General features: G+C 63.3%; 98 protein-coding genes, 1 tRNA gene and 1 riboswitch (1 of these 100 running past the window's edge). Of the genes, 60 read left to right on the top strand and 39 right to left on the bottom strand.

Annotated elements, in window-relative coordinates; genetic code table 11:
• The 3 genes from WBN73_RS17185 to WBN73_RS17175 form a co-directional block, all read left to right on the top strand.
• Window positions 1–1,314 carry the 3' portion of an FdhF/YdeP family oxidoreductase gene (locus WBN73_RS17185; protein WP_337340896.1) on the top strand. 993 nt of this gene lie to the left of the window's left edge, so 1,314 of the gene's 2,307 nt are visible here — the last part of the coding sequence; its start codon lies off the left edge, out of view; the stop codon is at window positions 1,312–1,314.
• A 1-nt stretch (window position 1,315) separates the two neighbouring features.
• Window positions 1,316–2,227: a formate dehydrogenase accessory sulfurtransferase FdhD gene (gene fdhD, locus WBN73_RS17180; RefSeq protein WP_207596585.1), complete on the top strand. Its 912-nt coding sequence runs from the start codon at window positions 1,316–1,318 to the stop codon at window positions 2,225–2,227.
• A 124-nt stretch (window positions 2,228–2,351) separates the two neighbouring features.
• Entirely contained in the window at window positions 2,352–5,381 is a 3,030-nt protein-coding gene (locus WBN73_RS17175; RefSeq protein WP_337340895.1) for an alpha-mannosidase, read from the top strand.
• A gap of 81 nt (window positions 5,382–5,462) precedes the next feature.
• Here WBN73_RS17175 and WBN73_RS17170 read toward each other — a convergent pair whose 3' ends face one another.
• From WBN73_RS17170 to WBN73_RS17140, 7 genes are all read right to left on the bottom strand, one after another.
• Window positions 5,463–6,503, bottom strand: a complete 1,041-nt coding sequence (locus WBN73_RS17170) for a hypothetical protein (protein ID WP_337340894.1) — start codon at window positions 6,501–6,503, stop codon at window positions 5,463–5,465.
• Window positions 6,504–6,506: 3 nt separating this feature from the next.
• Window positions 6,507–7,415: a hypothetical protein gene (locus WBN73_RS17165; RefSeq protein WP_337340893.1), complete on the bottom strand. Its 909-nt coding sequence runs from the start codon at window positions 7,413–7,415 to the stop codon at window positions 6,507–6,509.
• Between the two features lie 14 nt (window positions 7,416–7,429).
• Window positions 7,430–8,224 (bottom strand): amino acid ABC transporter ATP-binding protein, encoded by a 795-nt coding sequence (locus tag WBN73_RS17160; RefSeq protein WP_280627105.1) that lies wholly within the window; start codon window positions 8,222–8,224, stop codon window positions 7,430–7,432.
• Window positions 8,211–8,870, bottom strand: coding sequence for an amino acid ABC transporter permease (locus WBN73_RS17155; protein ID WP_207596590.1), 660 nt, complete (start codon window positions 8,868–8,870; stop codon window positions 8,211–8,213). The genes WBN73_RS17160 and WBN73_RS17155 overlap by 14 nt, the downstream gene beginning before the upstream one ends.
• Window positions 8,871–9,686, bottom strand: coding sequence for an amino acid ABC transporter substrate-binding protein (locus WBN73_RS17150; RefSeq protein ID WP_207596591.1), 816 nt, complete (start codon window positions 9,684–9,686; stop codon window positions 8,871–8,873).
• 240 nt (window positions 9,687–9,926) lie between these two features.
• Complete coding sequence (locus tag WBN73_RS17145) at window positions 9,927–10,634, bottom strand: hypothetical protein (protein WP_207596592.1); 708 nt, start codon at window positions 10,632–10,634, stop codon at window positions 9,927–9,929.
• On the bottom strand, window positions 10,631–11,353 hold the full coding sequence (locus tag WBN73_RS17140) for a hypothetical protein (protein ID WP_337340892.1): 723 nt from the start codon (window positions 11,351–11,353) through the stop codon (window positions 10,631–10,633). Before WBN73_RS17140 ends, WBN73_RS17145 begins: the two co-directional genes overlap by 4 nt.
• A gap of 209 nt (window positions 11,354–11,562) precedes the next feature.
• On the opposite strand from WBN73_RS17140, the gene WBN73_RS17135 reads away from it, so the two are divergent.
• Window positions 11,563–13,230, top strand: a complete 1,668-nt coding sequence (locus WBN73_RS17135) for an ABC-F family ATP-binding cassette domain-containing protein (protein ID WP_207596594.1) — start codon at window positions 11,563–11,565, stop codon at window positions 13,228–13,230.
• Window positions 13,227–15,140, top strand: coding sequence for an ABC transporter ATP-binding protein (locus tag WBN73_RS17130; protein ID WP_207596595.1), 1,914 nt, complete (start codon window positions 13,227–13,229; stop codon window positions 15,138–15,140). The genes WBN73_RS17135 and WBN73_RS17130 overlap by 4 nt, the downstream gene beginning before the upstream one ends.
• 6 nt (window positions 15,141–15,146) lie before the next feature.
• On the opposite strand, the gene WBN73_RS17125 is transcribed toward WBN73_RS17130, so the two are convergent.
• The 3 genes from WBN73_RS17125 to WBN73_RS17115 all read right to left on the bottom strand — a co-directional run bounded on the left by WBN73_RS17125 (window position 15,147) and on the right by WBN73_RS17115 (window position 16,074).
• Complete coding sequence (locus tag WBN73_RS17125; RefSeq protein ID WP_207596596.1) at window positions 15,147–15,545, bottom strand: NUDIX hydrolase; 399 nt, start codon at window positions 15,543–15,545, stop codon at window positions 15,147–15,149.
• The gene (locus WBN73_RS17120) at window positions 15,542–16,000 is read right to left on the bottom strand and encodes a DUF6314 family protein (protein ID WP_337340891.1); all 459 of its coding nucleotides are present in this window, start codon (window positions 15,998–16,000) and stop codon (window positions 15,542–15,544) included. Before WBN73_RS17120 ends, WBN73_RS17125 begins: the two co-directional genes overlap by 4 nt.
• 1 nt (window position 16,001) lies before the next feature.
• Window positions 16,002–16,074 (bottom strand) — tRNA-Arg (locus WBN73_RS17115).
• A gap of 108 nt (window positions 16,075–16,182) precedes the next feature.
• Here WBN73_RS17115 and WBN73_RS17110 point away from each other — a divergent pair.
• Window positions 16,183–17,004 carry a hypothetical protein gene (locus WBN73_RS17110; protein ID WP_207596598.1) on the top strand — a complete coding sequence of 274 codons (822 nt, stop codon included), beginning with the start codon at window positions 16,183–16,185 and terminating at the stop codon, window positions 17,002–17,004.
• Between the two features lie 40 nt (window positions 17,005–17,044).
• On the opposite strand, the gene WBN73_RS17105 is transcribed toward WBN73_RS17110, so the two are convergent.
• A complete protein-coding gene (locus WBN73_RS17105) occupies window positions 17,045–17,671 on the bottom strand; it encodes a hypothetical protein (protein ID WP_337340890.1) in 627 nt (208 codons plus the stop codon).
• A gap of 33 nt (window positions 17,672–17,704) precedes the next feature.
• On the opposite strand from WBN73_RS17105, the gene WBN73_RS17100 reads away from it, so the two are divergent.
• From WBN73_RS17100 to sucD, 7 genes are all read left to right on the top strand, one after another.
• Complete coding sequence (locus WBN73_RS17100; RefSeq protein WP_207596600.1) at window positions 17,705–18,550, top strand: inositol monophosphatase family protein; 846 nt, start codon at window positions 17,705–17,707, stop codon at window positions 18,548–18,550.
• 88 nt (window positions 18,551–18,638) lie between these two features.
• A complete protein-coding gene (gene pcrA, locus WBN73_RS17095; protein ID WP_337340889.1) occupies window positions 18,639–21,182 on the top strand; it encodes a DNA helicase PcrA in 2,544 nt (847 codons plus the stop codon).
• A 167-nt stretch (window positions 21,183–21,349) separates the two neighbouring features.
• The gene (locus tag WBN73_RS17090; RefSeq protein WP_337340888.1) at window positions 21,350–22,294 is read left to right on the top strand and encodes a putative Ig domain-containing protein; all 945 of its coding nucleotides are present in this window, start codon (window positions 21,350–21,352) and stop codon (window positions 22,292–22,294) included.
• Complete coding sequence (locus WBN73_RS17085; protein WP_337340887.1) at window positions 22,210–22,761, top strand: hypothetical protein; 552 nt, start codon at window positions 22,210–22,212, stop codon at window positions 22,759–22,761. Before WBN73_RS17090 ends, WBN73_RS17085 begins: the two co-directional genes overlap by 85 nt.
• A gap of 22 nt (window positions 22,762–22,783) precedes the next feature.
• The gene (locus WBN73_RS17080; RefSeq protein ID WP_207596604.1) at window positions 22,784–23,473 is read left to right on the top strand and encodes a hypothetical protein; all 690 of its coding nucleotides are present in this window, start codon (window positions 22,784–22,786) and stop codon (window positions 23,471–23,473) included.
• 264 nt (window positions 23,474–23,737) lie between these two features.
• On the top strand, window positions 23,738–24,907 hold the full coding sequence (gene sucC / locus WBN73_RS17075; protein ID WP_089593935.1) for an ADP-forming succinate--CoA ligase subunit beta: 1,170 nt from the start codon (window positions 23,738–23,740) through the stop codon (window positions 24,905–24,907).
• 12 nt (window positions 24,908–24,919) lie between these two features.
• Entirely contained in the window at window positions 24,920–25,822 is a 903-nt protein-coding gene (gene sucD, locus WBN73_RS17070) for a succinate--CoA ligase subunit alpha (protein WP_090820359.1), read from the top strand.
• Between the two features lie 172 nt (window positions 25,823–25,994).
• On the opposite strand, the gene WBN73_RS17065 is transcribed toward sucD, so the two are convergent.
• Both WBN73_RS17065 and WBN73_RS17060 read right to left on the bottom strand, forming a co-directional pair.
• On the bottom strand, window positions 25,995–28,916 hold the full coding sequence (locus tag WBN73_RS17065; RefSeq protein WP_337340886.1) for a chitobiase/beta-hexosaminidase C-terminal domain-containing protein: 2,922 nt from the start codon (window positions 28,914–28,916) through the stop codon (window positions 25,995–25,997).
• Window positions 28,917–29,035: 119 nt separating this feature from the next.
• Window positions 29,036–29,827, bottom strand: coding sequence for a gamma-glutamyl-gamma-aminobutyrate hydrolase family protein (locus WBN73_RS17060; RefSeq protein ID WP_337340885.1), 792 nt, complete (start codon window positions 29,825–29,827; stop codon window positions 29,036–29,038).
• A gap of 74 nt (window positions 29,828–29,901) precedes the next feature.
• Between WBN73_RS17060 and WBN73_RS17055 the strand changes: the two genes are divergently transcribed.
• Window positions 29,902–31,041: an LOG family protein gene (locus WBN73_RS17055; protein WP_337340884.1), complete on the top strand. Its 1,140-nt coding sequence runs from the start codon at window positions 29,902–29,904 to the stop codon at window positions 31,039–31,041.
• 7 nt (window positions 31,042–31,048) lie between these two features.
• On the opposite strand, the gene WBN73_RS17050 is transcribed toward WBN73_RS17055, so the two are convergent.
• The 3 genes from WBN73_RS17050 to WBN73_RS17040 form a co-directional block, all read right to left on the bottom strand.
• Window positions 31,049–32,071, bottom strand: coding sequence for a matrixin family metalloprotease (locus WBN73_RS17050; protein ID WP_337340883.1), 1,023 nt, complete (start codon window positions 32,069–32,071; stop codon window positions 31,049–31,051).
• A gap of 31 nt (window positions 32,072–32,102) precedes the next feature.
• On the bottom strand, window positions 32,103–33,002 hold the full coding sequence (locus WBN73_RS17045) for a matrixin family metalloprotease (protein ID WP_337340882.1): 900 nt from the start codon (window positions 33,000–33,002) through the stop codon (window positions 32,103–32,105).
• An 84-nt stretch (window positions 33,003–33,086) separates the two neighbouring features.
• Window positions 33,087–34,259 carry a VIT1/CCC1 transporter family protein gene (locus WBN73_RS17040; RefSeq protein WP_207596609.1) on the bottom strand — a complete coding sequence of 391 codons (1,173 nt, stop codon included), beginning with the start codon at window positions 34,257–34,259 and terminating at the stop codon, window positions 33,087–33,089.
• Between the two features lie 232 nt (window positions 34,260–34,491).
• Between WBN73_RS17040 and WBN73_RS17035 the strand changes: the two genes are divergently transcribed.
• Window positions 34,492–34,683 carry a hypothetical protein gene (locus tag WBN73_RS17035; protein WP_207596610.1) on the top strand — a complete coding sequence of 64 codons (192 nt, stop codon included), beginning with the start codon at window positions 34,492–34,494 and terminating at the stop codon, window positions 34,681–34,683.
• On the opposite strand, the gene WBN73_RS17030 is transcribed toward WBN73_RS17035, so the two are convergent.
• Entirely contained in the window at window positions 34,680–34,979 is a 300-nt protein-coding gene (locus tag WBN73_RS17030; RefSeq protein WP_207596611.1) for a hypothetical protein, read from the bottom strand. The two genes, WBN73_RS17035 and WBN73_RS17030, sit on opposite strands and share 4 nt — an antisense overlap.
• Before the next feature lie 16 nt (window positions 34,980–34,995).
• A riboswitch (SAM riboswitch) is annotated at window positions 34,996–35,115 on the bottom strand.
• A gap of 127 nt (window positions 35,116–35,242) precedes the next feature.
• Window positions 35,243–36,778, bottom strand: a complete 1,536-nt coding sequence (locus tag WBN73_RS17025) for a sodium:solute symporter (protein WP_207596612.1) — start codon at window positions 36,776–36,778, stop codon at window positions 35,243–35,245.
• Window positions 36,779–37,046: 268 nt separating this feature from the next.
• Here WBN73_RS17025 and WBN73_RS17020 point away from each other — a divergent pair, with 268 nt between their 5' ends.
• Window positions 37,047–37,622 carry a helix-turn-helix domain-containing protein gene (locus WBN73_RS17020; protein WP_207596613.1) on the top strand — a complete coding sequence of 192 codons (576 nt, stop codon included), beginning with the start codon at window positions 37,047–37,049 and terminating at the stop codon, window positions 37,620–37,622.
• A 119-nt stretch (window positions 37,623–37,741) separates the two neighbouring features.
• Here the strand turns inward: WBN73_RS17020 and WBN73_RS17015 are convergent, their stop codons facing one another.
• Window positions 37,742–38,575: a DUF559 domain-containing protein gene (locus WBN73_RS17015; protein WP_337340881.1), complete on the bottom strand. Its 834-nt coding sequence runs from the start codon at window positions 38,573–38,575 to the stop codon at window positions 37,742–37,744.
• 191 nt (window positions 38,576–38,766) lie between these two features.
• A complete protein-coding gene (locus tag WBN73_RS17010) occupies window positions 38,767–40,740 on the bottom strand; it encodes an APC family permease (protein ID WP_337340880.1) in 1,974 nt (657 codons plus the stop codon).
• A gap of 221 nt (window positions 40,741–40,961) precedes the next feature.
• On the opposite strand from WBN73_RS17010, the gene speB reads away from it, so the two are divergent.
• Complete coding sequence (gene speB / locus WBN73_RS17005; protein WP_337340879.1) at window positions 40,962–42,023, top strand: agmatinase; 1,062 nt, start codon at window positions 40,962–40,964, stop codon at window positions 42,021–42,023.
• The gene (locus WBN73_RS17000; protein WP_207596616.1) at window positions 42,020–43,723 is read left to right on the top strand and encodes a thiamine pyrophosphate-binding protein; all 1,704 of its coding nucleotides are present in this window, start codon (window positions 42,020–42,022) and stop codon (window positions 43,721–43,723) included. The genes speB and WBN73_RS17000 overlap by 4 nt, the downstream gene beginning before the upstream one ends.
• A 62-nt stretch (window positions 43,724–43,785) precedes the next feature.
• Here the strand turns inward: WBN73_RS17000 and WBN73_RS16995 are convergent, their stop codons facing one another.
• Together WBN73_RS16995 and WBN73_RS16990 are read right to left on the bottom strand one after the other, a co-directional pair.
• Complete coding sequence (locus tag WBN73_RS16995) at window positions 43,786–45,120, bottom strand: MFS transporter (RefSeq protein WP_280627152.1); 1,335 nt, start codon at window positions 45,118–45,120, stop codon at window positions 43,786–43,788.
• A gap of 34 nt (window positions 45,121–45,154) precedes the next feature.
• On the bottom strand, window positions 45,155–46,183 hold the full coding sequence (locus WBN73_RS16990) for an MBL fold metallo-hydrolase (RefSeq protein WP_337340878.1): 1,029 nt from the start codon (window positions 46,181–46,183) through the stop codon (window positions 45,155–45,157).
• Window positions 46,184–46,277: 94 nt separating this feature from the next.
• Here WBN73_RS16990 and WBN73_RS16985 point away from each other — a divergent pair, with 94 nt between their 5' ends.
• The 13 genes from WBN73_RS16985 to WBN73_RS16925 all read left to right on the top strand — a co-directional run bounded on the left by WBN73_RS16985 (window position 46,278) and on the right by WBN73_RS16925 (window position 64,928).
• Window positions 46,278–47,177 (top strand): LysR family transcriptional regulator, encoded by a 900-nt coding sequence (locus tag WBN73_RS16985; RefSeq protein WP_337340877.1) that lies wholly within the window; start codon window positions 46,278–46,280, stop codon window positions 47,175–47,177.
• Between the two features lie 83 nt (window positions 47,178–47,260).
• Window positions 47,261–47,743 (top strand): MarR family winged helix-turn-helix transcriptional regulator, encoded by a 483-nt coding sequence (locus WBN73_RS16980; RefSeq protein WP_207596617.1) that lies wholly within the window; start codon window positions 47,261–47,263, stop codon window positions 47,741–47,743.
• Between the two features lie 8 nt (window positions 47,744–47,751).
• Window positions 47,752–49,878: an MFS transporter gene (locus WBN73_RS16975; protein ID WP_337340876.1), complete on the top strand. Its 2,127-nt coding sequence runs from the start codon at window positions 47,752–47,754 to the stop codon at window positions 49,876–49,878.
• A gap of 255 nt (window positions 49,879–50,133) precedes the next feature.
• On the top strand, window positions 50,134–51,867 hold the full coding sequence (locus tag WBN73_RS16970; protein ID WP_207596619.1) for an ABC transporter ATP-binding protein: 1,734 nt from the start codon (window positions 50,134–50,136) through the stop codon (window positions 51,865–51,867).
• Entirely contained in the window at window positions 51,864–53,942 is a 2,079-nt protein-coding gene (locus tag WBN73_RS16965) for an ABC transporter ATP-binding protein (RefSeq protein ID WP_278251949.1), read from the top strand. Before WBN73_RS16970 ends, WBN73_RS16965 begins: the two co-directional genes overlap by 4 nt.
• A 74-nt stretch (window positions 53,943–54,016) precedes the next feature.
• A complete protein-coding gene (locus WBN73_RS16960; protein ID WP_207597491.1) occupies window positions 54,017–54,433 on the top strand; it encodes an acyl-CoA thioesterase in 417 nt (138 codons plus the stop codon).
• A 9-nt stretch (window positions 54,434–54,442) separates the two neighbouring features.
• Window positions 54,443–55,207, top strand: coding sequence for a copper homeostasis protein CutC (locus WBN73_RS16955; RefSeq protein WP_337340875.1), 765 nt, complete (start codon window positions 54,443–54,445; stop codon window positions 55,205–55,207).
• A 102-nt stretch (window positions 55,208–55,309) separates the two neighbouring features.
• A complete protein-coding gene (locus WBN73_RS16950) occupies window positions 55,310–58,417 on the top strand; it encodes a glycoside hydrolase domain-containing protein (protein WP_337455612.1) in 3,108 nt (1,035 codons plus the stop codon).
• A gap of 1 nt (window position 58,418) precedes the next feature.
• Window positions 58,419–60,353, top strand: a complete 1,935-nt coding sequence (locus tag WBN73_RS16945; RefSeq protein WP_337340873.1) for a DUF5107 domain-containing protein — start codon at window positions 58,419–58,421, stop codon at window positions 60,351–60,353.
• A 145-nt stretch (window positions 60,354–60,498) separates the two neighbouring features.
• Window positions 60,499–61,044: a DUF1349 domain-containing protein gene (locus WBN73_RS16940; protein ID WP_242703543.1), complete on the top strand. Its 546-nt coding sequence runs from the start codon at window positions 60,499–60,501 to the stop codon at window positions 61,042–61,044.
• A 73-nt stretch (window positions 61,045–61,117) separates the two neighbouring features.
• Window positions 61,118–63,352: an McrB family protein gene (locus WBN73_RS16935; protein WP_207596623.1), complete on the top strand. Its 2,235-nt coding sequence runs from the start codon at window positions 61,118–61,120 to the stop codon at window positions 63,350–63,352.
• A gap of 91 nt (window positions 63,353–63,443) precedes the next feature.
• Window positions 63,444–64,652, top strand: coding sequence for a 5-methylcytosine restriction system specificity protein McrC (locus tag WBN73_RS16930; protein ID WP_337340915.1), 1,209 nt, complete (start codon window positions 63,444–63,446; stop codon window positions 64,650–64,652).
• A 36-nt stretch (window positions 64,653–64,688) separates the two neighbouring features.
• Entirely contained in the window at window positions 64,689–64,928 is a 240-nt protein-coding gene (locus WBN73_RS16925; protein WP_089593976.1) for a PLD nuclease N-terminal domain-containing protein, read from the top strand.
• 7 nt (window positions 64,929–64,935) lie between these two features.
• Here WBN73_RS16925 and WBN73_RS16920 read toward each other — a convergent pair whose 3' ends face one another.
• The gene (locus WBN73_RS16920) at window positions 64,936–66,606 is read right to left on the bottom strand and encodes a sensor histidine kinase (protein WP_337340872.1); all 1,671 of its coding nucleotides are present in this window, start codon (window positions 66,604–66,606) and stop codon (window positions 64,936–64,938) included.
• Window positions 66,607–66,705: 99 nt separating this feature from the next.
• Between WBN73_RS16920 and WBN73_RS16915 the strand changes: the two genes are divergently transcribed.
• Entirely contained in the window at window positions 66,706–67,449 is a 744-nt protein-coding gene (locus WBN73_RS16915; protein WP_280627171.1) for a response regulator transcription factor, read from the top strand.
• A gap of 60 nt (window positions 67,450–67,509) precedes the next feature.
• Here WBN73_RS16915 and WBN73_RS16910 read toward each other — a convergent pair whose 3' ends face one another.
• The 4 genes from WBN73_RS16910 to bioB form a co-directional block, all read right to left on the bottom strand.
• The gene (locus tag WBN73_RS16910; protein ID WP_337340871.1) at window positions 67,510–67,890 is read right to left on the bottom strand and encodes an Hpt domain-containing protein; all 381 of its coding nucleotides are present in this window, start codon (window positions 67,888–67,890) and stop codon (window positions 67,510–67,512) included.
• Window positions 67,891–68,216: 326 nt separating this feature from the next.
• The gene (locus WBN73_RS16905; RefSeq protein ID WP_207596627.1) at window positions 68,217–68,711 is read right to left on the bottom strand and encodes a very short patch repair endonuclease; all 495 of its coding nucleotides are present in this window, start codon (window positions 68,709–68,711) and stop codon (window positions 68,217–68,219) included.
• Window positions 68,712–68,791: 80 nt separating this feature from the next.
• Complete coding sequence (gene bsaP / locus WBN73_RS21465) at window positions 68,792–69,010, bottom strand: biotin synthase auxiliary protein BsaP (protein ID WP_443193271.1); 219 nt, start codon at window positions 69,008–69,010, stop codon at window positions 68,792–68,794.
• Entirely contained in the window at window positions 69,007–70,041 is a 1,035-nt protein-coding gene (gene bioB / locus WBN73_RS16900) for a biotin synthase BioB (RefSeq protein ID WP_280627175.1), read from the bottom strand. Before bioB ends, bsaP begins: the two co-directional genes overlap by 4 nt.
• A gap of 195 nt (window positions 70,042–70,236) precedes the next feature.
• Between bioB and WBN73_RS16895 the strand changes: the two genes are divergently transcribed.
• The gene (locus tag WBN73_RS16895; RefSeq protein ID WP_337340870.1) at window positions 70,237–71,964 is read left to right on the top strand and encodes a purine-cytosine permease family protein; all 1,728 of its coding nucleotides are present in this window, start codon (window positions 70,237–70,239) and stop codon (window positions 71,962–71,964) included.
• A 159-nt stretch (window positions 71,965–72,123) separates the two neighbouring features.
• Here WBN73_RS16895 and WBN73_RS16890 read toward each other — a convergent pair whose 3' ends face one another.
• Window positions 72,124–72,309, bottom strand: coding sequence for a CsbD family protein (locus WBN73_RS16890; protein ID WP_089593984.1), 186 nt, complete (start codon window positions 72,307–72,309; stop codon window positions 72,124–72,126).
• A 107-nt stretch (window positions 72,310–72,416) separates the two neighbouring features.
• Between WBN73_RS16890 and WBN73_RS16885 the strand changes: the two genes are divergently transcribed.
• Window positions 72,417–73,403: an SDR family oxidoreductase gene (locus WBN73_RS16885; protein WP_280627180.1), complete on the top strand. Its 987-nt coding sequence runs from the start codon at window positions 72,417–72,419 to the stop codon at window positions 73,401–73,403.
• An 18-nt stretch (window positions 73,404–73,421) separates the two neighbouring features.
• Here WBN73_RS16885 and WBN73_RS16880 read toward each other — a convergent pair whose 3' ends face one another.
• The gene (locus WBN73_RS16880; protein WP_280627182.1) at window positions 73,422–74,597 is read right to left on the bottom strand and encodes a zinc-dependent alcohol dehydrogenase; all 1,176 of its coding nucleotides are present in this window, start codon (window positions 74,595–74,597) and stop codon (window positions 73,422–73,424) included.
• A 130-nt stretch (window positions 74,598–74,727) separates the two neighbouring features.
• On the opposite strand from WBN73_RS16880, the gene WBN73_RS16875 reads away from it, so the two are divergent.
• The 13 genes from WBN73_RS16875 (at window position 74,728) to WBN73_RS16815 (ending at window position 86,298) form a co-directional block, all read left to right on the top strand.
• Complete coding sequence (locus WBN73_RS16875; protein WP_337340869.1) at window positions 74,728–74,931, top strand: hypothetical protein; 204 nt, start codon at window positions 74,728–74,730, stop codon at window positions 74,929–74,931.
• Window positions 74,932–75,022: 91 nt separating this feature from the next.
• Complete coding sequence (locus WBN73_RS16870; protein WP_337340914.1) at window positions 75,023–75,445, top strand: hypothetical protein; 423 nt, start codon at window positions 75,023–75,025, stop codon at window positions 75,443–75,445.
• Between the two features lie 109 nt (window positions 75,446–75,554).
• On the top strand, window positions 75,555–76,064 hold the full coding sequence (locus WBN73_RS16865) for a hypothetical protein (RefSeq protein WP_337340868.1): 510 nt from the start codon (window positions 75,555–75,557) through the stop codon (window positions 76,062–76,064).
• A 60-nt stretch (window positions 76,065–76,124) separates the two neighbouring features.
• Window positions 76,125–76,715: an SIS domain-containing protein gene (locus WBN73_RS16860; protein WP_337455613.1), complete on the top strand. Its 591-nt coding sequence runs from the start codon at window positions 76,125–76,127 to the stop codon at window positions 76,713–76,715.
• A 128-nt stretch (window positions 76,716–76,843) separates the two neighbouring features.
• Window positions 76,844–77,914, top strand: coding sequence for an alkene reductase (locus WBN73_RS16855; protein ID WP_280627187.1), 1,071 nt, complete (start codon window positions 76,844–76,846; stop codon window positions 77,912–77,914).
• A 156-nt stretch (window positions 77,915–78,070) separates the two neighbouring features.
• Window positions 78,071–78,769, top strand: a complete 699-nt coding sequence (locus WBN73_RS16850) for a GntR family transcriptional regulator (RefSeq protein ID WP_207596637.1) — start codon at window positions 78,071–78,073, stop codon at window positions 78,767–78,769.
• A gap of 180 nt (window positions 78,770–78,949) precedes the next feature.
• Complete coding sequence (locus tag WBN73_RS16845; protein ID WP_337340866.1) at window positions 78,950–79,951, top strand: sugar phosphate isomerase/epimerase family protein; 1,002 nt, start codon at window positions 78,950–78,952, stop codon at window positions 79,949–79,951.
• A 4-nt stretch (window positions 79,952–79,955) separates the two neighbouring features.
• Window positions 79,956–81,716, top strand: coding sequence for a dihydroxyacetone kinase subunit DhaL (gene dhaL, locus WBN73_RS16840; protein ID WP_337340865.1), 1,761 nt, complete (start codon window positions 79,956–79,958; stop codon window positions 81,714–81,716).
• Complete coding sequence (locus tag WBN73_RS16835) at window positions 81,713–82,195, top strand: ribose-5-phosphate isomerase (protein WP_207596640.1); 483 nt, start codon at window positions 81,713–81,715, stop codon at window positions 82,193–82,195. The genes dhaL and WBN73_RS16835 overlap by 4 nt, the downstream gene beginning before the upstream one ends.
• A 2-nt stretch (window positions 82,196–82,197) precedes the next feature.
• A complete protein-coding gene (locus tag WBN73_RS16830; protein WP_207596641.1) occupies window positions 82,198–83,187 on the top strand; it encodes a 3-hydroxyacyl-CoA dehydrogenase family protein in 990 nt (329 codons plus the stop codon).
• Between the two features lie 20 nt (window positions 83,188–83,207).
• Window positions 83,208–83,972, top strand: coding sequence for an SDR family NAD(P)-dependent oxidoreductase (locus tag WBN73_RS16825; RefSeq protein ID WP_337340864.1), 765 nt, complete (start codon window positions 83,208–83,210; stop codon window positions 83,970–83,972).
• Window positions 83,973–84,135: 163 nt separating this feature from the next.
• Window positions 84,136–85,485 (top strand): MFS transporter, encoded by a 1,350-nt coding sequence (locus WBN73_RS16820; protein WP_207596643.1) that lies wholly within the window; start codon window positions 84,136–84,138, stop codon window positions 85,483–85,485.
• A 3-nt stretch (window positions 85,486–85,488) separates the two neighbouring features.
• Window positions 85,489–86,298 carry a triose-phosphate isomerase family protein gene (locus WBN73_RS16815; protein ID WP_337340863.1) on the top strand — a complete coding sequence of 270 codons (810 nt, stop codon included), beginning with the start codon at window positions 85,489–85,491 and terminating at the stop codon, window positions 86,296–86,298.
• On the opposite strand, the gene WBN73_RS16810 is transcribed toward WBN73_RS16815, so the two are convergent.
• Complete coding sequence (locus WBN73_RS16810; protein ID WP_337340913.1) at window positions 86,295–89,855, bottom strand: TM0106 family RecB-like putative nuclease; 3,561 nt, start codon at window positions 89,853–89,855, stop codon at window positions 86,295–86,297. The genes WBN73_RS16815 and WBN73_RS16810 overlap by 4 nt on opposite strands.
• Window positions 89,856–89,966: 111 nt before the next feature.
• On the opposite strand from WBN73_RS16810, the gene WBN73_RS16805 reads away from it, so the two are divergent.
• Window positions 89,967–90,419 carry a nucleoside deaminase gene (locus WBN73_RS16805; RefSeq protein WP_207596644.1) on the top strand — a complete coding sequence of 151 codons (453 nt, stop codon included), beginning with the start codon at window positions 89,967–89,969 and terminating at the stop codon, window positions 90,417–90,419.
• Between the two features lie 32 nt (window positions 90,420–90,451).
• Here WBN73_RS16805 and WBN73_RS16800 read toward each other — a convergent pair whose 3' ends face one another.
• Window positions 90,452–92,641, bottom strand: coding sequence for a hypothetical protein (locus tag WBN73_RS16800; RefSeq protein WP_337340862.1), 2,190 nt, complete (start codon window positions 92,639–92,641; stop codon window positions 90,452–90,454).
• A 336-nt stretch (window positions 92,642–92,977) separates the two neighbouring features.
• Between WBN73_RS16800 and WBN73_RS16795 the strand changes: the two genes are divergently transcribed.
• On the top strand, window positions 92,978–93,412 hold the full coding sequence (locus WBN73_RS16795; RefSeq protein WP_207596646.1) for a CBS domain-containing protein: 435 nt from the start codon (window positions 92,978–92,980) through the stop codon (window positions 93,410–93,412).
• A 51-nt stretch (window positions 93,413–93,463) separates the two neighbouring features.
• Here WBN73_RS16795 and WBN73_RS16790 read toward each other — a convergent pair whose 3' ends face one another.
• The gene (locus WBN73_RS16790; protein WP_207596647.1) at window positions 93,464–93,760 is read right to left on the bottom strand and encodes a hypothetical protein; all 297 of its coding nucleotides are present in this window, start codon (window positions 93,758–93,760) and stop codon (window positions 93,464–93,466) included.
• Window positions 93,761–93,848: 88 nt separating this feature from the next.
• Here WBN73_RS16790 and WBN73_RS16785 point away from each other — a divergent pair, with 88 nt between their 5' ends.
• The gene (locus WBN73_RS16785) at window positions 93,849–96,203 is read left to right on the top strand and encodes a Tex family protein (protein ID WP_337340861.1); all 2,355 of its coding nucleotides are present in this window, start codon (window positions 93,849–93,851) and stop codon (window positions 96,201–96,203) included.
• Between the two features lie 53 nt (window positions 96,204–96,256).
• Here WBN73_RS16785 and WBN73_RS16780 read toward each other — a convergent pair whose 3' ends face one another.
• From WBN73_RS16780 to WBN73_RS16770, 3 genes are all read right to left on the bottom strand, one after another.
• Window positions 96,257–97,288 carry an alpha/beta hydrolase gene (locus WBN73_RS16780; RefSeq protein ID WP_337340860.1) on the bottom strand — a complete coding sequence of 344 codons (1,032 nt, stop codon included), beginning with the start codon at window positions 97,286–97,288 and terminating at the stop codon, window positions 96,257–96,259.
• Window positions 97,285–97,647, bottom strand: coding sequence for a DUF1622 domain-containing protein (locus WBN73_RS16775; RefSeq protein ID WP_207596650.1), 363 nt, complete (start codon window positions 97,645–97,647; stop codon window positions 97,285–97,287). The genes WBN73_RS16780 and WBN73_RS16775 overlap by 4 nt, the downstream gene beginning before the upstream one ends.
• 150 nt (window positions 97,648–97,797) lie before the next feature.
• Window positions 97,798–98,712, bottom strand: a complete 915-nt coding sequence (locus WBN73_RS16770; protein WP_207596651.1) for an MSMEG_6728 family protein — start codon at window positions 98,710–98,712, stop codon at window positions 97,798–97,800.
• Between the two features lie 83 nt (window positions 98,713–98,795).
• Between WBN73_RS16770 and WBN73_RS16765 the strand changes: the two genes are divergently transcribed.
• From WBN73_RS16765 to WBN73_RS16755, 3 genes are all read left to right on the top strand, one after another.
• Window positions 98,796–99,827: an adenosine deaminase gene (locus WBN73_RS16765; RefSeq protein ID WP_207596652.1), complete on the top strand. Its 1,032-nt coding sequence runs from the start codon at window positions 98,796–98,798 to the stop codon at window positions 99,825–99,827.
• Between the two features lie 157 nt (window positions 99,828–99,984).
• Window positions 99,985–100,881, top strand: coding sequence for a pullulanase X25 domain-containing protein (locus WBN73_RS16760; protein ID WP_337340859.1), 897 nt, complete (start codon window positions 99,985–99,987; stop codon window positions 100,879–100,881).
• 91 nt (window positions 100,882–100,972) lie between these two features.
• Window positions 100,973–101,257 (top strand): acylphosphatase, encoded by a 285-nt coding sequence (locus WBN73_RS16755; RefSeq protein ID WP_207596654.1) that lies wholly within the window; start codon window positions 100,973–100,975, stop codon window positions 101,255–101,257.
• A gap of 7 nt (window positions 101,258–101,264) precedes the next feature.
• Here the strand turns inward: WBN73_RS16755 and WBN73_RS16750 are convergent, their stop codons facing one another.
• Window positions 101,265–102,161: a ribokinase gene (locus WBN73_RS16750; protein WP_337340858.1), complete on the bottom strand. Its 897-nt coding sequence runs from the start codon at window positions 102,159–102,161 to the stop codon at window positions 101,265–101,267.
• Between the two features lie 22 nt (window positions 102,162–102,183).
• Window positions 102,184–102,957 (bottom strand): GntR family transcriptional regulator, encoded by a 774-nt coding sequence (locus WBN73_RS16745; RefSeq protein ID WP_207596656.1) that lies wholly within the window; start codon window positions 102,955–102,957, stop codon window positions 102,184–102,186.
• 135 nt (window positions 102,958–103,092) lie between these two features.
• Here WBN73_RS16745 and WBN73_RS16740 point away from each other — a divergent pair, with 135 nt between their 5' ends.
• A complete protein-coding gene (locus WBN73_RS16740) occupies window positions 103,093–104,544 on the top strand; it encodes an MFS transporter (RefSeq protein WP_337340857.1) in 1,452 nt (483 codons plus the stop codon).
• 93 nt (window positions 104,545–104,637) lie between these two features.
• Window positions 104,638–105,630 (top strand): nucleoside hydrolase, encoded by a 993-nt coding sequence (locus WBN73_RS16735; protein ID WP_280627212.1) that lies wholly within the window; start codon window positions 104,638–104,640, stop codon window positions 105,628–105,630.
• Between the two features lie 70 nt (window positions 105,631–105,700).
• Here the strand turns inward: WBN73_RS16735 and WBN73_RS16730 are convergent, their stop codons facing one another.
• On the bottom strand, window positions 105,701–106,453 hold the full coding sequence (locus WBN73_RS16730; RefSeq protein WP_207597496.1) for an ArsR/SmtB family transcription factor: 753 nt from the start codon (window positions 106,451–106,453) through the stop codon (window positions 105,701–105,703).
• A gap of 463 nt (window positions 106,454–106,916) precedes the next feature.
• On the opposite strand from WBN73_RS16730, the gene WBN73_RS16725 reads away from it, so the two are divergent.
• From WBN73_RS16725 to WBN73_RS16705, 5 genes are read left to right on the top strand one after another with little or no spacing between them, the layout of a single operon-like run.
• Window positions 106,917–109,004: a beta-galactosidase gene (locus WBN73_RS16725; protein ID WP_337340856.1), complete on the top strand. Its 2,088-nt coding sequence runs from the start codon at window positions 106,917–106,919 to the stop codon at window positions 109,002–109,004.
• On the top strand, window positions 109,004–109,984 hold the full coding sequence (locus WBN73_RS16720) for an ABC transporter permease (RefSeq protein ID WP_337340855.1): 981 nt from the start codon (window positions 109,004–109,006) through the stop codon (window positions 109,982–109,984). Before WBN73_RS16725 ends, WBN73_RS16720 begins: the two co-directional genes overlap by 1 nt.
• 56 nt (window positions 109,985–110,040) lie before the next feature.
• Window positions 110,041–110,910, top strand: coding sequence for a carbohydrate ABC transporter permease (locus WBN73_RS16715; protein ID WP_089597228.1), 870 nt, complete (start codon window positions 110,041–110,043; stop codon window positions 110,908–110,910).
• A 5-nt stretch (window positions 110,911–110,915) separates the two neighbouring features.
• Window positions 110,916–112,580, top strand: a complete 1,665-nt coding sequence (locus WBN73_RS16710; RefSeq protein WP_207596661.1) for an ABC transporter substrate-binding protein — start codon at window positions 110,916–110,918, stop codon at window positions 112,578–112,580.
• An 8-nt stretch (window positions 112,581–112,588) separates the two neighbouring features.
• Window positions 112,589–113,311, top strand: coding sequence for a YesL family protein (locus WBN73_RS16705; protein WP_337340854.1), 723 nt, complete (start codon window positions 112,589–112,591; stop codon window positions 113,309–113,311).
• On the opposite strand, the gene WBN73_RS16700 is transcribed toward WBN73_RS16705, so the two are convergent.
• A complete protein-coding gene (locus WBN73_RS16700; RefSeq protein WP_337340853.1) occupies window positions 113,308–114,645 on the bottom strand; it encodes an amidohydrolase family protein in 1,338 nt (445 codons plus the stop codon). The genes WBN73_RS16705 and WBN73_RS16700 overlap by 4 nt on opposite strands.
• Window positions 114,646–115,343: the final 698 nt, after the last annotated feature.

Raw genomic sequence — 115,343 nt, 5'->3', positions numbered from 1 at the left:
GCGTACAAGGAAGCACGTTCAGTCCTGGACTGGGAAGAGACCGGGCGCGCCACTGGCCTGACGCGTGCAGAGATCACCAAGACCGCGGAAATGATGGCCGCGTCCAAGGCCACCATCATCTGTTGGGCCCTTGGACTGACCCAGCAGCCACACTCGGTGGATACCTTGCGCGAGATCATTAATCTGCTGCTGCTCCAAGGGAACTTCGGCAAGCGCGGTGCCGGAGCCTGCCCCGTCCGCGGGCACTCAAATGTGCAGGGCGACCGCACGATGGGGATCTGGGAGAAACCCAAGGAGCCGTTCCTGGCTGCGTTGGACAAGGAATTCGGCTTCCACATGCCGCGAGACCACGGCTATGACTCCGTGGAGACCCAACACGCCCTGGAGAAGGGCGAAGTGGATGTTTTCGTCTCCATGGGTGGGAATTTCGCTGCGGCCGGCTCGGACACGGCAGCTTTGGAAGAAGGGTTGAAGAGGGCAGGGCTGACGGTCCACATCTCCACCAAACCCAACCGTGCCCACGTGGTCCACGGCAAGACCTCCCTGATCCTGCCCACCCTGGGCCGGACGGACACCGACGACAAACACCCCAAAGGCAAGCAGTTCCTGTCCGTGGAAGACTCCATGTCCGTCATCCACAAGACGCAGGGGAGGCTGGAGCCGGTCTCTGAGCACCTCCTGAGTGAGCCTGTGATCGTAGCCCGGATGGCGCAAGCCACCCTGGGTGATGACCACAGCGTGGACTGGCGGTCCATGGCCGAGGACTACGACGTGATCCGGGACCACATCTCCAGGGTCATTCCCGGTTTTGAGGACTTCAACGCCCGGGTTCGGACCAAGAACGGCTTCGTGCTGCCCAACCCGCCCCGGGACACGCGGACCTTCGCCACGGACATCGGCAAGGGACGTTTCTCCGTGCGGCCACTTGAGTACCTCGAAGCGCCGCCGGGCCACTTGATCCTCCAGACCGTCCGCAGCCACGACCAATACAACACCACGTTCTACGGTTTGGATGACCGGTATCGCGGCGTTTCGGAGGGGCGGCGGGTCATCCTGGTCCACCCGGATGACCTGAAGGAGCTGGGCTTCGAGGACCGGGACCTGGTGGATGTCATCTCCACCTTCGCGGGAACGGAACGGCGGGCCGACAAGTTCCGGCTCATCGGATACCCCACGGCCAAGGGCTGTGCCGCTGCGTACTTCCCGGAGGCCAACGCCCTGGTCCACCGCGAACTGGTGGCCAGGGAATCCAACACCCCCGGCTATAAGGCCATGACGGTTCACTTCGTCAAGCATGTGGAGAACGGAGCCTGATATGGGACGCGTGACCCAGCGCCGCAAGGTGCATAAGTTTGTCCTGGACGGCTCACCGCAGGCGCTGGAGCATCCTGTCCGATACAAGGAAGATGTACTGGCCGTGGAGGAGCCCCTGGAGATCCGCTTGGGGGAGATGTCCTTCTCCGTGACCATGCGGACCCCCGGGGACGACTTCGACCTCGTGGCCGGATTCCTCGTCTCGGAAGGGATCATCTGGGAGCCCGCCCAACTGATCTCTGAGCGATTCTGCGCGGGGGAGAACGAAGACGGTGTGCAGACCTTCAACGTGGTGGACGCACAACTCCGGCCTGACGTGGTGCGGCCCGATACCGGCCGGAACGTCTACACCTCCAGTTCCTGTGGAATCTGCGGGACGGACTCCATCGAAGCTGTCCGCAAGTCTTCCCATCACAGTCCGCGCGAGGACAACGTCACGGTGCCGGTCCGCGCCTTGGCCGCACTGCCGGACCGTCTCCGGGAGGCGCAAGCGGTCTTTGACAAAACGGGCGGTGTGCACGCTGCCGGACTCTTCCGGATTCACGACGACGGAACCACCGAGCTGCTCTGCCTGCGCGAAGATGTTGGCAGGCACAACGCGGTGGACAAGGTAGTGGGCTGGGCTTTGCGGGCGGGCATGCTGCCGCTGAGAGGGACAGTCCTCCAGGTCTCCGGGAGGGCGTCCTTTGAATTGGTCCAGAAGGCTGCCATGGCGGGCATTCCCGTGCTCTCCGCGGTCAGCGCACCGTCAAGCCTCGCAGCTGAACTCGCAGAAGAAACGGGGATTACGCTGGCAGGGTTCAGCCGGGGGCATAGTCTCAATGTCTATGCCGGCCGGGACAGAATCCTCGCAGAACCGGCCCCGGCAGATGCGCTGCCCGTAGGGGATAGCCGTCAATCACTTGGCTATTAGGCTGGAACAAAGTAGATTTTATCCATCGATTGGAAGCGCGGCGAGCCCAGAATCGCCGTCTGAACCTGCACGCCTGGTGCGTGTACCAAGCGTGAAATCCAGCTAAAGCCCAAAGGGGAATTAATTGCACGACGACCGCCGGATCACTGAACAGCGCCTCGATCGATTCGTTCGGGAACGCATTCTTCCGGCCATTTACGGGAGAGCCTTACCGCTGCAGCTCAGCAGCTGGGATGTTCCCGGCGAGCCCGTGCCGGCGGCAGAGGCTGTGCGCCAGCTCTTCACCCCGCAGGAGCACGGCGCCCCGTGGGGAAAGGCCTGGAGCACCAAGTGGCTCCACCTGCAGGGTGAAGTCCCGCAGGACTGGGGTATGGCTGAATCCACGTCGGTGGAAATCATCGTGGACCTCGGCTTCAACAGCGACGTCCCCGGGTTCCAGTGCGAGGGCACCGCCTGGCGCGCCGACGGCAGCATCATCAAGGCGATCTCGCCCCGGAACTATCACGTCCCCGTCAAACTGCTTGGCGGCGGACACTCCGTGGATTTTTATGTTGAAGCAGCGGCGAACCCGGACGTTGCCCAGGGGTGGTCCTTTGCTCCCACTCCGCTGGGAGACAAAGCGACGTCCGGCGACGAGCCCCGCTACCGCCTGGGCCGCATCGCCATGGCAGAGCTGAACGAGACGGTGTGGGAACTCAACCAGGACATCTGGACACTGAGCGGACTCATGCATGAACTTCCCATGGAACTTCCCCGCCGCCATGAAATCCTGCGGGCGCTGGAACGGATGCTGGACATCATGGACCCGGACGACGTCGCTGGAACTGCTGCGGCCGGTCGCGAAGCGCTGAAGGAAGTGCTGGGCCGGCCCGCTTATGCTTCCGCCCACCAGCTCCTGGCTACGGGCCATGCCCACATCGACTCCGCATGGTTGTGGCCTGTCCGCGAGACCATCCGTAAATGTGCCCGGACGTTCTCCAACGTGGTGGCACTCATGGACGAGGATCCTGACTTTGTGTTCTCCTGCTCCTCGGCCCAGCAGATGGCGTGGATCAAGGAGTACTTCCCTGAGCTCTTTGTCCGGATCCGGGAGAAGGTCCAGGCCGGTCAGTTCATCCCCGTGGGCGGCATGTGGGTGGAATCGGATACCAACATGCCCGGAGGCGAGGCCATGGCCCGCCAGTTCGTGGAGGGCAAGAGCTTCTTCCTGAAGGAATTCGACGTCGAATGCCAGGAGGCCTGGCTGCCGGACTCCTTCGGCTACTCCGGTGCCATCCCGCAGATCGTGAAGGAGGCCGGTTCCCGTTGGTTCCTGACACAGAAGATTTCCTGGAACAAGGTCAACCGGATGCCGCACCATACCTTCACCTGGGAGGGCATTGACGGAACCCGGCTGTTCACGCATTTCCCGCCGGTGGATACGTACAACGCTGAACTGCACGGCCGCGAACTGGCCCACGCGGAACGCAACTACCGCGAACACGGCCGCGGAACCATGTCACTGGTGCCGTTCGGTTATGGCGACGGCGGTGGCGGACCCACGCGTGAAATGGTGGCCGCCGCGCACCGCACTGCAGACCTTGAAGGTTCGCCGAAGGTCCGGATGGGCACTGCCAAGGACTTCTTCACCAAGGCCGAGGCGGAGTACACCAACCTTCCGGTCTGGGTGGGCGAGATGTACCTGGAAATGCACCGCGGAACTTACACCAGCCAAGCCAAGACCAAGCGAGGCAACCGCCGCAGCGAACACCTGCTGCGCGAGGCCGAGCTGTGGTGCTCCACCGCCGCCGTCCGTCTCGGTGCGGACTACACATATCCCCAAGCCGAGCTGAAGCGGCTCTGGCAACTGGTGCTCCTGCAGCAGTTCCACGACATCCTGCCGGGCAGCTCCATCGCCTGGGTCCACCAGGACGCCGAGCGCAACTATGAGGCCATTTCCCGTGACCTTGAGGCCATCATCAGCCATGCCGCCCAGGCTCTGGTGGGGACCGGCAGCACGAGCTTCCTGCTCAACGCAGCCCCGCATCCGCGCAGCGGTGTGCAGGCTCTGGCAATAGCCGAAGCCGATGGACCCGGCGACGATGTACAGGTGGAGGAATACGGCGGCGGCTTCGTGCTGGACAACGGCATCATCCGTGCGGTTCTGGACGGCAACGGCCTGCTCACCTCCTTGGTGGACCATGCCGGCGGCCGCGACGCCATAGCACCCGGGCAGTCCGGCAACCTGCTGGAGCTGTTCCGGGATACCCCCAATGAATGGGACGCGTGGGACATCGAAGAGTTCTATCGCCGGAACGTCACCCAGCTGACCCAAGCGGACACCATCGACCTCGAGCGCACGCCGCGTGGCGCCGTCGTGGTGGTCCAACGGAAGGTGGGCGCCTCCACCATCACCCAGCGCATCACGCTCGACGCCGGTGCCAAGTCCCTGGGGATCTCTACCACGGTGGACTGGCAGGAACGCGAAAAGATGCTGAAGATCGCCTTCCCGCTGGACGTCAGGGCGGATCGTTCGGCGTCCGAGACACAGTTCGGCCACGTCTTCCGGCCGACCCACACCAACACGTCCTGGGAAGCCGCCAAGTTCGAAATTTGCGCGCACCGCTGGATCCACGTCGCAGAACCAGGCTATGGAGTTGCCGTCAGCAACTCCTCCAGCTACGGACACGATGTCACCAGGGCGGTCCGCACCGATGGCGGAACGACGACGACGGTCCGCACCTCGCTGCTGCGCTCGGCCCGGTTCCCGGACCCTGAAGCCGACAGGGGAGAACACACCTTGGAGGTTTCCATCCGGCCCGGCGCTGAAATCGCCGATGCCGTGGAAGAGGGCTACCGCACCAACCTGAAGCCACGGTTCGTGACCGGTGGGCACCCCGTGGAGCCGCTGGTTTCGGTCTCGAACCCGGCCATTGTGGTGGAAGCCGTGAAGCTGGCCGAGGACGGATCCGGCGACGTGATCGTCCGGCTCTACGAATCGCTGGGGGAGCGCTCAGCTGCCACGGTACGGCCCGGATTTGAGGTAGTTGGTGCCACTGCCACCGACCTACTGGAACGCGTTGCAGAGGCGCCTGGAGTGACGGTGGGGGAACGCTCGGAGGTGGAGCTGGTGCTTCGGCCGTTCCAACTGGTGACCCTGCGCTTCACACGCTGACCCGGAATACAGTAGAACGCCGGCGGCCTTGCACGGGAAATCGTGCAAGGCCGCCGGCGTTTGTGGTGGTGGCGCGGTGGGTTATTCGACCAATTCGACGTCCACTGCATCCTTCAGAATCTGAACCCGCAAGGGGATCACGGCGTCGTAGCTCTTGATTTCGTCGGCGATCCTCTTTGAGAAGACTTCCTCCACCAAGACGGGCATGTCCTTGACGCCGGACAGGTACCGTTTGGCGGCAAAATCGAACTCCGAGCGGTTGTACCTGATCCTTGCGTTGAGGACCTTCAGTTCGTCGGCAATCTTCAGGAATTCCTCGTCGGAGGCGTTGCGTGCGGTGGCATCATCGGTCTTTTGGACCATTTGATCCTTGAGCCGGACGAATTCGTTGTAGTTCTCTTCCGATTTCGCCGTGATCTCCGCGTTGGATTCGAGCTGCGCGACGCTGTTGTCAAAGGTGCGGGCAAATTCGACATAGGCCACATTCTTTGATTGCTTGAGTTGGTTCGCAGCTTCCCTGCAGGGGGCCGCGGCCTGGCTGAGCAAGGTTTGGCGTTCCCTCAAGGTTGAGGCCTTGGAACCGACGAACAAACCGTTGCATCCTGCGCCGTCAGCCCGGAAAAGGCCTTCAAACTCCGGGTAGGACTCCACCAGGCCTTCCATATGGTCAACGAAGCCACCGTACGAGCCGCCAAGTTGCCCGACGGCGATGCCGACCCCGTCTTCCTTCGATGAGTGGGCATCCTGGACGTTCTTCAGTGCTGTCCGGGCAGCCTCCGCCGCGCGTTGGAACTCCTCGCGCTCCGTGGAGGAATTCTTCTCAGCTTCCTCCTGCGAAGCCGGGGCATTCCGCGCCTTCTTGTACGCCGCGAGATACGCATTGGCCGCAGGCTGAAGCTTGCTCCGGGCGTCCACCAGGGCGGAGACATGCTGGTCCTTCAGCGTCTGCAGGCTTTCCTTGCGTTGTTGGCCGGAGATTTGGGTCACCGCCACGACAGCCGCTGCGGCCATCAGCAGCAGGACAACGACACTGGAGACCAGGATGAGGGCCAGCTTGCGCTTCTTGGGCGCCGGCTGCTGTGCGGGGTCCGGTTGAGGCGTGGGTCCGGGTTCGATCGTCATGGCCTATTCCCCGTCCTTGCCTGAAGCATCAAACTGGTCCGTGCGTTTCCTGAGGGCACTTTCAAAGGCCTTGTTGGACTCGTTGGCATTGTTGATGAGCTGGGTGTATTTCTCTTTCGCGGTGCCCTCATACTTCGTTTCGGCGGTTTTGAGGGCGTCGTTGATCTCCAGCATGGCGAGTCCGGCCAGCGTGCGTTTGGCGGTGCGTTCGAAGTCGTCCTTGGCATCCAGGACTTCCTGCTGTTTGTCCCGCTGTCCGCGGATAATGCCTTCAACTGATGTCAGCAGTTCGGTGGTATCGGCATCGGTGCCGTCTTTGGCAGCGCCAACGGCGGTAAGGCAGGCGTCAGCGCCTTTGACGTAGTCTTCGGAATACGTCTCGCTGCCAACGTTCAGGGACGAATGCAGTGGAGCGCATGGCCCACCGACGGATTGGGTGACCTTGGCGGTGTTGACCGCCAATTGGTCGTTGTAGGAGATGACGGCCCCGTAGTTTTCCTTGAAACGATTGTAGGCCTCGCTGATTTCCTGCTCCTGCACCGCTGGTGATGAACCCATCCGGTCAAGGCGATCCCGGTTTATCCCGGACTCGCGTTTCAGGAGGTCACCATCCTGGCTGAGGACAGTGTCCTGTGCCTCTTGCCCGGCAGTTTCGGACATCACGTTCGTCAGCCGGACCGAAAAGCGGGTGACCAGTGGATCGTAGAGGTTCATCGAGTTGTCCAGAATGGCGCGTTCCTTGTCCAAGCGGACAACATCTGCGCGCTGAACGCCTGCCGGGCGGGAGAGGACAAACCACGTGCCAAGCCCTCCAGCCACAACGGCGGCGGCAACAACTGCGGCAATGATGACGGCACGCCGGGACTTCCTGCGCCCCGGTTCGGCTGCTGTATCCAAAGTCTTTTCCCCCATTTTCCTTGAGTCTCCTAGACGTCGTGCTGGAGCCGTTTCACAAAAAGCTTGGTCCGTTCCTGCGTGGGCGCACGCAGGACCTCGGCAGCAGGACCTCGTTCCACCACCACACCGCCGTCCATGAAGATGACCTCGTCCGCTACGTGTTGGGCGAAGGCGAGCTCGTGGGTCACGATCACCATGGTCCAGCCTTCCTCGGCGAGTTCCTTGATAACACCCAGGACTTCCCCCACCAGTTCCGGGTCCAACGCAGAGGTCGGTTCGTCGAACAGCAGCAGTTGGGGCTTAAGCGCCAGCGCCCTGACGATGCCTACACGTTGCTGCTGGCCACCGGAGAGTTCAAAAGGGTAGGCGTCGCGTTTATCTGCCAGGCCCACGCGTTCCAAGAGCCGTTCTGCCTCCGCGATGGCCTCGGCCCGTGGCCTCTTCTGGACCTGGATGGGGCCCTCGGTGATGTTCTTCAGGACCGTCATGTGCGGGAACAGGTTGTAGTGCTGGAAGACCATGGCGCTGCGGTCACGCAAGGCGGCAAGATCCTTCTTGCCAACCTTCGCGCCGAAGTCGATGGCGAGTTCACCTCCGCCGTCGCTGTCCCCGAAGGTGACCGTGCCGCCGTCGGGAATTTCAAGGCCGTTAAGCGATCGCAGGACGGTGGTCTTCCCGGATCCCGATGGCCCGATCAAGGCCACCACCTGGCCGCGGCGGATATCGACATCGATGTCGCGCAGCACCACGTTGCTGCCGAATGCCTTGGCGAGGCTGCGGGCCTTCAGGACTGATGTGGAGTGTGGTTCGTTAGTGGGCGACATAGCGGTCCAATCTCCTTTCCACGGCGGACTGCCCCGTGGAAAGGACCAGGCAAATGACCCAGTAGACCAGGGCCGCCTGCAGGTACAGGGTCATGAACTCCTGGCTGAAAGCAGCGATCTGCTGGGCATTGCGGAAGAGTTCGGTGACCAGGATCAGCGACGCGAGGGAGGTGTCTTTCACCAGCGAAATGAAGGTGTTGGACAACGGCGGTACTGACACCCTGGCAGCTTGGGGGAGGATGATGCGCACCAGCGTCTGCGGCCTGGACATGCCGATGGTGTGGCCTGCTTCCCATTGGCCCTTGGGCACGGACAAAATGGCTGCCCGGATGATTTCGGCGGCGTAACCGCCCACGTTCAACGAGAACGCGATGATGGCACTCGGCCAGGGATCAAGCCGGATGCCAATGCTGGGGAGGCCGAAGAAGATCACGAAGAGTTGCACCAGCAGGGGAGTGCCGCGGATGACCGATACGTAGAACCGGCCGATTCCGGACAGCAGCCAGTTGGGGCTCAGCCGCAACAGGGCAACAACCAATGCCAGAACCAGCCCGAAGGCGAATGAAGCGAGCGTCAGGGGAATGGTGCCCGTCACGGCGCCTGTGATGATCGGCCCGAAGGAACTCCAGATGAGGTCCCAGTTCATCTATTTGGTGACGTCCGCGCCGAAGTACTTTTCGGAGATCTTTGCCATGGTTCCATCTGCCTGGAGGTCGGCCAGGGCCTTGTCCACGGCCGCCGTGAGTTCCGTTGAACCCTTGCGGAAGACGAACGCGCTTTCGGTCTTCTCGGGCGCTTCGGCCGCGACCTTCAGACCGGAGTCAGGGGTGTTCTTGGCGTAGTCGAGGTACGTGAGCTTGTCATTCACGGTCGCGTCCACGCGGCCCTGCTGGACCAGCGTGGCGGACTGTGCCCACCCTTCCACTGCCTGCACATTGGCGCCGGCTTCCACGGCCATTTTGTAGAAGTTGCTGGTCAGCGACTGGGCGGTGGTCTTGCCTTTGAGGTCCGCGAAACTGTTGATGCCGGTGTTGTCCGACTTGGTCACCACGACGCCTGTGGAGATGGTGTACGGAGTGGAGAACTCGTACTTGGCCTTGCGTTCGTCGTTGATGGAAATCTGGTTGGCGATGGTGTCGAAGCGCTTGGAGTCCAAGCCGGCAAAGATGCCATCAAACTGTGTCTCCTGGAACGTTGCCTTCACGCCGAGCTTTCCGGCCACAGCCTGTGCGATCTCGACATCGAAACCTGTGAGGTCCCCGGCGCCCTCTGCATGGAAGCTGAAGGGGCGGTAGGTGCCCTCGGTGGCGATGACCAACTCACCCTTGGACTTGACGTCCGAAAGGGAGGTGTCTCCGCCTGACTGAGCGGGAGTTGAACCCCCACCGCACGCTGTGAGCGCTAGGGCGGCCGAGGCCAGAGTGGCGGCAATGACGGAGCGGCGGGTGCGAAGGCTGTTCATGGAGCCATCTTAGCCACCGTAAGGAGCCTTGCTGGGAGTGGGACCGCTGATGCCCGCACCAAGGGCGTTAAAAAGGCTGAGTGGGGGCGGTCCCCAACAGCCCGCCACCACTCATCCCCCCAATTGTGATCGCATGGGCGCCACATCCACCGGAAACCCGTTCTCTGATTCCGGTGTCAGGCTGCAAACCGTGTTCACACATTCATGATTGTGCCACGATCTAATGCTTTTGTGAAAGTCTTACGCTGCGAGACGTTGTTTTCTTCGCGAATAGGCCTTGGAGAACCAGATTCCGGCCAGGCCAATGCACGTGGACATGGCTGCCGAGTAGTTGATGAGGACCCTTAGCCATGCCTCGGAAAAGGGGATCAACGGGAAAAGTTGGGACAGCAGGAGCAGGCTCAATCCCAGGAGCAGCAACGCCGAAGCTACCCGGAGCAGCACAGGGGCCGCGCTCACCACGGTCCGCCAGATCGCGGGCACCAAGCAGGCCGCTACGAATCCCGGGTAGAAGCGCCCCATGAACGCATAGGCCTCCAGGGACGGCCCCCAGGTCAGTCCGCTCATGCCCGCTGAGGACCCTCGCGTGTCCGTGATGACGAAGAAGTAGACGGTAAGGATTGCCACGATGGCCCCGACACAAAGACCAACGGGACCCCGGATGGCACGGACGGCAGAGGGCGAACCGAACGCGGTGGCGATCTTGATGCCCATGAGGAAGAACGTGGCATACAGGAGGAAGCGCAGGATCAGGTTCCCGACGTTTATTCCGCCAAGCCAGCCGTCAAGGACCAGGTAGGGCGCTTCGATGCTGATGAAAATGCTCAACGAGATCAGGGAGAAGATGTAGAACACCACACGGTTCTCGCCCCGCAATGCGCTGGGGATCCGTGCGACCGTGACAGCCAGGCATACAACCAGCGTCACCCATGGCAGGACAGCCGTCATCCTAGGTTCTCCCAAATTCTTTCGGTACGTTCGTGGTCTTGTTCCTGGCGCTTCAAGGTCTTGCCCAGTGCCAGGAGCCGTTCGCCGGCCAGGGTAACCAGCGAGCTTTGGGTCATTCGGTCCAGGGCTTCCCGGCGGGCATTCGGTGGCCACCCGGCCTCGGCCTCAGTGATCAGCCCGCCAGCTACCAGTCCTCCGGCGGGTCCGACGCCGGCAGCCCGGGAAGTGGCGATGGCCAGTTCCGGCGGCAGCCTGTTGGCCGTCAGATGGGCCGAGAAGTTCTGCGGCGCAATCCCGGTGGCTTCGCTGACGCGGTGCCGCAACTCGCCGTCGTCGATCGCGTCTACCCAGTTCCGCACCGACGTAGGGTGCGGAGGTTCGGAAAGCAGGGCCGCAGGGGCAGCGCTTGGCTCGCTGCGTTCCACCACTGCCCGCAGCAGATCGATCGTGGCGACCTGGCTGACCAGTTCACAGGGCGTCGGGGGCACCGGGCCACCCCTGAGGTCGGCGTAAAGGTCAAACGTCGACAGGGCCTGCATCGGATCCACCTGGAATCCGCGGCTGATGCTCACCAGCGTGGACTCGGCAACCTTTCCGCGGACCAGTTGCTGGGCCAGCGTTGTCCGTTTGATGCCGGCGATCCTGCAGACATCAGCCGTGCTGGCATCGGGCGCGACGCCGTGAAGCCAGCGCTGGAACGCCTTGGACGGTAAGGGCATGGGGAACTTTCCGGGACGGGTCGCGGGGGAGGGTATGAGAAAGCCGCACGTGGGAGTACGAAACGATTTTACGCCGACGCCACATTGAATTATGCTTGATGCTTGAACCCGTTGGTCCGTACACCCCCCAAGTCCGGACCAACGGGTTTTTCCATGCCTGCGGGAATCGCGGCCTGAGTTCCTGCGTTTCCCTGCTGGAGGATAGACACATGACAGCAACCTTGGTGGCCAAGGATCTTGCCGGTGGCCACGGCCATCGCACCCTTTTTTCCGACCTTTCCCTGACCGTTGCGCCCGGCGACGTTGTGGGCGTCGTGGGGGCGAACGGCGCCGGAAAGTCCACGCTGCTTCGCATCCTGGCCGGCGTGGACCAGTCGCAAGCGGGCAGCGTCAGCCTGGCGCCGTCGGACGCGTTTGTGGGCTGGCTGCCCCAGGAGCACGAGCGCACTGCGGGCGAGACCATCGCTGCCTACATTGCGCGCCGGACGGGGTGCGCCCAGGCCACCGTGGAGATGGAAACAACCGCCGAGGCCCTCGGGTCCGGGGCTCCGGGGTCCGATGACGCGTACTCCTTGGCCTTCGACCGCTGGATGGCCTCCGGGGCAGCGGACCTTGAGGACCGCATTCCGGCTGTGCTGTCCGATCTCGGTCTGGAACTTGGCGCCGACGCCCTCATGACAGGGCTCTCCGGTGGGCAGGCAGCACGCGTGGCTTTGGCCGCGCTGCTGCTCAGCCGCTTCGATGTCGTCCTCCTCGACGAACCCACCAACGATCTCGACCTTGACGGCCTTGCCCGTCTTGAAGCTTTTGTTCAGGGCCTTCGGGGCGGCGCTGTCCTGGTGTCCCACGACCGCGAATTCCTGGCCCGCTGCGTCACCACTGTGGTGGAACTGGACCTCGCGCAGAACTCCGTGGCCGTGTATGACGGCGGCTACGAGGCGTTCCTCGAAGAGCGCGCCGTGGCCAAGCGCCACGCCCGTGAACGCTACGACGAATTCGCCAACACCAAAGCAGACCTCATTTCCCGCGCACGCACCCAGCGCGAATGGAGTTCCCAGGGCGTCCGCAACGCCATGAAGAAAAACCCGGACAACGACAAGATCCGTCGCGCCGCAAGCAGTGAGTCGTCCGAGAAGCAGGCCCAGAAGGTCCGGCAGATGGAGTCGCGCATTGCCCGCCTCACCGAGGTGGAGGAGCCGCGCAAGGAGTGGCAGCTGCAGTTCAGCATCGGCCAGGCACCCCGCTCAAGTGCCGTCGTCGCCACCTTGCGTGACGTCGTCGCGCGCCAAGGTGACTTCACGTTGGGACCGGTGAACCTCCAACTCAACGGCGGCGAACGCATCGGCATCACAGGACCCAACGGCGCCGGTAAATCGACACTGCTGCGCCTGTTGCTTGGAACGCAGGAACCGGACGACGGCGATGCCTCCATGGGTGCCTCCGTCGCCGTCGGCGAGATTGACCAAGCACGTGGACTGCTCGACGGCGGGCAGCCGCTTGGTGACGCCGTCGAAGCCGTGCTGGTGGACTGGAACAGCGCCGATGTCCGGACGCTCCTGGCCAAGTTCGGGCTGAAGGCCGACCACACCTCGCGCACGGTGGATTCGTTGTCCCCAGGGGAGCGGACACGTGCGGCCCTTGCGCTGCTGCAGGCCCGTGGCGTGAACCTGCTGGTACTGGACGAGCCCACCAACCACCTGGACCTCCCGGCGATCGAGCAACTCGAAGAGGCGCTGGAACACTACGAGGGCGCACTCCTGCTGGTCACCCACGATCGCCGGCTGCTGGAAAACGTGCGCCTCGATTCACGCTGGCACCTCAACAACGGACAGGTCCAGGAACTGCACCACACCCCCAGCCAGGAGAAGCAACCATGAGCATGGACCGCGTGGCCTGGAGCTCGCTGTACAACATCACCACTGCCAAGAGCGGATCCAAGCCGTTCTCCAAGGAAACCCTGAAGCGGGTCATGGCCTTCGCCGCACCGCACAAGGGCAAGCTCATCGCCTTCGTGATCGCTTCCATCGCAGGTGCTTTCCTGGCTGTCGCCACGCCCGTGCTGGCAGGCCAGGTGGTTGATGCCATCATCGCCAACGCCGGGGTGGGGACGGTCATTTGGCTTGCGGTCCTGATCGCCATCGTCGCCGTAGGTGAAGCCGGTGTGGGGCTGGTGACCCGCTGGCTGTCCTCCATCATTGGCGAGGGCGTCATTGTGGACCTCCGCACCCGCGTGTTCGACCACGTTCAGCGCATGCCTATCGCCTTCTTTACGAGAACCCGGACGGGCGCGCTGGTCAGCCGCCTCAACAACGATGTCATCGGGGCGCAGTCCGCCTTCGCCGGCACGCTGTCCGGCGTCGTCAGCAACGTGGTGGCTTTGGTCCTGACCCTGGTGGTCATGTTGAACACCTCCTGGCTGGTCACTGTGCTGGCCATGGTGTTGCTGCCGATCTTCCTGATCCCGGCCCGGCGCATGGGCTCCAAACTGGCCGACCTCCGCCGTGAAGCTGCCGCGCACAACGCCGCCATGGGCACACAAATGACCGAAAGGTTCTCTGCCCCGGGCGCCACGTTGGTGAAGCTGTTCGGCCGCCCGGATGAAGAGTCCCGTGAATTTGCTGAGCGGGCAGGCCGGGTCCGGGACATCGGAATCCGGACCGCCATGCTCCAGTTCACGTTTGTCACGGCCCTGACGCTGGTATCGGCGCTCGCCTTGGCCCTGGTCTATGGGCTGGGCGGTTGGCTGGCGCTCGGCGGGCAGCTTGCCCCGGGCGATGTTGTGGTCCTGGCGCTCCTTCTCACCCGGCTTTACGCCCCACTGACAGCCCTGTCCAATGCCCGGGTGGAAATCATGAGCGCATTGGTCAGTTTCGAGCGGGTCTTTGAAATCCTTGACCTGAAGCCGCTGATCACTCAGAAGCCCGACGCAGTGGCTGTTCCGACCGGGCCGGTTGCTGTGGAATTCGACGACGTCCGGTTCTCCTACCCCTCCGCCGAAAAGGTATCGCTGGCTTCCCTGGAGGACGTTGCCACCTTGGATACCCGCGGCGGGGAGGAAGTCCTGCACGGGGTCAGCTTCCGGGTTGAACCCGGACAGACCGTAGCCCTGGTGGGTTCCTCGGGCGCCGGCAAGTCCACCGTGGCCCAACTGCTCTCACGCTTGTACGACGTCGACTCCGGCGCGGTGCGCCTGGGCGGACAACAGCCAGGAGCCGGTGTGGACGTTCGCGACCTCAGTTTCGATTCCCTCCGGGACACCATGGGCATGGTGACCCAGGACGGGCACCTGTTCCACGAAACCATCGCCTCCAACCTGCGCCTCGCCCGGCCCGATGCCACCGAAGAGGACATGTGGGATGTGCTCCGGCGGGCACGCCTGGAGCCGATGATCCGGTCCTTGCCCGATGGCCTCGAAACTGTGGTGGGAGAGCGCGGCTACCGGCTGTCCGGCGGCGAACGCCAACGGCTCACCATTGCCCGCCTGCTCATCAAGCAGCCCCGCGTAGTGATTCTCGATGAAGCCACAGCAGCGCTGGACTCCACCAACGAAGCCGCCGTCCAGGCGGCCCTGGGTGAGGCACTCGAGGGGCGTACCGCCGTCGTGATTGCGCACCGGTTGTCCACCATCCGTGCGGCCGACGCCATTCTGGTGGTGGAAGACGGCAGGATCGTGGAGCGTGGCACGCACACCGAACTGCTGGCCGCGGACGGACGTTACGCCGAGCTGTACCAAACGCAGTTCGCTGAGGCCACGGCGGTGGCGCAGGAAGCTGTCCCGGAGCTGTAGGGCTTTTTACGTGAGCAGCGGGATGATGTGATCCGTCAGCAGCGGCGCCAGATCGCTGGGCAAAGGTCCGTTGAGGTCCAGCCAGCGGATCTCGGCGATCTCCGCTGAGGGGTGCGCTTCCCAGGTTCCAGGGGCTGTGAAAACGGTGGCCTCGATGGTGGTCGCCGCTTCGTTGGCAGCGACCGCAAGCCAGACGCCCAGCGGCTGGAGCAAGTGCGGTGCTACCTCGATGCCCACTTCTTCATGCAGTTCCCGCGACGCTGCTTCAGCCGCCGTTTCGCCGGGCTCCGGCTTACCGCCAGGATGCATGAACTTGTTTGTGCCACGCTTCCGGACGGTCAACAGTTGGCCATCCTGGTTGTAGACGCAGACGGCGCTCACCACGATCAGGTCTGGTCCGGTCACACTGGCCTCCCCGCATCGAGGCGGACCAGGTGCGATTCCAACAGGAGATCCTTCGCCGGTCCATGGACATCCCACGTGAAGCTGAACGAATCCGGGCCCCGGTAGATGTAGTTGACGCGGTAATCATCGGGATCGCACCAGTGCTTGTCCTGATGTCCCTGCTCAGAGAAGCTCATGACGTGGAATGGCCTGCCGTCGGGAAAGAACACGTCCATCGAATCCGCTGTGGCGCCTGGTTTGAGGAAATATTCGCGGAAAGCCGGGCCGGAATGCGAAGGCCAGTGCATGGTTCCGTCTTCGCGGTAGTCCAGTCCGCCGTCGGGATTGAAGGAATAGCGCACGACGCCGGTAAAGGTACCGTTGGTGCCTGAGGCGCGGTCCAGGAGGGTTCGCTCCACACTCCAGCTGCCGGCCAGGTAGGCCTGCAAGTCCTGGGTGGGTTGCTGGTGATTCAAGTGCCCTCGATTGGAATCGAACCAACGACACCGGCTTTAGGAGAGCCGTGCTCTATCCACTGAGCTACGAGGGCCTGTATGTCCATGGCTCTGAATCCCACTGCTGGAGCTCAGGGGCCCGGACACGACTACAAGCATACAAGCTGCCGGGGCGCTGCCCGAACACCGCTAGGCTGGCGAGCATGACAGGGCCTTCCACTGCACCGGCGCAGGCCGGATCGTTCTTTCCCGACCTCCGTAACATCCGGGCCAACATCGGCGGGTGGGCGCAGCTGAGCGTCGTCCAGTACTTCGTGGCCGAGGCTGCCGTGATCCAGGCGTGGGCGGGTCCCGAGCCCTACAGCCGGGCCACCGGATACATCAGCGACCTCGGAGCAGTGTCCTGCGGTGTGTACGAGGACCGGGCCGTGTGCTCGCCGTTGCATGTGCTGATGAATGCCTCGTTCGTGGTGCAGGGACTGGCCCTGGTGCTGGGTGCGTTGTTCCTGACCGCGGGGCTTCTGTGCGTCGCGGCAAAGCCGGGTGTGGCGGCCCGCCGATTCCGGTCCGTTGCGGGTGGGGCCGGAGTTGGTAGGACTGGGGCGGGTGGCGCTGGGTCCGTTCCGGCCCGCGTGCTGACCGTGCCGTGGATCCTGGCTGTGGCCATCCGTGTCCTCACCGGAGTGGCCGGCGTCGGAACCGTCATTGTCGGCCTGGTGCCCGAAGACCTCGGCTCGCCCTGGCATTTTGCGGGTGCACTGATGTTCTTCATCGGTGGTGGTTTCGCGCTGCTGCTGTTGGGCATCCTGTGGTTCCGGCAGACACCGATGAGCTGGTTCCTTGGGGCGTGCGGCCTGATCTGTATCGGTGCGCTTATTATCGGCGGGCTCACCGGGATGGAGGTGCCCTTGCCCGGGCTCTTGGAACGGTTCATGGGGTATCCGGTGACCATAGGGCTGGCTGCCGCCGGTTTGGTCATCGCGCAGCGGGTGCACACGGAACGGAAAGCGGCACGGTTGCGGTAACCAGGGATGCGCCGGGCGCGGACCAAGCACCGGCGGATTGTCAGGAGGGCTGTGCGCTCTTCCGTCCCAGGAAGACAGCCAGCACGCCGCACCCGAGGCTGACCAGGAACAGTACCCACGACGCGATGGTGAGGCCGGAAGCCAAAGCCACCGATCCGGCGTCGGGCGCGTCCGAAGCCAGCATCGAATCGATGGCGACGTTGGACCACAGATGGGCCACGGCGAACAGCATCGGAGCCGCCCACATGGCCCAACGCCATGACTTCCGGGCCACGTTGGTGCCGATGAGCAGGAGCCAGCTGAAGCCGAAAATCAGGGGAAACAAAGTGCCTGCGGTCTTGTGTACGTAGTTCAGCTGGCCGCGCGCGGATTCGTCCATGGCCGCGCGGAGCTGACTGACGTATTCCTGCGAGAATCCGCCGATCAATGAATCCGGCATGGCCAAGCCGCCTGAGAGCTGGGACATCTGGTTCAACGTCAGCAGGTGCAGGTACCAGAACAGGAACAAGCTGGCCACCACGCCCGCGATCACAATGAGCTTGGAGTTGCTCTGCGCCTTCTGCGGGGTGCGTTGGGTGGTGGTGTTGATCACGGGAGGCAGGGTGTGATCAGGAACCACTGCCTTTGCTCCGTGCTTCCTGATGCGCTGGGCTGGTGTCTTGGCCATGTCATTCATTATCCCGCCACATAAGCTGGAACCATGACCACCGGCAGGCACACAGCAACTGAACTCGATCCAACACTGAATGACTACCAACTGGCCAGCGCGCTGGTCCGTGAGGCAGGCCAGTTGGCGCTGCTCATGCGGATGGGAGGCCTGCAGGGCGAACGCAAGACCTCGGTGTCCGACGTCGTCACTGCAGCCGATCACGCAGCCGAGGCGTATGTTCTGGAACAGTTGCGGCGCTGCCGGCCTGAGGATGGCATCCTCGGCGAAGAAGGTGCGTCCGTGGCGGGAACGAGCGGCCGAACCTGGGTGATTGACCCCGTGGACGGCACCTATAACTTCCTGCATGGATCCACCTATTGGTGCTCGGCGATCGCCCTCAAGCGGGACGGCTCCGACCATGGAACCAACCCCGTTGCAGATCCGGACGTGCTGCTCGGCGCCATTTACCAGCCCGAACTGGACAAGCTGTGGCTCGGCGGGGAAGAACACCCCGCCACGTTGAACGGCGAACCGATCTCCGGCTCGGGTGACCGTGCCGTGGGTGAAATCAGCGCTGCCACCTATATTCATCCCACCTGGCTGGCAGATCCCCGCGCGGCAATGCCTTGGCACGCCGCTGCGGTCACCGCGGCGTCCCTGCGCATGTTCGGCTCGGGTTCGTGCGACCTCGGCCGCGTAGCCGACGGCGAACTCGGCTGTTGGTTCCAACACAGCTGCCCGGAATGGGACTGGTTGCCCGGAAAAGCGATCGTCCGCGCAGCAGGCGGGGACACCGCCGTCGTGAAGGTCAACGGACTGAACTGGTTCGTCGCTGGAGGCCCGACGGCGGTGCGCGGGTTGAGCGCCGCGCTGGCCTCGGTTCCCCAGTTTGCTTAGTCGCTGAGGCGTTTGCAGCGTCGCTTGGCGAGGGCCGACTACCCGGCGCCTTATTGTGTCGGGGCCACCGCCTAGACTGGTAGGCACCATGGATATGTTGTTTGACCCCTACGCAGACGGACCCTTCAAAGCAGGCACCAAAGCCGCAGTCAAGGCTGCCCCGGAGCTTTCCCACTCAGGGGGAGGCGCTGCCGGTGCCCGCCTCCAAGGGGGCAGCAGCGGGTCGTCGGACACTGCTGACGGGCCGGCGTCGGGAGGATGGGGCAACACCGGAGGGGCGGGACTTCCGTCTGCCGATGCACTCCTGCAGGGGCTGAACCCGCAGCAGGAAGAAGCCGTCAAGCACGCCGGCAGCCCCTTGCTGATTGTGGCCGGTGCGGGATCCGGCAAAACACGTGTCCTCAGTAACAGGATCGCCTACCTGATCGCCACCAAGCGCGCCCACCACGGGGAAATCCTGGCCATCACCTTCACCAACAAAGCGGCAGCGGAAATGCGGGAACGCATCGAAGCCTTGGTTGGCGGCAGGGCCAAGGCCATGTGGATCTCCACGTTCCACTCCTCCTGTGTCCGCATCCTGCGCAGGGAAGCCACCACGGTGGGTCTGAACTCGAACTTCTCCATCTATGACTCCGCGGACTCCCTGCGCCTGATCACCCTGGTAGCCAAGAACCTGGACCTTGATCCCAAGAAGTTCGCGCCCAAGGCCATCCAACACAAGATCTCAGCACTCAAAAATGAGCTGATCGACGCTGATTCCTACGCGTCGTCGGCGAACTACAACGACCCTTTCGACACCGCCGTGGCGGAAGTCTTCAAGGGGTACACGCAGCGCCTCCGCCAAGCCAACGCCATGGACTTCGACGACCTCATTGCCGAGACCGTCTACATGTTCCGCGCTTTCCCTGCGCTCGCTGAGTCCTACCGGCGCCGATTCCGGCATGTCCTGGTGGATGAGTACCAGGACACCAACCATGCCCAGTACGCCCTTGTCAGGGAAATCGTGGGCGTAGGCACAGATACCAACGTCGAGCCCAGCGAGTTGACCGTGGTGGGCGACTCCGACCAGTCCATCTATGCTTTCCGCGGTGCGGATATCCGCAATATCGTGGAGTTCGAGGCCGATTATCCCAATGCCCGGACCATCAAGCTTGAGCAAAACTACCGCTCCACCCAGAACATCCTCAGCGCCGCCAACTCGGTGATCTCGCGGAACCCCAACCGCCAGGAAAAGCGCTTGTGGACCGCCGAGGGCGATGGCGAGAAGATCGTTGGCTATGTGGGCGAGAACGAACACGATGAAGCCCAGTTCATCGCTAAGGAAATCGACCGCCTGCAGGACGAGGAAAACCTGCGGCCCGGCGACGTCGCCATCTTCTACCGGACCAATGCCCAGTCACGCTCCATAGAAGACGTGTTGGTCCGGGTGGGCTTGCCGTACAAAGTGGTGGGCGGCACCCGTTTCTATGAGCGCAAGGAAATCAAGGACGCCCTTGCCTACTTGCGCGTCCTGGTGAACCCGGACGACGACGTCAACCTGCGCCGTATCCTCAACGAACCCAAGCGCGGGATCGGTGACCGGGCCGAAGGCGCCGTTGCTGCCCTGGCGGAACGCGAGCGGTCCTCCTTCATGGCGGCAGCCCGCCGCGCAGACCAAGCGCCCGGAATGGCCAGCCGTTCGGTCAACCTGGTCCTCGGTTTCGTGAAGCTGATGGATGACCTCGCCGAGGTCGCGTCAGGTTCCGGTGCCGCTGCCGCGCTGGAAGCTGTCCTGGAACAAACCGGCTATCTTGCAGGGCTGCGCGCCAGCACTGATCCGCAGGATGAATCCCGGGTGGAGAACCTCGCCGAACTCGTGGCCGTGGTCCGCGAGTACGAACGCGACAACCCGGAAGGTTCCCTGGGGGAGTTCCTGGAGCAGGTGTCCCTGGTAGCGGACGCCGACCAGATTCCCGATGCTCCCGGCGCTGACATCGATGCCGCCGTGGCCGAGGCCAAGCGCATGGGCGTGGTCACTTTGATGACCCTGCACACCGCCAAGGGCTTGGAGTTCCCGGTGGTCTTCCTGACCGGCATGGAGCACGGGATCTTCCCGCACCAGCGCTCAGCCACGGACCCCAAGGAACTCGCGGAAGAACGCAGGCTCGCCTACGTGGGCCTCACCCGCGCCCGCAAGCGGCTCTACGTCACGCGATCCGAAGTCCGCAGCATGTGGGGCCAAAGCCAGTACAACCCTGCCAGCCAGTTCCTCGAAGAAATACCCTCCGAACTGGTGGAGTGGAAGCGCGAAGGCATGAGCCGCCAGGCGGGCGGTTGGGGCAGCGCCCCCATCGGCTCCAATCGTTATGGCGGATCGTTCTGGGGAGCGGGCACCTCACGCGGTGCTGCCGCCAGCCCCACTGCAGGGTTCGACGCCGACGTTCCTGCCGCCGTCGCACGCAACAGGGTCCAGCCGCAAAAGGAAGTCATTTCCGTGGTGGTGGGGGACAAGGTCAACCACACGAGCTTCGGCAATGGTGTGGTGTTGGGCGTCGAAGGTGCCGGCGATAAGACAGTGGCCAAGGTGAAGTTCGACGTCGGCGAGAAGCGCCTGCTGTTGCGCTACGCGCCGCTGACCAAACTGGATGCTTAAGCTTCGCAGGGTGCCGTACCCATTGTCCTGATCTCCTTCCCGGCCTAGACTGACCGGGCGTTGCACTGGGGCCACCGTCTGTTTGCTGCCCCATCTTGCAACGCAAAAAAGTTGTATTCCTGTGGGGGAGGACGCGCCTGGGCGCTTTTGCTGGGGAACGTCGATTATTGGCTAAGGCCGGGAGGCTGCTGCTGGCTGGGGCCGTGGTGAGCGCCATGGCGCTCCAGTTCGCTCCTCCTGGGACAGCCGATACGGAGCCGTCAGCGTCGTCCAGCGAGCCGGCAGCAACTGCCAGTCCGACGTCTACCGGCAGTGCCACTCCCAGCCCCACAGCGAGCCCGACGGCCAGTCCGACGCCGACAGCAACCGCGAGCCCCTCAGCTCCCGACGCTTCGCTGGCGACCCCGTCACCAACCGCCAGCCCTGCAGAAGCCCAGGCACCCGCCGTCGAAAAGGCCGTCATCGAGGCGACAGCCCCGTTGTCGGTCATGATCAGCGAGGACCTCGCTTTCGTGGGCAAACCGTTTGAGGCTCAGCTCCAGGTTGTCGGCGGGACCGCCCCGTACACCGTTGTGGCGACCGATGTCCCGGCAGGTTTGGTTTTCAACTCCGCGACCCTGAGCTTCACAGGAACACCTACAGAGCTGTACAGCCCATCGCCGTCGGTCACTGTTTCAGACTCATCGGATCCCCAACAAACACTGACTGAACAGATAAACATCGACGTCAAAAGCTACTACCCGCCGAGCGTCTACGTGTCGGATGCCGAGCTGCTGCCGGGCATGGGCACGTTCGACGACGGTGTGGTGGGGTGGCACTACGACGAGTTCCTTCAGTACTCCGGGGTAGACCGTGAGCACGCCCGGATCTCATTGGTCTCGGGGCAACTTCCCCCGGGCCTTGAGCTCCGCGAAGCATCGGTTTCCGGAGTGCCGACCACTGCGGGTACCTATGATTTATCCTCCGTGTCCAAGACCGTTTCGGTTCCTCGGACAGGACGTCCAGCATCATCGTCCACGCCTTGGGAATGCAGACCACTGGATTCGACGTTCCGCCGGCTGTCTTGGGCGAGCCCTACTCGGCCAAGATCGCAGAGGCAACCGGGGGAGTAGCCCCCTACGTCTTCGGCTATTCCACGCGGAGGCACTTTGCCGGTGGTCTGTCGTCGAGCGATCCCGGGCCAGAGGGTTTGGAGGTGGATGCGAACGGATTCCTTACGGGGATACCCACCCGCGTTGGCAGTTTCAGTATCGCTGTGTGGGTCCGCGACTCCGATCAGCTGAAGCAGCGCATTTTCTGGACGACCGTGACGGTCCTGGCCACCCGGCCACCCGCGGAGAACCCGCCGGCGCCGGCAGTTCCAGCACCTCCGGCGGCTGTGACACCGGCAGGAGCGGAGGTCCCGGCGTCGGGCGCTGAACTTACCAACGCTGACCTTACCGGCGTTGAACTCGCGGCGACCGGCTTGGAGTCCGGACGCCTGAACGCCACGCTGTGGGCTGCCGTGGGTCTGCTGGCTGCGGGCGCTGCCCTGACGGCGATCAACAGCCTCAGGCGCCGGCGAAGCAGCCCGGTGTGAGGCAACCGGCATAATTGGTGGCATGCGACGGACTGTTTTGGGGATTCTTGCTGCCGCGCTCTTGGTCTTGACCACAGGGTGTTCCTTCGCCACGGAGGATCCGGACTACGTCCCTCCGGCCCCGTTGGCGCCCCTGGAGCAACTGAAACAGGTTCCCGTCACCGAGCAGACCACCCTTTCCGCAGGCGAGGATGTCACCGCCTTCGTCACCAAGGACCGCACCATCGTGTGCGCCCTGACATCCGCCAGGGGTGGCCACCTGAACTTGCCCTACGAGGCCAATTCCTACTCGGACGCCGCCAACAACAAGTTCGCCGTAGTCCCTGTGGCTCATTGCGAACTGGCCAAGTATGCCAAGCCGGACCTGGCCGACATCGCCGATGACTGCGCCGGAACGGGCCTGGGCTACCTCGGCGGCACGGCCCTCCTCTCGCCGGACAAAGCCGTCTACGGCTCATGTCGTTCCGGCGTAACACAAATGGAGTCGGAGTTTGGGCCCAAAGGCAGCCGCAACGGGCCCATCTCCAAGCTGCGGGAGTTGGCCGATGGGCAGAACATCGAGCGCAACGGGCTGCGCTGCTCTGCCTACAACAGCGGTGTTGCCTGCGGAAACGTCTCCGGTGGCGTGGCTTTCTTCGTGACTCCCGAGGGGTACCAACTGATTTCCGACGGCGGCAAAACAGTCACGGGGAACCTGAAACAGGCCGGCTGAGGCCGGACGGACGGGCGGCGAAAGGCCCAAAAACCGCGCCATTCTGCGGTTTTTCTACAGGAGATAGAAGTGTAAGGTTACTCACTTAACAGGTAGTGTGTAGCTGGCGGGACTCCTCATAGGGCTAAAGTTCCGAGAGGACCTTACGCAATGTGACCGGCTTCAATCCTGGTTGTTACCGCGTACTTTCCGCAGCTGGCTATCGCGGTCATCGCGGTTCCCGGCTGAACAGAAAACTACTTCGACGTAGAAGGACACTAAACCGTGGACCTGTTTGAATATCAGGCGCGCGATATGTTCGAAGCGCACGGTGTACCCGTGCTCGCCGGCATCGTGGCGCACACTCCTGAAGAAGCAAAGGCAGCTGCCGAGAAGATCGGCGGCGTAACTGTCGTCAAGGCACAGGTTAAGGTTGGTGGCCGCGGCAAGGCTGGCGGCGTCAAGGTTGCCAAGACTGCCGAAGAGGCACTTGAGCACTCCACCAACATCCTGGGCATGGACATCAAGGGCCACACCGTCAACAAGGTGATGATCGCCCAGGGTGCTGACATCGCCGAGGAATTCTACTTCTCGGTCCTCCTGGACCGCGCCAACCGCAACTACCTGGCCATGTGCTCGGTAGAGGGCGGCATGGAAATCGAGCAGCTTGCTGTCGAGCGTCCCGAGGCCCTGGCCAAGATCGCCATCGACCCCGCTGTGGGCATCGACCAGGCAAAGGCTGACGAGATCGTCGCAGCTGCAGGTTTCGCTGAAGAACTGCGCGGCAAAGTCGCCGACGTCATTCTGAAGCTGTGGGACGTCTTCAAGAAGGAAGACGCAACCCTGGTTGAGGTCAACCCGCTGGTCCGCACCGGCGCAGGCGAGATCGTCGCCCTCGACGGCAAGGTCTCCCTGGACGAGAACGCTGACTTCCGCCACGTGCACCACGCCACGCTGGAAGACAAGGACGCCGCTGACCCGCTCGAGGCCAAGGCCAAGGCCCAGGACCTCAACTACGTCAAGCTGGACGGCGAAGTAGGCATCATCGGCAACGGCGCCGGTCTCGTGATGTCCACCCTCGACGTCGTCGCTTACGCAGGTGAGAACCACGGCAACGTCAAGCCCGCCAACTTCCTGGACATCGGCGGTGGAGCTTCCGCCGAGGTCATGGCCAACGGTCTGGACGTCATCCTTGGCGATTCCCAGGTCAAGAGCGTGTTCGTGAACGTCTTCGGTGGCATCACTGCGTGTGACGCCGTGGCAAAGGGCATCGTGGGTGCACTTGCTGAGCTTGGTTCCTCCGCGAACAAGCCGCTGGTAGTCCGCCTCGACGGCAACAACGTTGAGGAAGGCCGCCGCATCCTGACCGAGGCCAACCACCCGCTGGTAACCCTGGCCGCCACCATGGACGAGGGCGCCGACAAGGCTGCCGAGCTCGCCAACGCAGCTAAGTAAAGGGACGCGACAATGTCTATCTACCTCAACAAAGACTCCAAGGTCATCGTTCAGGGCATCACCGGCGGCGAAGGCACCAAGCACACCGCCCTGATGCTCAAGGCGGGCACCAACATTGTTGGTGGCGTCAACGCCCGCAAGGCCGGCACCACGGTCCTGCACGGCGACAAGGAAATCAACGTCTTCGGCACCGTCAAGGAAGCCATCGCTGAAACCGGCGCAGACGTCTCCATCGTCTTCGTCCCGCCGGCATTCACCAAGGACGCCGTTGTTGAAGCCATCGAAGCCGGCATCGGCCTCGTTGTGGTCATCACAGAAGGCGTTCCGGTTCAGGATTCCGCCGAATTTTGGGCACTGGCCCAGTCCAAGGTTGACGCTGACGGCAAGCAGATCACCCGCATCATCGGGCCGAACTGCCCCGGCATCATCACCCCGGGCGAAGCCCTGGTGGGCATCACCCCGGCGAACATCACGGGCAAGGGCCCCATCGGCCTCGTGTCCAAGTCCGGTACCTTGACCTACCAGATGATGTATGAACTCCGCGACCTCGGCTTCTCCACCGCGATTGGTATCGGTGGCGACCCCATCATCGGCACCACGCACATCGACGCCCTGGCTGCGTTCGAAGCTGACCCCGAGACCAAGGCAATCGTCATGATCGGCGAAATCGGTGGCGACGCTGAAGAGCGGGCAGCCGACTTCATCAAGGCCAACGTCACCAAGCCGGTTGTGGGCTACGTTGCCGGCTTCACGGCTCCCGAGGGCAAGACCATGGGCCACGCAGGCGCCATCGTGTCCGGCTCCGCTGGCACCGCACAGGCCAAGAAGGAAGCTCTCGAAGCTGCCGGCGTGAAGGTCGGCAAGACGCCGTCCGAGACCGCCAAGCTGCTGCGCGAAGTTTTCGCAACGCTCTAGTTTTATCGCCGAAAGGCACCTGAAGTACGACGACGGCCCGGCGCCTTCCCCACGGAAGGTACCGGGCCGTCGTCGTGCTTTAAGCGATGGTCTTTCCACGTGCTGGACATGGCTGACGCGGGCCGAAGAGTCTGGGGGAAAACTCCGACCCGCGCCAGGTTCATGGGGCCGGCTAGGCGATGACTTTCATGGCCTGCCAGCCGGTGCCGAGGCTGATCGGCGGTACGCTGCTGAACGTTCCGCCTCCCGATCCGGGATACAGCCACAAGGTGTCTCCGATGCGGCCTACGACGTCGTTCTTGCCGTCGCCGTCAAGGTCCCGCGGCCCGGCCATCGCAGTGCGGGTTCCCCAGCCCGTGCCGATCTGCGTCCACTGCAGCCAGCCCCCGGAACCATTTCCCGGATACAGCCATAATGCGCCTGTGTCGGTCCGCCGCGCCAGTACATCTCCCTTGCCGTCGCCGTTGAAATCACCGGTGCTGAAGATGGCATTCATGACGTCCCAGCCCCAGCCGACCGTGTAGGGCGTCCGCTGTCCTCCGGTGCCGTTTCCTTCGTACAAGCGGAGCTCGCCGTTGCTTCGACGGCCGATGAAATCAGGGATGCCATCGCCGCTGAAGTCGCCGGGGGAGAAGAGCTGCGTCATGGTGCTCCAGCCCGTGCTGACCTGGGTACGTGCCCCGAAGCTGCCTGCACCGTCGCCGGGGTAGAACCAGAGGATGTCACCCGCCCGTGCCAGGAGGTCGGGCTTGCCGTCCTTGTTGAAGTCGCCGGGGGTGACGGTGTCCGTGATGGTGGACCAGGCTGGTGCGGCCAGCGCGATCTTCCTGGGGTCCAGTCCGCCGGATCCGTTGCCGGGGTAGAGATACAGGTTTCCGGCAGTATCGGCGGCCAGTACGTCAGCGCGGCCGTCACCGTCGTAGTCATGGGCCGACGGCGGTCCCGCTGCAGGCACGGTGTAGGTCTGCGTCCCCACAGCCGAGGTGTTGCCGGCGGTATCTACGCCGATGTACTTGAGCACCAGTGTGGAGCTGCCCATGACGATCGGATTGGCGGCGTTGTACTTGATGTTGGTGGCTGACTCCGTGGCCGTGGGCGTACTGCCATTAGTGGTGTAGTAGATGGCGGCAGGCTCATTGGCGGACAGTGCGATGGTGGCTCCACTGGCCAAGGCTCGGCCGGTGGGGTTGGCCGTCACAGTGGGGGCCGCAGTGTCCGGTGGCACGGTGTAAGTCTGGGTGGCCACCTCGGAAACGTTGCCCGCGGTATCCCTGGCGAAGTACTTCAACGTCATCGGGCCGGGACCGTTGAAGGGGATCGCCGTGGTGTAGGGGAGCCCGGCCGTCAGCGGATCGGTACCGTCTGTGGTGTATCGGATATCGGCGGGCTCGTTCGCGGACAGTGTGATGGTGGTGCCCGGAGCATACTGGCCACCCACCGGGTTGGCGGTCACCACCGGCTTGATGACATCCGGACCCGTGGAGTAGGTCTGCGTGACCACAGCGGAGGCGTTGTTCGCGCTGTCCACGGCGAAGTACTTCAGGGTCAGCGGGCCGCTCAACGTCAGTGGAGCGGTGTACTTGCTGCTGGCCGTCGTGGGAGTGCTTCCATTGGTGGTGTAGTAAATGGTGGATGTTTCATTGGCGGTCAGGGTGATGGACTGGCCCACCGCGTAGGTTCCACCCGGGGGTGCCGCGGTGACGACGGGGGCCACGGTGTCCGCGCCAAGGTAGGCCTCAAATTCGGCCAACCCGGCGTTGGTGGTGCCGGTACTGACTGAGGTGATGTTGAGCCGTACCGAGCTCACTGTCTTGGCAGGAAACTTGATGGTGAGCCCCGATCCGTTATTGGGCAGGGACGGGACCGCCACAGTGCTTCCATCCGAGAACTGCAGGTTCCCGCCGGTGATCTGATCCGTCAGGAGGGGGCGATCGGACAGGGTGACCGCATTGATGGTCCGGGTGGGGGTGAAATTGTATTGGATCCAGCTGCCGGCCTTCTCCCCGGCGGAGACCCATTCACGCGTGGCATCCATTGGAGTGCCCCAGTGGTAACCGTCACGGACCTTTTCGGGGCTCTGCGCTGCAGCCTTCTGCGACGACGCCGTGACGGTGGTACCTGCCGATTTAGCGGCGTTGCCCACCCACTCGATGGCCGTAATGTACTGCCGTTTCAGCCACTCGTCGTAAGGGGAATCCGGACAGCCCTCGCCGGGACTGCTGCAGACGTACATGTCGAAATCAGCGAACCGCACAAAGGTGTCCACCTTGGCGGTGAGCTCAGCCCCGGTCACGTTCTGGGCGTATTCATCAATGACATAGGCGTCGTAGGCCATGGACGTGTGCGGTCCGGTGTAGCTGCGGGTGGCAAGCTGGGCAAATTTTGCGGTGGCCCAGTGGTCGCTGTGGTCGTACGGGCTGGTGAAGTTCCCGGTCCAGTCCTGGGTGCGGAAGGTGGTGGGCTGGAAGTTCGCCACGAGGCGGTTCAACGCTGACTGGAACTGGGACTTGGTGAAGGTTGCGGCGTTGTCCACCGGGCGTATGGAGGACAGCCGGCCGTCCCAGAGTTTGAGGATGCTCTGGCTGTTGTATGCTGCGCTGCCCAAGCCATTGGGGAAGCCGTCCGGGAGCCGCATGTACACCACGGAGATGTTGGGGGCGCCGTTGAGGGTCCGCAGGGTCAGAGGGCGTCCCGGGACGCCGGCATCGGAGGTAGTCCAACTGTTGGAGACCCCGGCCATCTTGGCGTAGCTGGCCTGGATTCCTGATTCGAGGCTGCGCCAGTAGGTGGCTCCTTCTCCGGCCTCGCCGGCGGTGGCGAACACCGTTTGGACGCAGCGCTTCGCCTGAATGTCGCGCATAAAGTCCGGGCTGAGGAAGAGCAGGTCATCGTCAGTGTGCGCCACGATCTGCATGGCACCGCCGGTGCCCGCGCACGGCGGTTCAGCAGCAGCGGCGGGAGCTGCGGTGGTGAGGGCGAATCCGCCTACGACCAACGCGGGCCCCAGGAGAAGGCCCAGAAGGCGTTGGGTGAGAGAAGGGCGGCTAATCTGAGGGAGAGGACGACTGGCGTATTTTGTACGGTCCACAACCATGCTCCTTTGAGCAGATGTTGGGCCCCCCAGCCGGCAAACTTACGACGCCCCCCGGACGTCTATGAATGAAGTTGGTACTGGCTGAACTTCCGACGGAACTGAAAGCGATGCAGTGAGAGTTACTGTAGCCCAACTGTGGGAGCGTGAATAGAGTGCCGGCAAACGTCCACGAACTTCTTGAAGGGCAGCAACCGCTCCGCATCGGGAATGACGGACGCCTCGGGATGCCACTGCACGGAGGCTACCCACCGGGTGGGATCCTCCAAGGCCTCCACCGTCCCGTCTTCGGCGATGGCCGTGACCACCAGGCCCTCGCCCACCCTGTCCACCGCCTGGTGGTGCCCGGAAGCAATCTTGATGGTGGTCCCCCCGGGAGCTCCATAGAGTGCCGCCGCTTTGGATCCAGCCGTGAGGCGAACGTCATGCCAAGCCCACTCGCCGGCCGCGGGATCGTGTGGATCCAGGCCACTGTGGGTTACCGAGGTAGGGGCCATGTCCTGAATCAGCGTTCCGCCGTACAGCACGTTCAACAACTGGTGGCCGCGGCAGACACCTAGCAGCGGCAGGCCGGCGTCGATGGTTGCCCGGGCAACATCCACGTCCAAATGGTCCTGCTCCTGGTTCACGTCGTACAGCGAATCCTCGGGATCCTGGCCGTACAAGCGGGGATCAATGTCGCCGCCTCCCGGCAGCAGCACGCCGTCGAGCATCTGCATTTCGGCAGCCAGGCGGCCGGCGCTGTCTGCCGACACCGGCGTCAGCAGCACTGGCTGCGCACCGGCCTCGCGCAACAGGTCCACGATGAAGGTGAAAAGTCGATTGGCTTCACCCACCCGGGCATCGGGGGTGTCCGAACTGCTAAGACGGATCGGAACACCGATACGCGGACGGGCAACTTCTGAACTCTTCATGTTTCATGATGCACTGGACAGCCGCCCGGGGCGCAAACGCCCGCGTCACGGTCCGTCGATACTACGCTGAAACCATGAATCGCACCGGAGCCCTGAACCCGAGCCCGCGGACACTCGACATAGAAAGCGTGGTCCAGTTCCGCCATCTGGTAACCGCAGGAGCCGGGACCATGAATGGCTGGCACGCGCAGTCGCTGGACCTGCGTGGCCACGCACGGGAGCTCAAGTCCATGGATCCCCAGGGCGCGATCTTTTTGGGGTGCACCTTCGACGACGGCGTGGAAGAGAGCCTGCGTCGCCGTGGCGCGCTGATCTTTCCCAAGCTTCACGGCGTACCGTTCGATCCCTACCGGAACAGCCTCTACACGGCAGGGGAGCTCTACCAGGACATCTCCGCCACTGAGTACGAGTCAACCCTCGACGCCCTGGTCTACCAGTGGAGTATCCTCCCCGGGCAGCGGGGAAGCCTGGACGCCACCCTGGCCGCGGCCCTGCACGACCACGCAATCGGCGATGCCCTGGACGAACTCCTGGACCACGGGGCACTTTCCGGGACCCAAGTGGTGGGTGTCATGGGTGGACACGCCGCCCAGCGCGGCACCAGCGACTTCGCCGACGCCGCCCGGCTGGGCCGCCTGCTCGCCCAATCAGGATTTGCCGTCGCCACCGGCGGGGGACCCGGGGCCATGGAGGCGGCCAACCTGGGTGCCTACATGAGTGGAACGTCCGACGCCGATGCTGAGGCCGCGCTGGAAAGCCTCGCCGGAGTGCCGGGGTTCAGACCCTCGGTGACGGCTTGGGCACGGCAAGCAGCCGCCGTCGTCGAACGTCATCCGGAAGGCACACCGACCCTGGGGATTCCCACCTGGTTCTACGGCCACGAGCCTCCCAACCTGTTCGCCACACATGTTGCCAAGTACTTCGCCAATGCCGTCAGGGAAGCCATCCTGCTGGAGCTGTGCACCGGCGGGATCGTCTTCCTTCCGGGCGCCGCTGGAACGGTGCAGGAGATCTTCCAGGACGCCTGCGAGAACTACTACGGAGCGCCCGAAACCATCAGCCCCATGGTGCTGGTGGGACGTGAACACTGGGAACGGACACTCCCGGCCTGGCCCATGCTGCAGAGCCTGGCCGCGGGAAAACCCATGGAGGAGAAGATCTTCCTGGTGGACACCGTGGAAGAAGCGCTCGCAGTGGTGGCCGGCCAGGCGTGAGGCGCGGCTAGAAGTCCTTGCTGCAGGGACCCGAGCCGAGTTGGGCCAGGCCGGTCCTGTCACCGGCAGCGTACTGGCGGACCCAGGAAGCCTGGTCGAACATCAGTTGCCGGGGATCGTCCACGTGGTCAAGGCCCAGCAGGTGTCCCAGCTCATGCATGATCACCGCTACGCCGATCTCCTTGCCCTCGGAGGTGTCCACGATGCCGGCGAACTGCGGGGCGTCCAGGGACACCGTACCGGTGACATAGGCCTTGTAGCCGTCGCTCAGGCCAATCGAGGAACTCCCTCCCAGGCCCACGGTTTGGCCGGTCAGGCGCGGCACCTGCTCCGGAGTGCTCCACGCAATCAGGACGGGCGCCCATCGGTCACCGTATCTGGCGGGCTGGTATCCCTGCCTGTTGGTGGAGGGGACCTCGGAACTGGGGCCGTCGTAGACGAACTTCAATCCGGTGGCCACGCTGGCTTGGCGAATGGCCTCTTCCACCAGTGGTTGCCAGGACGGATCCCCGAGATCGGCGTTCACCACGTAGTGGATGGGCCTGCACGGGGAGTAGGCCAGGGGAGTGCCGTCCTCCTTGACGGCAAGGAACTTGTACGAGGTACTGGTCCGGTTCACCGGTGCCGGAGTTCCCAGTGGCGCATCGGCTTCTTCCAGGCCGGGCACAGGCTCTTGGCGCTGCCCGAACGGGACCAACCCGGGCCGGGGTGCCTGGCTTTGCGAGGCGGAGGAGCCGTACAGGAACCGCTGCAGGTCGCCGCTGAAATACGCCCCCGCGCACACCAGTCCGAGGATGCCCAGGAATAACAGGATCGCGGCGATGCTGCTGTGCTTGACCGGCGGTGCCGGTGCCGGTGGCAGCGTGGCCCCGGGTCGGTAGGGGCCATGCGGAGGATCATGCGGGCGAAGGGGATCGGGGTCCTGCCACTGGGGCGACCCGTTAGGTTCCATGGAACCCCCTGACGTGGAGGCCGCGACGGGAGGTGGGGCGCCGCCGTCGACCGTAGCCGCCAGCATAAGTCCGGACACGCCGGGAGTCCATGGCCCCCCGAACCGGCTGTCAGATGTCCTTGCGGCAGGGGGCCGAGGCAAGGAGGTGCAGTCCGGTCAGGTCGCCGGCCGCAAGGCCGTCAGGGGCGCCGATTTCCGGGTACATGAGTTGGACCGGGTCATCAACATGGTCCAGGCCCATGACGTGCCCCAACTCGTGCTGCATGACGGCGAGGACGTAGTCGGCGCCTTCGGGATCAGCAAGGAGTTCGGCGACCTGCGGGGTGTCCAGCTCCAGGCTGCCCGTGATGTAGCTTTTGGGTCCATTGTTCAGCGAGTACATGGTGCTGCCGCCCGTACCAATGACTTTTTCCGCCAAAGCCGGTGCTGCCTCCGGAGTGGTCCACGAAATCAGCAGGGGCGCCCATCGGTCGCCGTACTTGGCCGGCTGGTATGGCTCCCGTCGGTCTACCGGCAACTCGTCGGTGGTCCCGTCGTTGACGAACTGGATTCCTGAAGCTGCGGAGACGTTCGCGATCGCTGCCTCCAGCAGTGCATCGGAACCTTCCGGCGCGGACCCTTCGTTCACCACGTAGTGCAGCGGGCGGCATGGCGAGTACCCCACCGGAGTGCCGTCGTCGTTGGTAGCCAGGAACTTATACGACTCGTTGGTAGTCTCCGGCACCTTCGGCGAGGCCAGCGGGGCGTCCGCCTCCTCAAATCCGGGCGGCGGGGCGTCTGCTGCACGTGCTGGCGCCGTCTGCTTCTGCCCGGGTGTCCCGTCGTGCGCGGCACCAGGGACGCTCACACCCGGGAAAAGGGCGGTGATCCGCGGGTCTCCATGCAGGAATCCGCTGACCAACACTGCCACCACAGCGGCAATTCCGGCCATGAGCACGCCACGGAGAATGTGCCAGGCCGTGCCGGTACGCCGGTGCTTTGGCGCACGCGTTTCCCGCTCCGAGTCCACGGTTCTCCATTCCTCACGCCCTGGTCACGCGGGGCAGCGCGGAGGACGAACCAACATTACGGGCTGCGGGGGGAACCGTCCAAACTAGACGATGGTTGCCCCGAACACCAGGCCCAGCCCATACGTGGCGGCAGCCGCTGCAAGGCCGATCGCGAGCTGGCGCAGCCCGCGGCTCAGCGGCGAGGTCCCGGACAGCAAGCCCACGACGGCGCCGGTCGCCAAGAGCGCGATGCCCACCAGCACACCGGCCACCATCAAGGCGGCAAAGCCCGTCATGCCGAAGATGAAGGGCAGGATGGGAACGATGGCACCGGACGCGAAGAAGCAGAAGCTGGACATCGCTGCGCCCCATGCCGAACCGACGGATTCGTGCTCGTCGGTGGCAGGTTTCTCGGGCTGCAAGGAGAGGCTGGGATCGCAGTCGCAGCTGAACAGGCCCATTCGCTCTGCGGCGCGATGCTCAGCGGCCTCGCGCGTCATGCCGCGGGCAAGGTAGACCAGCACCAATTCGTTGTGTTCGATGTCCAACGACGGTGCTGCCGTGAGAGTGGCTTGGGTGGGCAGCGTCGCGTTGAGCAGTTCCCGCTGGGAGCGTACAGAGACGTACTCGCCGGCGCCCATGGACAGTGCGCCCGCCAAAAGACCTGCCACACCGCTCATCAGCACCACCGGACTGGGTACGCCGGTGGCGGCCATGCCCATGACCAGCGAAAGGTTGCTCACCAGGCCGTCGTTGGCGCCGAAGACCGCGGCACGGAAGGTCCCGGAGAGCCGGTTCCGACCACGGGTAGCCAGGCCCCTGACCACCTCTTCGTGGATCTGTTCGTCAGCCACCATGGCGGGTGTTGCCGCGGGTTCGGAGCCGTAGGGGGAGCGGCCTTCTGCGCGTTGGGCCAGGGCCAGTACAAAGACCGACCCGAAGTTGCGGGCCAGGAATCCCAGGAACTGGCTGCGGGCTGACGCGGCCTTGGGCATTCCGGCGTGCTCACCCAGGAGCTTGAGCCAGTGGGCCTCGTGCCGGCCTTCGGCCTCGGCCAGGGCCAGCAGGATTTGGCGTTCTTCGCCGTCGCGCCTCTGGGCGAGTTCGCGGTAGACAGCGGCCTCGGCGCGCTCGTCGGCGAGGTACTGACGCCACCGGCGGATGTCGGCGTGCGAGGGCGCCGCGGGTTCCGTTCCGACGTTCTCGAGGGCTGCCGATTCCGGGGTGGGGTCCGGAGCTGGGCTCGACGAACCGGGGGATTCCTGGTGCTGTTGCACTTTCTCTCCTGTGCTGGGTGGGGTAATTGCGGCCCCATTGCACGCCCCACTGTACCGCTTATCTGCGCGGTTTTTTGGCTGGTATTCCTCACTTGGAATGTTCGGCGCACCGTAATTTCCGGCCGTCCTTGACCCCCGACTTAGCCGGTGCTCAGATGGAAGGACAGGGGCGGGGGCCCACCCCGCACACGTTCAACAGGGCTTGAGCGGCCCACGAGACGGAGGTTGCACCATGAACACCACCGAATCACACGCCAACTACCCGGAACGGACCACCATTGAGTCAGATCCGGCCTACGACTACGCCGAGGACCAGGAAGTGGACGAGGCCTGGGTGGAAGAAGTGGACGCCCCCGAGGACGACGAACGTGTGGTCCCCATCGACGAGACCGAGGAATTCCGCGAAGCAGACGAGGAAATCTAGGCGGGCTCCTCGTGGCTGAGTGTGTAGTGAAGCTGCACGCCGGCGCGTTTGCCGGCCGCCGCAACAGTCACGGTTAGGGTTCTCGACGCATCACACCAAAGGGTCGGCCGGACCGCTCGGGCCAACGCCTGCGCGATCAGGTGCGGTTGGGGATGTCCGAACCGCATGGTTCCGGCCTTGGCAGTGATGGTCACCGTGCCCAGGAAGAGGTCGACGGCGGGAATCACCGCGACTGTGTGGGTGGCTGTTGTTGCCGGGGTACTGGTAGCCGGGGTGGTATCGCCTTGGTACGGCAAGGGACTGCTCCTTGGGGGAGTGCTCTTGCCCGCTCGGTTGTCTCTGGTCCGGGACGGGCCGCTTCCTCATCCGAACCACCCGTGAACATGGGGTTGGTGTGTGGCCAGTCGGAGCTTGGCACCACATCTCTTGAAGCTGGGACCACCTTACCGCACGGCTGTCCAGCAAGTTGGGGCGCCCTCTTCCCGGGGACAAAACAACGGCGGCGCCACCCCGGAAAGGGGAGGCGCCGCCGTCGAATTTTGCTCTGTTGCTTGCAGCGCTACTTGTGGCTGCTGACCGGGTGGGCCTCAGGCGGGAGTTCCTCAGAGACGGCACCGGCAACGCGCTTGTCCCAGGCCTCGCGGACTGCGGGATCAGTGGGCGGGGTGAGCAGTGAAATCACTACGTAGGCGATGAACGAAGCGGCGAGACCGTAGTAGATCGGTTCGTTGGCGTAGACGCCGTCCGCGCTCGGAATGACACCCAGGGCGAAGAGGATCAGCAGGGTCAGTGTCAGCACCGATCCAACTGCCATGGACCATGCAGCGGCGATGCCCGTGCCGCGCTTCCACACCAAACCGCCCAGGATTGCGACCAGGAGGCCACCCACCAGGATGTCGTAGGCGATGGTGAGGGCAATCACCACGTCCTGAGCCGCCATGGAAATCAGTACTGCCACGATGCCGAGTCCAAGAACCCAGTAGCGGTTGGCTTTGACGTCGTGCTCGGGGTTTTCGCTGTCATCGGTGTTGATGTTCTTGCCGAACCAGCTGGCCACGAACGGGACAACGTCCGCACGTGCCACCGTGGCTGCGGCGATCAGGGCGCCGGATGCGGTGGACATCATGGCCGCAACAGCCGCGGCCATGACCAGGCCGCCGATGCCGACGGGCAGGATGTGGGTTGCCACCTCGGCGTAAACAACGTCCTTGCCGAGGTTGGTGACATCGATGTCCGGCAGTGCCACCCGGGCGGCCAAGCCGATCAGGGCGCCGGCGATGCCGTAGAGGATGCAGTAGACGCCGGCCGTGGCGCCGCCCCAACGGGCAACGGCGGGGGTCTTGGCAGTGAAGACGCGCTGCCAGATGTCCTGACCGATCAGGAGGCCCAGTGTGTAGACCACGAAGTACGTGATGATGGTCTGGGCGCCGATGCCATCGATCTGGAAGAAGGTCTCATCGAGGCGCTCACGGATGCCGTCCATGCCGCCGGCAGCGTTCAGGACGAACGGGAGCATCAGGAAGAAGATACCGACGGTCTTGATGATGAACTGAACCTGGTCGGCCAGCGTGATGGACCACATGCCGCCAATGGTGGAGTAAACCAGGACGATCGCGCCGCCAACGGCGATGGCAAGCCAGCGTTCCCAGTCGAAGAGCACCACGAAGATGGTGGCGTAGGCGCCGGTGGAAGTAGCGCAGAGCATGAGCGTGTACGCCAGCATGACGATGCCGGAGGTCTGCGTGGCCCTGCTGCCGTAGCGAAGGCTCAGCATCTGGGAGACCGTGTAGATCTTCAGGCGCTGGATGGTGCCGGCGAACAGGAGGCTGAGCAGCAGCACGCCTGCGCCGATGGCCACTACCAGCCACATGCCGGAGATGCCGAACTTGTAGCCGAGGCCGACGCCGCCCACGGTGGAAGCGCCACCGAGGACCACAGCGGCCATGGTGCCGGTGTAAAGGAACGGTCCCAGGCGGCGGCCAGCCACCAGGAAGTCGCTGTTGTTCTTGGTGCGGGACTTGCCCCACCAGCCGAATGCCAGCATGGCGAGCAGGTACACCACCACGATTGCGATGTTTATAGCCGAAGATTCCATGAGCGGTCCTTGGAGCTGATGCACGGAGGTTGGGGTTTTCGACGATACTCCTGCGAAGCGTCGAAGTCTCTGTGCTGATGGTTGGAGATTGGGGAAGGGTGTTGTGTGCCTCACAGACAACACTTGTTGCCTATGAGGATATGTTGTGATCGGAGTAACAGTCAAGATGCTTTAGTCACGGTTCCGCCGGTTCTGGTCCTGTTGGCTCGTCTCCCGGCTACTATTGCTCCAATGACAGGGCCAGATGACAGGCCTGAAAGGTTCGTGAATGAAGGCTCTCCCCGTTGAACCGAGCAATGTTCCCGTTGCCATCGGTTCCAGAATCCGCGCAGCCCGGCAGGCGCAGCGCCTCACCATTGAGCAGGTGGCTGATGCCACCGGGCTGACCAAGGGCTTCCTCAGCCGCGTGGAGCGTGACCTGACGTCGCCGTCGGTCGCTTCACTGGTCACCCTGTGCCAGGTGTTGTCGGTCTCTGTGGGTGACTTGTTCGCCGCCCCGGAGACGCACCTGACCAAGCGCGACGACGGCCCCCGTATCTCCCTGGGTGGCCAAGGCATCGTGGAGCGGTTGCTGACGGCCCGCTCCGAGCGCAGGCTCCAGATTTTGCAGGCCACCATTGAGCCGCGGGGCCGCGGGGAGAACGAGCTCTACGCCGTGGACTGCGACGTCGATGTCCTGCACGTGATCAAGGGCAGGATCAAGCTCATTCTGACCAACGAGGCATACGACCTCGAAGAAGGGGACACGCTCTCCTTCCCCGGCCGCGAACCGCACACGTGGATCAACCCCACGGACGAGACCGTCGAGGTGCTCTGGGTGTTGGTGCCGGCGGCGAGCCGCTAGGTTTTCCTGCCCTGCCCTTTCAGCTGCTGCTGCGCTCCTTCCCAGTTACCTCCCGTTCTGGGGGCCGGGTGGTGCGCTGAGCCTCGGGAATCCGGGGGCCGGCGGAAGGGAGTGGGCTGCTAACCGGGAGGGAGCGTACCGGGCCTTCGTGCAAGGACTGCCCTGACTTCTGCAACAACGCGGTCCGGCTCGAACCAGATCACCTCCGGTGGATACCTCAGCACTGCATATCCGTTGACGGTGGAGGCGTTGTTCCGTGACAGGTCATTCCGCAGGTCCTGTCTACTGGAGTGGTACGCGAAGCCATCCACTTCGACAATGAGGAATTCCTGGAGAAGAAAGTCCACGCGCCCCACTCCAGGTATTGCCACCTGCGCGTCGAAGGCAATTCCGTGGGCGCGGAACAAGTGCTGCGCATCCACCTCAATAATGGATTCCGCACGTAGGTCGAGCTCGTGCAGAGCCTTCAGGGCCGGCCTCGACCTGTCCCCGCGAAGCTGCTCCTTAAGCAGTGCCAGGGGCACGCCGTGCAGCCGAATTGCCGATGTTGCCATGGCTGTTGACGCCGGAGCTTCCAGGCATGTCATCGCGTGAAGCACCACGTCCTCAATCGCTGCAACAGGGAGTGAGGCGTGGGGGTCGAAGCGCGCCGTTCTGTGCCTGATGAACCCGCTGCCGTGCCCGTGGTCGCAGGTCAGATGATGTTGGCTGGGGGCGGTCCTGAGCCAGAGGCCATAGTGCGATGCGGCGCTGGCGCAGGAGACAAGAGCGTTATTGCGGATGGCCGCAGCGAACTCCGGCCGGTGGTCACTGAGCATCAACACGCCCCGGCGGGGACGAATCGCTCCCCGGGACGTCAGTGACTCCACGTCCGAGCGGGAGAACCCTGCCCTGAGAAGTTGACCCGTGCGGGCTACTCCGCCGGCTTCCTGCAGATACTTCAAAGCGTCCATGCCTCCAGTCCAGCGGAATGGGGCAACTCCCGGAAGGCTCGATCTCCGGTATGTGGGTAAGTTGGCAGCGCGCTCCTCCCCGGTTGCTGGCCCTTCCTTGAGCACCCAAGGTCCGCCAGCCCCGGAAATCCGTGGGCCGGCGGCACCCCGGCGGCAACCAACCGGGAAGGAGCGCGCGGGGTAGCAGGCGGTCAGCCCACGTGCACCCACGGCCGGCGGGTGATGTCCGGCTCGGCTTCCCTCAGCACTTCCCGGGTCACCGGCGCGATCTCGCCTTCGCCGAAGAAGAGGAACTTGCTGAGGTTTGAAATCGGGTTGCCCTCGGTCCAACGGAAGTAGATGTGGGGCATGAATCCAGTGACGTCCCGGATGTGGAGCAGCACGGCCGCCACAGTGTTGGGGACGTTGTTGCTGTGTACTTCAAGGATCTTGAAACCGTGCCGGATCTTGCCCACAACCTGGAGTTCCTGTTCGAAGTCCGAGCTGTCATCCACAATGACCTCGATGAAGACGGCGTCGCAGTCGACGGGCAGGTGGCTGGCCTGCTGGGCGTGCTGTAGCTTCTCGCGGTACCTGCTGGCGCTGAGGTGTTTTGGTTCATGCGCGATGATCCGGACGGGCCCCTCGGAAGCATTGGCGGTGAATTCCAGGGCTTTCTCGTCCATTTTGATGTGGGTGGCCCGGAGCTCGAAGGCGCGCCGCATGCGGGAGATGAAGCTGACCACCATGATGCCCAGGATGAAGAGTGCCGCGATCTTCAGGCCGTCAGGACGCTCGATCGAGTTGACCACTGTGGTGTAGATGAAGACGAGGGAGATGATTCCGAAGCCGATGAACTGGCCACGTTGCTTCTTTCGGCGTGCGGACAGGGTGACTGCGATGGAAGCCGAGGTGATCAGGACCAGTACGCCGGTGGCATACGCGCCACCCTGGGCGTTGACGTCGGCCTGGAAGATGATGGTGACGATGAAGGCGATCACGGTGAACACCAGGACCAACGGGCGCAGTGCCCGGGCCCAGGCGGGGGCCATGCCGTAGCGGGGCAGGTATCGGGGAACGAGGTTCAGCAGCCCGGCCATGGCGGACGCTCCGGCGAACCAGAGGATGGCGATGGTGCTGACGTCGTAGACGGTGCCGAAGCCGTCGCCGAGGAACTTGTGGGCAAGGTAGGCGAGCGCGCGGCCCTCTGCTTTGCCACCGTCCTGGAACTCGGCGGCTGGAATCAGCATGACGGTGGTGAAGCTGGAGGTGATGAGGAACGAGCTCATGATGATGGCGGCCGTGGTGAGGAGCTTGTGGGCGCCCTTGATCCGGCCTGCGGGGTTTGCTTCGGTGTCTGTGGCGTGCCCCTTGATCTGGGGCATGACGGCCACGCCGGTTTCAAAACCGGAGAGTCCCAGTGCCAGGCGTGGGAAGACCAGAAGGGCCAGGGCGATCATCATGATGGGGTCGCCGTGGGAGGTGGTGAGTGCGGTCCACCAGTCGGTAATGACTCCGGCTTCGGTGAAGAGGTGGGTCATGGATACGACGATGACCACAAGGTTCAGTGCCAGGAACGCTGCCACCAGTACCACTGCCACATTGATGGCTTCCTTGAATCCGCGAAGGAAGACCACACCCAGCCCGGCGATCAAAGCCAGTGTAATGACAACGTGCTGGCCTTCCAGGAAGTGCGGCGCGAAGGGGTTCTCGATCAAGTGTGCTGTGGCGTCGGCAGCTGAGAGCGTGATGGTGATCATGAAGTCCGTGGCGGCGAATCCCAGGAGGGCCAGGACAAAGAGCTTGCCGCCCCAGCGGGGGAGGAGTCGTTCCAGCATGGCAATGGAGCCTTCGCCGCGAGGACTCTCGCGGGCCACGCGCCGGTAGACGGGCAGTGCGCCGGCCAGGGTTGCCAGCACCAGGAGCAGGGTGGCCAAGGGGGACAGCAGACCCGCTGCCAGTGCGGCGATGGCGGGCTGGTAGCCGAGCGTGGAGAAGTAGTCCAGGCCGGTGAGGCACATGACCTTCCACCAGGCTTGCGGCTTGTGGGCGTCCGACGGGCGGCCGTGGGGGCCTTGCCTCTTGCCCGAGGTGTCCGGCATTCCTTCCAGCAGCCAGGGCTTGAGCTTGAAGGAGTTCTTTGGCCGGTTGGCCGGATCGGCCGGAGGCCTCGACAAGGTTGTCACTGTGTCCTTTCGTGCAGCACGGTGCTGCTTCCGCAAGGAGCGTATGGCCGCTTTCGACGCCGGGACCCCGGTTTTTATGGAATCTTTACGCCCACTGTGACCGGCATCTCATGAAGCGCGCCATCAAAATCAATTTGTAAACAGGTGATGCATATTAGGCAACTTTGAGTGTATGATGGGTGTCACAGTTATCCCAGCTATCCACTAAGGAGTGGCGCATTTTGGAAGAGCTCCGTATTGAGGCCAACGGCAACCTTGGTCCCATCGATTCGTCCCGCATCCCGCGCTATGCCGGTGCCGCCACCTATGCCCGCCTGCCCCGCCTGGATCAGGTCTCCAAAGCCGACGTCACGGTAGTTGGCGTTCCCTTTGACTCCGGCGTCTCTTACCGCCCCGGCGCGCGCTTCGGCGCCAACCACGTACGCGAGGCCAGTCGCCTGCTCCGCCCGTACAACCCCGCCTGGGACGTGAGCCCGTTCGAGAACATCCAGGTTGCCGACGCCGGCGACATGGCCGTGAACCCGTTCAACATCAACGAGGCCATCGAAACCGTCCAGCAGAACGCCCTGGACCTCACGGCCAATGGCAGCAAGCTGGTCACCCTGGGTGGCGACCACACCATTGCCCTGCCCCTCCTCCGCGCAGCCGCGGAGCGCGCCGGTGAGCCGATCGCCATGCTTCACTTCGACGCACACCTGGACACCTGGGACACCTACTTCGGCGCCGAGTACACGCACGGCACGCCCTTCCGGCGAGCCGTCGAGGAAGGCATCCTGGACACCGAAGCCATCAGCCACGTGGGTACCCGCGGCCCGCTGTACGGCAAGAAGGACCTTGACGACGACCACCGCTTCGGCTTTGGAATCGTCACCTCCGCAGACGTCTACTACCAGGGCGTGCTGGAAACTGTGGCCAAGATCCGTGACCGCATCGGCAACCGTCCGCTGTACATCTCCGTCGATATCGACGTCCTGGACCCGTCCCACGCCCCGGGTACCGGCACCCCCGAGGCCGGTGGCATCACCAGCCGCGAACTCCTCGAAATCATCCGTGGCTTCCGCGGCATGAACCTCGTCGGTGCGGACATCGTGGAAGTCGCCCCGGCGTATGACCACGCAGAAATTACCGGTGTGGCAGGCAGCCACGTAGCCTACGAGCTCGTGACCCTCATGGCAGACAACGCCGTCGAAGGTGACCGCCAAGGTGCCCCGAACGGTTATGCACAGCAGGCACTGGGCGCCCGCATCGCAGAGCTCGCCAAGGCAACGGGAGACCAGCGATGATTGATTTTGATCCCGGCACGGCAGCGCCCACCAAGGGGACCAACCAGCGCAACGGCGGGGACCTCGTCGTCGAGACCCTTGAAGCGCTGGGTGCGAAAACCGTTTTCGGTATTCCAGGCCAGCACGCACTGGGTCTTTTTGACGCCATGGGCCGCGGCAACCTCCACTTTGTCTCCTCCCGCGTGGAGAACAACTCGGCGTTCGCTGCCGACGGCTACTCCCGCGCCACCGGCGAGGTAGGTGTGCTGTTCCTGTCCACCGGCCCGGGCGCGTTGACGTCCCTGGCAGGTTTGCAGGAGGCCTACGCCACGGGCGTTCCCATGGTGGTTGTCGCCAGCCAGATCCCGCTCGACGGCCTGGGCGCACGTCGCAAGGGCATGCTGCACCAGCTTGATGACCAGAAGGCTTCGGCCGCGAACGTCACCAAGAGCCAGCGACTGATCCAGCACGCCTCCGGTATCCCGTCGGCCATCCAGGACGCCTGGACTGAAGCGATTTCCTCGCCGCAGGGTCCGGTCTGGATCGAAATTCCGCAGAATGTCCTGCTGGACCCGATCATGGTGCCCCCGGTTGAGGACGCCCTCGCCGAGGCATTCGACAACCCGCCCCGCGTCGAGCTGATCCGCGAGGCCGTGAAGTGGCTTTCGACGGCGGAACGTCCGGCGATCATCGCAGGCGGCGGTACACGCCGTGGCCGTGCTGAGAAGTCGCTGCTCTCCATCGCCGAACAGCTCCGTGCTCCGGTCATCTGCACTCCGGGCGGCAACGGTGCGTTCCCGTGGACCCATGAGCTGTCCCTGCAGTCATGGATCGAGGACCGGTACATGACCGACGTCCTGGAAGACGCCGACGTCCTCATTGTGATCGGCTCGTCGCTGGGCGAAGTGACATCCAACTACTTCACGTTCGAACCCCGCGGCCGCATCATCCAGATCGACGCCGAACCCCGTGTCCTCGAATCCAACCGGCCGGGTCTGGGCATCCGTGCCGACGCCGGCCAGGCCCTCGCAGCACTGGACGAAGCCCTCGCGGCGGCAGGGGCCGCGGACAAGGTGACGCGATCCTGGCACGGCACCAGCCCGGAAGACGTAGTCAAGGATTCCCTGGCCAAGGTCAAGGCCCGCCTGGAATCCCAGGACCTTGCCAAGGAACTGAAGTTCATGTCGGACATCCGCGAGGCCGTCCCGGCCGACATGCAGACGTTCTGGGACATGACCATTTCCGCTTATTGGGGCTGGAGCTGCTGGGACGCCCGGCAGGGCCAGTTCCACTCCGCCCAAGGCGCCGGTGGCCTCGGCTACGGTTTCCCGGCTGCCATCGGTGGTGCCGTCGGGTTGGAGACCACGGGCAAACCGAGTCGTGTGCTCGCTGTGTCCGGTGACGGCTCGTCCATGTATTCCATCTCCGAGCTCGCCACGGCCAAGCAGCACAACGTCCCGGTCACCTGGTTGATCGTGGACGACGGCGGTTACGGCATCCTCCGTGAGTACATGGTGGGCGCTTTCGGTCAGGCCACGGCCACCGAGCTCGCGCGCCCGGACTTCGTGAAGCTTGCCGAGTCCTTCGGTGTCCCGGCACGCCGGGTAGCACCGGAAGAAGTGGGGGACGCGCTCAAGGCCTCCTTCGAAGCGGACGGACCCAACGTCGTCGTGGTTGAAACATTGCTGAAGATGTTCGGCCCCACGCATTTGGACGACTAAACATCCCAAAGCAGCCAGCCCCCGCACGGTGATCCGTGCGGGGGCTGGCTGTTTAAGGACACTTAGTCGAGTTCGCGATGGGTGCCCTCGGGAGTCAGTTTCACTGCAACTACTGCAGCGAGCATCGTGGCGATCCAGAAAATCGCGATGAGCCACAGTCCACCGCCGGCCGCGAGGCTCAGGCCTGCGACGATCATGGGTGTGAAGCCGGCACCCACCATCGAGGCACCTTGATACGCCAGCGAAGCGCCTGTGTAGCGGTTGCGGGTGGGAAATTGTTCGGCCACGTAGGCGGCGATAGGACCGTAGAGGAAGCCTTGCACCAAGCCGTTTCCCAGCACGATCGCCAGGGCAAATGCCCACAGTTCGCCGTTGTCGATGAGCAGCAGGATGGGGTAAGCAAGAACGGCACCCAAGAGGGATGCGCCGATGAGGACCCGACGCCGGCCAATCCTGTCGCTGAGTCGCGCCGAGTAGAAGCAGATAATCAAGGTCAGCAACGCTGCGAACGCTTTGATGTTCAGCACACCGTTCTTGTCGGCACCGTTCTCCACGGCTACCGATACGCCCCATACCGTGGTCATCGATTGGCAAACGTAGAAGGCAGTGGTGGCGAGCAAACCGAGCACCACGGCGCGGCGGTTGTTTTTGAGCACATCCAGCAGAGGCACCCGCCGCTTGGCTCCCTCTGCTTCAAGTTTCTGGAAAGCAGGTGTTTCGGACACTTTGAGGCGGATGACCATGCCCACCGCGATCAGCGCGGCACTGAGCAGGAACGGTACCCGCCAACCCCAAGTCAGGAAATCGTCGCCGGACAATGCTGCGAACAGGGACAGTGCGAGGGTGCCAAGGATGGCTCCTGCGGGTCCGCCGGCGTTGGCGAAAGCCGCAGCGTAGCCGCGGTGTTTCTTGGGTGCGTGTTCGATGGCCATCAGCGCAGCGCCACCCCATTCGCCGCCCACCGCCACGCCTTGGACCAGCCGGAGGACCACAAGCGCAAGGGGTGCGGCAATCCCGATCTGGGCTGTGGTGGGCAGCAAACCGATCATGGTGGTGCCGAAGCCCATGATGAGCATGGAGAGGACCAGCATCTTCTTGCGGCCCAGCCTGTCCCCGAAGTGTCCGAAGATCAGGCCACCAAGGGGGCGGGCTACGTACCCGACGGCGAGGGTGACGAAGGATGCGAAGAGGGCAAAGCCGGGGCCAAGATTTGCGAAAAAGACCTTGTTGAAAACGAGGCTGGCGGCAGTCGCGTAGAGCATGAAGTCGTAGTACTCGATTGCACTGCCGATGAAGCTGGACGCCAGGATGCGGCGCATGTCCTTGGACTTCATGGAGTTTTCAGGCACACCGCCGGGTGCTTCAGGGAGGGTGTCCTGGGATGGTGCTGAGCTCATGTGGTTCCTCAGTTCCGGGGATGGGGTTCGCGCATCAGCGCTGGCGCGCGAACGGAATGACGTCGAGATCGTTGGGAACGGTGAATCTTCCGGTGAAGTGCTCTTCGGCTTCGAGCCACACGGACGTGGAGGCGTGCCCGGGTACCAAGTGATGCAGGGCAAGGTGCTTGGCGCCGGCGGCATCTGCCAGCTTGGCTGCCTCGCGGACACTGGTGTGGGACTTGTAGTGGTGGTCGCGGGCGGCACGGCTGCCGTCGTCGGTCTTATCGGCGTACAGCGATTCCACCCAGTCGAAGTCGATGGCCTCGTGCAGCAGCAGGTCCGTGCCGTGGGCCAGGGTGATCATGTTTTCCGTATAGGCAGTGTCACCGGAGATGGTCACGGAACCTTCTGCAGTATCGAAGCGGAAGGCGAAGGCCGGCGCCACTGGAGGATGTTCCACCAGGATGGCGGTCACTGTTACCAACTCGTCGCGGTAAATCTCGAACGGTTCCATGTCCGGCGTCGGGTTGTTGTTGGGGTGGTAGCCGGTTTGTGCAGGTATCCGGATGTCTTCGGCTTTGAAGATGTCCAGGGGGCTGGGCCGCAGGCTGTCCAGGATGCGGTCATTGAGGTCCGTGGCGTGAGCGGCCATCAATTGCTCGAACATCTGCCGGGTGCCCGGCGTTGGGTTCTCCGGCGCCAAAGGAAGAAGATCGACGACGGCGCGTGGCGACACCGGGGGCAGCTCACCACGATTTCCGGGTCCAATGATTCTCACCGGGTTGTGGGCGCGGTCTGCGAGGGCGTACAGGCCAAAGATGCCGAGGCCGGCCAGATCATAGACGTGGTCCGAGTGGAGGTGGGTGATGAAGAGCGCCCTCAAATCTTTGAGCTCCAGGCCGGACTGGCTTAGCCTGCGTCCGGCGCCTTGGCCGAAGTCCACCAGGTAGAAGGCCTCTCCGACCACCACTGCGGTGGCTATTCCGGTGCGCTCACCGGAATCCGCTGCCGCCCACCATCTGGGCCCGCCAGCAGTTCCCAGGGTGACGATATGGGGCTTCAGGGATGACGTCAGTGTCACGAGTGTCTCCTTCGACGATGGCTTTCCTCCAGTGTGGCCCGGCTCACTGCGCTTGTATAATCAATCAATTCAAAGAAGTTCATAAGGAGAACTGATGGCAGAGTTCACCCTGCGCCAACTCGAGTATTTTGTGGCGGTGCTCGATCACGGCTCGCTCACCAGGGCTGCGAGTGAAAGCAATGTTTCCCAGGCCGCCGCCTCAATGGCGATCGCCCAGTTGGAGAAAAGCCTCGGCCTGGACCTGCTCATCCGGACCCGCGCGAAGAGGGTGGAGCCTACGCCGGCGGGACTTGAGCTGGGCGTCCGTGCCCGGCGAATCCTCGGGGAAACGGCGGATCTGCAGGCCGGGGCGCTGATGCGGTCCCATGAAGAGATGCGCGGCCGGGTGTCCATTGGCTGCATGGTGGCAATCTCGCCCCGGGTGATCCCGGAACTCATTGGCTATTTCGCCGAGAAGTGGCCTGAGGTGGAACTCGACTTCGTGGAGGGCGCTGCCGAAGACCTGCAGAAGGCGGTGGGGGAGGGCGAGTTGGACCTTGCCTTTGTTTACTCCCTTCAGGTGGTGCCGGGCGTGGATGTGGTCAAGGTAGTGGAATCGCGTCCGCAGTTCATGCTGGCTGCAAGCCACCCGTTGGCAGGAAGGGCATCGCTAAGTTTCGCCGACCTTGCCAGCGAGGATGTCATCCTCTTCAACGTGCCGCCCAGTGCCGAGCGCGTCACGGCCATGTTCCTCTCGGCGGGCATTGAGCCGAGGGTCCGCTGGAAAAGCCTGGTGGCGCAGACCATCCGCGGCGTGGTGGCCAGTGGAAGGGCCATCTCCGTGACTCACGCGTGGCCGGGGGTCGCGCCTGTTTACGCGGACGCCAAAGTTGCCCTGGTGCCTATTGAGGATGATCTCCCTGAGAGTTGGCTCGTGGCGGCTGTGCCCCCGGGAATCAAGCGGCCACGCAGGGTGGATGAGGTCATTGAGGCGGCGATCCACCTGGCCCGCTAAGCCCTAATGCTCATCTTTAGTTTCCCAAAGCAATCAATCTGAGTTATAGTTGCTTTAGGCAAACAAAAAGAGGGGTGTTTTCCATGTCCGTCGGTTCGGCCACGGCAACAGATCTTGTTCATCAAATTTTCGACCTCCAGCGCACCCTACGTTGCGTGGTGACCGCCCACATGGCCCGCGTTCCAGACGTCGGAATGGCGCTCCAAGGGGTCATGCGGTTCATTGGCGAGGGGGAGGCCCGGGCTACCCAACTGGCCACACGCCTGGGCGTCAGCGCTCCGGTCCTGAGCAGGCATGTCACCGAGCTTGAGGACCTTGGCTTTGTGGTGCGGCGACCGGATCCTGCGGATGGCAGGGCCCAACTCCTCGCCCTGACAGAAAGTGGCGCGGCCAAGCTGCGCGAATTCGAAGAACAACGCAGCGTGAGACTGCGGGATTACCTGGCGGATTGGAGCGAGGCAGACGCCCTCGAGGCCTCCCAGGTCATCAACAAACTCACTGTGTCCCTCAAGGACTCAATCCGGGCAACGGCGGCCGGCTCCATCACAACACACCAGACAGCTTAGGAGCCACCATGGCCACACCAGCAGTTCAGAACACCAAGGCGGTGGACGCCCCAGTGAGCCCCGCGGCCAGCAAGGCCGCCGCGCCCATGACCCACCGGCAGATCATGGAAGCCCTCACCGGGCTCCTTGCAGCCTTCTTCACGGCGATCCTCAGCAGCACCATTGTTGCCAACGCCCTGCCCACCATCATGTCCGAGCTCAAGGGCACGCAGACCGACTTCGCCTGGGTCATTACCGCCGCGCTGCTTGCGAACGCGGCCACCACGCCCATCTGGGGCAAACTCGCTGACCTCTTCGACAAGAAGCTGTTGGTCCAGCTGAGCATCATCATCTTCGTGGCCGGCTCGGTGATGGCGGGCCTGTCCGAAACCATCCCGCTGCTGCTGACCGCCCGCGTCATCCAAGGTGTGGCGATGGGTGGCCTCACCGCCTTGGCGCAAGCCATTATCGGTTCGATGATCCCGCCGCGCGATCGTGGCAAGTACTCCGGTTACATGGGCGCCGTCATGGCTGTAGGCACCGCGGGTGGCCCGCTGCTGGGTGGATTCATCGTTGACAGCCCGCTCGGCTGGCGCTGGACGTTCTTCGTCTGCGTACCGCTGGCCGTCGTCGCACTCATCCTGCTCCAGGTGACCCTTAAGATCCAGCACATCAAACGCCCCGCCAAGATCGACTGGCTCGGTTCCATCCTGCTGACCTCCGGCGTGAGCCTGCTCCTGATCTGGGTTTCCTTCGCAGGCAACCCGGACTACTACGACTGGTTCTCCTGGCAGTCGGCCCTCATGGTGGGTGGCGGCGTTGCCCTGTTGGCCGTCCTGGTGTTCGTGGAAACCAAGGTTGCACAGCCGATCATTCCGCTGAAGATCATCTCCGAGCGCACCACGGCTTTGGCCATTGTTGCCTCGGTTGCCGTCGGCATCGCCATGTTCGGTTCCTCTACCTTCCTGGGCCAGTACTTCCAGGTTGCCCGCGGTGCTACGCCCACGGAGGCGGGCCTGCTGACGCTTCCGATGATCGCCGGCAACCTGATTGGTTCGGTCGCATCCGGCATCCTGATCAGCCGCTTCGGTAAGTGGAAGAGGTTCCTGATCGCCGGCTCCGTCCTGCTGATCGGCGGGCTGGCGTTTGCTGGAACCATGGACCACACCACGGAACTGTGGATCGTGGCGATCTACACGGGCGTCTTTGGCCTGGGCCTTGGCATGCTGATGCAGAACCTGGTGCTGGCCGTGCAGAACACGGTCCAGGCAAAGGACATCGGAACGGCCAGTGCTTCGGTGGCGTTCTTCCGCTCGGTCGGTGGCGCGATCGGTGTCTCCGTCCTGGGTGCCATCATGTCCACCCATGTGAAGGACCTGGCCGTTGAAGGCATGGCGGCTGCGGGTATTCCTGTCCAGGGCGGTGCCTCCGGTGCCAGCATGGACCTGGCCGATATGCCCGCCCCCGTCGCCGACATCATGAGGGCTGCCTATGGCGACGCGACTGCCCAGATCTTCCTGATCTCCGCGATCATCAGCGTCGTGGCACTCCTGGCAGTGCTCTTCATCAAGGAACGGCCGCTGCGCCGAACCGTGGATGCAGCTCCGGAGAAGGAACTTGTTGCGACGGCCTCCTCGGACGCCGGGATGTCCCTGGACACGGCGTCGATGGACGCGCTGAAGGCGGAGGATCTGAAGGCTGACGGTCTGACTGCTGACGGTCTGAACGCGGACGACGACGACGCCGGCACCCTGGGTGCCGGGCGTCAGGTTCCGGTGGGCGAACGTCAGGTTCCGCACACCGAACGCACTACCTCCAGTCCGGACTCCGGCTCCGACCTGGATCTTGAGTTCGCCAGGATCCTTACGCAGGAACGCCCGCATGCGGGCAATGACGTGAGGGAAGTGCAGGAGCAACTGTCACGCACCCAATACGTCCTGGCCGAACAGCAGTTGCAGCTGAGCCGTGCCAACGTCGAACTGCAGGCGAGGTTGCGGGAGCAGCAGGCCATCGCTGAACAGCAGGCCAGCACCGCCGAGGAACTCGCAGCAATCCGAAAGGAACTGAAGCGGGAACGCCGGCAGCAGGAACGGATGGCGTTACTGCTTCTCCAAGGCGTGGAAGCGCGTCCGGACCACGGCAAGCACGCAGGCTGACACCACCGGTCTGAAGAGGTTCGGACGGAAGCGCCGGCTGGGATTCCAGCCGGCGCTTTTTGCCGTCTCCGGGTTTCTGGTGCCGACTGCTGCCCGGGCACCTGCGACACGGCAAATACTCCGCTGGGATGATCTTTTCCGTAGGTTGTTTCGCCCGGGCAACGGATTTCGTAGAGTAGGGAGGCTAATACTGTCAGCCCTTGCTGCAACACTTCTCTTATCTCATTCGCGCACTTTTTCTAAGGACCCGTGGGCATGCTTGTCACCCTTATACGGCGCTATTCCAAGCCGTATTTGCCGCAGATTGTGGCCGTGCTGATCTTTCAGCTGGCGTCCACCATCGCCACGCTCTATCTCCCCAGCCTCAACGCCAGAATCATTGATGAGGGAGTGTCCCGAGGCGACACCGATTTCATCTGGCAGACGGGTGCGCTCATGCTCGCCGTCGCCCTTGGGCAGGTGCTCACTGCCATCGTCGCCGTGTACTTCGGCTCCCGCGTTGCCATGGCGATCGGTCGGGATTTGCGCCGCAGCGTCTTCCGTCAGGTGAGTAGTTTCTCCGCCCAGGATGTCAACAAGTTTGGTGCTCCCACACTGATTACGCGTGGAACCAACGATGTCCAGCAGGTTCAGATGTTGGTGCTCATGGGCCTGAACTTCATGGTGTCCACGCCTATTATGTGCGTTGGCGGCATCATTATGGCGCTCCGCGAGGACCTCAACCTCTCCTGGCTCGTGTGGGTTTCCGTTCCCGTCCTGGTAGCGGTTGTGGGCTACCTTGTGGTCCGGCTCATGCCGCTTTTCCGCTCCATGCAGACCAAGATCGATGCCATCAACGGCGTGCTGCGGGAGCAGATCATCGGTATCCGGGTGGTTCGCGCTTTTGTGCGTGAACCCCACGAGGCCAAGCGCTTCGGCGATGCCAATGACGACCTCACAGCTGTATCCGTGAAAATCGGCAACCTGTTTGTGCTGATGTTCCCGGCCATCGGCATGATCCTCCACCTCTCCACTGCTGCCGTTCTCTGGTTCGGCGGCCAGCGCGTGGACTCCGGCGAGATGCAGGTGGGTGCGCTCACGGCATTCCTCCAGTACCTGCTGCAGATCCTGATGGCCGTCATGATGGGCACGTTCATGGCCATGATGATCCCCCGCGCGTCGGTTTGTGCAGACCGCATCGGCGAGGTTCTCGATGTCGAGCCGTCCATCCACAACCCCAGCTCGCCCGTGGTTCCCGCAGAGAAGAAGGGACGCGTCGAATTCCGGGACGTCACCTTCAAGTACCCCGGTGCCGAGGCTCCGGTGCTGAGCAACATTTCCTTCACTGCTGAGCCGGGCAAGACCCTGGCCATCATTGGTTCCACGGGTGCCGGCAAGACCACCCTGGTTTCGCTGCTGCCGCGACTTTACGATGTCGCCTCCGGCGAAGTACTGCTCGACGGCGTCCCCGTCACCAACATGGATGCCTCAGAGATCACCAGCCGGGTATCGGCCGTTCCGCAGAAGCCGTATCTGTTCTCCGGAACCATCGAGCACAACCTGCGCTTTGGCAAACCGGACGCCACTGACGAGGAACTCTGGGATGCCTTGGAAACCGCCCAAGCCAAGGGCTTCGTGGAGGAAAAGTCTTCGGGCCTGAACAGGCGCATCGCCCAGGGCGGAACCAACGTCTCCGGTGGACAACGCCAGAGACTCTCGATTGCCCGTGCCTTGGTGACGAAACCCAACGTCTACCTGTTCGATGACTCATTCTCTGCCTTGGACGTCGCTACGGACGCCCGGCTCCGAAAGGCCCTGAAGGCCAAAACCCGGGATGCGACGGTCATTATTGTGGCCCAACGTGTCTCCACCATCGCGGACGCGGACGAGATCCTCGTGCTGGATAACGGCAGGATCGTTGACCGCGGAACGCACGACGAACTGCTTGAGACGTCACCCACGTACCAGGAAATCGTTGAATCCCAGCTGAGCGTGGAGGAAGTGGCATGAGCGAGCAGGACCAGCAGAAGAAGCGCGGCTGGGCTGCCAAAGCACAAGCCGCAAAGGATGCCAAGGCTACAGCGGAGGCTGAAGCAGCAACCGAAGCACTTGACGACGACGACTTCGTCGAAGAGGAATACGTCCCTTCAGAAGCCGATGGCGGCATGTTCGGCGATGTCCCGGCAAAGAAGGCCAAGGAGTTCTGGCCGTCCGCCAAGCGACTCATGGGCTTGCTCAAGCCCGAGGCCGTTGGCGTGTACATCGTGATCGGGCTCGTCATCGTCTCGGTGGTCCTTAACGTGATCGCCCCCAAGGTCCTGGGCAATGCCATGGACGTCATTTTCGGGGGCGTCATGGGCAAGCAGATCCCTGAGGGCGTCTCCAAAGAGCAGTTCGTGGAGCTTATGCGCCAGCAGGGCGAGGGTAACTTTGCGGACATGGTCTCCAAGATGGAGCTCACCAACGGGATCGACTTCCCCAAGCTGACGTTCCTGATTTCGATCGTGCTCCTCATGTATTTTGTGGCCAACATCTTCCTGTGGGCCCAGGGGTGGTTGCTCAACAGGATCGTCATGCGGGTCATCAAGAAGCTCCGCAACGACGTCCAGGCCAAGCTCAACCGGCTTCCGTTGAACTACTTCGACACCCGCCAGCGCGGTGACATCCTGTCCCGCGTCACCAACGACGTCGACAACGTCCAGCAAGGCCTCCAGCAGGCGTTCTCCCAGTTGGTCAGCTCGGTGCTCACAGTCCTTGGCATCACGGTCATGATGTTCATCGTGTCCTGGGAGTTGGCGCTGATTGCTTTGATCGCCCTGCCGTTGTCCGGCATCGTGGCAGGTGTTATTGGTGCCCGCAGCCAGAAACTCTTCGCAGCACAGTGGAAGAACACCGGCGCACTGAACGGCCAAATCGAAGAATCGTTCTCCGGCCACGACCTCGTGAAGGTCTTCGGGCGCGATGCCGACATGCTGGAGCGTTTCGACGACAAGAACGAGGAACTCTACAAGGCCTCCTTCGGTGCGCAGTTCGTGTCCGGCGTCATCTTCCCCGCCATGAACTTCGTGTCCTACCTGTCCTATGTCGGCATCGCCGTGGTGGGTGGCCTCCGGGTTGCGTCGGGCTCCATGAGCCTGGGCGACGCCACGGCATTCATCCAGTACTCGCGTGAGTTCACCCAGCCCCTGGGCCAGATCGCCGGTATGGCGAACATGCTCCAGTCCGGCGTGGCCTCTGCCGAGCGCGTCTTCGAGTTCCTTGATGCTGATGAAGAAGTCGAAGAAAACGGCACACGTCACCTGCCTTCCAAGACCGATGGTCACGTTGAGTTCGAGCACGTCTCGTTCAGCTACGTGGAGGACAAGCCGCTCATTGAGGACCTGTCCTTCTCGGCTGAACCTGGCCACACGGTGGCGATCGTAGGACCCACGGGTGCCGGTAAAACCACCTTGGTGAACCTCGTGATGCGTTTCTACGAGCTCAACGCCGGCCGGATCACCTTGGATGGCGTGGACATCAAGGACCTCACCCGTTCCGAGCTCCGATCCAAGGTGGGCATGGTGTTGCAGGATGCCTGGCTCTTCGGCGGGACCATCTACGACAACATCAAGTACGGCAACCTGGACGCTACAGAGGAGCAGATCATGGAGGCGGCCAAGGCCACCTACGTGGACCGCTTCGTCCGTGCACTGCCTGACGGCTACCAGACGATCATTGACGAAGAAGGAAACAACGTCAGTGCTGGTGAGAAGCAGCTGATCACGATCGCCCGGGCCTTCGTCTCCGATCCCTCGTTGCTGATCCTGGACGAAGCCACCAGCTCCGTGGATACCCGCACCGAACTGCTGCTGCAGAAGGCCATGGCTGCCCTCCGCACGGACCGGACGAGCTTCGTGATCGCCCACCGCCTCTCCACCATCCGGGACGCAGACACCATTTTGGTCATGGAGAACGGCAAGATCGTGGAGCAGGGCAACCACACCCAACTGCTCGCCCTCCAAGGCGCGTACTACCGGTTGTACATGTCGCAGTTCGCCGGCGAGGAAGAGACCGCTGTGAATGATTCGACGGCGGTGCACAGCTGAGTACCGATTCATTGAAGACCGGGCAACCTGCACGGGATTCCCTTGCACCCCAGCGCATTGAGGTCCTTGTACCCATGCGCTGGGGTGACATGGACGCTTATGGACACATCAACAATGTGCAGATCGTTCGCATGTTGGAGGAGGCCCGCATCGCAGCCTTCGGGCCTCCCCGCGGCGCGGGACTTCCCGGCGTAGAGCCTCCGGCTGCCCTGTTCAACGACGTTGAAGAAGGCATCATGACACTCGTGGTGGAGCACAAGGTCCGGTATGTCCGGACCTTGGAGTACCGCAACATTCCGGCTGTCGTGGAGATCTGGGTTGGTGCCGTCAAAGGCGCAAGCTTCGATCTTCACTACGTCATCAAGGACCCTGTTACGCGGGAGGATTGCGTCAAGGCCACCACACACTTGGCGTTCGTTGCCGAGGACACCGGCCGGGTCCTCAGGCTCACTCCCGGGCAGAAGGAAAAGTTGGAGCGGTACCGCGCGTAGAGTTTCAGCATGAAACTTGAAATTGCCGTGGTCAGTGCCGCCGGTGCGGGTACCGCTGCCGCTGAGGGAGCCCACCGGGTGGAGCTGTGCAGCAGCCTGGAACTGGGTGGCATCACGCCCAGCCAGGGGCTCATGGAAGCCAGCATGGAGCACGTTGACGGCCGTCTGGAGATCCATCCGTTGATTCGCTCCAGGCCCGGCGACTTCCGGTACTCAGCCTCGGAGGTGGACACGATGGTCCATGAGATCCGCCACCTTCTGGCGCAGGGTGCCCATGGGGTGGTGGTGGGGGCGCTGACTCCGTCCGGAGATTTGGACGTTCACACGATCCAGCGCCTGGTGGAAGCCGCCAGGGCGGCCAACCCCGGAGCCCAGCTGACCTTTCACCGGGCCATCGATCAATCCAAGGAACCGTTGGCCGTGCTGGAGCAGCTTGTTGAGCTGGGCTTCACCAGGGTCCTGACGTCCGGACACGAAGCCACCGCTGGTGCGGGTCTGAAGACCTTGGCTGCAATGGCAGAACGGTCCGGGGGTGCTGTGGAAATCATGGCTGGTGGAGGATTGACCCTTGAAGACATCCCTGCCATGCACGCCGCGGGCCTGTCCGCTGTTCACTTGTCCGCCAAGAAGACGGTATCCACCCTCGGGGATGGTGCCATCTCCCTTGGCGCCCAGGATGGGGCAGACCCCACCGCCTACACCGTCACCGACCGCGAAGTGGTTCGGGCAGCAAAGGCGATGGTGAACGCGCTGGACCTGGCCGCCGCAAGATAACCCGGACGTCCACCGTCTTGGGGCAGAAATCCCAGTAAGTACGCATCGCAATAACCCTTTACGAGCCCTCTGAAGGCCGGGATGATGTAAGGATTCACCAACGTGGTGAAAAGCCCCGGACGCTACCCTTCAGGAGTCCCAGCGATGCCGCTGCCCACGCCGGTTTCACCGGCCGTCACGTCCCCACCCATCATCACCCCAAGCAACAGGACAACAGGCCACCCGGAGGTGGAATGTGGCCTGGGGGCATGGGACAAGCTGCTCTATGGAAACCACCGATTCGTCGTGGAAGTTGTGGAAGCCCCCCACGGCGCGGGTCAGGCCCACAGGGTGGTCCTCCCATGGCGTCGACAGGACAAGGACCCGGCGTCGGTGGACGTCATCGTCGTCTCGGAAAGGACCGGTTCCAGGGTCCGGAACGTGATCGTGGAAGTGGCCACCCGTGAGTCCGGAAGCATCGTTTTCGAAGCGATCGACGGCCACGGGATTTATTTCTTCTATTACTTGCCTTACGCCATGCTGGGGAAGCCCCACTACCCCCAAGCTGAGTACCTCCCGCATCGTCCATCGGCAGAGCCTGGGTGGGCCGCCGGCGTCGTGCCTTCACCGTGGTGGCAGGCGGCTGACGCCGAACATCCGGACAACGAACTACCCCAGGCAACCGTCCTCCGTTATGAAGCCGCCAGCGGACGCGACTCCTTCGCTCCGATGAACTTCACGGCCCGGGCGGACGAGGTGGAAGTACTCAACACCAGACATGCGGGCGAGGCTTTCCTGCTTTTCCCCGAGGACCGGCTGAATCCGGTCTCCATGCAAGGGGATCTGCCGGCGCATTGGGTCATCAATGGACCGCAGCGGAGCTTCCACGCGAGTGCAGAACCGGGGGAGGACTACGTGGTCCAGGTAGGCGTCTACGCGCTGGAGGATCTGCACGGCGTGAGGGTCGACGTCACCTCGTCGGCCGGCGGTCATTGCCTCAACACCGATGGCGTAGACCGTCTTGGGAAGCCGTGGCACACCAGCCTGGCTGTTCCGGCCGGACAGGTGCAGGCGCTGTATGTGATTCTGCCGGTCCCCCAGGAAAGAGCCGGAACCACTCTGGAAGCGTTGCTGAGGGTCACTGCCGCCGGCCAAGCGGCCCAAGAGGTTGAGGTCAGGCTGGACGTGGCCGCCGACAGCGGTGCGGACCCGGCGGTTGCCGCCGGCGGCTTCGGCGATCCCCGTTTGCTGCGCCGCTTGGCCTGGCTGGATTCGCGGGTGGCCCAGGATGCGGAACTCGTCAGCCCTTTCACGGCCATCACGCTGGACCAATCCAGCAGGACGTTGGGGATTCTGGGCAGGTCCCTGCGGTTGGCGGAGTCGGGACTCCCTGCGCAGGTGACGTCGACCTTCACCGCCGCCGTGACCGCAACGGACGGTCCCGACGTCGAGCTCTTCAGTGGCCCGATGTGCCTCGACATCGACGGCATCGAATGGAGCTATGCACCAATAGCCTTCAGGGAGGAGGGGCCAGCCCGGATCTCGTGGCGATCCACGTGGACGGGGCTGAAGGAGGCCAAGGCCGTGCTGGCTCTGGAGCTGAACGGCGTGCTCGACGCCGAAGGAGCGGTTTCGTACTCGCTGCGGCTCAGTCCCGGGGGAACCACGGACGTGAACGACGTCGGCCTGCAGCTTGAGTTTCAAGAGGCTGCGGTTCCGCTCGCGATGGGCCTGGGACTTCCCGGCGGGCGGCGTCCGGAGTCCTTGGACTGGACGTGGGACGTGGCGACGAAGAACCAGGATGCGCTATGGCTCGGGAACGTGAACGTGGGGATACAGGTGGCCCTTCGGGATGGGAGCTACGAGCGGCCTCTGAACACCAATTTCTACCGGGAAAAGCCGTTGGTGGAACCGGTGTCCTGGGCCAATCGGCAGGAGGCAGGCGGCGAAAGCACAGTCCGCGGCGGGGTCACCCTCCGGACCGGCGGGGGCTGCGTGACACTGAACGCCTTCAGCGGCGCCCGGACGCTCGCGGCGAACGAGCCACTGGACTTCAACTTTCGCCTGCTCCTGACACCGTTCAAACCACTCCAACCCGGCCGCCACTTGGCCAAGCGCTACTTCCATCAGCCTGCGGCCCCCGCGGACATCTCAGCTGCCGGAGCCACGGTAGTCAACGTCCACCACGCCACGGCACCGGCGCCCTATATCAACGACCCCCTGCTGACTGCGGACCCGCTGCGGAAGTACATCGACGAATGCCACCGGCACGGACTGAAAGCCAAGGTGTACAACACGGTCCGTGAGCTCACGTTCCACAGCCCGGAGCTGCTGCCGTTGTTGCAACTGGACCACGAGATCTTCAGCGATGGTCCTGGCGCCGGACACATCTGGCTCCAGGAGCATGCCGGGAACGGCTACGTGTCCGCCTGGTTCGCTCCTGATGTGGAGGACATCGCAGTGGTGACGACGGGTGAGTCCCGGTGGGAGAACTTCTACGTTCGCAGCTTGCAGGAGCTGGCCAGCGGGGAGGATGGGATCGACGGCATCTATCTTGACGACATTGCCTACGACCGCCACGCGATGCTTCGGGTCCGCAAGGTCCTGGAGAGGGCCTGCCACGCCCGTGGCGTGGACGGTCCCGAGATAGACCTTCACTCTGCAAACCAGTTCACGGCTCACGACGGGTACGCGTCCTCGGCCAATCTGTACATGGAGCAACTGCCCTATGTGGACAGGCTCTGGCTGGGGGAGTATTTCGACTATGACTCCACCGATCCCGAGTATTGGCTGGTGGAACTGTCCGGCATTCCGTTCGGGCTTATGGGCGAGATGTTGGAAGGCGGCGGCAATCCGTGGCGGGGAATGGTGTTCGGCATGACCGGCCGGGCGCCCGCCGTCGACAACCGGCCGCTCTGGGAATTCTGGGCCGAAACCGGGCTGGAGCACGCCCACATGCAGGGGTTCTGGGACCCGCAATCACCCGTGCGGTCCAGCCATCCGGACATCCGGGCCACCACCTGGCTCACGGAACGCGGAATGGTGGTGGCGCTGGCTTCCTGGGCCAGGCACACTGAACACGTGAGGTTGCTGTTCGACGACGTCGCTGCCGCCACCAGCCGCATCATCGCCCCGGCGATCCCCGGTTTCCAACCCGCCGCGAGCTATGCGCCCGGCGATTCCATCACCCTTGATCCGCAGCGCGGCCTCCTCCTCACGATCGGATACTGACGTGGCCACCACTACCAGCTCGAACCTCACCGTCACCACCATTACCCTGACCATGGCCGAGCTCGGTCCGCTCAACCCGTTGCCCGTGGTAGCCGCCGAGCTTGACCAGCCCTACACCGTGGGCGAAGGCGTCCCGGAGGAACTCCAGGCGTCGGCCCGCTATGGTGTGGTGCCCAACGTCTACCCGTATCTCATGCAGGACGGGTACAGCCGCGACGCGGCACCCCGGGAGGTCCCCGCCGTCGTGCTTGAAAACAGCAAGCTCAAGGTGACAGTCCTCCCGTCCCTGGGCGGGCGCATCTGGGAGCTGCTGGACAAAGCGACGGGCAAACAGCTCCTCCACACCCACGACGCCCCGCAGCTGGCCAACATCGCGCTGCGCAAGGCGTGGTTCGCGGGCGGGCTGGAATGGAACATCGGTACCCGCGGCCATTCGCCCACAAGTTGCGATCCGCTGCACACCGGGATCGTGCACACCCCGGGCGGGAAGCACATCCTGCGGATGTGGGAGTTCGAACGGCTGCGGGAAGTGGTGTTCCAAGTGGACATCTGGTTGCCGGAAGACTCAGCCGTTTTGTTCGCCGCCGTCCGGCTGCGGAACCCCAACGACCATGACGTTCCCATGTATTGGTGGAGCAACGCCGCCATCCCGGAAACGGCCGGCACCCGCGTGATCGCGCCGGCGGGCGAAGCCTACGGCAGCGACTACACCACGGACATCACCCGCGTCCGGCCCACCAGCCACGAAGGCTATGACGGCACGTGGCTGGTCAACAGCCCGCACGCGGCTGACTTTTTCTTCGACATCGACCCCTCCGAGCGGCGTTGGGTTGTGGCCGCAGACGACGACGGCGATGGGCTGGCGATGCTGTCAACGGACCTCCTGAGGGGAAAGAAGCTCTTCGTGTGGGGCCAGGGCCAAGGTGGGAAACGGTGGCAGGAGTGGTTGAGCCCCGGTGCCGGGCCTTATGCCGAGATCCAGGCTGGGTTGGCCCAGACGCAGTTTGAACACCTGGTGATGCCAGCCGGCGCGGAGTGGGCGTGGGTAGAGGCGTACGGGAACGGGCATCTGGATCCGGACGCGTCGCATGGCACCGACTGGGACGCCGCGGTGGCACACGCCGGCGAACGTTTGGAGCAGCTTCTGCCGCACGACGTACTCGAAGCGATGCTTCCCGCAGCCATTGCCGACGCCAACGTCCCACCGTCGACAATGCTGCTGCACGGCAGCGGCTGGGGCGTGGCAGAGCGTGCGCGCCGCCTGAAAACAGGCAGGGCGTGGATCGATGAGACCGGAACCCCTTTCGTGGATGAGAGCGTCACAGGGGAGCAGGAGCCCTGGCTTGGGCTACTGCAAGGAAAAGCGTTCGACGGCGCGCCCAGCTTCGTCGCCGGGGCGGACTGGGAGGAGTTGCTGGCACGGCAGGACAGCCCTGGCGCGAAACTGCATCTGGCCACCATGAGGCACGCCCGGCAGGACCTGGAGGGTGCGAAGGCTGCCTACAGCGAGGTGCTGGCCACGGACGCCACGCCGGGGACAAAGGCGCTCGCACATCGTGGGCTGGGATTGGCGCTGCTCGCCGGCGGCCAGGACACGGAAGGGCTCGCCGAGCTCAGGAACGGCGTGGACAGCGACCCTTCAAACGCAGCCTTGCTGACCGAAGCCGTCACTCTCAGCATCCGGCACGGTGACCCGGCCATGGCGCTGGAACTGAGTGCATCGGCACCCAAGGAGGGGACCGGCGTCGGACGTTTGCGGTTCCTGAGGGCCTTGGCGCTTGCACGAACCGGAAATTCGGGGGAGGCGGCCGCGATCCTGCGTGAGGGCGTGGAGATTCCGGACCTACGTGAAGGTGAAGACGCCATCGCGGCCCTGTGGGAAGAAGTCTGCCCGGACGAGCCTGTTCCGGCTCCTTACCAATTCGGGATGCACTGACCCCTGCCCCGGTGTGGCCTCCCGCACATCCGGGTCAATGTCTGAAAGCGTGTTCTGGACGAATCAGCGACGACGAACGGAGCACGGATTGATCCCCGAAATACCAGGACTGCCGCAGATGGAGTGGACGTCTTCGCCTGGACACGTGAGCTACGACGAGGCGGAGGGAACGCTGACGCTCACGGCAGCTCCCGGCGTCGATTGGACCAACGATTCCCTGGGCGGGGAGCCGCAGCATGCGGCCACGGCGCTGGGCTTCAGGGCGCCGGCGGCTTTCTCGCTCTCGGCCCGGGTTCTGGTGGCCTCGCCCAGGACAACGTTCGACGCCGGCGTGTTGACGTTGTGGGCGGACAGCGATCATTGGGCCAAGCTCTGCTTCGAGTACTCGCCGCAAGGGGAAGCCATGGTGGTCAGCGTGGTCACCAACGGATATTCCGACGATTCCAACGGCCCGCTGGTTACGGCGCCTTGGATCTATTTGCGGGTCAGCAGGGTTGGTCCAGCGTGGGCGTTCCACTCATCAGCCGATGGCAGGGAATGGTCCTTTGTCCGCCTGTTCAGGTTGGATTCGGACAAACCCGTGCACGTCGGGTTCATGTCGCAGGCGCCCATGGGAGAGAGCTGCGAGGCGCGTTTTGACGCCATCGAATGGACGGAAGAACCTCCGGCAGATTTGCGCGACGGAAGTTAGCCCGGGTCAAACGGGTGGAGCGGCTGCCTGTGGATATCCAGATGCTTGGGTAAACCAAACAAGGTAAGTTGGCATGGTGATTCCCTCCGTGAAACCTGCCATTGACCGCGCCCCCGGAGTCTCCAAGGAGATCGAGGACGCGGCCTGGTATGTGCTCGGTCCGGCGCTGCAGGGGAGACCTTCGGCGCTGGACGGCCGGACACTGACGTGGACAGCTGATGCCGCCGGTGAGCTGCTGGAACGGCTTGAGCGTGGGGTGGAAGATTCCAAAGCTCCCATGATGACCAATCTTCGGCAGAACCTGGAAGGCGCGTCGCGTGAGGCCAAGTTGCTGGCTGTGGAATTGCTGTTCCTGCAGTCGCTGCCGCTCGCGCACGAGGTCAAGTCCCTCAGGGTGAAGCGTGCCCGTGTTGCCGAGGCCGCGTCCTGGGTTGAGCCGGCCATTGAGCTGCCTGAAGAACTCTACGAGGGCATGACGGACCATGGAGTCATCCGTGACCGTACGGCGGAGTTCAACTGGACCATCTGGGATCACTTGAAGTGGCTGTGCCGCTTTGTGGCCCACGTGGACCGCCAGAGCACAGCCACCATCAATCAGGCTCTTGAGGACCCGCTGAAGTTCCACGAACTCGCAGCCGCAACACCCGAAGACCAACCTGCCCTGCGCCGCAGCATCGAGTACCTGGTGTGGCCCAGTTATTTTGAGCCCGTGGTGGCCGATGTAGAACGCCAGGAGATCCGGGACGCCTTTGCTTCGCTCGTGGGCGGAGCCAAGGGTGACTCGGACGAGGACATCACTGCGGATATCCACCGCATCCGCCTGCACCTGGACGAACAAGCCGGGCAGCGCATCGACTGGTACGCCCGCCAACTGGTGAGCCAATGGCGCAAAGTGGGAGATCCAGGTCGTCGCTCCTGGCTCCTGCGCACCCATCACGATAATGCGGACCTCTTGGCTGCCTGGGTAGCCGAAGAGAAGGCCACCTTGGATGTGGAACACCTGCGGACCCTGACGGCAGGCGTTACTGCAGGCGTGGTCCAGCACGCCGTGGACGAGGACTACAAACACCTTGGCTATGTGGAACGCGAGGATACCAAGACCGCCGTCTTTGCCTTCCTGACGGTGATGAAACCGGGCGATCTCACGCTCTACCAGCATGCGGGCAGGGTCCGTGTTGGCGTTGTCCTGGGCGAGCCCGAACACCACGAGGACAACCGCCGCATCCGCCGCAAGGTCCGCTGGTTCGATGACAGTTACGCCATCCCCGAACTTCCGCGGCATGCCCAGCGTCAACTGTCCACACCCGGGATCCTGGTGGATGTCACCAGGGTCATCCAGGCCCTGCAGGAACTGCTCCCGGTAGAAGCCGAAACCGACGGCGAGGACGAGGCCCCGCCCACCGCCGTCGTCGAGGTTGTCCAACAAGGTTTCCGGCCCCTGACCGAAGAGTTTGCAGCGTCCCTGCACATGGACCTCGAACCCCTCGAGGAGATCGCGGAGCTGCTGGAGGAGAACCGGCAGTTGGTTCTCTATGGTCCTCCGGGAACCGGTAAGACGTACCTCGCCAAACACCTTGCCGCCGAGCTCGCGGGCGATCACACCGATGAACGGGTGAAGCTGGTCCAGTTCCACCCGTCGTATGCCTACGAGGACTTCTTCGAGGGCTACCGCCCGGACAAGACCGACGACGGCCAGGTCTCCTTCAAGCTCGTGGCGGGACCCTTGCGCCGGCTCGCGGAGGAAGCCGCCAAACCGGAAAACGCGCATAAGCCGTACTTCCTCATCATCGACGAAATGAACCGCGCCAACCTGGCCAAGGTTTTCGGTGAGCTGTACTTCCTGCTTGAGTACCGGGACGACCGGATTTACCTGCAATACAGCCCCAATGAGCCGTTCAGCTTGCCTGACAACCTCTACATCATCGGCACCATGAACACCGCTGACCGTTCCATCGCCATGATGGATGCGGCCATCCGCCGCCGTTTCGCGTTCATCGAGCTGCACCCCAAGGAGGAACCGATACGCGGCACGTTGCGCCGGTTCCTAGAAGCGCGGGGGCTGGACACGCTCAACGCGGACCTGCTGGATGCGCTCAACGACGCGATTGACGACTGGGACCGGGACCTGATGATCGGGCCGTCGTATTTCATGAAGAACGCCGCCCAGAACCCCACGGGCCTGCGCCGGATCTGGAAATACGAGCTCATGCCGCTGTTGGAAGAGCACTACCACGGGCAACTGAACCGGGCACAGCTGGAGGAGCGCTTCGGCCTGGACCAGCTGCTGGGACGTCTTGCAGCCCGCTAAGGCCATCCCGCCGCGGCCGGGCCGGGCGCCCGCCAGCGCCGCCCGGGTCACCAGCGCGGGCCGGGTCACCGCGGGCCCCCGGCACATCGTCCTGGACGAGCTCTCCGGAGGCGTGGTGGATAAGCTCGACCCCCAGTCGGCGGCATTCATCAATACCAGCGGCCTGGCGAAGACCTCGCCCATGGGCATGGGCCTGTACCGGATTGAGCCGGTGGGCAAAGTGGGTTCGGTGCGGACTGCCGCGGTGCAGTTGGAAGTCCGGCCCAAGGATCGCCTTGGCCTGAGCCGGTTGCTGTTCCTGCTCAGCTACGCCGGTGAACAGGGCTTCCGGGACCATTCAGTGGAGGCCGTGGAACACCCGGATTTGTGGAGTGCCCTGTCGGAATCGCTGGCTCAGTTGGCGGACAGGGCCCTCAGCCGCGGCGTCCTGCAGGGCTACCTGACAGTGGAAGAGTCACTGCGGACCGTGAAAGGCCGGATCCGGATCTCTGACCAGATCTCGCGCCGGCCCGGAATGATGGTGCCGCTGGAAGTCTCCTACGACGAATTCACCGAGGACATCGCTGAGAACCGCATCCTCCGGGCTGCCTTGGAAAGGATGGGTAAGGTTCCCGGTGTCCGGCCCGACGTCCTGAGCCGCTTGCGGCAGCTCAAAGGAAAGCTCGACGCCGTCACCCGGCTTCAGCCCGGTGCGCCGCTGCCGGCGTGGCGGGCCAGCCGGATGAACCTCAGATACCACGCTGTGCTGCGCCTGTCCGAGGTAATCCTCCGCAATGCCTCTGCCGAGGCCGGTGAAGGCAAGCAACAGACCGCGTCCTTCGTGGTGGATATGGGCCAGGTGTTTGAGGAATTCGTAGGTGCTGCCTTGCGCGCTGCCATGAGCGCCCACCCGGGTGAGATGCGGCTCCAGTACGGTGCGCTGCTCAACGAGGCCGTGAATGACTCGGACCGACTGACAGTCCGCCCCGACGCCGTCCATTTCCTGGGCGGCCGTCCGGTGGTGGTTTACGACTCCAAATACAAGGCAGCTTCCGACGCCGGTGCCTCGCTCAGTGCCGATCATTACCAGTTGCTGGCGTACTGCACGGCGCTCCGGGTTCCCACAGCGTGGTTGGTCTACGCCGGTGCAGGGGAAGTGAAGCTGCGGCGCATCCTGAACACGGATATCGACATCGTGGAGTACCCGTTGGACCTGTCGCTGCCGCCCTCGGAAATTCTGGCTGCGGTGGCTGACCTCGCTGAACAGTCCTGGGGTGAAGTAGTACGCCAGGCTGTGGCGGGTCGGTCGGCGTCGGACTAGCCTGAGAGGTAAACCGTTCGGCGATTAGGAGGCACCATGGCCGGCAAGAAATCCTGGCGTGACATGAGCAAGGGCCAACGCATCTCGGTTCTGGCCAGCGGAGCCCTGAACCTGGCTCTATTGGTGGCCGCGCAGCGCAGCATAGCCAAGACCCCGGATTCAGATATCAGGGGCAAGAAGGCTGTCTGGCGCGCGGTGTCGTTCATCAACTTCTTCGGCCCGGTCAGCTACTTCCTGTTCGGCCGCCGACGTGATGCAGCGGGTTTGAAGAACTAAGAAGGGCTCAGGCGGGCACTTTCACCGTAAACGTGGTGCCGCGGCCCGGCTCGCTCTCCAGCGTGATGGTGCCGCCGTGGGCTTCGACGATTGCCTTGCTGATGGGCAGCCCCAGCCCGACACCGGGTATGGCGCTCTTGCGAACCCCGCCGGCCCGGAAGAACTTGGTGAAAGCTTCCGCCTGTTCCTCTTCGTTCATGCCCATGCCCGTGTCAGTGACGCGGCAGAACACAAAGTCCTCGTCCTCCCACGCTGCCACTTCCACGTCGCCGCCGTCGGGTGAGTACTTGATCGCATTGGACACAAGGTTGTCCAGTACCTGCGCAATGCGTGAGGAATCGACGTGGGCTTCCAGGGCATCGGGAAGGTCCACCGAGAGGCGGATACCTGCTTTGGCTGCCCGGGGTTCCGCGGAGCTCACGCTGCCTCGCACCAGCTCAGCCACATCAACGGCGTGTGGCTGGATGACGATCTGGCCTGAGCGCACGGCCAGGAGGTCGGAAACAAGAGTGAGGAGCCGCTCGGCGTTGCGCCTGACGATGTCGAGTTGTTGACGGGACCGGACATCGAGGGCGTCGGGATCGTCCAAGATCAACTCCACGTAGCCCAGGATGGACGTCAACGGGGTCCTGAACTCGTGGGAGACGTTGGAAACAAAGTCGTCCTTGGCCGCCAAGGCGTTCATCAGGTCTGTGACGTCGCTGAACACCACCACCGATCCCGTGAACTTTCCAGCGTCGTCCACCATGGGCCGGGCACTGGCGGTGAAGGCGCGTTGACCCTCTCCGGCACCGAGCCAGACCAACTGATCGGTGAACCGCTCGCCCAGAACGGCGCGTCTGACGGGCCGCCGGTCCGCGTCCAGCGGCGTGGTCCTGTCGATGTCGAAGACCAGCAACTGGGACTCGTTGGGATCGTCGATATCGGTAGGAGTGGCCAACACGTGGGTTTGGCGTTGGCGGCGGTTCATGAGGATGTCGTGTCCCTCGCCGTCGACCGCTACTACTCCCAGCGGCAGTGCTTCCATCACGGTATTCAGGAGCCGTTCCTGCTTGGTGCTGACCTCCAAGGCTTCTTTGAGGGCCTCGTCCTTTTCCTCCAAGGCGCGCTGCTGTCGCACCATGCTCAAGGTCAGGACGCTGACGGACACCCCGATTCCCAGGATCAGGATGGGGAAGAGCAACGGCTTGGTGAGCGCCTGTTCGGTGATGTCACCCTTGACAAACACGGGAACCCACACGATAGCCAAGGGCCCGAGGAATGACAGGACTATGGCCAGCTTTGGATAGAGGCCCGACGCGCAGAGCCAGATGACAGGCAGAACCACCAAAACGCTGAGGCCAGTGAGTGCTTCTTGTCCACCTTCACGTCCGAAGGCTATGGAAACCATGTCAAGGACAGGGATGACGAGGAAGCTGGGGAAGGGTAACCGGTGCCACGGGACAATGACGCATGCGGCAAGGAGGAATGCCTGGCTCAGCAGGAATATCAGGAAGTATGGATTCTCCAGCGTTGCCGGGAAAAACAGCCAGACCAGGATGGCCGAAAGACAAACACAGACAGACAACGGCAGTTGGCTGAGGACAACCCGCATCCGCAGGGTATGTTCGTGGAACGAGCGCTGAAAAACCAACAGTTTCTTCTTTTCACCGATGTCCCACGTCGAAGGGTGGGTCATGGCACATCCACCACGGATGCAGAAGAAAGTCGGTTCATAAGATCAGCCTAACCATAATGGATATACTTCTGAGGTTATCGAAGGGGCTGAGGGGCAGCGATGAGTGAAGTACGTGTGGGGCTGGTCATTGAAGATGACCAGGATATTCGCGAGCTGGTAAGGGTTGTCCTATCCCAGGCAGGGTTCGATGTTCACACTGCGTCCACCGGTTCTGCTGGTGTGACGTCGGCACGTGAACTGAATCCGGATGTCATTACGCTGGATCTCGGCCTCCCGGATATTGACGGCTTTGAGGTTGCCCGCCAGATCCGCAAGTCCTCCGATGCCTACATCATCATGCTGACCGCCCGCGCCGAGGAACTCGATACCCTCATGGGGCTGGAGGCCGGTGGTGACGATTACCTCACCAAGCCGTTCCGTCCCCGCGAACTGCGCGCCCGTGTTGAGGCCATGATGCGAAGGCCCCGCGCGTCGTCGGACACTAAGAACGTTGTTGAAGAAGTTGACCCCGAGGTGAGCCACAACGGCCTGGCCGTCTCTGCAGGTTCCCGCACCGCCGTTCTGAACGGAGCGGAGCTGAAACTCACCCGGACCGAATTCGACCTCCTGCTCGCGCTGCTGGAAACCGGCCGGATCGTCCGGACCAAGGCAGACCTGGCCCGTCGCCTCCGCAACGAACCGTACGACGTCGGAAGTTACGTCAGCGACGCCGACGAACGCGCCGTCGAGGTGCACATGGGCAACCTGCGCAAGAAACTTGGCGACAGCATCCAGGCCCCCCGCTGGCTGGAGACAGTCCGCGGCGTCGGATACCGACTCGCGCCCTCCTCAAGCAACAACTAGCAACGCGCTGGGGCTCCGCCGCGATCACCGGGTGGTTACGGGCGGGGTCCTCGGGCATGCTCAGAGGATCGGCGTTTCCAGCTCCGTAATGGTGCCGAAGACAAACTGTTCGATTTCCACAACCTGGGGCCCGAGCTCGTTAAGATGGTCCGCATTGGGCAGGAGCCTGAGGCTGATCTCCAGCTCCGTAGCCAAGCGGTTTATGCAGATGGCACCCACCATGTGACTGGAGGTCTTCAGGCTGAGGACCGCGTCCATGGCGTCTTCCATGTCCAGGTTCTCCAAAGCCCTATGGAGCCGGGACACCCGCCAAGGCAGCAAGGCTACGTAGTTGCGGACGAAGGCGCTGATGATGGCATGGTCTCCGCCGAGCTCCGCCTGGAGCTCGGTGAGGACGGTCCGATCTACCAGGGAGTCAGTGCACTCGTCGTACTCAGACACCTGACTCCTCCCGCCTCCAAACAATAGATTCACGATTCAACAGTAGGACCCGTGGAACGGCGGAAGCGCCAGAAAACGAAAGCTTGATCCAATCTTGAGCGGACTCAGAGGGAGTCTTGATTGCCGCCCCCCAGAGTAGGACAGCAGAGGCAAGATCACGGATCTGGGGGATTCCAGGCTTGAATCAAGGATCGGGAAAAGCATGAACAGCAGTCCTCGTCCATCACCTGGCTTGATGGTCACCATCGTTTTGTGCATGACCGTCCTTCTGGGCATTGGCGGGACCGCCGCCTACGCATTATGGGAACAGGGCACCCGCACCACCGTCACCGACCAGACCGCAAGCTCTGCACCGCCCACTTCCGCCCCGTAGCCGGAGGGGCCTGCAGACCGCCCTCCAGAAACTGTGTGAGCCTGTCTTCGAGAACCGATTGGTCCTTCAGTTCGCACTCCCACACCGTCAGCACGTCCCAGCCGCTGTCGGCTAGTTGCTCCCGTTGCAGGGCGTCGCGCTCGCGGGTCCGGGTCCGCTTGGTTTCCCAGAACTCCGCATTGGCCGCAGGCGCATGCTGCCCTACGCGGCACGTATGGAAATGCCAGAAACAGCCGTTGACGAAGATGACTTTTCGCCGGCCCGCGAACACCAGGTCTGGTCGCCCGGGAAGCTTTGCCGTTCCGGCCTGTCCGTGCAGCCGGTACCGGTAACCTTTCGCATGCAGCAATCTGCGGACCAGCAGCTCCGGCTTGGTGTTCTTGCCGCGGATTCTGGACATGTTGCGGCTGCGCTGCTCCGGCGTCAGGAGGTCCCGGCTCTCGCCCATGATCCGAGCCTACCCAGGCTCCGCCACCGCTGTCCGCAGGATGCCGGCACCATGGCACCGGTCGCGCTTCAGCCGCGAGTTCATGACGCGAGCCTCCCGTGCCTGGAGCACTCTGCGGTCCAGCCCAACGGGGTGACCTGGACTTTCATGCGGCGGCGGCATTGCGGGCAAAAGCGCGGTGGCTCCATCGTCAGGCGCTGTTGGCAGCCATCGTGGGCGTCCGACGTCGGGCTGTCACCGTTGCCGTCGCCCCCACCGCCGCAGTGGCCGCAGTACTGCTGGCTAAACGCCGTGGTCACAGCGACTTCTGGAATTCCTTGATGGGCATGTTGAGCTCCACCAACAGGTTCAGGTCGGCGTTGGCGGGGCGGCCCAGTGTGGTGAGGTAGTTGCCTACGATGACCGCGTTGATTCCGCCGAGCAGGCCCTCCCGTGTGCCGAGGTCGCCGAGGGTCAGTTCGCGGCCGCCCGCATAACGAAGAACGGTGCGGGGCATGGCCAGCCGGAACGCGGCGATGGCCCGGAGGGCATCTTTGCCGTCCATGATTCCCTGGTTTTCCAGGGGTGTACCGGGGCGTGGGTTGAGAAAGTTCAGCGGGACTTCATGGGGTTCAAGGGCTGCGAGTTGGGCGGCAAGTTCAGCGCGCTGCGCCAACGACTCACCCATGCCGATCAAGGCACCGCAGCACAGTTCCATGCCGGCCGCCTTGACCATGGCGCAGGTTTCCAGGCGTTCCTCATAGCTGTGGGTGGTAACTACCTCGGGGAAGTAGCTGCGCGCGGTTTCCAGGTTGTGGTTGTAGCGGTGGACGCCCCACTCGGCCAACTGGTCTACTTGCCGCTGCGTGAGCATGCCCAGCGAGCAGGCGATGTTGATGTCCACGGCTTCATTGATGCGGTCGATCGCGAATTTGATCTGGTTCATGAGCTTGATGTCAGGCCCGCGGACGGCTGCGACGATGCAGAACTCCGTGGCCCCCGTGGCTGCGGTTTCCTTGGCGGCCTTGACCAGCTCCGGGATGTCCAACCAGACTCCGCGGACGGGGGAGTCGAACAGCCCGGACTGGCTGCAAAAATGGCAGTCTTCCGGGCAGCCCCCGGTCTTGATGGAGATGATCCCTTCCACCTCCACGTCCTCGCCGCAGTGCTTGAGCCGAACCTCGTGGGCAAGTTGCAGGGCTGCGGGGATTGCCTCATCCGGTAGCTCCAGGATCTCGATGAGCTGGGCCTCGGTCAGGCCTTCGCCGCGTTCGAGGACCTGCTCCCGGGCGGTGTCCAGGATGCCGTAGTCAGTGGATTCAGGGGCTTCTTGGGGTGCTTGCGTGGTCATGTCCTTGACGGTATCCGCGCTGGTGAAGGGCGATTTTGTGGGGTGCGTACAAACTGACGTAGTGGATTTTGGAGGTGACTGTCCGGGGCGGCTGGTGCAGAAGTTACAGCTGTGAAACATGCACGTGACTGAATTGACGCGCTGCGTGACTAGCGTCGGGGACGAGGCACCCTCCCCGGACGAAAGCGACCACGCATGAGCGACGACAAGACGAGTACCGCAACACTGGAGCCGACGACGGCGGCAAGCACCGCCGTCGGAATCGGCGGCTCCGTTTCAACGGCTCCAGGCAACGCCGATGCCATGAGTGCGGCCAAGGAGAGCCTGGAGGACTACACGCTCCGGTTCGCCCCGCGTTCCTACCGGAAGTGGAGTGCCGGTGTGGTGGCCACAAGTGCGCTGGGTGGCATTGCCTACCTGGCCGACTTCTCCATTGGCGCGAACATCGGCATCGCCTACGGAACGGTGAACGCCATCTTCGGCATCATCGTGGCCGCGGTGATCATCTTCGCCACGGGGTTCCCGTTGGCGTACTACGCAGCCCGGTACAACATCGATTTGGACTTGATCACCCGCGGCTCGGGTTTTGGCTACTACGGTTCGGTGGTCACGAACATTATCTTCGCCACCTTCACGTTCATCTTCTTCGCCCTCGAAGGCTCCATCATGGCCCAGGGCCTGCAATTGGGCCTGGGCATTCCGCAGTGGATCGGCTACGCCGTGTCCACCATCATCATCATCCCGCTGGTGATCTATGGGATGAAGACGCTCGCTACGTTGCAGGTGTGGACAACGCCGCTTTGGCTGCTGCTCATGGTGGTCCCAGTGGGCTACCTGCTGCTGTCCCACCCCGAAAGCATCGACGCGTTCTTCGCTTTCACCGGAGCATCCGGCGAAGGTGGTCCCAACCTGGCTTCGGTAATGCTGGCTGCGGGCGTCTGCCTGTCCCTGATGGCGCAGATCGCTGAGCAGATCGACTACCTTCGCTTCATGCCGCCCAAGACCGCCGAAAACAAGGGCGCCTGGTGGCGCGCAGTGATCCTCGCCGGACCGGGCTGGGTCATCTTCGGCGCCATCAAGCAGATCATCGGCCTGTTCATTGCCATCTACCTCATCGCCAAGCTCGACCCCGCAGCGGCATCTACCGCGAATGAACCGGTCCACCAGTTCCTGGGCGTCTACGAAGAAATGATGCCGGCGTGGCTCGCGATGACCCTGGCCGTGGTGCTCGTCGTCATTTCCCAGATCAAGATCAACGTCACCAACGCTTACTCCGGCTCGCTGGCTTGGACAAACTCCTTCACGCGCGTCACCAAGACCTACCCGGGGCGCATGGTGTTTGTGGTGGTGAACCTGGTCATCGCGCTGATCCTGATGGAGTCGAACATGTTCGAGTTCCTCAACACGATCCTGGGCTTCTACGCCAACTGCGCCATGGCCTGGGTGGTCACTGTTGCCTCTGACATCGCCATCAACAAGTACCTGCTGAAGATTTCACCCAAGGTTCCGGAGTTCCGTCGCGGGATGCTCTACGCCGTGAACCCCGTGGGCTTCGTGTCCATGCTGGTCTCTGCCGGGGTTTCCATCGCAGTGTTCTTCGGGGCCTTTGGTTCCGGTGTCCAGCCGTTCTCGCCGATCTTCGCAGTGGGCCTGGCGCTGATCCTGCCGCCCTTGCTGGCTCTGGCCACCAAGGGACGCTACTACCTGCGGCGCACCGACGACGGCATTGACCTCCCGATGTTCGACGCCGACGGCAACCCCAGCGACCAGAAACTCCTCTGCCACGTCACCGGTCTTGAATTCGAACGCCCGGACATGCTCCGGTCGGGTCAGGATGGGCCCGACGGCGAACCCCAGTACATCTCGTCCCTCGCCTTGTCCACGGATAAGTCAGGCGAGTTGGTGCTCCCGGCCCAGAAATAGCCCTCCCAACCCAACTAAGTAACAGCACCTGCTCTATTGAGTGCTCATTGGAGCGTGTGCTGTTACCTACTTGGGCCCACGCGAAACGCCCCGGCTTCCATCAAGGGAGCCGGGGCGTTGCGCTGTGTGTTTTCGTGCTGTGTATTGCTGCTGTGAGGCTTACTTGTCGAAGGCGTCCTTCGCGGCGTCCTTGACGTTCTCGCCAGCCTGCTTGGTCTTGGCGGCCGCTTGGTCAGCGACACCCTCGGCCTGCAGTTTCTCGTTGTTGGTGGCGTCTCCCAAGGCTTCCTTCGCCTTGCCCGAAACTTCCTGTGCCTTGTTGCTGATCTTGTCTCCGAGTCCCATGGGCCCTCCTTCGATGTAATCCAACGTTGACGATTGCTAGGCTAGCGAGCAATTCTGGGTACTTCCTGAACGACTTCCAAGATAGTCAGGATGCTTACACTGAGATCATGGCTGAGGAGATCCTGAACGAACAGACGGAGCAAACGGACCTGGACGAGGACATCGCCATGGCCCTGGTTAACAATGTGGTCTCCGAATCCTACGATCCGGAGGACGAAGCATCGGATCCCCGTACCAAATACCCGTCCGAAGGGTTCGAGCCACAAACCCAGGATTATCCGGGCTGGACCGAGGCCATGACTCCCCGCCCCGATCACGGCGAACAAAGCTACGTGGGGCACAGCCGGATGCTGGGCCGCCGGACCCTGATTACGGGCGGCGACAGCGGGATCGGTAAAGCCGTAGCGATTGCTTTTGCCCGTGAAGGTGCGGACGTCGCTTTCACCTACCTGCCTGAAGAAGAGCAGGACGCCGAGCATACTGTCCAGCTGATCGAAGACGCCGGCAGCAGGGCGCTCGCGCTACCTGGTGACTTGCGGGACGAAGAGTTCTGCCAGGAAGTCATTGCCCAAACCGTTGCCGAATTCGGTGGGCTCAATGTGCTTGTGAACAACGCCGGGTTCCAGATGACCACGAGCCGGGGGATCGAAGACCTCAGCACCGAACAGTTCGATCAAACCTTCAAAACCAACGTTTATGCGCTGTTCTGGCTCACCAAGGCAGCACTGCCGCATTTGAAGCCCGGCGCCGCGATCATCAACACCTCGTCCGTCCAGGGCTACCATCCAAGCCCATCACTCATCGACTACGCAGCGACGAAAGCAGCCATCAACAGCATGACCTTTTCGTTGGCAGAGTCACTGGGTCCTCAGGGGATCCGCGTCAATGCAGTAGCGCCGGGTCCCGTGTGGACGCCACTGCAGCCGCCCACCCAGCCCGCGGAAAAGATCCAAGAGTTTGGCCAGGACACCCCCTTGGGGCGCGCAGGGCAGCCTGCCGAACTTGCCGGGACCTATGTCCTTCTGGCCAGCGAAGATTCCAGTTATATCTCCGGATCGGTCATCGGGGTCACCGGTGGCAAACACCTCGCCTAGTGGTTTGTCTGAGCGTCATTATGGCTTGAGGACCACCTTGATGCATCCGTCCTGCTTCTTCTGGAACTTCTCGTAGAGCGCCGGTGCTTCATCCAGTCCTCCCGTGTGGGTGACCAGATGCATGACGCCCAGCGGATCGGCGTCGTCCTCCACCAAGGGAAGCAGATCGTCAGTCCAGCGGCGCACATTGCATTGCCCCATGCGGAGTTGGATCTGCTTGTCGAACATAGTCATCAGGGGCATCGGGTCCGCCTGCCCGCCGTAGACCCCGCTCAGCGAGATCGTCCCGCCACGACGCACCAGATCCACGGCTGTATGCAGTGCAGCGAGCCGATCGACGCTCATGGTTTCCATGGCAATCTGCGCGGGTTTGTCCGGCAGCAGGGAAACCGCCTTGTGAAGGAAGGACGCCACAGGGGATCCATGGGCCTCCATGCCCACAGCATCCACCACGGAATCCGGGCCGCGACCCAGTGTTTGTTCGCGGATCCGGCCGGCCACGTCTGAGCTGTAATCCATGGTTTCAATGCCGTGGGCCTCCGCCATCGCGCGGCGTTCAGCAACCGGATCAACGCCGATCACCCGGAAGCCCTTGTAGGCCCCGATCCTCGCAGCAAACTGGCCCACGGGACCCAGTCCGAGCACCGCGAGGGTGCCACCTTCCGGAACGTTCGCGTAGTCCACTGCCTGCCAGGCCGTGGGAAGGATGTCCGAGAGGAAGAGGTAGCGCTCATCCGGGGCGCCCGACTCCACTTTGATGGGGCCGTAGTCGGCATAGGGAACGCGGAGGAACTGGGCCTGGCCACCGGGAACGGAACCGTAGAGCTCTGAGTAGCCAAAGAGGGCCGCCCCGGATCCCTTCTCCTTGACCTGGGTGGTCTCGCACTGCGACTGCAAGCCTTGGTTGCACATGTAACAGCGCCCGCAGGAGATGTTGAAGGGCACCACAACACGGTCGCCCTTCTTGAGCCGGTGGACACCCGGGCCCACTTCTTCGACGATTCCCATCGGCTCGTGGCCGATGACATCGCCCTTGTGCATGTACGGGCCGAGCACTTCGTAAAGGTGGAGGTCCGAGCCGCAAATCGCGGTGGAGGTGATCCGGACAATCGCATCCGTAGGCTCTTGGATGCTGGGATCGGGGACGTCTTCAACGCTGAGTGAGCGCCGGCCTTGCCATGTCACTGCTTTCACAATTACTCTCCCTGCTTTCGGCTGGAGGTGTCCCGCGCTGCAGGAGACCACCCCAGCGAATCAGAGATGGCATCGGCGCACAAGGCCGGCCGCCCTCGACACTGTTCGCGGCCGAGCCTAGATTGAGGCTATGAGCGAAGAACCGAACGAAGCTGAAGTTGCGCCCTCTGAAGCCTCCAAACCCACGGTGCCTGCCGGCGTCGAGCATGACAAAAGTGCCGCCGGAAACGATGACTTCACCACGGAAGTGGACCCCACCTTTATCCCTGATGAAAGCGGCGAATCCCCGGTGGAGAAGCGAGCCAGGGAGCATCCCGAAGCGACGGGAAGCTAAAACTAGTAAGTAATCTGACCAGTAGTGTTAACATGGTGGGCAAGGGAGAGTTTCGGGCAGAGTTGACCGAGGAGTGTCTGCGTTGTCATCGATGAAAAACCCTCTGGTTCCAGGCGACGCAACCCGTCCCCACGCCGAACCCCTCCAGTGCCGTCAATGCCGGTCCGACGATCACTTGGATCTGGAAACCATCGAATCCCTTGAGCCGCATACCGGCGACTTGATGGTCCGGGTGTCTTATAGTTGCCTGGCCTGTGAAGTCCCGTACGCCCACAACGCTGCCTTCCACGACGTGGCCGCGGTCCTCAACCGCAACGGGTCGGCGTCGGGACTGCTGCAATTTGGCGGACAGTACTTCCATTGCGGTGAACCAATGCAGTTCACCAAATCCTCAGCTCGAAGCGTCTATGCACCCATGACCACGGAAGTCGTTGAGGACGGCCTCCTCGAGGTGTACTTGAAAACGCGCGTCATCGAGTGCCGGTGCGGCTTCCGGATGGAGCTGCCGGCATGAAGGCGGGCATCGTTTGGGGGCGCCCTGAACTGGGTACGTCCCAAGCAGCAACCACAGCGTGGGCTACGAGCGGCGCCCATAGAAGCCGCTCACCAGGGAGGTAATCCGCATGGATACAGGACAGCTGGTTCTCATCATCGTGGTGGCCGTCGTCGTCATCGCCGCTGTGATCGTCGCGGTCGTCATCGGACGTCGGAAGAAGGCCGAGGTCAACCGCCACCGAGCAGCGGAACTTCGCGAGAAGGCCGCGGAAGAAGCCATCGGAGCCCACCAAGCCAAGGCCGAATCGGCCCAGGCAGAGGCCAATGCGCTGCAGGCAGAGGTCGAAGCCAATCGGCTCCGGCAGGAAGCGGAACGCCACGCGGAGAAGGCCAACGAGGCTCATGGGCGGGTAGAGGAACACCTGCGGCACGCAGACAAGTTGGACCCCAATACCGGGCAGGATCGCTCGACTGACGCAGATCGCTCGCAGGACTCGGATCGCTCTCATGACCCGGATCGCCGGGCCGACGAGGGCAGCCCGGCCGCAGTTGAAGGCGAACGTCTGACTCGGGACCGGAGTGGCCGCGACGGCGCCACGCGCGAACGAACCCCACACGAAGGTGACAGGAACTTGTAGTTTCACAGGAGAAACGGAGGGCGGGAAGTGAGCATCGTGGTGAGGCGAACAGGTGAGGCTGTGCGGTCGACTGAGTCGAAGGCGACGCGGCATGCGGTAGATGTGGTTCTGGGACACTTGGGCGAGATCGGACCGGCCGTTGCGGCCCTGCGCCGCGAATCGTCCAGGCTGGCCGAATGGGGCGAACAACTGGCGCTAGTCAGGCTGCGCGGTGGAACGGTCTTCGCCGCAGGCAGCGACGGATCCTCACACGAGGCGCAGAGGTTCACCTCGGAACTCGCGGCTCACGACCACGGAGACGGGTCCGGCTTCAAAGCGATCTACATTCCCAAGGGCGCCAGTGGCTCCAACGGGACTACCCCAAGCATCAGTGCCCAGCTCTCTGAACAGGTGCGGCGTGGAGACATCGTGGTGCTGCTGGCTGCCAAGGGAATCACCGACGAGCTCTGCGACGCTGCTGCCGCCGCAAAATCGGGTGGTGCGATCGTGTGGGCCCTGACGGGTAAGGAGTCCAAGGAGCTCGCGCAGTCGGTCAATGAAGCAATATGCATCAACACCGATCCGCCACACGCCGAGGAAGCGCATCTGGTGGCGGTGTTGGCTCTCTGCGAATGCTTTGATGATGCACTGAAGCACGTCAAGCCGGCGTGACCCCGGACTGACTGGGCCGGGTGGCGGAGAAGGCCAGCCCGGTGTGTGATCTGCACCTCGTTTGGAATAGTTGCAGACGCCATGCAGTTGCGCAGAGTGAACCTGTTTCATTCTGAAAGGAACTGCGCATGCTGTTTTCCCCTCTGGCCCTCGGCGAGCTTGAACTTTCCAACCGACTGGTGATGGCGCCCTTGACGCGTCTTCGCGCGGGTCAGAACGGCGTGCCGGGTCCGTTGATCGCCGAGCACTACCGCCAGCGGGCTTCCCTGGGGCTGATCGTCAGCGAGGGAACCTACCCGGTTCCGGCCGGTCAGTCCTACCCGGGACAGCCAGGGCTCGTCACCGAGGCTCAGATCGCCGGCTGGAAGACAGTCACCGACGCCGTGCACGCTGAGGGTGGCCGCATCTTCGCGCAGGTCATGCACGGAGGCCGCGTTTCCCATGCTGACATCACCGGTGGGCACGAGATCGTAGGCCCCAGCGCTGTTGCCATCGAAGGTGATGTCCGCACCCCCAATGGCAAGCAGCCGTACCCCGTACCGCGTGAACTCCGCACTGACGAACTTCCGGGCGTCATTCAGGAAATCGTCACAGCGTCCAAGAACGCCATTGAGGCAGGATTCGACGGCGTCGAGCTCCACTCCGCCAACGGTTACCTGCTGCACGAATTCCTTGCACCGAACTCGAACGTCCGCACAGACAGCTACGGCGGCTCCCCGGAGAACCGCGCCCGTTTCGTGATCGAGACGGTCAATGCCGTGGTCGAAGCCCTCGGTGCCAACCGCGTCGGCATCCGGATTTCTCCGGAGCACAATGTGCAGGGAATCGCTGAAACCGATCCCGCTGACGTTCGGGCAACCTACGAGGTTTTGGTGGACACCATCGCCCCGCTCAACCTTGCTTACCTGAGCATCCTGCACCACGACCCCAAGAGTGCTTTGGTCCAGGATCTTCGCGAACGGTTCAACGGAACGTTCCTGGTGAACACCGGCTTCAGCGAAATCACGACCCGCGATGAAGCCTTCGCCATTATCGAAGACGGCCTCGCGGACGCTGTGGTGGTGGGCCGCCCCGCCATCGCCAACCCGGACCTTGCCCGCCGCTGGCGCGAGAGCCTGCCGCTCAACGAGCCGGACGCCTCCACCTTCTACGCCGACGGCGCCGAGGGCTACACGGACTACCCGTTCTACGCGAACTAAAGCCCAGCGCCCCCAGTAAAACCACGACGTCGGCACTCACGTGAGTGCCGACGTCGTGGTTTAACCTGTGGCCACCCCACTGACTGGCAGCTGGTGAGGGAAGGTGACAGGATCACGTGCCCGGTCCCGAGCGCGGCTTCCTATAGGATTTGTGGCATGTCTGATCCTTCCCCGGCCGGTGCCCGCGCTGGCTTTCCCGTCAGCCGCCAAGTGCTGGCCGACCACGTCTACGAAGCCCTCCTCGAGTGGCTCATGGACGGCCGTTTGGAACCGGGGGCGGCAGTGAGCATCGACGGGATGGCTCGTGAACTGGACGTCTCGCCGACTCCCGTGAGAGAAGCCTTGGCCCGGTTGGAGCACACAGGCATGGTCCGGCGGGTGGCGCTCAAGGGCTACAGGGTTGCCCCCGTGTTTACCCGCGAAGACTTCGCGGAACTGATGGAAGCCAGGCTCTCCATTGAACCCGTCAATGCAAAATTGGCGTGTTCGCGCATGACGCCGGAGGGGTTGGATGCCCTGAAGCAGGCCGTCGAAGACCTGAAGACTGCACCCCGGGGCGGAACTTTTGCCGAGTACCGCAGCTATCTCGAGGCCGACGAACGTTTTCACCAACTCATCGCCGCGCAGGCAAACAACCAGTTCCTGCTCGCGGCCTACAACACCCTGGGTGGGCAGATCCAGCGGTTCCGACTGTTCGGGGGAGTGGGCATCACCGACGCCGAGCAGGCGATCGCCGAACACCAGGCCGTACTCGACGCCATGGCCAGCGGCGATCCGGACAAGGCCGCGAAGATGATGATCGACCACGTCGAAAAGGTTCGTGGCAGGGCCATGGCTGACGCTCCGGAGGACTAGCTCACGGACCAACGAGGGTCCGCTGGCCATTGCCGGCGGGCCCTTCCTGCTGGGTTTCGTGACCCCCTTCACAGTTAAATGTATGACATATAGGATCTAGGAAGTTTCGCAAAAGGGTTGACAGTCTTGCTTGGTTCGTAAATCCTATAGGAAACAGGATTCCACGAAGGAGTGATCACTATGGCGTACACCGCCAAGGACTGGCCCATTACGGCGGCCCTCCTGCAGTTCCCCGGCACCGACGCTTCGGGAAACCACGTCAACGACGCCGATGCTTCCGTTTGGGCGGCAGTCCTCCAGGAAGTGAAGGACGCCGGTTTCGCCAACGCGGACCTCACCGACAGCTGGGTTCGTCCTGGCGACCTCAGCAAGGACCGGCTGGCCGAGTTCAAGCAAACCGCCGACGAGGTTGGCATCGGGGTTCCCGTCATCTCCGCTATCCGCCGCAGCATCATCCACGCAAAGGACTGGGCAAACAACCTCGCCTACAGCCACCGCACCATCGACGCCGCTGCCGAGCTTGGCTGTGAAGTGGTGTCCTTCGGGCTTCACCAAGCCATCACCCCAGAGCAGCAGAAACAGCTCTGGTTCTGGACCGTTGAGGGTTATAAGGATCCGGTGGGGGACAAGGAAGCATGGGGCAACGCCGTCTCCCGCCTTCGCGAGCTCGGTCAGCACGCAGCAGAGGCGGGGGTGCTGATTTCGCTGGAAATGTACGAGGACACCTACCTCGGAACTGCTGATTCCTCGGTTCAGCTGGTCCAGGACATTGGCTTGGACAACGTCGGCCTGAACCCGGACCTCGGGAACCTGATCCGCCTCCACCGGCCCATCGAGGACTGGCACGAGATGGTGGCAAAGACCCTGCCGTACTCCAACTACTGGCACATGAAGAATTACCTCCGGGACGAAGATGTGGCGCGCGACAGCTACATCACCATGCCGGCGCCGATGGAGAGCGGTCTCATCAACTACCGCGAGGCCTTCAAGTTCGCGCTGTCCGTCGGGTTCCAGGGCATCCTCTGCACTGAGCACTACGGTGGCGACGGTCTCAGCGTCACGGCCAGCAACCAGGATTACCTCCGCCGCCACGTCCTGCCGAAGACCGCAGGCTATGAACTCGGCAAGAGCCAGGTGGCCCAAGGACGCCAGGTACCGGCAACGCAGCTCGCAGGAGTGTAGGAAGATGACCCGGATTTTTGACAACCCGGCAGATTTTGCCGATGAAGCGCTGGACGGCTTCGTAGCGGCCAATCGCGGCTACGTCGCCCGCGTTGACGGTGGCGTTGTCCGCTCCACCGAAGTCCCCAACGGCCAGGTCGCCCTGGTGGTCGGCGGCGGTTCCGGGCACTACCCGGCCTTCGCTGGACTCGTCGGACCCGGACTTGCCACTGGTTCGGCGTGCGGCAACATGTTCGCGTCGCCGGCGGCAGGCCAGGTGTATCGGGTGGCCAAGGCTGCCAACGCCGGCGGTGGCGTCCTGCTCAGCTACGGCAACTACGCAGGGGACGTCCTGCACTTCGGCCAGGCGCAGCTCCGCCTCAACGCCGAGGGCATCGAAACGCGGACAGTCACCGTCACTGACGACATCGCCAGCGCGCCGATCGACCAACTCGACAAGCGCAGGGGCATTGCCGGCGACCTCACCGTCTTCAAGATTGCCGGCGCCGCGGCCGAGGCGGGACTGGACCTTGACGGCGTCGAACGCTTGGCCATCAAGACGAACCATCGGACCCGTTCCCTGGGAGTGGCCTTTGACGGCTGCACGCTTCCCGGTGCCAAGGATCCGCTGTTCCATGTGCCTGCCGGGCAGATGTCGCTCGGCCTGGGCATTCATGGCGAGCCCGGCATTTCCGAGCACACCATGCCCACAGCATCCGAGCTGGCCGAACTCCTTGTGTCGAAGCTTCTCAACGACAAGCCCGAGGACGCCGGGGACCGTGTGGTGGCTATCGTCAACGGCTTGGGAACGGTGAAGTACGACGAACTCTTCCTGCTGTTCGGCAAGGTGGAAAAGCTGCTCACGGCCGCGGGACTCACCGTTGTTGAACCCGAGTGCGGCGAGCTGGTAACCAGCCTGGACATGTCCGGACTGTCGCTGACGCTGCTGTGGCTGGACGAAGAGCTTGAGCAGTTCTGGGCCGCACCCGCGGACACTCCGGCGTTTCGCAAGGGCAGCATGGCGCCCCGCGCGCCCCGTGCTGGCATCGCAGCCGACGACGCCGAATCCGCCGACGTCGAACAGCCCACCGCCGCTGCGGCTGACCTTGGGCAGTTGGCCGTGGCCGTCCTCGCGCAGGTGAGGGACGTCGTCGTCGAGCATGAAGAGGAACTCGGCAAGCTGGACGCGATCGCCGGCGATGGCGACCATGGCATTGGCATGCGCCGCGGCGTCGACGCTGCAGCTGCGGCTGGGGAAGCTGTGAGCGGTGGATCCGCGGCGCGGGTCCTGACCGCAGCCGGCGAGGCCTGGAGTGAGCGCGCCGGCGGAACCTCGGGAGCCCTGTGGGGCTCAGCGGTCATCGCCGCCGGGTTGTCGCTCGGGAACCGCGAAACGTACACATCGGAGGACGCAGGGGCCGCTGTACAGGCGTTCGTCCGCGCCATCACCGAGCTCGGCAAGGCAGAGCCTGGGGACAAGACCATGGTGGACGCGCTCCTGCCCTTCCGGGACGCCTTCCTGACAGAGCTCGACGGCGGGGCTCCCGTTGACCGGGCGCTGGCAGTTGCCGCTGCGGCTGCTGAGTCCGCTGCCGCCACAACCGCGGATCTGCGCCCGCTCAAGGGCAGGGCACGCCCGCTCGCGGAAAAGAGCCTTGGCCATCCCGATCCAGGGGCGGTCTCCTTCGGGCTGATCGCCGCCAGGATCTCGCAATTCATCGATTCACAACTGGCCTCGGCTGCCCCCACGGGGCAGCGGTCGGCCGGGAACGGAGCCCAAGCATGAACAACACCGAAGGCTGGCGCATCGTCGTCGGCAATGACGAAGCCGGAGTCGAATACAAGCAGGCACTCCTGGCGTTGCTGGAAGCGGATCCCCGCGTGGCAACAGTGACGGACGTCGGCGTTGGTTTCAACGACTCCACCGCGTACCCGCACGTCGCCGTTGACGCCGCCCGCAAAGTGGCCGAAGGCGAAGCCGACCGTGCACTGTTGATCTGCGGAACGGGCCTCGGTGTGGCCATCGCGGCCAACAAGGTCCCCGGAATCCGCGCCGTCACTGCCCACGACAGCTACTCCGTGGAAAGGTCCGTCCTGAGCAACAACGCACAGGTCCTCACGCTCGGCCAGCGGGTGATTGGCCTGGAACTGGCCAAAAAGCTCGTAGGGGAGTGGCTGGGCCACCGCTTCGACCACACCTCCTCCTCCGCCGCCAAGGTGGACGCCATCTGCTCGTACGAGCCCGACTACACGAAGGCAGTCTGATCATGACCACTCCCGAGACAACCGAAGCTACAGCCGACAACGCAGCCCGGAAGATCGCCGTCGTCGGCTCCGGCTACATGGGTGGCGGCATCGCCCAGGTGCTGGCTCTTGGCGGGGCACGTGTTGCCCTGGCCGATGTCTCTGCCGAGGTCGCGCAGAAGAACTACGACCGCCTGCTGGAGGAGTCGGAGCAGTTCATCGCCGACGGGCTCTTTCCGGCAGGGTCCACGGAGATCCTCAAGCAGAATCTGTGGGCAGCCAAGGATATCGAAGAGGCCGTTGCGGACGCAGATTTCATTGAGGAGTGCGTTCCTGAGGTCCTGGACATCAAGCACCAAACCCTCGCCCGCATCAGTGCCGCTGCCCGCCCGGACGCCCTGATCGGTTCCAACACCTCCACGATTTCCATTGGCGCACTGGCAGAAGCCGTCACCAACCCGGAGCGGTTCCTGGGTGTGCACTTCTCCAACCCGTCACCGTTCATTCCCGGCGTCGAGATCATCCCGCACGCCGGCACGGATGCCGCAACGGTTGCCGCGTCCCGCGAGCTGGTCCACGCGGCCGGTAAGCAGACCGCCGTCGTCAAGGACGTCACCGGCTTCGTGCTGAACCGTCTGCAGTACGCGCTGTTCCACGAAGCCGCGCAGTTGGTGGAGCAGGGAATCGCTACAGCGGACGACGTCGACACGCTGGTGCGTACGACGTTCGGCTTCCGCTTGCCCTTCTTCGGCCCGTTCGCCATCGCGGATATGGCCGGTTTGGATGTGTACAACTTCTGCTACAAGTCGCTGCAGACCGGCTTCCCGGAACGCTTCGCGACGCCGAAGATCCTTTCGGACCTGGTGGACGCAGGCAAATTGGGCACCAAGACCGGTGCAGGCTTCCTCAATGTTCCCGCCGAACGCACTCCGGAACTCATCGCCTACCGCAACAAGGCCTACGTGGCCATGCAGAAGCTCATTGAAGAGCTCGGCCCCGCCCCCATCAACTAAGACCTTTCAGGAGAAGACCTATGACTTTCCCCGCAGAACGCACAGCAATTGTCACCGGCGCCGTTTCCGAGCGCGGCATCGGCCGTGCCACCGTGAATTACCTGGCTGCCCAAGGGTGGAACATCGGCATCATCGACCTTGATGACGCCGCATGCAAGATCGCAGCCAAAGAAATCGCCGCCGAATATGGCGTCCAGGCCTATGGCGTTGGTGCCAACGTGGCCAGCGAAGCCGAGGTCCGCGCCGCCATTGACGAGCTTGAAAAGGAACTGCCGCAGATTGTCGCGCTGGCCAACGTTGCCGGAGTCAGCTCGCCTGTTGGCTATCTGGAACTCGAACCTGCCGAGTGGGACCGGGTCCTGAACATCAACCTCAACGGCGTCCACTACGCCACCCGCCGTGTGGCCGAGTCCATGGTCAAGAACCGCATCGGCCGCATCGTGAACATTTCCTCCGTGTCCGCTCAACGCGGCGGCGGCACGTTCTCCAAGACCCCGTACTCCGTGGCCAAGGCCGGCGTCATTGGCCTGACCCGCGCAACGGCCAGGGAGCTCGGCGAATACGACATCACCGTCAACGCCATTTCTCCGGGCCCCATCGACACCGACATCATGGGTGGCACGCTGAGCCAGGAACGCAAGGATGAACTCACCAAGGACCTTGTGGTGAACCGCGTGGGCTCCACCCGTGACATCGCAGCCGCTATCGCCTTCCTCATCAGCGAGGACTCCGGATACATCTCCGGCCAGACGCTGAATGTGGATGGCGGACTGTACATGCACTAGGCCCTCATGCGGACCTGGACTCGAGAACGCAAGATCTACCTTGCCGTGGGCGTCCTTGCCTGCGCCGTGGGCCTGGTGCTCATTTTCTTCCCGCGCTGACCGCGCCTGTGCGCGGCTGACCGCGCTGCACTGGTCATTTCCTGTCACTCAAAGAGGAGTTTCAATGTCTGTTGCCACCAATTCCACCAAGGAGTTGCTGGACACGCCGGTCCTCAAATCGGCGATCTCCAAAGCTTCGCGGCGACTCATGCCGATGCTCGTCATCCTCTACGTGGTGGCCTTCCTGGACCGCACCAATGTTGGCTTCGCCGAAGCTGCGCTGGAAGTGGACAGGGGCATCACCGCCGGGGCTTACGCCCTGGGTGCCGGCATTTTCTTCATCGGCTACGCCCTGTTCGAGATTCCCAGCAACCTGCTGCTCACCAAATTTGGCGCCAAGGTGTGGCTGGCCCGCATCGCCATCACGTGGGGCATCGTCTCTGCGTGCTTCGCGTTCGTCCAAGGTGAAACGTCCTTCATCATCCTCCGGTTCCTGCTGGGCGTCACCGAAGCCGGTCTGTTCCCCGGCGTCATCATGTTCCTGGCGGCTTGGTTCCCCAACAAGGTTCGTGTGAAGATGTTCGCCATTTTCTACCTGGCCCAGCCGTTCTCCCAGATGATGGGTGCACCCCTGTCCGGCTGGCTCATCAACATCGGCGACCAGGTTCCGGGTGTCGCAGGCTGGCAGGTGATGTTCTTCGTTGAGGGCATGCTCGCCGTCCTGGCCGGTATTGCCGCCTACTTCTTCCTCATCAACAGTCCCCAGGATGCCAAGTTCCTGACCAAGGAAGAGAAACGGGCTTTGTCCGATGTCATGGCGCTCGAGGATACCGTGAAGGAGGAATCCGGCCCTCGTGGCGTCCTTGCCTCCATGCGTAACGGCCGGGTCTGGTACTTCACGGTCATCTACTTCTGCCTGCAGGTGGCCGTGTATGGCGTGACGTTCTACCTGCCACAGCAGGTGGCGCAGCTGACCGGGCAAAAGGTGGGCATCGCCGTCGGACTCCTCGCGGCCATCCCGTGGTTCTTCGGCATCTTCGCCTGCTACTTCATCGGCAAGGCAGCCAACACCGTGGCGCGTCGCCGTCGCTGGGGTACAGCATTGTTCATCTCCACGGGCCTGTGCATCTTTGGTTCCGCGTGGGCCGGTGCCAACCAAATGCCGGCCCTGGGCATCATCTTCATCACCCTCGCGGTGTGCAGCTTCCTGTCCACCGGCCCCATTTGCTGGTCATATCCGACGGCGTTCCTCACCGGAACTGCCGCGGCCGCCGGTATCGGACTGATCAACTCCCTCGGAAACCTGGGTGGTTTCGTGGCGCCGATCCTGCGGACTACGGTCAACCAGGTCACGGCCTCGGACACCGGAACCATGGGTGTCTACGCCTTGGGTGTCCTGCCGTTCCTGGCTGCGCTGCTGATGTTCGGTACGAAGCGTTTCAGCAACAAGGCCGACGAACTGCTGGAGAAATAGGGCGTGAACCTGCCTGCTTTCCCTTCTGCTGCGGACTCTGCGAAGGACGCCGCGCTGGACACGGTATTCATTGGCGTCAGCACCAAGATGTACATGGGCTACGGGCAGAGCTTGGCGTGGCTGGAGCAGTTGGTGGCAGAAGCAGACGCCCGCCCGGCCCTCGCGGCCGGGCGGGTGGTCCCGTTCGTGATCCCGTCGCATCCAGTGTTGCCCGCAGCGGCGCATATGCTTCACGGCACGTCACTGGTCTTGGGCGCTCAGAACTGTGGCTGGGCTGACGGGCCGTGGACAGGTGAGGTGGCACCGTCCATGCTCGCTGAGCTTGGAGTGGGATTGGTGGAAATCGGTCACGCTGAGCGGCGGCGCTACTTTGCCGAAGATGAGGCGATGATCGCTCTCAAGGTCAGTGCAGCCGTAGATGCCGGACTGACTCCGCTGCTGTGTGTGGGAGAGTCCGAGATGCTGGAACCGGAGGCAGCCGCGGACACGGTACTCGGGCAGATCAAAGCCGCAGTGTCCGGCGACTGGTCCCATGCCTCGAAGCTTGTCATCGCCTACGAGCCCGTCTGGGCGATCGGCGCTCCTGAGCCTGCCTCAGCGGCATATGTTTCGCGGGTCGTCGGTACCTTGCGTTCGGTGCTTGCCCGGCACGCGCTGGCCGGGCTTCCCATCATTTATGGCGGGTCGGCGAAACCCGGCTTATTGCCGCAACTGGACGGGGTTTCCGGGCTTTTCCTTGGCCGCTTCGCGCACGACGCCAGCAACTTCGGCCAGGTCCTGGACGAAGCCCTGGATATCGCCAGCCGGTCTTAGAGGGCCGCTCGCTGGCAGAGGGCCACGAAACCGCCGAGGTTTTCGAGGCCTTCCGGATGGGTCGGCAGGTAGTTGGTCAGTTCAGGCGAACGCACGACGACGGCACGCCACTGACCGCGCGACACCGCCACGTTGATCCGGTTGCGGGACAGCAGGAACTCCATGCCGCGGGGAACTTCGCCGGCGGCTGATGCGGCCATGGAGACGATGACCACCGGGGCTTCCTGGCCTTGGAATTTGTCCACGGTACCTACCCGCACTGTCCTGAGGCCGGCAGATCGGAGCTCATGTTTGATGAGCTGTACCTGGGCGTTGTACGCCGCTACCACCAGGATGTCGGTTTCCTCGAGGGAGCGGCGTTCCGGGGAGTCCGAAGGGTCCAGCCATTTCAGGCCGAGGTGGGCTTGGACTTGCCGGACAACCTCAACAGCTTCTTCCTGCGACGCAGTGGAGTTGGCGTTGTGCGTAACGTAGACACAGGAAATTCCGGGGCTCGCCCCCTCAAGTTCACGCAGGGTGGCGGCGGGTGCAGCCTCGAGCCGGTTGTCGTAGGACAGCTTTGACACTGCGCTGCACAATTCCGGATGCATACGCCATGACAACGCCAGGAAGTAGCCCAGATGGGACGGCAAAGTGTTGTAGCCATCCGACAACCAACCCAGGGCCGATTCATCAACGGGTTCCGGATGCTTGCCTTGAGTGACCTGGGGAAGCTGCTGCGGGTCACCGAGGAGCAGGAGCCGCGTGGCGGCCCGGCTGACAGCCATGGTGTTGGCCAGCGAGAACTGTCCCGCTTCATCGATGACCAGAAGATCGAGTGATCCGGCGGGGACTTCCTTGCCCACCATGGTCCACGCGGTGCCGCCGATCAAGGCGCCACCCGGCTGGGACAAGAGCTCTTCCACGTCGCCTTTGGCACAGTTGGTCCACGGTACAGGATCGTTGTGCTTGACGTCCTTGGCCACCAGACGGGGATCAATACCCGCCTTCTCCACGGCAGCGCAGAGCATGTTTTCCACTACGGCGTGGGATTGCGCAACGACGCCGACTTTCCACCCGTCGGCCACCAGCCTGGCCAGCACGTGGGCGCCAACATATGTCTTCCCGCTGCCGGGAGGACCCTGGACGGCCAGGTAGGAATGGTCCAGGTCCTTGACCGCCGCTGTGATGGCATTGATGTAGCCATCGGGGCCGGAGGGGACTGCTGGAAGGTTGGCGAGGGTGCGCAGCCTTGGCGGCTGTCGGCGCACCAGGTCCAAGGCAGGATCCTTGGGCCAGGAAGGCAACGCCGCGCGGAGCTTGGTGGCCAATGCGGCCAACGCAGCCCGTTGCCCGGTTGTCTGAATCGGGCTGTCAGGGGTCAGCGCCATAGGGGTCTGGACGAACTCCGTGGAGTCTTTTCGAAGCTTCTCGACGATGGTGACGGACTCGAAGTCGCCCTCTTCACCGACCTCGATAACCTCCGTCCCGCCCCAACCCGCACGGCCCAACACTGAGGATTCCTTGGCAGCAAGAGCATCCGGCAACGGAGACGCATACATTCTGAAGTACTTCCTGCCTGGATCCAATCCCGCGCCGTCACCGGACCGGCCCAGGAGTTTGACGATCCGGGCAGGGTTGCTGCGAGGTGTTGGTTTCGCCCAGTCCTGCAGCAACTCCGAGTGGTCAACCAAGAATTGGTCGCGGGATTCGTCCCACTGCGAGGTCGGCTTTTCCAGTCGGTCGAAGTGTTCCCACCAGTGCTGTTTGTCCTCGCGGCGGTGGTACCCGACGCCGGCTGCGACGATGCCGATGGCCCGGGAATCCGGCGTTGTCTGTTGCTCCACGGGCAGGCCGGCCACATAGTCGAACAGCGCCGTCTCTTCGGGCGGTGCCTCGTACTTCTCCGGCGCGGTGTCTGGCTGTGGTTGCTCCTGCACAGGGCCGCCGGGAACGATGGATCGCTCCGCAGCACGGGCAAGCAGCCAGTTGCGCAGCTCCAGCGTCGACAAGCAGTCGTACTCGTTGTAGTCCCTGATCCCCTCGAGAATGGCGGCAGCTTGCCCGCCATCCCCATTGTCGCGGGCCGTGCAATAGTCCGCGTAGGCCACCACGGAAGCTCCGGCGTCGGTGACGTCCCCGGAGCGCAGGCGCTGGCCCATGTACAGCGGCTCAAGTTTCTTGATGCTGTAGGAGTTCTCGGAGACCCGGATGCTGTGCCGGACGGTGTCAAAGAGGTCCACCAGGACTCCTTGGCGCAGGAGGTCGTCGACGGCCGTTTCACCCACCACATGCGTCAGGGACAGGTTCCGCAGCGCCGTTTTCTCGTATGAGGCGTAGTGGTAAATGTGCATACCGGGATACTTGGCACGGCGCTGGGCTACGTAGTCCAGGAAGTCGACGAACGCCTGGCCTTCCTCAGCGCGTGAATGCGCCCAGAAAGGGCGGAACACAGGCTCCGTCCCGGGCGCCACGGGATTTTCGATGACGCCGAAGAGGTACTCCAGTCCCCACTTGCCCGTGGCGGGGTCCTGCCAGAGGGGATCACCTTCGAAGTCGAAGAAGATGTCGCCCGGGTCCGGCGCGGGAAGCCTGCCGAGGGTGTTGTCCGGGAGGACGTTGTAACTGATGGCCTTGGTTTCTCCGGACTTGTCCGAGTACGTGACGGTGCCGTCAGGGCTGCTGGTACCAGTTTGCAGTTGGGCTTGCTCGCGGAGCCTCAGTTGCGTGGAGTCTCCGGTTGCCGGCATGGTGGCGAGTTGGTCGATGGTGGTGATGCCGGACTCGAGCAGCTTCTTACGGCGGCTGATGCGCATGCCCGCGACCATGAGGAGATCGCGGTGCAGTTGGACCTGTTCGGCGCAATAGTCGCAGCGGCCGCAGGCTGAGTAGCGGGAGTCGCCCCATTCCACCGGACCCGGCTCCGAGGCATGCGCAGAAGTCATGCCAAGGAAGCGTTGACGCCGTTCCTTGAACACAGGGAGGATCTGCGAGAGGGGATGGTCGCTGTGGACCCGGTTGCCCAGCACCAGGGTGACGGTGGGATCCGGAGTGATTCCTGCTTTAAGCAGCTGGTCTCCATAGGCCGCGAGCTGCAGGAGGGCTGTGACCTTGGCATGGCGTGCCAGCTTGGTATCGAACACCGCATAAAGCCCGCCGGGCTGCTTCACCAGGAAATCGGAACGCCCATGGAACTCACCGTCGAAGAAAGCGGCTTGAAACACCACATCCGCTCCGGAGCGGAGGGCTTCGATGGATTCCGCGTGTTTTGCCGAAAGAGTGGCGCGGTCCATCACCGTCGCGGGGACGACGTCGTAAACGCCCCTTCCGGTGGCCGCATCCCAGTGCCCGAACTTGTCTACGAACCCATCCAGTACCCGATGCTCGTGAACATCGCCAAGGGCGGCGGTACGTTCCAACATGGCGTCTGCCGCGAAGTCCGGCTTGGGCGAACGGCCGAGTTTTTCGTCGAGTTTGCGGAGAAGTTGGTACTCGCAGGTTGCTGCAATGACGAGGTCGCTGGCAGAGAAGACCAAGTCCTGCGGGGCGCCCGCCGTCTCCGGATCGAGAAAGAACACAGCGACCCACCTTCCTTCCATGCCGGTTGAAATCCTTGTAGCCAAGCTATCAGCGGGCACCGACAAAATGACTTCCTGCAAAACAGCGTCGGGCCACTTTAGACTGCACCCATGACCGATTCAGCCCCCACCGTGGACCCAGCCTTCGAAGCCGCCTTCCAGGCCGCACAAAAGAGCCTCAGCGAGGGCGGCATTCCCATCGGTGCCGCGTTGGCCCGCAACGGCGTGGTGGTCGCCAGTGGCCATAACGAACGTGTCCAGCACGGCGACCCGATTGCGCACGGCGAGATGTCCGCGCTCCGGGCGGCCGGACGCCAAAAGACTTATCGCGACACCACGCTCTACACCACCCTGGCGCCCTGCGCGATGTGCACGGGAACCATCATCCAGTTCAAGATCCCGCGGGTTGTCGTGGGCGAAGCCGAGACCTTCCCCGGCGAATTCGACCTCCTGCGTTCACGTGGAGTCGAGGTGGTGGTCCTGGACGATCCCCGTTGCGTGGACATGATGCGCTCGTTCCAGGACGAGCACCCTGAACTGTGGGCAGAGGACATCGCGGAATAACCGTCGCCGGCTACAGAGGGTCCATATACCAGCTAGCCATCCGACGACTTTTTGGCGGGCTTCCTCGGCGCCGCCCGGCGGGACCGGGTCGTTGGAGTTGGGGAAATCAGTTCCTTGACCTGGGCCACCACGGTGGAGTTGGCGCCCCGGGCTCCCAGGTCCTTTGCGAGGGTTTCCACCTCCGACCTTGCGGCGGCGCTGTTGTCCGCCTTCGCATGGAGTTCCGTGCGCAGTTCCACCAGGCTGCGGTAGGCAAGGTTGCTCGCCGCACCGGCAGACTGTTGATAGCCGGCGAGGCCGGCGTCGGTCAGCGCCAGCGCCCGCTGGGGATCAGCGCTATGGTGCTTGACCATCTTTTCGTCCTTGCGGCGATAGAAATCATCGCCCACAGACTGCGCGACGGCGGTGGCCGCCTTGACGCCCAAAGGCTCACCGCCAAAGCGTTCGGCGGCCTCGGTCAGGGCATTCAACCCTCTCTCCAAATAGGGTGACATGGACCCTTCAAACGCCAAGGTCAGGCCAACTTCCCGGGTAAAGAACTCGGGAGCGAAGCGGTCCTCTTCCCTGGTGACGGGGAAACCAACGCGCAACGGCAACGTGTTGGACGCTTGGACGATGCCGTCCGTGGAATAGATGGCGCGAACCAGATACTGCCCCGGCTCGTCGAAAGCGAAGCCCTCCACTCCGTATGCGAGCTGGACCAGCTGGCTGAAGCGATCGCTGCCGTCATCGTCGCCCACCGGAGCCGGTGCCAGCGTGACCATTTCCGGGAGGCCGTAGAAGCAGACCACCGATTCATGCAGGATCACGGTTCCGTTGGGTTTCTGGACGTACACGGTGGTGTTGCCATAGCGGGGGTCCAGCCGGCCGTCCACCATAACCGGCACGTCAGTGGTATTCCGCAACCGGAACTCGATGGACACAGGTTCCATGTAGTCGAAATGGTCCTTCGCCGAGAGCGTCAGTTCCACGTCGCTGCCCGGACCGGAAACCGTCATGGCGCCGGCAGGGGATTCCAAGTGCCCTCCGGAGGCCCATGGATCGCCGCCCATGATCACGGAGGCGCGGTCTCCGTGGCGCATGTGGAGAAGTTCGTCGTCGTCGAAGCGGAAGCGGAAGTTGCCCCAGAAGGAGTCCGTGCCGTTGCGCTGATCGTATTTCCAGTCGTAGTTCATCCAGGACAGCGAGTCCGGGCGGGCTTTGTCCCAGGCATGCAGGAAGTTGAACGCGTGCCCGGCTTCATGGACCCAGGTGTAGAGGAAATGCCGCATGGCCCACGCCTGATCCTGGGTGACCGGATTGGAGACGAGGTTGGTGAACCAGGAGTGGTTCCGGAAGACCGCAAAACCTTGGCGGTCCGGTCCGCGACCTGCGCCGCCAAAGCCCGCAGCGGCGTCGAACATAATGCCACCCACCCCCGCGCTGTCAAAGATGCCGGCCTGGATGCCCCACATGTTCCACGCGGGCCACCCCGAGTTGTACTTGCCGAACGAGGTTTCCATGGCGTCGTGGAGTTCGCCGACATTCCAGGAAGCGAAGCCTGGCGCGGTGTCGTCGATGACTGTGTGCACCGGATCGATAGTGACCGCGATCCCGGCATCCCTGTATGAGGACTCGATGGTGATGGTCCGGTGGGGCAGGTCAGGGGGACGGTTGGTGTGGGCATGGCTGTTGTAGACGGGGACCTTGGGCTCGATGTCCACGGACGAGCAGTAGTCCAGCTCCAGGTTCATGTCGCGGAAGGCTTCCGAGCGGTAAGAGCACGCAAAGGGCTGGCCGAGGATCCCGCCGGACGTCAACGTGGCAACAGCCCCGGTCACAGCACCGGAGGACCACGAGACCACTATGTCCACCGTGGTGGCAGGGTGGGTTCCTTTCCAATAGCGGACGGTCCCGACGATATGCACGTCGGTATCTGTGAATGTCACAAGAGGCGTGTCCACAATCCAGGACTCCACATACGTCTTCACCAACTGGTTGACGCCGGCGACCTTCACGAAGCGGGTGTTGTACAGATCGCCGCTGACCTTGTTCATGACCGGAGACTCGACCCCGTTGCGGGCGTCAATGTCCAGCCGGAGGTCCAGGGCGCTTCCGATGGGGCCGGGGTTGCCTTGAAAGCCTTCATAGCGTCCGCTGACCGTGCTGGGCTGGCGGCAACTCCAAAGATCGGAAGCGGGGGCAGGGGTGTAGTAGGTGCTGGGGACGTTGGGGGTGTCCATGGGGGATCTTTCTCACGCTGAAGCAGTCAAATATGCGATCGCCCGCGCGCTTGGCGCAGAAGCGGCATGACGGTCCAGGGCGGGGCGGGGTGCGCGTGGTGAGGCTCAGATGAGACGAAATGGCCGATGCCCGGAAGCCGTGTGTAACCCACACTGAGGATACTCCAGCGAATGGACTATATCCAGAGAAACACGGCCATTTTTTGGCCTCCAGAGGGTCCCCATGATCTGGTCAGCGGTACCCGCCGGGCGTAGGCTGGCATCATCGGCGCTCGGAGCCGAAGGAACCATGCCGAAGGCCCCGCGTCGATCACCCCAATCGATGAAGGAGGACCCATGAGTGCCGTACGTGAATTCATGACCACGAATGCGCAGTGCATCGCCGAGGATAAAACTCTCCAGGAAGCCGCCATGCTGATGAGGGATCTGGACTGCGGTTCACTTCCCATCTGCGGCAGCGACGGCAAGCTCACCGGCTTCATCACCGACCGCGACATCGTGGTCAAGTGTTTGGCCGAAGGTAAGGATGCCCGCGAAGTCCTTGCCCGCGAGCTCGCCACCGGAAAGCCCTACTGGGTGGACGCCGATGCCAACGTGGACGAGGCCGTCACCATGATGGAGGAACGCCAAGTCCGCCGCCTGCCCGTTATCAGCGACCACAAGTTGGTGGGCATCATCAGCCAGGGCGATATCGCCCGCAACCACTACGCGGAACAGCGCCTCGGCGAGATGGTGGAGCACATCTCGGCCAAGGAGCACATGTCCCGCTGAGCCAGTCCCAGCGGTTCCCAGTATCCACTCCAGCCGCCGCGAGGCCTTCCCTCAGAGGAAGGCCTCGCGGCCCGTTCCTTCACGCATCACGAGTTCGCCCTCTTCGATGGAGACGATCAGGCTCTTGGGTTTCCCCACGAGCTTCCTGGTTGCGCTGAGTTGTCTGCTGCTGACTTCCACCCCCACCGTGGCACCCTTGGCGGGAAGTTCCACCGTGACTTCGTCGGCCATCCCCAACAGCATCTTGGTGGAAATGCCGTGCTCGGACACGGCTTCCTTGCCGTTGACGGTGACGGTCACGTCATCGGCATCAAATCCGTCCTGAAGGATGATCAGCAGTTCCTGCATGGTCCAACTACAGCACTATCAGCGTCCCCGGGATAGGCCTTCCTGCTACCCGTCTTCGGAAACTGTCGGCCACGTGAGGCAAACTGTCATGGTGACTTTAAATCTCCAACACCAGTCAGCTGATACCGCCATCCACGCCCAGATCGCCGCTGAACTCGGCGTCAAGGCCTGGCAGGTCAAGGCCGCGGTGGAACTGCTCGACGCCGGATCCACCGTCCCCTTCATCGCCCGATACCGCAAGGAAGTCACCGGGACGCTCGATGACACGCAGCTCCGCGACCTCGAAGAACGGCTCAGATACCTGCGCGAGCTGGAAGAACGGCGCAAGTCAGTCCTCGAGGCGATTGCATCCCAAGGCAAGCTGACCCCGGAACTGGAAGCCGCCGTCGTCGGTGCCGACACCAAGGCGCGCCTGGAGGACATCTACCTTCCCTTCAAATCCAAGCGCCGCACCAAGGCCCAGATAGCCCGCGAAGCCGGGTTGGAGCCGCTGGCCGATGTCCTGCTCGCCAATCCCCAGCTTGACCCCGCTACCGAGGCCGCCAAGTACCTGAATGCCGAGCACTCCATCGACGACGCCACTGTGGCGCTCGCAGGAGCCCGCGCCATCCTGGTGGAGCGCGTCGGGCAGGATGCCGATCTCGCCGAAGATCTGCGAGAACGCCTCTGGAAGCAGGGACGCATGGTGTCCCGCGTGAAAAAGGGCATGGAGGCCGAGGGCCAGAAGTTCAAGGACTACTTCGAGTTCACGCAGGTGCCCTCCGGCATGCCCTCGCACCGCGTGCTGGCCCTGCTGCGCGGTGAAAAGGACGGCGTCCTGGAGTTGGATCTCGCTGAGGCAGACCCAGCCGACGACGACGCGCTGGCCGCCGCCCGCGGTAAGTACGAGAACGCTGTGGCCAAGTGCCTCGGAGTCGCCAACCAGGGGCGGCCCGCCGATACCTGGCTGATGCAAACCGCTCAGCTCGCCTGGCGGGGACGCATCCTGGACCGGCTGACCACTGATCTTCGCGGACGCATGTTTGCCGACGCCGAAGATGAAGCTGTTCGCGTTTTCGCCGCCAACCTGCGCGACGTCCTGCTGGCCGCTCCTGCCGGGAACAGGGCCACGCTTGGCTTGGACCCGGGGCTCCGGACCGGTGTGAAAGTGGCCGTGGTGGACGGTACGGGCAAGGTAGTCACCACAGACACCATCTACCCGCATGCCCCAGCGAACAAGTGGAACGAAGCGTTGGCCACTCTCGGTCGGCTCGCCAGGCAGCACAACGTGGAACTCGTCGCGATCGGCAACGGAACCGCCTCCCGCGAGACGGACAAACTGGCCACGGAGCTCATCAAGTCCCTCGAAGCTTCCGGCTCCAAGGGGATCCAGAAGCTGGTGGTGTCCGAAGCCGGAGCCTCCGTGTATTCGGCGTCTGCCTTGGCCGCTTCCGAACTTCCGGGCATGGACGTATCGCTTCGCGGTGCCGTGTCCATTGCCCGCCGCCTTCAGGATCCCCTGGCGGAACTGGTCAAGATCGAGCCGAAGTCCATCGGCGTTGGGCAGTACCAGCACGACGTCACCGCCGCGAAGCTCGACCGGTCCCTGGATGCCGTGGTGGAAGACTGCGTTAACGCCGTGGGGGTGGATGTGAACACAGCATCGCCAGCGCTGCTGAGCCGGGTTGCCGGCGTTGGCCCGTTGCTGAGCGAGAACATCGTGGCTTACCGGAATGAGAATGGCCCGTTCGCCAAGCGCAGCGACTTGAAGAAGGTGCCGCGTCTGGGCGCCAAGGCCTTTGAACAGTGCGCGGGCTTCCTCCGGATCACCGGGGGAGCGGAGCCGCTGGATGCCTCCAGTGTCCATCCAGAGGCCTACTCCGTTGCCCGCAAGATTCTGGTCGCAGCAGGCGGTGGGCCCGCCACGGCGCTGGATCCGCAGGCCTTCGTGGACGGCACCTTCGGTCTGCCTACGGTCAAGGACATCATGTCCGAACTGGAGAAGCCGGGCCGCGATCCGCGTCCTGCGTTCCAGGCGGCGTCGTTCTCCGAAGGGATCGAGAAGATCTCCGACCTCAAGCCCGGCATGATCCTGGAAGGAACAGTCACCAACGTGGCTGCCTTCGGCGCTTTCGTCGACGTCGGAGTGCACCAGGACGGCTTGGTCCACGTTTCGGCGCTGTCCAACAAGTTCGTCTCGGATCCCCGCGAAATAGTGAAGTCCGGCCAGGTGGTCCGGGTGAAGGTCCTTGAAGCCGACCCCGAGCGGAAGCGCATCTCCCTGACGTTGAGGCTCGACGACGAACCCGGCGCCGCTGCCGGACGCGGCTCCGGCGGGCGTGCTTCGGGCGGGCAGGGTGATCGTCGTCAGGGCGGCGCACGGCAAAGCAAGCCCCGGCAGGCTCCGGAGGCCGCGAACACGGCCATGGCTGAAGCACTGCGCCGGGCCGGACTCGGGAAGTAGCCGGAACCGGGAAGTAGCAGGAAGTATCAGGAGCCGGGAGGTACTGCGGCCCCCTACAGGCCTGCGGTCCTGGCGTCCCACACTTCTGCGTCCGAAGGCTGGAGGGCCATAGGCAGCCAGCGTCCGATGCGTTCGAATGCCTGTCGCCTGACAGGTTCGGGCGACAGGAAAATGTCGTGGAAGGCATTCGGCAGCCGGCTCACCGTGACGGTGTCCGCCAAGGACAGCGAGCGGTGGGCCACGGCGTCAACGTTCAAGGCGACGTCGGCGGTCAGCGCATCAGCGGACCACTTTGGCTGCAGATAGCTCTTGTCCGAGAGCAGCACGAGCACGGGAACGTCGATACCCAGTCCCGCTGCGACGGTGGCTTGGCCGCGGAATACGGCGTCAAGGAATGCGGGCGTGACAGGGAAGCCCCGGTCAGGCCGCCACTCGAGGTTGTAGTCCCACTCGCCGTCGAGGGTGGCTGACACGGCCCGGGTATAGATGCCCGGATCTACTGGCGGCAGTGGTGCCAAGGGGTGGAGCCGGGCGTGGAGGCCTACCAAGGGCGCGATCGCCCGCCGGCCGAGCTCAGTCGCCTGGAATTCCAGCCAGGGACTGTTGAGGATCAACGCCGACGCCATTCCAGGATGACGGGCAGCCCACAGGCTGAGGGTGAGCCCACCAGTGGAGTGCCCCAAAAGAATGAGCGGCCGATCCCGCCCAGGATCACCTGAGCGTCCCATCGCTGACAGTGCTGCTGCGATGTCAGCGTCGTAGTCGGCCAGGTCGGTGACGAATCCCGGCACCATGCCCGGGCTCAGGCTGCGGCCGTAGTTGTGCAGGTCCAGGGCATGGAAGCGTGCTCCGGCCCGGTGCCAGAACTCAGCGACGTGGCGTTGGAAGAAGTAGTCGGACCAGCCGTGTACGTAGAGGACGTCTGCGTCGATTGCACTGTTGACGGGAGCTCCGCCCGCAGTCCAAGGCCACTCTGGTTCGGCTCCTAGGTACCGCACCACGGTGGCGACAGCGCCGCCGTCGAGGTTGAGCGTTTGCTGCTCAAAGCCTTCGCCAAGAATGTCCGGGACCCATTCCTGCCTCATGCGTCCTTTTCCTTCTGCCAGGGCCAGCGGCCAGTGATTTCCAGCTCAAGCGAGAAGCTGAGGAAGGTCCGGATCAGCACGATGATCGCGAGGACGCCCACGCTCTCAAAAGTGGGAGTGACGGCGACGGTCCGGATGATGTCCGCGGCCACCAGGAGCTCGAGCCCCAAAAGGATGGACCGCCCCAGGAGCTGCCGGTAGGAACGGTAGGGAGAGAACGGTGTGAGGCCGGCGGCGCGCTTTGGCTGGTAGCCGCGCAAGGCCATCGGAATGGAAACCAGTGCGCCGATCACCATGACCGCCACCCCGGCTGCGTCCATGTACCGGCCGACTTCTTCGATGACGTGCTGGAAATCCATGGCCCTCCTCCATAGCTGCGTGTCTCCACCGTCTCACACAGCAACCAACGACGGCGGCAGCCGGGTTCTGTAAAAACAGAACCTGGCTGCCGTCGTCGTGCGCTGTTGAGCCGTGCGATGTTGCAGGCTGCCGCTACAGCGCGGGTGCCGCTACAGCGCGGGTGCCGGGACCGGGAAGAAGACCCGGGGATCCTGCAGGAGCGCGGGATAGTCGAAGTCGGAGCGCTTGATCACGTTGGTGACCTCGAAGTTGCGGGCGAAACGGCCATCCACTGTGATGGGCCGGCCCTGGATCAAGCCAACAGCGAACGTCTGGCCATCGTCGAACGGAACGGCCAGTTCGGTCTTGCCGGGCAAGGTGTTGAAGGCCCGCTCCTGTGCCTGGCGCTTCCGCGTAGGCTTCTTCTCGCGCGGTGCCACCGGGCGCTTCTTGGGGCCGCCTACCTGCCGGCGGGACTTCTCCTCCGCGTACACAAACTGGTACTCGTCAGGGTCCGCAACAGGCGTGGACTTGGCCTTGCCGTGCGGCGGCATGCTGACGATGGTGAGCTGCTCCGGGCGGAGGTCCTCCACGTTGGAGCGCAGGATCAGGAGGCGGTCCTCTTCCGGGTCCTCCGGGTGGAACTCGTGCTTGGGCTCGGGCCACACGTATTCCAGCTTTTCCTCGATGCCGGGGAAAATCTGCGCATAGTGCTTGGGATCTTTGCCCAACAGTTTGGAGCGGTGGCTGAGGTGCAGGTCCTCGTGTCCGAGCCACGGCGGCATGACAATCCGGGAAGCGTAGTCCGGGTGGGCTGCCTGCGGGGCGAATTCGGCGATGTTCGCGCGCGTGTTGTCCGGGTGCCCGCGGTCCATCCATTCGTCTGCCATGGCCAGGCCGTACATGGTGAGGGCAGGGACGTGGCCCATCCACATGCGCACGGCGGGGTGCTGCTGCCAACCGTACTCCGGGATCACCAAAGCGCGGAGGACCTGGAGTGCTTCGACGCGCTGCTTGCCGAGCCTTGAGGTGTCGAGCGCCTTGGCACTCTCACGGAAATCGGCGAAGGGGAGGAAAGTCTGCATCCTTTCAGTTTGAGGGTGCCGGGCGTGAGAACCAAGTTGAGTGCTCCGGGACACGTGCCTTTGTTGGGGCCTAGAGTTGCAGGGTGGAAACTTTTGACGAGAAAACTGTCACCACGGCGCCCCCGGTTGCCGAACTGCACCTGCACATCGAAGGGACACTCCAGCCAGAGTTGATCTTTGCCCTGGCCGAACGAAACGGCATCGAGCTGCCGTACCAAGACATCGAGGAACTCCGAGAGAAGTACGAGTTCACGGATCTTCAGTCCTTCCTGGACCTCTACTACGCCAACATGGCCGTCCTGCAAACCGAGCAGGACTTTACCGACATGACGCGTGCCTACCTGAAGCGGGCAGCCGCCGGGGGAGTGCGCCACGCGGAAATCATGATGGACCCCCAAGCCCACGTCTCCCGGGGTGTGGCATTGGAAACCTGCGTCAATGGTGTGGCCAACGCCCTGGCCACCTCCGAAGAAGACTTTGGTGTCTCCACCCTCCTCATCGCCGCTTTCCTGCGGGACATGTCCGAGGACTCCGCCCTCGAAGTGTTGGACCAGCTCCTGGCCATGAAGGCTCCGATTGCCGGCATCGGCCTGGACTCCGCAGAGGTGGGCAATCCGCCGTCGAAATTTGAGCGCCTGTACCAGCGCGCCGGCGAGGCCGGGCTGCGCAGGATCGCCCACGCGGGCGAGGAAGGCCCGGCCAGCTATATCACTGAGGCTTTGGATGTGCTCCACGTCGAGCGGATCGATCACGGCATCCGCTGCATGGAAGACACGGACGTTGTGCAGCGGCTGGTGGCTGAGCAGGTGCCCCTGACAGTGTGCCCCCTCTCCAACGTCCGGCTCCGGGCAGTGGACAAGCTGGAGGACCACCCTTTGCCCGAAATGCTCGCCATCGGCCTGAACGTTTGCGTGAACTCCGACGACCCCGCCTATTTCGGTGGTTATGTGGACGACAACTTTGAGCAGCTGGCCAAGGTCCTGGAGTTCTCCGTACCGGAGCAGGCCACGTTGGCGGCCAACTCCATCCGTTCTTCGTTCGCCAGTGACGCCCGGAAATCGGTGCTGCTGGACGAGGTCACCGAATGGGTCAAGGCATCGGTTCCCCACGCTTAAACGGCCCATAAACCCAGTCAGCCGATACCCGTGGATCACTTGCGGCGTCCGCAATGTCACACTCGGTCACGACACACGGTGTTTACCTTCTGCAGTCGCGGGAATTAACAATTCATTGGCAAACTGCAAGAAAGTATTCACCCGTTGAAGGAGAAGCATGGGCGCGAACACCGCCGAGAACACCAACCTTCGTCTGAAGGCCGTACTGGACATCCTCGCTGAAAGCGTGTGGTCCGAGACAACCCTCAACGCCGGCGAGGTCCTGGCCGAAGCGATCGTCCGCGTACCTTTCAATGACCACGAGGCTGAACTTCTCAGTGGCGGCATCCCCCGCGGCCACAAGACCCTTACCTCGGCATCGGCCAAGCTGGTCAAGGCCGGCTGGCTGGTCAAGGGCCGTTCCGGCTGGACCATCCCGGAGGACGGCCTGCGTGCGACGGTGGCGTTCCCTGATGTCGCCGCTTTTGCGGCAGCGCTCGACGCCGGAACTCCGGTACCAGCCGATGTTCCGGTTCCGACGGCCCCGCCGGTAAAAGCTCCGGCCAGGAAGGCAGCTGCCAGCAAGCGGGCCGCGGCAAAAAAGACCACCGAGCCCAAGGCGGCGGCTGCTGAGGTCGCCGAGCCGAAGGTTGCCGCTGCCAAGGTTTCTGCGCCGAAAGCCAAGGCTGCGACAGCCAAGGCAGCGCCTGCCGCGAAGAAGTCCACGCGGAAGGCGCCGGCCAAGGCAGCGGCGGCCACCGCCGTCGAAACCGTGCCGCAGCCCGAGGCCGTCGCGATTGCCGGTGACTTCAACAAGATCCTCGGTGCGCCCGAAGATTGGGCGCCGCAGTACGACGAAGCCCAGATGGAGTTCAACCCGCTGGTCCAGGTGTGGACCATCACGGCTGAACTGCCTGCCGGCTTCTACACGTACAAGATCGCGCTCAACCGGTCGTGGGACGAGAACTACGGTGCGTTCGGCGCCCGCGATGGCGCCAACCACGAGTTGAACCACGACGGCGGCCCCGTCACCATCACGTACAGCCACGCGACGCGGGACATTGTGATCGGCTGAGTATTTCCTGGCTGGATCCCGCCCCTTGTTCGTCCCATGAGCCGTTGAACGGCAGGGGCCGAACAAGGGCGGGATTCGTTAAGGTGGGTCCATGACTGACGAAACCGTTCGCCTCACAGCCCGCATCACCGGCGTTGTCCAGGGTGTGGGTTTTCGCTATTGGACTGCCAGGAAAGCTGAAGAACTCATGCTGACGGGAACGGTCCGAAACAACCATGACGGATCCGTGCAGTTGGTTGCAGAGGGGTCAGCGGCAGACGTTGACAGCATGGTGACGTGGCTGCATTCAACACGGGCGCCGGGCCGGGTGGAGAACGTGGACTTCGAAGTCTCGGAGGCCACCAGGGATTTCGAGGACTTCAGGATCACCGACTAGCGACTGATTATTTGGTGGCCGAACCTGCGTGGAGGGCTGCCCGGGTCGCTTCGATGTAATGGTCCAAAGGCTTCAGCGCCGGCTGGGATGAAGCATCCCGGACCGCATCCGCGCCGACGGCGTTCGCCACGGCCAGTGCGTGACCGTACTCAAGGCCGGACTGGAGTGCCAGGACCAAAGCGGCGCAGAAAGCATCCCCGGCTCCAATGGTGTTGGCAATGTCCGTGACACGTACGGCCGGGGCCTCGGCCACTCGTTCTCCATCGACAAAGATGGCTGAGCCGTCGCCCCCGTAAGTGACGGCAACCAGTGGGGCATTTCGAAGGGCCGGAATCAGTTCATACTCTGTCTCGTTCACGATCACCAGGTCGCAGCGTTCCAGGAGTTCGGGAAGGATCGGTGCGGCCGGGGCCGCGTTCAGGGCGAAGAATCCGTTGGCGCGGCGGGCGGCCTCCAACACCAGGTCCTGGTCCACTTCGAGCTGGCAGAGCAGGGCCTCGCCGTCGCCGAATGAGACACCGTTCAAGGCCACGGAGCCGTTGGCGCCGGGGCAGACCACAATCTGGTTCTCGCCCTCGCTGTCCACCAGCACCAGCGCTGTTCCCGTGGCGGCATCCACGCGGGCAATGTCCCGGACATCGACGCCGGCACCCGCCATCGCGCTGATGAGGCTGAGTCCCGCGTCGTCCTGGCCCACTGCCCCCACCATGCGGGAAGTACCCGCGAGCCGGGCCGCCGCAACGGCCTGGTTGGCGCCCTTGCCTCCGGGTTGCTGGCGGAGGATGCCGCCGCCGACGGTTTCACCCGGTGAGGGGAGCCTGTCGGCGGTGGCTGTGATGTCGAGGTTGATGCTGCCCACCACGGTCAGGGATGAGGGCGCGGCAAACTGAGGGGACGTGCTCATGGAAGGTCCTTTACGGGTAATTTCAGGAGGACTGGATGACGGAGAGGTGGCCGGCCTTGGCAGCCACCAGGCATTTGGCGAGGTAGAAGGCGTTGCCGTTCCGGCGCACGTACTGGGTCAGGACCAGTACGGGGTCGGACGGGCGGAGGCCCAGCAGCTTTGCACGGCTGGGACCTGCGGTGCTGAGGCTGATTTCACATTCGCCGGGTCCGAGGGAAACCCCAGGAAGTCCGCTGAGGACTTCGAGCAGCGTGGACGCGGAAAGGGTGGGAGCTTCTGCCGCTTCGGCCAGGGCCTGGGCTTCGGGGATCCCTTGGGCCACGTTTTCCTGGAGGTGGGCAACAGGCTCACCGTTGCGGATGAGCACGCTTTCCCAGAACCACACGTCTTCATCAGGCTGCACGCCGATGCCGGGAGCCACGAATTCCGACGCCGGCTGCTTGATCGCCGCGACCCGTTTGACCTGGATGTCCTGGTCGGGTCCGCCAAGGAGTTGGTCAAACGGGCGTATGTGTTCGATGCCGATACGGGGAAGCGAATCCGCTACGAAGCGGCCGACGCCGCGCCGAGCCCGGGTGAGGCCGTCTTCTTCGAGCAACATCAGCGCTTCCCGGATCACGGTGCGGCTGACGTCCATCATGGTGCCCAGCTCGGTCTCCGTGGGGAGCAGCGAACCAGGCGGCAGGATCTTGGTGCGGATGGCCTCAGCGATGCGGGAGTAGGCCGCGACGCGCAATGGCTGACCTGGCTGGGCAGCGATGGGTCGTGACAGGAATTGGACGGCGTTGTCGGTCAAGGGTGCCTCACTTGAGATGGGTTACCGACACTGTACCGGATGACTGTGACAGGTTGCACAAGCTCGTAATACATGCTTGTATAACAACTCACATCTCGTGGCGCCGCCCCGCGCCCTCGGACAAAGGAGTTTGATGTGAACATCCCCACCGCCACTGGCCAGCAGCCTGCAGACCCGCAGGCCCCGGCATCAACGCAGGCCCCAGCAGCCGCGGAAGAAAGCCGCTTCCACGGAAAAGCCGCCGCGCTGCTGATCACTACGCTGGTCCTGGCAGTGCTGGCCTTCCAGCTCAACGCCAGCATGATCACCCCGGCGCTCCCGCACATCGGCTCCTTCTTCGGCGAAACGCCCGAGGCCGTTGCGCAGGTCCAGTCGATGTTCTTCCTGGCGGGCGCCATTGCCGGTCCGGTCATCGGGCGATGGAGCGACTTCATCGGCCGCCGCAATGCCCTCCTGCTGGTGCTGGCGATCATGGGCGCCGGAACGGTCCTGTGTATTTTCGCGCCCACCCTGCCCCTGCTGGTCACGGGCCGCTTCATGCAGGGTGTCTCCAGTGCCATCTTTGCGCTGTCCTACATCGTCCTCAATGAGTACCTGCCGGCGCGGCTCTTCGGCACCTCCATCGGCATCATCGCGGCCATCAATGGCGGCGTTGGTGGCGTGGATGGCTACTTCGGCGGACTCATGGCCGAGACCCTTGGCTTCCAGTCGATTTTTGTCGCCGTCCTGGTTTTGGCCGCGATCGCCGTCGTCTGCGTCATCAAAGTGGTCCCCGGCGGCAAGTCCGCGGCGGCTCCGGGCCGGATGGACTGGTGGGGTGCAGGCTCGTTGTCCGTGTTCCTGGTTTTCATCACCTACTTTGTCTCCACCGGTTCTTCAGCCGGCTGGACCTCGCCTGCCGCCCTCGGCCTGTTGGCCGGCAGCATCGCTTCCTTTGCGGCGTTCTGGCTCATCGAAAAGAAGCGCGAAACTCCGCTGGTTGCAGTACACCACCTCCGTTCACGCCAGGTCTGGCCCGTCATTGCCACCACCGTGCTGACGCTCGCGGGCATCTTCGCCATCATCAACTTCACTGTGGTGCTGCTCAGCCAGGACAAGGAGAACGGCTTCGGTCTGTCCGCCTCGGTTGCCGCCCTGCTGTTCCTCACCCCTGCGGCACTCATCGGCGTGTTCGCCGCACCCCTGGCCGGATGGATCGCCGACCGCCGCGGTTGGATCAAGACCGTCCGCGTCGGCACGGCAACCAGCCTCGCCTGCGCGATCGTCGCAGCACTGTTCGCCCACCACCAGATCGCGGTCCTCATCGCCATCGCAGCCCTGGGCATCTTCTACAACGGCTTCTTCCTCACGGCCATCAACGGCTTGTCCGTGCTGCTCTCTCCCAAGGAAGCACCGGCCGCCTTGCCGGGCATCAACGGTGCCTCCTTCGGCATCGGCGCGAGCCTCGGCGTCGTGATTGTTGCCCCCTTCGCAGGTCAGGGAACTGCCGCCGGATACTCCACAGCCCTCTGGATTTCGGTGTCCATCACAGCACTTGCCTTCATTGTCAGCCTCTTCATCGCGGCACCCAAGGGCGAAAAAATCTAACGCACGACGCCGGCACCCGGTTGGGCGTGCCACACACCAGAACTTCACCCCGCCCGCCCCACGACCCGCTCCATCCTGAAACGAGAGACCATCATGACCCAGTCCGCACCCTTCTTCCTTGACTGCGATACCGGCATCGACGACGCCCTCGCCCTCGCCTACCTCCTGGCCGCCCCGCGGGCGGAACTGGTAGGAATCGGCACGGTCAGTGGCAACGTCAGTGCAGCAGGCGGCGCCCGGAACACCCTGGACCTGCTGAACCTGGCCGGCCACCCGGACATTCCGGTGGCTGTCGGTGCGCACGATCCACAGGTGGGTACGTTCCACGGCGGTGCCCCACATGTCCACGGCGACAACGGCATCGGCGGAGTGGACCTGGTCCAGTCTGACCGCGAACCGGTGGACGCAACGGCCGCCGAACTGTTGGTCCAGCTGGCACACCAGTACGCCGGGGAACTGCGCTTGGTGGCCATCGGCCCGCTGACCAACATTGCCGAGGCGCTGCGCCTGGAACCCAAGCTTCCGGAGCTCATTGCTGAGGTCACCATCATGGGCGGCGCAGCACTGGCCCCCGGGAATATTACGCCGGTGGCCGAGGCCAACATCGCCAACGACCCCGAAGCCGCTGCCGAGGTGCTGGCCGCCGACTGGAACGTCACCCTGGTACCCCTGGATGTCACCATGACCAACGTCCTGGAGGAAAAACACCGCCAGGAGTTGCTGGCCACCGAGCACCCGGTCTCGCAGGCGCTGGGAGAAATGCTGGGCTACTACTTTGGCTTCTACGTCGACATCTTCGGCCGGGCATGCTCGGCGATGCACGATCCCCTTGCCGCGGCCATCGCCGTCAGGGGAGTGGAGCTGACGCTGGCTCCCACCGTTCGTGTCCAGGTGGACACCACTGACGGACCCGGTCGCGGCCAGACGGTGTGCGATCTCCGCGGTCAGTACGCGGGCTTCCCGGAGCAGCGCGGGGCACGCTGCCGGGTAGTGATGGAAATTGGCGAGGACTTCGCACCGCACCTGCTTGGAACCCTGCAGGGGGCCTGGCTCCCTGAAGAGCAGGAGATTGTGCCCGTCGCCTGACGGGCGGGAGGCTGGGGTATCGACGACGACGGCGGCAGCGGCCCGCCGTCGTCGTCCGCGTTTAAGCCGCCTACGTGTACATGAGCGAGCCGGGTGTGGTGAGCTTTTCGCCGGTTTCCAACCAGGTCTTGAGGCCGGAGAGGATCATGGGCCAGCCTCCGTAAAGTTGGTCGTTGGCGCCTTCGCGGAGTTGATCGTGCGTGACGGTCAGGTGGCAGGAGTCGCCGACGGGTTCAATTTCCCAGGTGATCCGCGAGGTTCCCTCGGCCTTCACGTCCTCGCCCCAGAGTGCACGCATGGTTTGGACGAGCCGGCGCGGAGGATCGACTTCGATGTTCTCGCCCTCGCCGAGTGGTGCGTCAGCGTTGACGTTGTGCATCTCGAAGCGGCTTCCGGGCGTCCAGTCCGATGTGAAGGTGTTTCCGAACTGGTACTTGCTGCGGATGTCGCTGTCGGTGATGGCTTCCCAGAGCCGTTCGGGAGTGGTCTTGATGTATATCTCGAAGATCTTTTCCATGGGACTTTCCAATCTGGATTTGAGGTCGCTGAGGGCAGCGGCCCATGGTTCTGCGTATTTACTCACCCAACGATCGTGGATGAGGCGGATGGGTACCGGGTTCAGGAAGTGCAGCTTTTCGCGTCCCCGACGGCGGGTGACCACCAATCCCGCATCTTCCAGCAGCTTGAGGTGCTTTGCGATGCCGAAACGGGTCATCTCGAACCGGGCTCCCAAGGCGGAGGCGGACTGGCCATCCTCGCGGAAGAGTTCGTCCAGCAGTTCCCTGCGGGTGGGGTCTGCCAAGGCCTTGAACACGATGTCCATGGCGTCAGAATAGGTGACCATATGGTCACGTGTCAACGGTTTCCAGGGCCGCTGGGGGTGGGGCGCCGCGTGTGGACCGGGCGGTGCGCCGCGCGTCGACCGGGGCGGGGCGTCGAGATCGTGGGTGCGCTGCGAAACCGCCGTTCCTTTCCGGCGATCCCGCAGCTTTCCCGCGCTCCCGTTGAATTCAGGCCACGGCACAGGTCTCCGCAAAGATGGTCCGATAGTTTCCATTCGACCTCGGAAACTTGCTCGCTTCATTACTCGATTTCGCCCGCTGCGCCTGGCAACAGCTGCTCCGAAACTCTGGAAATCAGGCGTCGTTGGGCTAGTTTCAGAGGGCGTTGTTACTCATGAGTTTCGGATACTGACCTGTTGTTATTGCGTAAACTTTACGATAGTTTCTCTCTGTGATGTGCGTCGCACAGTGATGTGGGGCGACGAAGCCGAGTGAAGGACAACGATGACCATCCACCCTGAGGAATTGCGGACAGCCGAGGCGCGGCTCCAGCAACTGCACCAACGAATAGGCGGCATAGCCTACGGCGGGGATTACAACCCCGAGCAATGGCCACAGGAAGTGTGGCTCGAGGACGCCAAACTCATGCAGCAGGCCGGGGTAAACCTGGTGACCTTGGCGGTCTTCTCCTGGAGCCGGCTGGAAACCAGTGACAACGTCTTCGACTTTGGCTGGCTGGACGACGTCATGGACCTGATGCACTCGCACGGCATCGGCGTGGACCTGGCAACCCCGGACGCTGTGCCGCCGGCCTGGCTGGTGGAGCAGCACCCGGACATCATGCCGGAGCGCCCCGACGGCAGCATTTTTGGCTTCGGTTCCAGGCAGCACTTCGATGTTTCCCACCCCGTGTACCGCGCCAAGTCACTGGCCCTCGCAGAAAAGATGGGGGAGCGCTACGCCGGCCATCCTGCGCTGCGGATGTGGCACGTCGGCAATGAATACGGACCTGTGTCCTATGGTCCGTGGGCTGAGAAGGCGTTCCGGGAATGGCTGCAGCGAAAGTACTCGTCCCTGGATGAGCTCAACCAGGCCTGGAGCACCACGGTGTGGGGCCAGCTCTACTCTGACTGGAACCAAGTCGGCGTCCCTGCCCAACCCCGCACCTGGTCCAACCCGTCACGCCGCTTGGACTTCCATCGCTTCACCTCGGACAGCATGCTGGAACACTTCAAGGCCGAGCGTGATGTCCTTCGCCGTCACAGCCCGGACCTGCCGATCCTCACCAACTTCATGCGCTTCTACAAGACCAACGACTACTGGGCCTGGGCCGCTGAGGAAGACGCTGCGGCGCTGGACATCTACCCGGATCCTCGCGAAGACGACGCCCACATTGCGGCAGCGCTGAACTTCGACCTCATGCGCTCACTCCGTCACGGCCAGCCGTGGATGGTGATGGAGCAAGCCACCGGCGCGGTCAGCCAATGGTCCGTCAACGTCTCCAAGCTTCCGGGCAAGATGCGCCTCGGCTCTTACCAGGCCATAGCGCAGGGCGCTGATTCCATCTTGTTCTTCCAGTGGCGGCAGGCCAAGGGCGGAACCGAGCGCTATCACTCGGCCATGGTGAACCATGCCGGCCCCAACACCCGGATCTTCCGCGAAGTCTGCGAGCTCGGCCAAGAACTCAAGGCGTTGGGCGACCTGACGGGAACGCGATCCACAGCCAAAGTGGCCATCGTTTTTGATTGGGACTGCTGGTGGGCATTGGAACTCGGCAACTCTCCGAGGTCGGACCTGAACTACGCGCAGGAGGTCCAACGGTTCTACCGCCCCCTGTTCGAGGCCAACATCACCGTGGATTTCGTCAACGCCAACAGCGACCTTTCCGGGTACAGCCTGGTGATCATGCCGGCGTCGTACCTTCTGACGGACGACGCGGCAGCCAGCTTCGAAAACTACGTGGCAAACGGTGGAAGGCTGGTGGTCTCCTACCTTTCGGGCATCGTGGACCAGGACAACACCATACGGCTGGGCGGCTACCCGGGCGCATTGAGGAAGGTCCTGGGGGCATGGAGCGAGGAAATGCACCCGCTCGCCGGCGCGGACGAGCACGTAAAGCTCTCAACGCCCGACGGCGGCACCTCCTCCGCGAGCTACTGGACTGAGCATCTGCACGCCGAATCTGCGGAGGTCCTGGCCAGCTACTCCTCGGGCCGCCTTGCCGGTGCTCCGGCCGTCACCAGCAACTCGTTCGGCCTTGGCACTGCACTGTACGTGTCGGCGCGCGTTGACGAGGACTTACTGAACCAGCTTCTGGAGGACCAACTTCGCGCGGCCGGTGTGAAGCCGGAACTGAAGGCGCCTGCAGGAGTCCAGGTCCGGCGTCGTGCTTCCACTGCCGCGGACGGCACCAACAAAAGCTTCCTCATGGTGCTCAATCACAACGATGCGCCGTCCAGCGTGGACGTGCTCGACGGCGGCACGGACCGCCTCAGCGGACGCGCGGTGAGCGGGCTGGTTGAGCTCCCTGCCAACGGAGTCCTCATTCTGGACGAAATTCCGGACGAAGCTGCCGGACGGGAGGCGGACTGATGGCTTTGCGACTGGATGTTCCACCCAAGGCCGTCGCGGGCCCCGAACCCGGCTCAGCGAAGAAGCGGCGCAACAAGCCCGGAAGCTGGAAGCTGGCGCTTAAACGCGATTGGCGTTTGTACACACTGCTGGCGCTGCCGCTGCTGTATCTCCTGATTTTCAGATACTTGCCCATGGTCGGCAATGTGATCGCTTTCCGTCAGTTCCAGCCCGGAGGCAGCATCTTCGGCGAGAAGTGGGTGGGGTTCAAATACATCACCCTGTTCATCAACGATCCCAGCTTCTGGCAGGCCTTCCAGAACACCATCATCCTTGGCGTCCTGACCCTGGTGTTTTGCTTCCCGATGCCCATCATCTTCGCGCTCATGCTCAACGAGTTGAGGTCGCAGAAGTTCAAGAAGTTCGTCCAAACCGTGGCCTACCTGCCGCACTTCATGTCCGTGGTGATCATCGCCGGCATGATCCTGCAGAACTTCTCCATGACCGGCACCGTGAACCAAATAGCGGAGTCGGTGTTCGGAACCACCGTGAATTTTACGCAGGACCCGGGCTGGTTCAGGCCCATGTACATCAGCTCCGAGGTCTGGCAGACCATGGGCTGGGGCGCCATCCTCTACCTTGCCGCGCTGACGCGCGTGGACGAATCGCTCTATGAGGCGGCCCGGATCGACGGCGCCAACCGTTGGCAGCAGACATGGCACGTGACTCTCCCAGCCATCAGGCCAACCATCATCACCCTGTTGATCCTGAACATCGGCACATTCATGGCGGTGGGTTTCGAGAAGATCCTGCTCATCTACAACCCGCTCAACTACGCAACCTCAGACGTCATCTCCACCTACCTGTACCGGGTGGGCCTGGAATCCAGCAACTTCAGCTACGCGGCCGCCATCGGAATGTTCGAATCCGTCATCGGCCTCACGCTGATCCTCTCAGCGAACGCGATCTCAAAGCGCCTCGCAGGAACGAGCCTGTGGTGAACAAGACAGCTACTGCCATCAAGGGCGGCGCCGCCCAAGGCGTCCTGGTGAAGGACATGAAAGTCTCACGCGCCATGCGGATCTTCCGGGCGTTCAACCTGGTGTTCCTGCTGCTGGTGGTGTTCCTGACGGTGTACCCGTTCCTGAACATCATTGCCCAGTCGTTCTCCAGCGAAGGGTTCATCAACGCCGGACAGGTCAACCTGTTCCCGATGGGCTTCAACACCGAGACGTACAAGCTGATACTGGCCGATTCCACCTTCTGGAACAACTACGGCAACACTGTGCTGTACACGGTGGTGGCAACGGCAATCTCCATGGTGCTCACCACGTCGTTCGCCTACGCCATCGCCAAGAAGGACCTTAAAGGACGCAGCGTCTTCATAGGCCTTGCCGTGTTCACCATGTTCTTCAACGGCGGGCTGATTCCCAACTACGTGCTCATCAGTTCCCTGGGCATGCGGGACTCCATCTGGGCCGTGGTGCTGCCCAACGCCATCAGCGTGTTCAACCTGCTCATCATGAAGTCCTTCTTTGAGAACATGCCCCGCGAACTGGAGGAAGCGGCATCGATTGACGGGCTCACCCAGTACGGGGTGCTGTTCCGGGTGGTCCTGCCGCTCAGCAAGGCAATCGTGGCCACCATGATCCTGTTCTACGCCGTAGCCAACTGGAACTCCTGGTTCCAGGCCTTCCTCTACCTCGACAACCCGGACCTCTTCCCGGTCACCATCTACCTGCGCAACATGATCGCCGGAGTCACCACAGCGGGCTCAGCCGGCGGAACAGCGGAGAACGTCGGCCAGATCGCCGCCAACATCCAATCGGTCACCATCGTCCTGACCGTCATCCCGATCCTTTGCGTCTACCCCTTCGTGCAGAAGTACTTCTTCTCGGGCGTCATGCTCGGTTCCGTCAAGGAATAACCCTTATGAAAGGACATCCAATGATCCACAAACCTGAGCTCCGCCGACCAGAATTCCGCAGGCGCGATTTTCTTGGACTCGCCTCTGTTGCCACCATCGGACTCATGCTGACCAGTTGCGACGCCGAAACCACCGAAAAGGTGGATACGTCCAAGTCCCGCAACGGCGCGATGGACAGCTTCAATGTCGGTGATACCTTCAAGGCGACGGTGCCGTTGACGTTCACCTTCCTGTTCTCCGATCAGCCCACCTACCCGTACAAGAAGGACTGGCTGCTCTTCACCAAGATGGCCAGCGACAACAATGTCACCTTGGAACCGACCATCGTGCCCAACAGCGACTACGAACAGAAACGCAGCCTCCTCATCAGCTCTGGCAGCGCGCCGGAGATCATCGCCAAGACCTATCCAGGACAGGAAGCAGCGTTCGTTTCCGCCGGTGCCGTCCTGCCCGTCAGCGACTACGTGGACCTGATGCCGCATTTCCAGGAGAAGGTGAAGAAGTGGAAGCTCGAGCCCGAGATTGAAGGACTGACCCAGGAAGACGGCAAGTATTACGTCCTGCCCGGTTTGCATGAGGAACTCTGGCCCGACTACTCCCTGTGCTTCCGCAAGGATGTACTGAAGAAGGAAGGCCTCTCCGAGCCCACTACCTGGGACGAATTCCGTGACGTGCTGCGTTCGCTGAAGAAGGCCTACCCGGACGTGGTGCCCTACTCTGACCGGTTCAAGGGTGACAGTGTCCTGAACATCGCAAGTGCAGCCTTCGGGACCGTGGCCGGCTGGGGACTGGTGGACGGCCTGCAGTTCGACGAAGACAAAAAGGAGTTCGGCTTCGCTGCTGGTTCGGATAAGTTCAAAGACCTGGTGACGTACTTCAACTCCCTGGTGTCCGAAGGCCTGATGGACCCTGAAAGCTTCACCCAGACCGACGACTCTGCCATCCAGAAGTTCGTCTCCGGCAAGTCGTTCGTCATCAGTGCCAACTCGCAGAACGTCATCACCTACCGCACCTCCATGGAGCAGTCCTTGGGCAAGGGCAACTTCGAGATCGGCAAGATCACGGTTCCGGGTGGCCCGGCCGGAGACGTCATCGGCGGAACCCGGTTGGAGAACGGCATCATGCTGAACTCGTCCGTGAAGGACAAAGACAGCTTCGTGGCGCTCATCCAGTACATCGACTGGTTGTTTTACAGCGACGCCGGTCAGGAGTTCAGCAAATGGGGCGTGGAAGGAACCACCTTCACCAAGTCCGGCGGCAAGCGCCAACTCGCATCCGACATTAACTTCCAAGGCCTCAATCCCGCCGGCACCAAGGACCTCCGGGTGGAGTACGGATTCTCCGGCGGCAACTTCGCCTACGGTGGGGCCACGGAACTGCTGCAGTCCACGTTCAACGACGAGGAACTGGCGTTCCAGAAAGCCATGAAGTCCAAGAAGCCGCGCCCCGTGCCCCCTCCTGTACCGTTCAACGACGTGGACCGGGAGCAGGCGACCCTTGCACTCACCCCGCTCAAGGACCACGTCAAGCAGAACACCCTCAAGTTCATCACCGGTCAGCGTGCTCTGGCCGAGTTCGACGCCTACGTGAAGGAACTCGACAGCAAGGGCCAGACGAAATACGTGGAGTTGGCGAACAAGGCGTACAAAGCATACGCGGATAAGAAGTAGCTCTTCTGATGGCTGCGAAGGAGGAACAGTACGGATCCGGCCCTCTGTTCAGGGCGGCGGGCGTGGTGTACGGCGTCATGGGGGGTGGAGCTTTGCTGGTGCTGGCCAACGCGCTGGTAGTGCTCATGCCGTTGCTGGCTGGACTGGTGGGTCCTGGGGCGCTGGTGGGGTTCGTGCTGGTGGGCCCCTCCGTGGTGGCTTCCTGCTATGCCTTCAACCGGCTTCTCGCTGGTGAGGACACGGGGGTGTTCCACGACTTCGTAAAGGCCTATCGACGCAATTTTGGACAGGCATTGGCGGTCTGGCTGCCCTACGCCGCCCTCCTTGCAGTCATCGCCTCGAACCTCGCCAGCCTGCCGGGCAGCAACCTTGAAGCGGTTGCTGCCCGGATCGGGCTGGTGGGGCTTGGCCTTCTGGTGAGCACGGCTGCCCTGCACGCGATGTTGTTGCTTGCCCGCTTCGATTTCCGCACCGTGGACATCTACCGGCTATCCATCTACAGCATTGGTGTCCGGAAACGGGTAGCGCTCGGGAACGTGGGGATCCTCTTCATTACGGGCTTCGTGCTGATCTCCACCAGCGTGTGGCTGATGCTGTTTGCCGCCGGGCTGCTGGTCTACCTGCTGTGCATGAACTCCCGACCGCTGCTGGCGTTGGTGGAAGAGAAATTCACCGTTTCGGTGGCTGTCAGCGCGGCAGGTTCCCTGTCGGGATCCGCCCCGGTGGACTAGAGGTTTGTCCGGACCACGGCACCTTGCGCGATCACCGTGCTGACCTTTTCCAAGGCAGAGCCATCGGTCAGTGGATCCGAATCCACCACCACGACATCCGCCGCTGAACCGCGAACCAAGCGGCCAACGTTTTCGCCGCGTCCCAGCAAACGCGCCGCATTGGTGGTGGCTGCCTGCAATGCTTCCAAGGGGGTTAGTCCGGCTTCCGCGAGCAATCGGGCCTCCGTGCCGATCGGCGTCACGTCCGTTCCGAAGGAATCGGTGCCGGCCACGATCGTGACTCCGGCGTCCTTGGCTGCGCGCACGGCAGCTTGAAGGATGGGTGTGTATTCCGTTCCGCGTGCGGCCAGGATCGGGTTGGCGGAGCGGGCCATACTCGTGATGGCATCCATGGTGGGTGTGAAGAACGTGCCGCGCCGGGCCATCTCCTGGATGGTCTTTTCCGTCATGAAGACGCCGTGCTCGATGCTGCGCACGCCTGCTCGGACGGCGCCATCGATTCCTTCGGCGCTGTAGGCGTGGCAGAGGACTCCGGCTCCCTTGGCTGCCTTGACGATCGCACCGATCTGGTCCACGTTGTAGACCAACTCGCGGGGATCCTGTTCGGGAAGGCCAGCCCGCGGGTTGGCCCGGGTTTTGATGACCTCGGCGCCGCGCTTGAGGTTGACGCGGGTCAGGTACGCGAGGTCCTGCGGCTCCGTCACGCCACCGCTGAGCGTCGCCAGAGGCGCCAAGTCCGGATCAGCCAGGAGGGAATCTCCCTGATCCGGTGAGATAAACAGCCCCGCCGGAGTCATCCTCGGCGAGAGGCCAGGAGCCCACGACGGCAGCGCGGCGAGAGCAATGTCCTGGTAGAAAGTGCTCGATCCGCTCCGTACGCTGGTGGCTCCGCCTTGCAGGAGAGCCCGGGCGTCTGCCAGTGCGTTCGCGTGGACGTGGGCATCGACGAGTCCCGGAAGGACCCATTTACCCGAGGCGTTGAGCCTACGGGCACGGTTCGCGACGGCGGCAACAGCCTTGCGTGTTTCGTCCCGGGTGCCGACGGCGGTGACCTTGCCGCCGTCGAGCACCACCACGCCATCTGCCACCGCATCGCCGGTCTTTGGGTCCACCACGGTGCCGCCCTCGATGATGAGCGCTTGGGTGGTCAACGGACGACCGGGGTAGTTTGGGCCCGACTGCGTGTTGTCCGCAAGGGCAGCTGGTGCTGATGCCAGTTGCGCGGCGATGCCGGCAACGGAGATCCCGGCCAGTGCTGCAGCTCCGGCGAGGATGCCTCGGCGGGGCAACTCACCCTGGGGCTTGGGTGCTGAGGTGTGATCGTGAAGGCACATTGTTGGACTCCTGGGGACGAGCTGCTGGGCCGCTACTTGGCTGCGGTTGAGCATTTGGTATTCCAGAATGCCTCAGGCTTATGGTGTGATGCAAGCAACTGCTGAAATTGTTGAGATAGCTTGAATGCTTGGTATGCCAAGGCTGTACAGGTGATGGATGGAGTTGGTTGTCGGGGATGCGGGGATCCTCTGCATGGCCGGATTCGTGCTGATCTCCTCAACGTGCGGCCGATGCTGTTCGTCGGCGGCCTGCCGGTCTCCCTGCTGTGCCTGAACGCCAGGCCGCTGCTGGTGTCGGTAGAGGTAAGGCTCACCGTGGCCGAATAGACGGCTGGCGATTCACTCCCGGGGAGTCCGCACTGTGTACGCGCCTGTGTTTGCAGTTGCAGGCCCGCGGGGGTTGGGCACGCGCCGGCACGGGAAGCGGTCCGGGAGCGAACAAAGTGTCGCCCTGGCCCTCCCGATATTCCGACACCAAAGTTCGCTCGTCACCCAAGCCCGCGGATTTGCCGGGCAAACCGTTCAGCAAGCGCTTGACGGTGGCTCATCTCCTGATGGCGATGGGTCGCCGCCCGGAGCAAGATCGGGCCCTTGGCCTCTTCCCCCCAGTTGAACCCGGGCTTCCTATGTTCTGTGGGGGGTGTGGTGGTGGTTGCGTCGGGGTGTTTGGTGTGGGTCGATGTGGGGTGGGGGGATGA

This window comes from Paenarthrobacter sp. CCNWLY172 (assembly GCF_037402035.1).
Taxonomy (GTDB): Bacteria; Actinomycetota; Actinomycetes; order Actinomycetales; family Micrococcaceae; genus Arthrobacter.
The sequence above is the reverse complement of the archived record's forward strand: the minus strand, read 5'-3'. Positions and strand labels throughout refer to the sequence as shown.

Coding starts and splice junctions, on each gene's coding strand:
- WBN73_RS17065 (WP_337340886.1), bottom strand. CDS start 28,916: ATGGTTGTGGACCGTACAAAATACGCCAGTCGTCCTCTCCCTCAGATT.
- WBN73_RS17025 (WP_207596612.1), bottom strand. CDS start 36,778: ATGGAATCTTCGGCTATAAACATCGCAATCGTGGTGGTGTACCTGCTC.
- WBN73_RS16975 (WP_337340876.1), top strand. CDS start 47,752: ATGGCCACACCAGCAGTTCAGAACACCAAGGCGGTGGACGCCCCAGTG.
- WBN73_RS17080 (WP_207596604.1), top strand. CDS start 22,784: ATGCGACGGACTGTTTTGGGGATTCTTGCTGCCGCGCTCTTGGTCTTG.
- WBN73_RS16790 (WP_207596647.1), bottom strand. CDS start 93,760: ATGCAGGAACTGCTGATCATCCTTCAGGACGGATTTGATGCCGATGAC.
- WBN73_RS16820 (WP_207596643.1), top strand. CDS start 84,136: ATGTCTGTTGCCACCAATTCCACCAAGGAGTTGCTGGACACGCCGGTC.
- WBN73_RS16985 (WP_337340877.1), top strand. CDS start 46,278: ATGGCAGAGTTCACCCTGCGCCAACTCGAGTATTTTGTGGCGGTGCTC.
- WBN73_RS16835 (WP_207596640.1), top strand. CDS start 81,713: ATGAACAACACCGAAGGCTGGCGCATCGTCGTCGGCAATGACGAAGCC.
- WBN73_RS16885 (WP_280627180.1), top strand. CDS start 72,417: ATGGCTGAGGAGATCCTGAACGAACAGACGGAGCAAACGGACCTGGAC.
- WBN73_RS16865 (WP_337340868.1), top strand. CDS start 75,555: ATGGATACAGGACAGCTGGTTCTCATCATCGTGGTGGCCGTCGTCGTC.
- WBN73_RS17145 (WP_207596592.1), bottom strand. CDS start 10,634: ATGACGGCTGTCCTGCCATGGGTGACGCTGGTTGTATGCCTGGCTGTC.
- WBN73_RS16725 (WP_337340856.1), top strand. CDS start 106,917: ATGACCATCCACCCTGAGGAATTGCGGACAGCCGAGGCGCGGCTCCAG.
- WBN73_RS16915 (WP_280627171.1), top strand. CDS start 66,706: ATGAGTGAAGTACGTGTGGGGCTGGTCATTGAAGATGACCAGGATATT.
- WBN73_RS16955 (WP_337340875.1), top strand. CDS start 54,443: ATGAAACTTGAAATTGCCGTGGTCAGTGCCGCCGGTGCGGGTACCGCT.
- WBN73_RS16920 (WP_337340872.1), bottom strand. CDS start 66,606: ATGACCCACCCTTCGACGTGGGACATCGGTGAAAAGAAGAAACTGTTG.
- WBN73_RS17085 (WP_337340887.1), top strand. CDS start 22,210: ATGCAGACCACTGGATTCGACGTTCCGCCGGCTGTCTTGGGCGAGCCC.
- WBN73_RS16710 (WP_207596661.1), top strand. CDS start 110,916: ATGAAAGGACATCCAATGATCCACAAACCTGAGCTCCGCCGACCAGAA.
- WBN73_RS16905 (WP_207596627.1), bottom strand. CDS start 68,711: ATGGGCGAGAGCCGGGACCTCCTGACGCCGGAGCAGCGCAGCCGCAAC.
- WBN73_RS17140 (WP_337340892.1), bottom strand. CDS start 11,353: ATGCCCTTACCGTCCAAGGCGTTCCAGCGCTGGCTTCACGGCGTCGCG.
- WBN73_RS16805 (WP_207596644.1), top strand. CDS start 89,967: ATGACCGATTCAGCCCCCACCGTGGACCCAGCCTTCGAAGCCGCCTTC.
- bioB (WP_280627175.1), bottom strand. CDS start 70,041: ATGACCACGCAAGCACCCCAAGAAGCCCCTGAATCCACTGACTACGGC.
- WBN73_RS16705 (WP_337340854.1), top strand. CDS start 112,589: ATGGCTGCGAAGGAGGAACAGTACGGATCCGGCCCTCTGTTCAGGGCG.
- WBN73_RS16980 (WP_207596617.1), top strand. CDS start 47,261: ATGTCCGTCGGTTCGGCCACGGCAACAGATCTTGTTCATCAAATTTTC.
- WBN73_RS16960 (WP_207597491.1), top strand. CDS start 54,017: ATGCGCTGGGGTGACATGGACGCTTATGGACACATCAACAATGTGCAG.
- WBN73_RS17130 (WP_207596595.1), top strand. CDS start 13,227: ATGAGCATGGACCGCGTGGCCTGGAGCTCGCTGTACAACATCACCACT.
- WBN73_RS16925 (WP_089593976.1), top strand. CDS start 64,689: ATGGCCGGCAAGAAATCCTGGCGTGACATGAGCAAGGGCCAACGCATC.
- WBN73_RS16700 (WP_337340853.1), bottom strand. CDS start 114,645: ATGTGCCTTCACGATCACACCTCAGCACCCAAGCCCCAGGGTGAGTTG.
- WBN73_RS16730 (WP_207597496.1), bottom strand. CDS start 106,453: ATGGACATCGTGTTCAAGGCCTTGGCAGACCCCACCCGCAGGGAACTG.
- WBN73_RS16935 (WP_207596623.1), top strand. CDS start 61,118: ATGGTGATTCCCTCCGTGAAACCTGCCATTGACCGCGCCCCCGGAGTC.
- WBN73_RS17170 (WP_337340894.1), bottom strand. CDS start 6,503: ATGACGATCGAACCCGGACCCACGCCTCAACCGGACCCCGCACAGCAG.
- WBN73_RS17160 (WP_280627105.1), bottom strand. CDS start 8,224: ATGTCGCCCACTAACGAACCACACTCCACATCAGTCCTGAAGGCCCGC.
- sucD (WP_090820359.1), top strand. CDS start 24,920: ATGTCTATCTACCTCAACAAAGACTCCAAGGTCATCGTTCAGGGCATC.
- WBN73_RS16715 (WP_089597228.1), top strand. CDS start 110,041: ATGAAAGTCTCACGCGCCATGCGGATCTTCCGGGCGTTCAACCTGGTG.
- WBN73_RS17060 (WP_337340885.1), bottom strand. CDS start 29,827: ATGAAGAGTTCAGAAGTTGCCCGTCCGCGTATCGGTGTTCCGATCCGT.
- WBN73_RS16750 (WP_337340858.1), bottom strand. CDS start 102,161: ATGAGCACGTCCCCTCAGTTTGCCGCGCCCTCATCCCTGACCGTGGTG.
- WBN73_RS17150 (WP_207596591.1), bottom strand. CDS start 9,686: ATGAACAGCCTTCGCACCCGCCGCTCCGTCATTGCCGCCACTCTGGCC.
- WBN73_RS16890 (WP_089593984.1), bottom strand. CDS start 72,309: ATGGGACTCGGAGACAAGATCAGCAACAAGGCACAGGAAGTTTCGGGC.
- WBN73_RS17110 (WP_207596598.1), top strand. CDS start 16,183: ATGACAGGGCCTTCCACTGCACCGGCGCAGGCCGGATCGTTCTTTCCC.
- WBN73_RS16780 (WP_337340860.1), bottom strand. CDS start 97,288: ATGAGGCAGGAATGGGTCCCGGACATTCTTGGCGAAGGCTTTGAGCAG.
- WBN73_RS16720 (WP_337340855.1), top strand. CDS start 109,004: ATGGCTTTGCGACTGGATGTTCCACCCAAGGCCGTCGCGGGCCCCGAA.
- WBN73_RS17165 (WP_337340893.1), bottom strand. CDS start 7,415: ATGGGGGAAAAGACTTTGGATACAGCAGCCGAACCGGGGCGCAGGAAG.
- WBN73_RS17020 (WP_207596613.1), top strand. CDS start 37,047: ATGAAGGCTCTCCCCGTTGAACCGAGCAATGTTCCCGTTGCCATCGGT.
- WBN73_RS17035 (WP_207596610.1), top strand. CDS start 34,492: ATGAACACCACCGAATCACACGCCAACTACCCGGAACGGACCACCATT.
- WBN73_RS16965 (WP_278251949.1), top strand. CDS start 51,864: ATGAGCGAGCAGGACCAGCAGAAGAAGCGCGGCTGGGCTGCCAAAGCA.
- WBN73_RS17135 (WP_207596594.1), top strand. CDS start 11,563: ATGACAGCAACCTTGGTGGCCAAGGATCTTGCCGGTGGCCACGGCCAT.
- WBN73_RS17015 (WP_337340881.1), bottom strand. CDS start 38,575: ATGGACGCTTTGAAGTATCTGCAGGAAGCCGGCGGAGTAGCCCGCACG.
- WBN73_RS16855 (WP_280627187.1), top strand. CDS start 76,844: ATGCTGTTTTCCCCTCTGGCCCTCGGCGAGCTTGAACTTTCCAACCGA.
- WBN73_RS16785 (WP_337340861.1), top strand. CDS start 93,849: ATGGTGACTTTAAATCTCCAACACCAGTCAGCTGATACCGCCATCCAC.
- fdhD (WP_207596585.1), top strand. CDS start 1,316: ATGGGACGCGTGACCCAGCGCCGCAAGGTGCATAAGTTTGTCCTGGAC.
- WBN73_RS16775 (WP_207596650.1), bottom strand. CDS start 97,647: ATGGATTTCCAGCACGTCATCGAAGAAGTCGGCCGGTACATGGACGCA.
- WBN73_RS17105 (WP_337340890.1), bottom strand. CDS start 17,671: ATGGCCAAGACACCAGCCCAGCGCATCAGGAAGCACGGAGCAAAGGCA.
- WBN73_RS16830 (WP_207596641.1), top strand. CDS start 82,198: ATGACCACTCCCGAGACAACCGAAGCTACAGCCGACAACGCAGCCCGG.
- WBN73_RS16970 (WP_207596619.1), top strand. CDS start 50,134: ATGCTTGTCACCCTTATACGGCGCTATTCCAAGCCGTATTTGCCGCAG.
- WBN73_RS16995 (WP_280627152.1), bottom strand. CDS start 45,120: ATGAGCTCAGCACCATCCCAGGACACCCTCCCTGAAGCACCCGGCGGT.
- WBN73_RS16755 (WP_207596654.1), top strand. CDS start 100,973: ATGACTGACGAAACCGTTCGCCTCACAGCCCGCATCACCGGCGTTGTC.
- WBN73_RS16735 (WP_280627212.1), top strand. CDS start 104,638: ATGACCCAGTCCGCACCCTTCTTCCTTGACTGCGATACCGGCATCGAC.
- WBN73_RS16875 (WP_337340869.1), top strand. CDS start 74,728: ATGAGCGAAGAACCGAACGAAGCTGAAGTTGCGCCCTCTGAAGCCTCC.
- WBN73_RS16760 (WP_337340859.1), top strand. CDS start 99,985: ATGGGCGCGAACACCGCCGAGAACACCAACCTTCGTCTGAAGGCCGTA.
- WBN73_RS16795 (WP_207596646.1), top strand. CDS start 92,978: ATGAGTGCCGTACGTGAATTCATGACCACGAATGCGCAGTGCATCGCC.
- WBN73_RS16895 (WP_337340870.1), top strand. CDS start 70,237: ATGAGCGACGACAAGACGAGTACCGCAACACTGGAGCCGACGACGGCG.
- pcrA (WP_337340889.1), top strand. CDS start 18,639: ATGGATATGTTGTTTGACCCCTACGCAGACGGACCCTTCAAAGCAGGC.
- WBN73_RS17155 (WP_207596590.1), bottom strand. CDS start 8,870: ATGAACTGGGACCTCATCTGGAGTTCCTTCGGGCCGATCATCACAGGC.
- WBN73_RS17100 (WP_207596600.1), top strand. CDS start 17,705: ATGACCACCGGCAGGCACACAGCAACTGAACTCGATCCAACACTGAAT.
- WBN73_RS17055 (WP_337340884.1), top strand. CDS start 29,902: ATGAATCGCACCGGAGCCCTGAACCCGAGCCCGCGGACACTCGACATA.
- WBN73_RS16825 (WP_337340864.1), top strand. CDS start 83,208: ATGACTTTCCCCGCAGAACGCACAGCAATTGTCACCGGCGCCGTTTCC.
- WBN73_RS16850 (WP_207596637.1), top strand. CDS start 78,071: ATGTCTGATCCTTCCCCGGCCGGTGCCCGCGCTGGCTTTCCCGTCAGC.
- WBN73_RS16845 (WP_337340866.1), top strand. CDS start 78,950: ATGGCGTACACCGCCAAGGACTGGCCCATTACGGCGGCCCTCCTGCAG.
- WBN73_RS17000 (WP_207596616.1), top strand. CDS start 42,020: ATGATTGATTTTGATCCCGGCACGGCAGCGCCCACCAAGGGGACCAAC.
- WBN73_RS16770 (WP_207596651.1), bottom strand. CDS start 98,712: ATGCAGACTTTCCTCCCCTTCGCCGATTTCCGTGAGAGTGCCAAGGCG.
- dhaL (WP_337340865.1), top strand. CDS start 79,956: ATGACCCGGATTTTTGACAACCCGGCAGATTTTGCCGATGAAGCGCTG.
- WBN73_RS16870 (WP_337340914.1), top strand. CDS start 75,023: ATGAAAAACCCTCTGGTTCCAGGCGACGCAACCCGTCCCCACGCCGAA.
- WBN73_RS16800 (WP_337340862.1), bottom strand. CDS start 92,641: ATGGACACCCCCAACGTCCCCAGCACCTACTACACCCCTGCCCCCGCT.